Here is a 115,343-nt window from a genome sequence, read left to right as displayed (position 1 = left end):
TTCCATGCGTTGGCGCTGCATACCTATACGCCTGAAGAATGGGCGAAAATCGACGCAGCCCCGGCCTCGCCGACCTGCGCCGGCGGACATTGATGGGTATCGACTGAACTCCCCTGTAGGAGCGAGCTCGCTCGCGAAAAACCTGAGAGCGCCGTTGGGTTTCAGGTGTTCCGCGTCAACGTTGACGTCCTTCGCGAGCAAGCTCGCTCCTACAGTTAACGGTTTATCCCTGATAGAATCCGCAACGCGCCGCTTAGTCGGCGCGTTTTTTTTGCATCCGGTTCACCCTTTACGAGGGTAGCCACCTGGAGAGAACACCCATGACTCAAGCAATCGTCGTGGCGGCACTGTATAAGTTCGTCACCCTCGAAGATTACGTCGCCCTGCGCGAGCCACTGCTGCAGGCGATGGTCGATAACGGCATCAAGGGCACCTTGCTGATTGCCGAAGAAGGCATCAACGGCACCGTTTCCGGTAGCCGCGAAGGCATTGATGGCTTGATGGCCTGGCTCAAGAACGACCCGCGCATGGACGACATCGACCACAAAGAGTCGTACTGCGACGAGCAGCCGTTTTACCGCACCAAGGTCAAGCTCAAGAAAGAGATCGTGACCCTGGGCGTCGAAGGCGTCGACCCGAACAAAAAAGTCGGCACCTACGTCAACCCGCAGGACTGGAATGCGCTGATCAGCGACCCTGAAGTACTGCTGATCGATACCCGCAACGACTACGAAGTGTCCATCGGCACTTTTGAAGGTGCGATCGACCCGAAAACCACCAGCTTCCGCGAATTTCCCGACTACATCAAAGCCAACTTCGACCCGGCCAAGCATAAGAAAGTCGCCATGTTCTGCACCGGCGGCATTCGTTGCGAAAAAGCCTCGAGCTATATGCTCAGCGAGGGTTTTGACGAGGTGTACCACCTCAAGGGTGGCATCCTGAAGTACCTCGAAGAGGTGCCGCAGGAAGAAACCAAGTGGCAGGGCGACTGCTTTGTGTTCGACAATCGCGTGACCGTGCGCCACGACTTGAGCGAAGGCGACTACGATCAATGTCATGCCTGCCGCACACCGGTCAGCGTCGAAGACCGTGCATCCGAACACTATGTGGCCGGCATCAGTTGCCCGCATTGCTGGGATAAGCTTTCAGAGAAGACCCGTCGCAGCGCGATCGATCGGCAGAAGCAGATTGAACTGGCCAAGGCCCGCAATATGCCGCACCCGATTGGCTACAACTACAAGCAATCCCCATCCTCCGAGGCCTGAGCCATGTCCGCGCGCCTGCTCTATGTAATGGATCCGATGTGTTCATGGTGCTGGGGGTTCGCTCCAGTGGCCAAGGCGCTGGTTGAGCAGGCCCAGGCCGCAGGCGTGGAGCTGCACCTCGTGGTGGGCGGTCTGCGCACCGGCAGTGGTGCGGCGCTGGAGCCGACTACCCGACGCTACATTCTTGAGCATTGGCAGGCCGTGACTGAAGCCACCGGCCAGCCGTTCAAGCGTGAAGGCGCATTGCCTGATGGCTTTGTCTACGACACCGAGCCGGCTTGCCGTGCCGTGGTCACTGCTCGCAGCCTGGCGCCGGATTGCGCGTGGAAACTGCTGGGCCTGATCCAGCAGGCGTTCTACGTTGAAGGTCGCGACGTGACCCGCGCCGATGTATTGGTGGAATTGGCTGAAACCGCCGGCGTGCCGCGTATCGAATTCGCCGAAGCCTTCGACCGGGCCGATCAGCACGCGGCCACCGCGGCGGATTTCACCTGGGTTCAGGATTTGGGCATCGCCGGTTTCCCGACCTTGCTGGCGGAGCGTAATGGGCAGTTGGCGCTGCTGACCAACGGCTATCAGCCGCTGTCCGAGTTGTCGCCGCTGCTGAGTCGTTGGCTGGAGCGAGCTGCCTGTGCATGATCAGCCTGATCCCGTTGAGCAACCCAAACGCGTCGACCGGCTGACCTGGGCGGAAGTCCGCCGCCTGGCCCTGCATCACAAGAAATCCCTGTGGATCGCCAATGGCGTCGCCGTGCTGGCAACCTTGTGCAGCGTGCCGATTCCATTGCTGTTGCCGCTGCTGGTGGACGAAGTGCTGCTGGGGCATGGTGATGCGGCGCTGAAAGTGATGAATCACGCGTTGCCCCTGGGTTGGCAGAAGGCCGCCGGCTATATCGGCCTGATGCTGCTGGTGACCTTGCTGTTGCGTTGCGGCGCTCTGGTGTTCAACGTGTTGCAGGCGCGGTTGTTTGCGCGGCTGGCCAAGGACATTGTCTATCGCATTCGCGTACGGCTGATTGAGCGCCTCAAGCGCATTTCCCTCAGTGAATACGAAAGCCTGGGCAGCGGTACGGTGACTACGCACCTGGTCACCGACCTGGACACGGTGGACAAATTCGTCGGTGAAACCCTCAGCCGATTCCTGGTGGCGATGCTCACGCTGGTGGGCACGTCCGGGATCCTGATGTGGATGCACTGGAAGCTGGCGCTGTTGATCCTGCTGTTCAACCCGCTGGTGATCTACGCCACGGTGCAGTTGGGCAAACGGGTCAAGCACCTGAAGAAGCTGGAAAACGACAGCACCTCGCGGTTCACCCAGGCCCTCACCGAAACCCTCGATGCGATCCAGGAAGTGCGCGCCGGCAACCGCCAGGGCTTTTTCCTTGGGCGCCTGGGCCAGCGCGCCCAGGAAGTACGGGACTTTGCCGTCAATTCCCAGTGGAAAAGCGATGCCTCCAGCCGCGCCAGTGGCTTGCTGTTCCAGTTCGGTATCGACATCTTCCGCGCGGCGGCGATGCTGACGGTGCTGTTTTCCGACCTGTCTATCGGCCAGATGCTCGCGGTGTTCAGTTACCTGTGGTTCATGATCAGCCCGGTGGAGCAACTGCTGAACCTGCAATATGCCTACTACGCGGCGGGCGGGGCGCTGACACGGATTAACGAACTGCTGGCCCGCGCCGATGAACCGCAATACGCGGGCGGTGCCGATCCGTTTACCGGGCGTGAGACGGTGGGCATCGAGGTGCGTGGCCTGAATTTCGGCTACGGCGAAGAACTGGTGCTCGACCAGTTGAACCTGAACATTGCCCCGGGTGAAAAAGTCGCGATTGTCGGCGCCAGTGGCGGCGGCAAAAGTACCCTGGTGCAACTGTTGCTGGGGCTGTATACGCCGCAGGCAGGCAGCATCCGTTTTGGTGGCTTGACCCAACAGGAAATCGGCCTGGAGACGATTCGCGAGAATGTCTCCGTGGTCCTGCAGCATCCGGCGCTGTTCAACGACACGGTGCGCGCCAACCTGACCATGGGCCGTGAACGCAGCGACCAGGCGTGCTGGCAGGCGTTGGAAATTGCCCAGCTGGATGCGACTGTCAGGGCGCTGCCGTTGGGCCTGGACAGTGTGGTCGGGCGCTCCGGCGTACGCTTCTCCGGCGGGCAGCGGCAGCGCCTGGCTATTGCACGGATGGTGCTGGCGGAGCCAAAAGTGGTAATACTCGACGAAGCCACCTCGGCCCTGGATGCGGCAACCGAATACAACCTGCACCAGGCGCTGGCGCGGTTTCTCAGTGGCCGTACCACCTTGATCATCGCCCACAGGCTGTCGGCGGTGAAACAGGCGGATCGGGTATTGGTGTTTGATGGCGGGCATATTGCCGAAGATGGCGACCATCAGCAGTTGATTGCTGACGGTGGCCTGTACGCCAAACTTTACGGACACTTGCAACAAGTGCGGTGATTTAGCCTACGCTGAGCTATCAGGAGCGGTTTTCACTCGCGTGCGTATTTTAGTTGTGCATGTGCAAGGGACCTCATGAAGCAAAAGCAGACTCTCGGAACCCCTCGGTTATTGGGCATTGTGTGGCCTTTTATCGCCGTCGTACTGTTCCAGGCATTGTTAGGCTGCGTCAGTCTCTACGTGCTCTCGGCGGTGCGCGGTTATGTGGCGGGCGAAAGCCTGTGGTCCAAGGGCCAGAAAGACGCGATCTTTTACCTGACGCTGTACGCCGACAATCGCGACGAAGCCACCTTCCTCAAATACCAGAACGCGATTGCCGTGCCTCAGGGCGGGCATGAACTGCGGGTGGCCCTCGACCGCCCGACCCCGGACCTGACTGCCGCGCGCGCGGGTATCCTCAAGGGCGGCAACCACCGCGACGACGTTTCCAGCCTGATCTGGCTGTACCTCAACTTTCGCCATTTCAGTTACCTCGAAAAGGCCATCGAGCTGTGGACCGTGGGCGATGCCTATCTGGTGCAACTGGACGACCTGGCCCAGGAGATGCATCGGGCAATCCTGGCCAATCAGGTCAGCAGCGCCGATGTGCACGCCTGGAAGGAGCGGATATTCGCCATCAACGACGGGGTGACGCCGGCCGCCAAAGCCTTCAGTGATGCTCTGGGCGAAGGCTCTAGGGTGATTCTGCGCTTGCTGCTGGTGACCAACCTGGCCACGGCGCTGGGCTTGATCGTGCTGGCGCTGCTGCGCACCCACAAGCTGCTCGCCCAGCGACACGCGTTTGCCGACGCGCTTCAGTTAGAGAAGGAGCGGGCGCAGATTACCCTGGAGTCGATTGGCGACGGGGTGATCACCACCGATGTTGACGGCGCCATAGCCTATATGAACCCGGCCGCCGAAGCCCTGACCCACTGGAAAGGCGCCCAGGCCCAGGGACTGCCATTGGCAGCGCTGTTCAACCTGCTGGATGAAAATGCCCAGGCCGACGGTTTTACCTTGATCGAGCGCATATTGAGCGGCCAGCTCGGCGGGGGCAGCGAGCATTCCAAGCTGATCCAGCGCGTGGACGGCACCACCGTGTCCGTCACCCTGGTGGGGGCGCCGATCCGCAGTGCCGGCAAAGTCGTCGGCGCAGTGCTGGTGCTGCACGACATGACCCAGGAGCGCCAATACATCGCCAACCTGTCCTGGCAGGCGACCCACGACGCCTTGACCGGCCTGGCCAACCGGCGCGAGTTTGAGTTCCGCCTGGAGCAGGTGCTGCACAACGTCGGGCGCCAGCAAAGCGGGCGCCATGCCTTGATGTTCCTCGATCTGGATCAGTTCAAGCTGGTTAACGACACCTGTGGGCATGCCGCGGGGGATGAGTTGTTGCGGCATATCTGCGCGCTGCTGCAATCGGACCTGCGCGAAGGCGACACCCTGGCCCGTCTGGGGGGCGATGAGTTCGGCATCCTGTTGGAGAATTGCCCGGCGCCGGTGGCGGAAAAAATCGCCGAGAGCCTGCGCCATACCGTGCAGAGCCTGCATTTTGTGTGGAAGGGCAGGCCGTTTGTCACCACCGTGAGTATCGGCCTGGTGCACATCACGCAAGCCCCGACCACCCTGGAAACCTCGCTGCGGGCCGCCGACATGGCGTGCTACATGGCCAAGGAAAAGGGCCGCAACCGGGTGCAGGTGTATCACGCCGATGACTCGGAATTGTCCCTGCGCTTTGGCGAGATGGCCTGGGTGCAGCGCTTGCATATGGCCCTGGAAGAGAACCGTTTTTGCCTGTACGCCCAGGAAATCGCGCCCCTGGGGCATACGGAGCAGGGCGACGGGCATATCGAAATCCTGCTGCGCCTGCATGACGAGGCGGGGCGGATCATCCTGCCGGACAGTTTTATCCCGGCGGCCGAGCGTTACGGTTTGATGACATCCCTGGACCGCTGGGTGGTGGAGAACGTGTTCAAGATCGTCGCGGGCTGCATGCGTGAGCGCCCGGGCCGGCCCATGGCCATGTGTGCGATCAATCTGTCAGGCATTACCATCGGCGACGAGGACTTTCTCGGGTTCCTGCGTGAGCAGTTCAGCGCCTATGGCATTCCACCGGAAATGATTTGTTTTGAAATTACAGAAACCAGCGCTATCGCGAATTTGGGTAGTGCAATTCGTTTTATCAACGAGCTCAAAGAGTTAGGGTGCTATTTCTCCCTTGATGACTTCTGCGCCGGGATGTCCTCGTTCGCATATCTTAAACATTTACCTGTAGACTTCTTGAAGATCGATGGAAGTTTCGTAAAGGATATGCTGGACGACCCGATTAACCGCGCTATGGTCGAAGTGATCAATCACATCGGTCATGTCATGGGTAAGCGCACGATTGCCGAATTTGTCGAGACACCCCAGATCGAACAAGCCTTGCTTGAGATCGGGGTCGACTATGCTCAGGGATACCTGATCGAGCGACCGCAGTTGTTTACCTTTGATAGTTTGCAGTGTCGACCTGTGCGACCGCAGCCTCTGTTATTCAAGGCGCCTGGCACGTTCCGATGAAACATTTGCTGGTCTGTACATATCACAAATCAAAAGGAGCCCGACAGTGATCGACACATTCAACAGAACCGGCCCGCTTATGGAAGCCTCGAGTTACCCCGCCTGGGCACAACAGCTGATCCAGGCCTGTAGCGAGAGCAAGCGCCGAGTTGTCGAACACGAACTGTACCAGCGCATGCGCGATAACAAGCTCAGCGCCAAGACCATGCGCCACTATCTGATTGGTGGCTGGCCAGTGGTTGAACAGTTTGCGTTGTACATGGCACAGAACCTCACCAAGACCAAATTTGCCCGCCATCCTGGGGAGGACATGGCGCGCCGCTGGCTGATGCGCAATATTCGCGTGGAACTCAACCACGCCGATTATTGGGTGCATTGGGCCCGCGCCCATGGCGTCAGCCTGGAAGAGTTGCAGGCACAGGAAGTGCCGCCGGAGCTGCATGCACTCAGCCATTGGTGCTGGCACACCAGCTCGGCCGATTCGCTGATTGTCGCGATTGCCGCCACCAACTACGCCATCGAGGGGGCCACTGGGGAGTGGTCCGCCGTGGTGTGTTCCACTGGCGTCTATGCCGCGGCTTTCCCTGAGGAAGACCGCAAGCGCGCCATGAAGTGGCTGAAGATGCATGCCCAGTACGATGACGCTCACCCGTGGGAAGCGCTGGAAATCATCTGTACCCTGGCCGGCATGAACCCGACCAAGGAACTGCAGGTAGAGCTGCGTCAAGCGGTGTGCAAGAGCTACGACTACATGTACCTGTTCCTGGAACGCTGCATGCAGTTGGAAAAGTCGGTGGCCACCCCCCGTAAACAACCCACCCTGGTTGCCAGCGAAGCCTGAACCCTGTGATGGCGGGGCCGCTGTGAAGTAAAGCGGTTACCCCGCCATTGCCAGGCGGTTGCGGCCTTCACGCTTGGCCACATACAAGGCGTTGTCCGCCCGGCGCAGCACGCTCTCGGCGGACTCTCCGGCCAGCAAGGTCGAGCAGCCCAGGCTCACGGTCAATTCGATACGTTCATCGTCCGCCCAGTAATCCTGGGCCTGTGCCGCGTGGCGCAGGCGCTCACCGACCATCGACGCCGCGTCCCGGCCGGTGTTGGACAGCAGGATCAGAAACTCTTCCCCGCCAAACCGAAACACCATGTCCACATTGCGCAACTGGCTTTTGATCGAGGCCGCAACGGCCTTGAGCACCTTGTCGCCCGTAGCATGGCCGTGGGTGTCGTTGATGTGCTTGAAGTGGTCGATGTCCAGCATCAGCAAGGACAGCGGCTGCAGGTGCCGGCGGGCCATGTCGATTTCCCGCTGCAGGGTCTGGTCCATGGCGATGCGGTTACCGGTTTCGGTCAGCGGGTCGCGCAGGGCGCTGCGGGTCGCCGCCCGGTAGAGCAGGGCGTTGCGCATCGGGTAGAGCAGGGTGGCCAGCAGCGACTCCAGGTTGGCCAGTTCGTCTTCGAGAAAGCGTTGGTTGCGCCGAAACACCAGTTCGCCGAGGTGCTCGCCTTCGTGGCTGAGGGCATAGCTCACCGAATGATGGCCGCGGTGGCCGTACTCCAGGCGCAGGTCGCTGGCTTCGTGACGGTATTGCAGGGCGTCCAGCGGCACCAGGCGTTGGATTTCGCGGAAGAACAGCGCAAGGATGTGCTCCGGCTCCAGGCTGGTTTGCAATTGCATGCCCAGTTGCTGGCGAAGTTGCTCAACCGTGGCAGGGCGTCGTGTAAGAAGGGACGGCTGACCAAAGCCCAGGCGTTGCAATTTGGCGCTGTCGAAGTCAATTGCGTTGGTCTGGGTCGGTGTTTTCATAAGCGTATGAGCCCCTAAGCACAAAACTGTCTTACAGGCTGGGTGAGAGCGTCGTACTGTTCCTTCAGTTCCGTAGGACTGACGTATAGTCTAGCCCGGTTTGTCGGGGGTTATAACTGCCGCACGTCTTATAGCCGGGCCCGCGTCGCTGCGGGCCCCGGCGTGGGGCTTATTGTTTTTGCGGGTCAAACTGCTTGTCGCGGATAAACAGCGCTGGAATCACTCCGCAGATAAAGTACGCGCCGCCCATCACCAGAAATCCGACGCCGATCGAGCCATGGGACGCCAGGAAGCCAATGGCTGCCGGTGCCACCGCTGCGCCAATTCGGCCAATGTTGTAGGCCCCGCCCACTGCCGAGCCGCGAAATTTCGCCTCGAAGCTTTCGGTCATGTAGGTCGCATTCACGCCGTAGGGAATGCCGTACAGGAACCCGAACACAATCAGCATCCACAAGATGTTGTCCGGGCTCTGGAACAGCACGATCACCGGCAGGAAAATCGCCGTGCCCAGCGCGCCGACGGCGAACACCAGGCGCCGGCCCAGGCGGTCTGCCGCGAGCCCGGCGAGGATTTTGCCGAATATCATCGCCGCGTAGGTACCGACCATGTAGCTGGTCATCGACTTGAAGTTCATCCCCAACTCGCCTTCCAGGTACGACGGCATCCAGTTATTGACGCCGTAGTAGCCAAACTGCAGGAAGCCTGCGGTCAGCGCCCAGAGGACAAACATGCGGCTGGCTTTCGGGTCGCTGAAGATCAGCTTGAACATGCCGTCGGGTTTCTTCGCAGAGACGCGCTTGATACCTTCGGCCTTTTCCCGGGCGCGTTCGGCCTGGGCCTTGATCCAGGCTTGGGGCTCCGGCACCAGGCGTTGCATCAGCACGGCGAGGATCACCGGGATGATCGCTACGTAGAACAACCAGCGCCAGCCGTGGTTCGGCAGAATCCAGCCGGCGAGCAAGGTGGCGACGATGTAGCCCACCGACCAGCCGGCCTGCAGGGTGCCGAGCACGGTGGTGCGATAGCGGGTCGGCACGTACTCGGCCATCAGCGTATTGCACGCGACATACAGCGCGCCCAGCCCGAGGGAGGCGAAGAAGCGTGTGCTCGCGAACTGCCAATAACTGTGGGTCATGCCCAGGATTGCCGTGCCGGCGGAGAACAGCACGATGCTCCAGACCACGGTCTTCACCCGGCCAAAACGATCACAGGCCCAGCCCCCGTAAATCCCGCCGATGGCCATCCCGGCCAGGGTGAAACTGCCCAGGCTGCCGGCTTCGACGCTGGTCAGGCCAAACTCGGCCTTGAGGCTGCTGAGGCTGTAGGACAGCAGCATCAAGTCGGCACCGTCGATCAGCAGGCCGAGGAAGCAGAAGATGAAGACAATGATCCACAGGTTGTTTTTCGCGGGCGACAACGCACCCGCCTGAGCGGCGACTTCCATAGCGATACCTTGTTGTAGTTGTTAGGGCACAAGTTATGGGTGTTGCGGTAATACGGTTGGAACACGGTCACTGTGGGAGCTGGCTTGCCTGCGATAGCATCGCTGCGGTGTCACTGCCAGATCGAGTTGTCTGCATCGCAGGCAAGCCAGCTCCCACACGGGTTCTGTGTTGTTTCTGGGGTTCAGTGCTTGGCCTCGCGAATCATGTTGCGGGCGATCACCAATTGCTGGATCTGCGTGGTGCCTTCATACAGCCGAAACAAGCGCACATCGCGATAGAACCGCTCGATGGCGTACTCGCTCACATACCCGGCACCGCCGTGAATCTGCACGCAACGGTCGGCCACGCGGCCGCACATTTCCGTGGCGAACATCTTCGAGCAGGACGCTTCGGTGCCGATGTTCAGGCCTTCGTCACGCTTGCGCGCAGCGTCTACCACCATGCAACGGGCGGCGTAGATCTCGGCCTTGCTGTCGGCGAGCATCGCCTGGATCAGCTGGAACTCGGCAATCGGCTGGCCAAACTGTTTGCGTTCCAGGGCGTAATTCAGGGCATCGTTGAGCATGCGTTCGGCAGCCCCGACGCTGACGGCGGCGATGTGCAGGCGACCCTTGTCGAGCACCTTCATCGCGGTCTTGAACCCCACGCCTTCGACGCCGCCGATCAACTGGTCGGCCGGCACGCGCACGTTGTCGAAAATCACGTCGCAGGTGTGGGCGCCTTTCTGGCCCATCTTGTGGTCACGCTTTCCCAGGGACAGGCCCGGCGTGTTGCGCTCGACGATAAACGCACTGATGCCGCCCGAGCCCTTGATGTCCGGGTTGGTGCGGGCCATCACGGTGTAGATCCCGGCATGGGGGGCGTTGGTGATAAAGCGCTTGGTGCCGTTGATGACATAGTGGTCACCGTCGCGCACCGCCGTGGTTTTCAGCGAGGCGGCGTCGGAGCCGGAGTCCGGTTCGGTCAGGCAGAACGAGCTGAGCAACTCGCCGCTGGCCAGTTTCGGCAGGTAGTGCTGCTTCTGCGCCTCGGTGCCGTCCAGCAGGATGCCGATGGAACCGATGCCGTTGTTGGTGCCGAAGTAGGAGCGGAATGCCGGAGAGGTTCGGCCCAGTTCAAAGGCCACGTTGACCTCTTCTTCCATGGTCAGCCCGAGGCCGCCGTAGGCTTCGGGCAGGGTCAGGCCGAACAGGCCCAACTCGCGGAACTGGCTGACGATATCCGCCGGGACGTCATCGGTCTCGGCCAGTTCGTTTTCCCGTGGGATCAGCGCTTCGTTGACGAACTGCTGGAGGGTTTCCAGCAACAGATGAAGCGTTTCGGGGTCTCGGATCATGTGCATTCCTCAGCGGCCCGTTCGGCGGGCCTGTTGTCGTCAATCTGCCGAGGCCTTGCACCGATCTGTCTAGCGGGCAGCGGCCTCGATGTTGTTCACCATGTGCTTGAGACGGGGCCCGATGTCGTCCTCGAGTTTCTCCCGGGAAAGGTGAAAACTCGGTCCGCCACAGTTGAACGTCAGCAGCCCATGTTGTGCATGCAACAGCGGTACGGCGATGGCGTTTACATCGCGGTGCCACTCACCGATCGACATGCAGTAGCCGAAATCGGTGTAATCCCGGAAGGCACGTTCCAGGCCCTTCCTGATACCCGGCCAGTCCTCCAGGTGACGCTGGCGGATATGGTCGAGGATAAATTCCCGCTCGTTTTCCGGCATCGCTGCCAGGCAGGCGCGGCCTGCGGAACTCAAGTGCAACGGCAACCGTGTACCGACCTGGCGGCGCATGGTCATGTTGGCTTCGCCCTGGACCACGTCCAGGTACACCATGTCCAAACGGTCGCGGGTGGCCATGGCCACAGCGGCCTGGGCGTACTTGGCCATCGTCTCCATCAGCGGATGGGCCACAGCCCGCACCGACAGGTTCGACAGCATCGCGTAACCGAACGCCATCACCCCTACATCCAGCTGATACCGGCCCGACTGCGGCAGGTGCTTGAGATACCCCAAGCGGGTCAGCGTATGAGTCATCCGTGTAATCGTCGGCTTTGGCAGCCCGGTCTTGCGCGCCAGCTCCTGGTTACCCAGCACGCTTTCGCTGGGGGTGAAGCAACGCAGCAATTCCAAGCCTCGGGCCAGGGCGGTGACGAACTGGCGGTCCTTGTCTTCTTCCTCGTCGGCATTCATCGGATCGATCAGCAAGTGCTCGAACGCGTGGTTGCCGGCCGGTGTTTCTGTTGTGTTCGGGTCCAGGTTTCGACGGCGCATGTTAGTCCCCCTTTTTTTAGAAAATCAACAAAACAAAATTGTATTCCGCACAGCGAAACTAATCAACTTCGCAGTTGATTGTCTTTTTGTTTAATAAAACTCGTCTAAACAACGAGTTATAGCCCGATTTATGGGTGGCTCAGGTTTTTACGTTTACATCACGGCGACTCGGTCCTTATGATTATCGCTAAATACGGAATGTTGTTTCGCATAGCGAAACTGGCAATATCCGAACGAACAAGAACATTGCAGCAGGAGAATTTGTGGCCAGCCTCGACCAACCCGTAGTGCACCTCGACGTCCAGGACAATGGCGTTGCCGTGGTACGCATCCACCGTCCCGAAGTAAAAAACGCCTTGAACGCCCAGGTTCGCGAAGAACTGGCCGAGCATTTTCGTGCCCTGGCCAAGCGACGTGATGTGCGCGCCATCGTGCTCACCGGCGGCGATCAGTTTTTCGTGGCCGGTGCCGACATCAAGGAATTCGCCAGCGCCACGCCGATCGAGATGTACCGCCGGCACACCGAGTATTTGTGGGAAGCCATCAGCCGCTGCCCGAAGCCGGTGATCGCTGCGGTGAACGGTTTTGCCCTGGGGGGCGGTTGTGAGCTGGCCATGCATTGCGACCTGATCGTCGCCGGAGAGTCGGCGCGGTTCGCTCAACCCGAGGTCAAGTTGGGCCTGATGCCGGGCGCCGGTGGCACCCAGCGCCTGGTGCGTGCCGTGGGTAAGTTCCAGGCCATGCGCATCGCGTTGACCGGCTGCATGGTCAAGGCGCCGGAAGCCCTCGCCATGGGCATGCTCAGCGAAGTGGTGGCGGATGACCAGACTATCCCTCGCGCCTTGGAACTGGCCGCGCAGATCGCTGCGTTGCCGCCGCTGGCGGTGGAGCAGATCAAGGAAGTGATGCTCGCCGGCGCCGACCTGCCGCTGGAAAGCGCGCTGGTATTGGAGCGCAAGGCCTTTCAACTGCTGTTCGACTCGGCAGACCAGAAGGAGGGCGCCGCGGCGTTCTTCGAAAAACGCACCGCGAACTACCTGGGGGAATGACAATGGCTGATTCAATCAAGATCATGGGCCTGGTCGGCACCGGCGTGATGGGCGCCGGGATTGCACAGATTGCCGCCCAGGCGGGCGTGTTGGTGCGCTTGTTCGATGCCCGCAATGGCGCCGCGCAAACCGCTCGGGATAATCTCGGCGCCACACTCTCGAAGCTGGCCGCCAAGGGCAAGATCACCCAGGCGGCGATGGACGCCGCGTTGGAGAACCTGCACGTCGCCGCCACGGTTGAGGCGCTGCACGACTGCGACCTGGTGGTGGAAGCCATCGTCGAAAACCTCGACGCCAAGCGCGGCCTGTTGCAGCAGTTGGAAGGCGTGGTCAGCGCGGGTTGCATCCTCGCCACCAACACCTCGTCGCTGTCGGTCACTGCCATCGCCACAGGCTGCCAACACCCTGAGCGGGTTGCCGGTCTGCACTTCTTCAACCCGGTGCCGTTGATGCGCGTCGTCGAAGTGATCGACGGCCTGGCCACTGCGCCGAAGGTCGGCGACGACCTGCTGGCCTTCGTTGCCCGCACCGGCCATCGCGGTGTGCGTGCCAAGGACACCCCGGGCTTTATCGTCAACCACGCCGGCCGTGCCTACGGTACCGAAGCCTTGAAAATGCTCGATGAAGGCATTGCCGAGCGCGGCGATATCGACCGTATCCTGCGTGAAGGCGCAGGCTTTCGCATGGGCCCGCTGGAATTGCTGGACCTCACCGGTCTCGACGTTTCCCACCCGGTGATGGAGTCGATCTACAACCAGTTCTATCAAGAAGCGCGCTACAAACCGTCGCCCCTGACCCGTCAGATGCTGGTGGGCGGACGCCTGGGGCGCAAGAGCGGGCAGGGCTTCTACCGTTATGAAAATGGCCAGGTGGTCGACGGCCCGCAGCTGCAGCCGGTGCCTTCAGTGAAGCCGTTGCCGCCGGTATGGATCGCCACCGAAAACGCCGACGACTACGAGCGCCTGAGCGCCTTGGTGATTGAGTTGGGCGCGCACCTTGAAAGCGCGGCGCAGCCTTCGCCTGAAGCGTTGTGCCTGCTGGCGCCTTACGGCCTTGATGCCACCTCGGCCAGCGAACGCTTCCACACCGACCCGGCGCGCACCCTGTGCATCGACCTGCTGACTGACCTGTCACGCCATCGCACCCTGATGCAAAACCCGCTGACGTCCACCGCCACGCGCGACGCCGCCCACGCGCTGCTCGCCAGTGACGGGGTGGGCGTGACGGTGATCGGTGACAGCGTCGGCTTCGTCGCCCAACGCACCTTGGCGATGGTGGTCAACCTGGCCTGCGATATCGCCCAGCAACGCATCGCCAGCGTCGACGACATCGACCAGGCCGTACAACTCGGCCTGGGTTACCCGCAGGGGCCGCTGGCGTGGGGCGATGCCCTCGGGCCCCGGCGCATCCTCACGATTTTGCAGCGCATGAGCGAACTCACCCACGACCCACGTTATCGCCCCAGCCCCTGGCTGCGGCGGCGTGCAGTGCTGGGGATTTCCCTGCGTCATGAAGAGCCGGCAGTCGGCTGATTTCGATTCATCACAGGACAAGAATAATGGGTGCATTGACAGGTTTGCGGGTGCTGGATTTAAGCCGGGTATTGGCCGGGCCCTGGTGTGGCCAGGTGTTGGCTGACCTCGGCGCGGAAGTGATCAAGATCGAACGGCCACAGAGCGGTGACGACACCCGTGGTTGGGGCCCGCCGTGGATGAAGACCGACACCGGTGAGTCGTCCGGGCAAGCGTCTTATTACCAGTCCACCAACCGCGGCAAATTATCCGTGGCCATCGACCTCGCCACCTCCGAAGGCCAGGAACTGGTGCGAGCCCTGGCGGCCAGCTCCGACGTACTGATCGAAAACTACAAGGCCGGCTCCCTGGCGCGTTATGGCCTGGATTACGCGACCCTGGCCGAGATCAATCCGCGGCTGGTGTATTGCTCCATCACCGGCTTCGGCCAGACCGGCCCGCGTGCCGAAGAGCCCGGCTACGACTTCATCATCCAGGGCATCGGCGGCCTGATGAGCATCACCGGCGAACGCGACGACCTGCCCGGCGGCGGCCCGCAAAAAGTCGGCGTGGCGTTTTCCGACCTGATGACCGGACTGTATTCCACCGTCGCCATCCAGGCCGCACTGCTCAGCCGCGAACGCACCGGCGTTGGCCAACACATCGACATGGCGCTACTGGACGTACAAGTCGCAACCCTGGCCAACCAGAGCATGAACTACCTGGCCTCGGGCAAAGTGCCGGAGCGGTATGGCAACGCCCACGCCAACATCGTGCCGTACCAGGTGTTCCGTGCGGCAGACCGCGACTTCATTATTGCCTGCGGCAACGACAGCCAGTTTATTGCGCTGTGCCACAGCATAGGCTTGTCGCACCTGCCGGAGGACCCGCGCTTTCGGCGTAATGCTGATCGGGTTGCGCATCGGGCGGAGATTGTCGAGCTGTTGTCAGCGCACTTTCTGGGGCGTACGGCGGACGAGTGGGTGGCGAGCATTCACGCGTCGAAGGTGCCGGTGGGGGCGATCAACAACATCGCGCAATCACTGGAAGAGCCCCAGGTGATTGCCCGGGGGTTGATGGTGAAGATCCCGCATCCCAAGAATCCGGAGTTCGCCATGGTCGGCAGCCCGATCAAGATGTCGGGCACGCCGGTGGAGTATGTAAGGCCGGCACCGATGTTGGGGCAGCATACGGATGAAGTGCTGGGCGAGCGCCTGGGTTTGTCGGCAGAGCAACTGGGGCAGCTCAAGGCGGGCGGGGTGATCGAGCAGTTGGATTGAGCAATGGCGGCCGCGAAGGCCGCCATTTACCTTGATGACTGTTTAGCGCGCGACTTCTTTAAGGTAGGTGTTTCGGGCCGCAACGGCCGTCGGCGTGAAGTCCGTAAATACACCGTCAACGCCCGCCCGGAAGAAGGCAAGGTATTCGGCCGCCGGATTGCCCTTGTAGGCACCGGCCAGGTACTTCGCTTCGTTGCGGAAGGTGAAGATATGGACGAACAAACCGGCCTTGTGGGCATCGCTGATCAGGCTGGTCGGCTTGAAGGTGTCGACCTCGGGCAAACCCGGGGTTTGTGCTGAAGCAGCGGTCAGCGACATCGCCTGCGGCTTCCACGGCCCGATGCCGTCGGCGTAGGTCTTGACCTCGGCCAACCCGGCCGGTGTCAGCATCGCACCAAAGGAACGTGGATCGCCCGCGACGGTCCAGCTGTAGGGGCGGCCGCTGACGAAGGTGTTGGGTTTGTCCGTGATGAAAATGGTCTCGCCGGTCTTGAAGTTCACACCGTTCCCATCCACCAACTGCACCGCCCTGGATTGCAGGCCGATAGAGCGCAGGTATTTCAGGCTGCTTGGGTCAAAGCTCTGCACAAACACCGGCGCGTCTTTGCGATTCAGGTTGTTGTCTTTAAGGGTCTTGAGAAACGCCGCTTCGAACGGATGACTGCCCGGCGCGCCGCAACCATTGGCGATGGCCTGGGCGTTGTTCCAGATCGGGTTTTTGCTTTCCGGGTAGGTGGTAATCACACGGCCTGTGGCGGCGCTTTTGGCTTTTGCGATGTCGATCACTTCCTGGAAACTCAGGATCGGTAGCTTGCCGTTGAGTTCGGTCGGCCGCTCGTCGCGGGCGTCGTACGTCGTGCCGCCGATCCATTGCTTGAGTTCGGCCAGGGTGAAATCGCTGATTGACCAGTCGTTGGTATGGTCTTCGCCATCCACGATCAAGGACTTCAACACGGATTTTGGATCGTTGGGGTTCGTCAGATCACTGAGGTATTGAGCCGGGCCATTTTCTGCAGTGGCGGGATATTTGACGTTAACCAGTACACCGGGAACCGTGCGCTTGCGGCGTGCAACTTCTGGATTGGTCTTCGCGACGTCGCTGATATTGGTGTTGTCGCTCAACCAGGGATTGTGCCGGGTCACCAATACACAGTCCTTGGTCATGTGCAGGTCCAGCTCCAGCGAATCCGCACCAGCGTCGGCTGCATGTTCGTAGGAGGCCCGGGTTTCTTCCGGGTACAGTCCTGGCAGGCCGCGATGGCCGATAACCAACGGCGGTGCACCGTCCAGGGTTTTGAACGAAGCAGGCGCGACAGGCGCGCTCCTGGTCACACTGTCACACGCGCTCACTGTCAGGCTGCATCCGATAACGATAAAACGGGCAAGCAGGGTTTTTACCGCTGGCGGGCCTGAGCGAGTGTGCATGTGTCATCCTTCAAGAAGAGGGTAGGGGGCGGGGTATCCACGGATGTTGGCGTTGACGTATGACAGCGTCGTGACAGGAAGTCGCGTGATGATTTTCCAGCACGGCGCACCTGGATGAAGCAAAAATCTCACTGAATGCTTGACTTCTCCTTTTCAATCAGTAACATACGGCGCATTCCGCGATAGCTCAGTTGGTAGAGCAAATGACTGTTAATCATTGGGTCCCTGGTTCGAGTCCAGGTCGTGGAGCAAGATAGTAAAAAGCCTGCAGAAATGCAGGCTTTTTTTTGCCTGGAATTTGTCCCAGACACTCGATTCAGGCGTGCCCTCGAAACAGGCGATATTCGGCTGGCATGCACACCGCACAAGGACGAAATCCCGCGGCGATAGCTGTCGCTTCATCGAGAAAAAACACGCGATTTTTCACGTAGCCGCCACGCGCAATGGCCCGCAGCGCCGCACGACAGTCGAGCTTTCCATAGCGCTTGCCGCGGCGGTGGCCGCCCAGCATTCCCGGCTCGGGGCTTGGGAAGGGTTTTGCGTCGGCGCCCATCAGCATCCACATGTTTTTGTCAGCCATCGCTTGTCCTCCTGCCGTAGCAACCTGCGGTACCTCCGCCATGTATCGCCGATCAGATCGGCTAGCACACCCGGTTTCTTGCTTTTTTTATCGCTCAAAAAGGGTCAAAGTCGGGCACGCTATCCATTTCTGCTTTTCGACAGGATTCGAACATGTCAAAACTTCCCGAAACGTCCACCGATCCCTACCAATGGCTTGAAGACGTCGAAGGCGAGCAATCAATGCACTGGGTACAGGCCCAGAACCTCAAGACTGAAGACCGTCTCGCCCGCTCCGCCAGTTTCCAGCAGATCAAGGCCGAGGTGCTGGAGATGCTGGACTCGGACAGCAATATCCCCCACGTCGACAAGGTCGGCGCCTATTACTACAACTTCTGGATGGACGCCGCTCACCCGCGGGGCCTGTGGCGTCGCACCACGCTTGAGGAGTACCGCAAGCCGCAGCCCGCCTGGGAAACGCTGCTGGACCTTGATGCACTGAACGCCGCCGAAGGCGAAAACTGGGTGTGGCACGGTGCTGACTATTTGCGCCCGGACTACCAGCGCTGTCTGCTGGCGTTGTCCCGTGGCGGGGCGGACGCGAGTGTCACCCGGGAGTTTGATCTGGCCACCAGGACCTGGGTCGAAGACGGCTTCCAGTTGCCCGAGTCCAAGGGTGGCCTGGGCTGGATCGACCGTGACAACGTCTATGTCTTCACCGATTTTGGTGAAGGGACGATGACCCGCTCCGGTTACCCGCGCATCGTCAAACAGTGGCAGCGCGGTACACCGCTGAGTGCCGCCCGTGTTGTCTACGAAGGCACGCTGGATGACATGTACATTGCGGCGATGCACGACGACACGCCCGGCCATGAGCGTGACTTCGTCAGCCGCACGCTGGCGTTCTACAACAACGAACTGTACCTGCGGGGCAGCGACAACCAGTTAAGCAAAATCGACGCGCCGAACTCGGCGGAAAAGTCGGTGTACAAAGACTGGCTGCTGCTGGAACTGCGGGAGGACTGGACGCTCGATGAGGTGTTTGTGGCCGGCTCGTTGCTGGCGATCCGGTTTGATGCCTTCATGGCAGGCCAGCGGGATTTCGACGTGCTCTTCACCCCTACGGACAGCACCTCGCTGGCGGGTTTTTTCTGGACGCTGAATCACCTGGTGCTGAACGTACTCGATCACGTCAAGAATCGCCTCAGTGTGCTGACTCCCGGTGCGAACGGATGGCAGCGCAGCCCGTTCACCGGCGCGCCCGGCATGGGGACGGTGTATGCCAGCGCGGTGGACAGCGACGACAGTGATGCGGTCTGGCTGGTAACCACCGACTACCTGACGCCGACCACCTTGTCGCTGGCCGAGATCGGTCATCCGCCCGAGGTACTGAAAACCTTGCCGGCATTCTTCGACTCCAGCCGGCATGTGGTCGAGCAGCACTTCGCGGTCTCCAGGGATGGCACCCGTGTGCCGTATTTCGTGGTGCGCGGGAAAGACTTGCCCCTCGATGGCACGGAGCCGACCTTGCTCTATGGCTACGGCGGCTTTGAATACTCCCTGACCCCGCATTACTCCGGTGAAGTAGGCCGCGCCTGGCTCTCGAAAGGCGGGGTGTATGTGGTTGCCAACATTCGCGGTGGCGGTGAATACGGTCCTCGCTGGCACCAGGCGGCACTCAAGCAAAACCGTCCGCGCGCCTATGAAGATTTTGCCGCGGTGGCCCGTGACCTGATCGACCGCGGGATTACTTCGCCCCGGTACTTGGGCGCGGAGGGTGGAAGTAACGGTGGTCTGTTGGTCGGCAATATGCTGACCCAATACCCTGAACTGTTCGGTGCAATCGTCTCCCAGGTGCCCCTGCTCGACATGCAGCGCTATCACCTCTTGTTGGCCGGAGCGTCGTGGATGGGGGAGTACGGTAATCCGGACGAGCCTGAAGAGTGGGCGTACATCCAGACGTTTTCGCCGTACCACCTGTTCGATCCGGCGAAGGCCTACCCACCGGTGTTTTTCCTGACCTCGACCCGCGATGACCGGGTGCATCCAGCCCACGCCCGCAAGCTGGCGGCGAAGATGATCGACGCCGGCAAGGACGTGACGTACTACGAAAATATCGAGGGTGGGCACGGCGGGGCGGCGGACAATGCACAGGCTGCGCATATGAGTGCGCTGGTCTACAGCTTTTTGTGGGAGAAGTTGAGCGTCAGCCGCGGCTAACCGGCGCCGGCAGTTGCCAGATTGCCGATCAACCATTCACTGAAGCACCGTGCCAGCGGGTTGTTCTCGCTGTCACGGTGGGTCAGCAAGGCCCAGTTTGGGCCGCGAATGGTTGCCTCTACCAGCGGCTGCAATAGCCCGCTCTCCAGCGCCTGGCGACTCAATAACCGGCTGACCAGCGCAATCCCCAACCCCGTACACGCCGCATCCAGCAACAGCCCGGGGTCAGAGAAATTCAGCCCCTGATCCTTCTGGCCCACATCAATCCCGGCCTCTACCGCCCAATGGCTCCAATCCATCTCCCGTTCGCCGTGGAGGGTGGTGCGTTGCTCCTTGGGCAGTGCCAACACGCGCGGATGGCACGCCGGGAAAAGGCGGTCGGTATGCAGCACCTTGAAGCTGCATTCGGCCTGGGAACTGATGTCGTCGCGCACGGCGAGGTCGATGGTCTGGCTGGCCATGTCCGGGACTTCGTCGGTGCTGAATATCCACAGGTCCACTTCAGGGTGCTGGCGGCGGAAATCTTCCAGGCGCGGTAACAACCAGTGGCGGGCGAAGGTTGGCGTGGTGTTGAGCACCAGTTGATTGGGTTTGCGGTACTGCCCCAGGCGACGAACTCCCACGGCCAATTGCTGCAATAACGCCTGGGTGGTGCTGAGGAAATCGTGCCCGGCATCGGTCAGGCTGACGCTGCGCCCACTGCGGAAAAACAGCGGCTGTTCCAGGTACGCCTCAAGGCTGCGAATCTGCTGGCTGATTGCCGATTGGGTGAGGTGCAGTTCCTCGGCGGCCTTGTGGAAACTGCCCAACCGGGCGGCGGCTTCGAAGCCGCGAAGGGTGCCCAAGGGCGGCCAATGGTTAAGCATGCTGATAAGTTCCTCTAATCAGTTTTCCACAAAATCCATCGTTTGTTTGCCCGTTTTTACAGCCGTAGCATGCATGCCAAGACCTAGCAGACAGTTTTCATTGAACACAATGACTTAACTCAAAGGTATTTGTCATGCAGCAGAATGAAATTCAGGACAGTGGCTGGTGGATGCCGGCGGAGTGGGCCAGGCATGCGGCGACGTGGATGGTCTGGCCGCATAACCAGGCGCTTTGGGAGTCTGGCTGGGGCGTTACGTTGCCACTGGTGCAGGAGGACTTTGCCCGTGTCGCCAATGCCATCGCGCGTTTTGAACCGGTGAAAATGATCGTCGATCCTTCGGCCGTCGCCAGCGCCAGGGCATTGTGCGGGCCGAACATTGCACTGATCGAAGTGGCGGTGGACGACAGTTGGTGTCGCGACTCCGGCCCGAGCTTTGTGTGCCACCCGCAACAGGGCCTCGCCGGTGTGAGCTGGCGCTTCAATGCATGGGGTGGCAAGTCGGCCCATGACCTGGACGAAAGCCTGGCCCGCCGGGTGCTCAATCACATAGGCATGGAATGCTTCGGCACGCCGTTGAGCAACGAAGGCGGCGCGATTCATGTGGACGGCGAGGGCACGTTGATTACCACCGAATCGGTGTTGCTCAACCCCAATCGTAACCCTGGGATGACCAAGGCCGAAATCGAGGCGATCTTCACGCGTTTGCTGGGCGTGAAAAAAACCATCTGGCTGCCAGGGGATCCCGACCATGTGACCGGCGACATGACCGACGGCCATGTGGATGGCGTGTGCGCCTTCGCCCGTCCGGGCGTGTTGCTGGTGGACGCCACCCACGACAAACACTCGGTGTACGCCGAGGTGGTACGGGAAAATCACCGGGCCCTGGAGTTGGCCACCGACGCCCAGGGCCGGCGCTTCGAGCTGATCGAGCTGTATGAAGCCACCGACGCCGTAGACACCGAGGCCGAAGTGTTTTGCGCCTCCTACACCAACTTTTACCTCGCTAACGACGCGATCATCATGCCGGCCTATGGCATTGACGCCGACCAGGTGGCCGCCGATGTATTGGCCCAGGCGTTCCCGGGGCGCGTGGTGGTGCCGGTACGGATCAATCACCTGGCCCATGGCGGCGGCGGTGTGCATTGCATCACCCAGCAGCAACCCGCCTGGCCGGTAAAGGGGTGATGCCATGTCCGTACTGACGATTGCTGTCACGCAAATGCCCTGCACCTGGGACCTGCCCAAGAATCTGGATCTGGCCGAACAATTGGTGCGTGATGCGGCCAGCAAAGGCGCGCAAGTGATCCTGCTGCAGGAGCTGTTTGCCACCCCGTATTTTTGCATTGAGCAGCATCACAAACACCTCGCGCTGGCGCAGGAATACCGGCACAGCGCGGTGCTCAAACGCTTCGCCGCCCTGGCCCGGGAACTGGGGGTGGTGCTGCCCCTCAGTTGGTTCGAAAAGGCTGGCAATGCCTGTTTCAACTCACTGAGCGTGGCCGATGCGGATGGGCAGTTACTCGGGGTGTACCGCAAGACCCATATCCCCAACGCCATCGGTTATCAGGAGAAGGAGTACTTCAGCCCCGGCGATACCGGCTTTCGGGTCTGGGACACGGCATTCGGGCGCATCGGCCTGGGTATCTGCTGGGATCAGTGGTTCCCTGAAACCGCGCGCTGCCTGGCGCTGATGGGCGCCGAAGTGTTGTTGTTTCCCACGGCCATCGGTTCTGAGCCGGGCTGCGCGGCCCTGGATTCCCGGGACCATTGGCAGATGACCATGCGTGGGCATGCGGCTGCCAACCTCGTGCCGGTGGTCGCTTCGAACCGTGTCGGCCGCGAGGTGGCGACCACCGACCCGATCTTGCAGATGGACTTCTACGGCTCGTCCTTCATCTGCAATCACAAGGGCAAGTTGCTCGCTGAAGCGGACCGCGACAGCACCGGTGTGCTGGTGCACCGCCTGGACCTGGCGGCGATGCGCGAGGACCGCCTGACCTGGGGCATCTACCGCGACCGTCGCCCGGAAATGTATGGCGGGCTGTTGAGTCTGGATGGTCACCACACCTACCGAGGGCTTTGACATGAAGATGCCTTGCACGCTGTTGCTCTGCTGCCTGGCGCTGGCGCCGTCGCTGCACGCCGAAGAAAAGACCCTGAAGCTCTACAACTGGGCCGATTACTTCGCCGAGGACACGTTGTCGCGGTTTACCGCCGAAACCGGGATCAAGGTGATCTACGATGTGATGGACGGCAGCGAAACCCTGGAGGCCAAGCTGATGGCCGGCGGCAGCGGATATGACCTGATCTTCCCTGGCGACACCGTGGGCGAACGGCTCATGCGTGCAGGCAGCCTGCAACCGCTGGATCAGTCCAGGCTCACCGCCCTGAATGATATCGAGCCCGGTTTGCAGAAGCTGCGCACGCACTACACCTACTCGAACACCGCCACCGTTCCCTACACCTGGGGCACCATCGGCCTGACCTACAACACCGAGCAAATCAAGCAGCGCCTGCCGGATGCGCCGGTCAACAGCCTCGACCTGTTGTTCAAGCCGGAGCTGGCCGCGAGGTTCGCCGACTGCGGGATTTCCCTGATCGACTCACCGGACGAAGTGCTGGCGGTAGCACTCAACTATTTGGGGCGTGACCCACGCAGTGCCAAGCCGGCAGACCTGGCCGCCGCCAGCGAGTTGTTGCTCAAGCTGCGGCCCTACATTCGCAAATTCCAATCGCAACCGGTGACCGACCTGGTGAACGGCAACCTGTGCCTGTCCCTCGGCTACAGCGGCGACATGACCCAGGCACAACGGGCGGCGGATGCTGCCGGCAAAAAGGTTACGTTCGACTATCGCATCCCCCGCGAAGGCACGACGGTGTGGATGGACACCATGGCGATCCCGGTCGATGCCCGGCATCCGGAGTACGCCTACGCGTTTATCAATTTCGTGATGCGCCCGGAGAACATGGCGGCGATCAGTAACTTCACCGGCTATCCCACCGCGAACGCCAAGGCGCGCCCGGAGGTGGACCCGGCGATGCGCAACAACCTGCAGATTTACCCGGACGAGGCCACGTTCGAGCGCCTGATCCCGGGTAAGGACATTCCCCAGGCGGACATGCGTGCGCGCATGCGGGTCTGGACCAAGTTCAAGACCGCTACGGTCAAATGATTCAACTTCCAGAGGCACTTATGGCAACACGTCGCGAATTCATCAAACAGGTATCGGTGGTCGCCACCCTGGGCGCAGCCGCGTCTTTCGGGTTGGGCCCAGGCTGGGTACAGGCCGCCAAAAAGGGGAGCTGGATCATGCCGGACGAAGGTGAAAAACATCAGCAAGCGTTCATCGCCTTTGGCGCGCAAGAGGCCATTCACGAAGACTTCACGCCTGACGTACAAGAAGCCCTGGGCCGGATCGCCCGCGCCATCGCCCGTCACGAGCCGGTGACCGTGTTCTGCCGCGAGGAGGAGCGGGTGCTGGCCGAAGAAAAATGCGGCACCCACAACACCACATTCGTGGTCACGGAGCTGGACGACATCTGGATGCGCGACACCGGCGCCAATTTTGTCATCGATGGCCAGGGCGGGCTGGGCGCCGTGGATTTCAACTTCAATGGCTGGGGCAATAAACAACAGCACGCCGAGGATGCGCAGTTGGCCGCCCTGGTGGCTGAAGTCACCGAGGCCCAGTCGATTCGCAGCGAACTGGTGGGCGAGGGCGGCGCCATCGAGGTGGATGGCCACGGCACCGGAATCATGACCGAAAGCAGCTGGATCAATGCCAACCGCAATCCCGGCTGGAGCAAGGCGGATGTCGAGGCCGAGCTGAAGGAACGCCTGGGCCTGCGCAAGATCATCTGGCTACCGGGCATCAAGGGCAAAGACATCACCGATGCCCACGTCGATTTTTATGCACGCTTCGTCAAGCCAGGCGTGGTGATTGCCAACCTCGACACCGACCCCGAATCCTATGATCACAAGGTCACGCTGGCGCACCTCGACATCCTCAAGCAGGCCACCGATGCGGACGGCCGGCCGCTGCAGGTGCACACCGTGTCGCCGCCGCTTAATCCACGCAAGAGCCGGTTCAGTCGGAACAATCCGGATTTCGCGCCGGGTTATATCAACTACTTCGTCATCAATGGGGCGGTGATTGCACCCGAGTTCGGCGACAAGTTGGCCGACGCAAAAGCCTTTGAGCTACTGTCCAGGCTCTACCCGGAGCGCGAGGTGGTGCAGCTCAATATCGATGCAATCGCGGCGGGTGGTGGGGGGATTCATTGTGTGACCAGTCACCAGCCGTTGGTTTAGGCGGGGGCGGCCAATGCCAGCTTCAGATGACGGTACGCCTCGACCAGCTGGGCCTGGGTAAAGCCCAGGTTTCTCCCGCTGGGATTGGGCAGAACCCACACAGCCGCATGCCCCAGGGTATGCGGTTGAAGCCCCCAGGCAATCTGCTTCTGCCCGCTCAACGCGCTATAGGCTGCCTTTCCCAGAAACGCCACATACCGTGGCGCATAACGTGCGATCTTGCGTTCAAAACTCGCCGCTGCCGCCCTGAATTCATCCGCTGACAACTGATCCGCCCGGGCTGTAGGCCGCTCCACCACCGTGGTCAGTCCGCACTGGTACTGCAGGATCGTGCGGTCGTTTTCCGGCTGCACTTCATGGGGCGTAAACCCGGCCAGGTGCAGCGTGCGCCAGAACCGGTTGCTCCTGCCCATAAAGTGATGGCCGGTGGCGGCGGCCTTCAGGCCGGGGTTTATGCCGCAGAAAATCACGGCCAGGTCTTTGGTCAGAATGTCTTCGAGTGTTTCGTTCATGCTGAGTCTCAGGCAAGTGTCTCCGACAACCTTCGGAATAACACAGGGGAGCGATCTGGCCTATAGATTAAGTCGCGAAAGTTGTCACATACGGCTGATACGCTGGCTTCTTCCAAGGACGGTTGAGGCTCACTATGAAAAGCACGGCGTTCACCTTTACGCTCATCCTCCTGTCAGTCGCCGCTCACGCCGATGACCCCGCATCGGTACTGGGACACGCCTTTGGCTCTCTCGGCTGCGTCGACTTGAAAAACCCGGACGGCAAGGCCATTTGCGAAGCCCGGGCCCTGTCCAATGGCAGCGGTTGCCAGGGCTTGTCTAGCCAGGCGATGCGGGATAAATGCCTGGATGAAGGCTTGTATCCCACCAGCAGCCGCGACCGCCCGAAACACGTCAGGAAGATTGTGTTGATCGACCCGTTTTCGAAGGCAGAAACCAAGCCCGCGGTGCCCCTGTCGGAAAGCGAGATCAAGAGATTTGAAGAGTGGTATGGGCTCAAGAAAGCAGCGCAGTGAGGCGGCGCTGATGAGATCGTTCATTCGCGTCAAATTGCGATGGATTGAAGAGCGGATGGGGTGTTGAGGTGGGGGTGTAAATCATCGGCTTGTCCACTGGCCGGGCGGTACCACGCAAAAGCGCTGGGCGGGGTAGTCGATCAGTATGTAGTTGCCTTTGAATTGTTCCAGACCCAGGAAGTTGTGGGTGCCTCTTTCCTGGGGCAGGCTTTTTGCTTTGTTGAAGGGTGCTCGGTGTTGTTTTTGTTGGGGGTGAGCTTAGTTGGGATTGGGGGGATTTCTTGGCTTCGCGGGGGGATTCCTGCGTACATATCCATTTCTTCGGTAACGGCGGCTTATGGTTCCGCTCTTACAGCGGGTCACTTTTGGCAAACGCCCCAAAAGTAACCAAAAGGTCTCTGCCCCACCACTCGGTGCCTCGCCTAGGCTCGGCATGCCCGCACTCCGGCCCGGTTCCGCGGGCCGCCGCGACGGGCCATCCATGGCCCGGCGCGGCTAAATCGGCATCCTTGCCGATTTACCCGCTCCACCGTGCCTACTTGCGGCCATCGTGGTTGACGGGGCGCCTAAGATCAAGATCAAAAGCCAAAGCACAGCGGCCTCCCGGCCGGCTTGAGTGTTAAAAGCAAAGGCAAGATCCAGAGCAAAAGAAGATATGCTTTTCTGTGGGAGCTGGCTTGCCTGCGATGCAGACAACTCGGTACATCAGGTACACCCAGTTGATGCCATCGCAGGCAAGCCAGCTCCCACATTTGGACCGTGCCCGCTTTAGCTTTTGATTTTGCTCTTCAACACTCAAGCCGGCCGGGAGGCCGCTGTGCTCTTGCTTTTGATCTTGATCTTGATCTTAGGCGCCCCGTTAAACCACGCTGGCCGAACGCAGGCTTTGGAGCGTGGGTAACCTGGCAGGACGCCAGGTTAGCCGTCCTGGGCCAGGGATGGCCCATGACGGCGGCCCACGGTCCAAAGCCGGAGTGAGGGCACACCGAGCCTAGGCGAGGTGCCGAGTGGTGGGGCAAGAGCGTTTTGCTTACTTTTGCGCTGTTCAAAAGTGAGCCGCTGTAAGAGCGGAACCATAGGCAGCCGCTACCTAAATAACGGATATACCCCCTAACCCAACAACGCCCGAGCAAACTCATCAGACGCAATAAAGTCCATGGCCTTGCGCAACTCGCAAGCCGCCTCAGCCCCAAACACCTCATCAAACCGCACCGCCATCTGCCTGGACACCACCCGCGCCTCCTCGTACTTACGCTGCCCCGCATCGGTCAACAGCACCCTCCGGCTACGGCGGTCCAACTCATCCACCCGCAACACCACCAGCCCGTCCCGCACCAGCGGCTTGAGCGTATGCCCCAGGGCCGACAAATCCATCACCAACGACTGCGCCAAGTCACGCATTTTGGGCGCGTCCCCATTGGCAATGTGGTTCATCAACGAATACTGAGTGGCCTTCAGCCCAAACGGCAAAAACGCCTCATCATAGATTTGCGCCATCCGCCGGGACGCACGACGCACGGCTCCATTGGAACAGGTGCTGGGACTATTGAGGACGGGCGGTGCGCATTTCACAGGCTGATCACTCGCTACAGCTAAAGGGTTAACCGAACGTTAATCCGGCAAGATGAATATTGACACATGTAGCAACAAATTAGTTGCGTATGCCTCTAAACGCTATATCGTGGCATATGCCTCTATTTTGACCGGATGTCAGTGCAGTTGGCCCGGATTACAGACGGGCGGGGCAGGAGGGAAGCGCTGTTTGGTACCTCCTTCAGTCATCAACTTCCTGTCTGGATCACATCTATGCTCAACCTCGTGCGCATCGCATTGCGGCGCCCCTATACCTTCCTGGTATTGGCTATTTTCATTCTGATTGTGGGCCCGCTCGCGGCCTGGCGTACCCCGACCGACATCTTCCCCGAAATTCGCATTCCTGTGATTGCCGTGATCTGGCAGTACACCGGCTTGCCTCCGGATCAGATGGCCGGCCGGATCACCTCGCCGTTCGAGCGGGTGCTGACCACCACGGTCAACGACATCCGCCATATCGAGGCGGAGTCGTTGAACGGCTTCGGCATCGTCAAGGTGTACTTCCAGCCGGGGGTCAATATCAGTACGGCCAACGCACAAGTGACGTCGGTGTCCCAGGCCATCCTGCGCCAACTGCCGCCGGGCACCACGCCGCCGCTGGTGCTCAACTACAGCGCCTCGACGGTGCCGATCGTGCAACTGGCATTGTCCGGCAAAGGCCTCACCGAACAGAGGCTGGGCGACCTGGGCCTCAACACCGTACGCCTGATGCTGACCACAGTGCCCGGTGCGGCACTCCCATACCCCTTCGGCGGCAAGACCCGCCAGGTGCAGATCGACCTCGACTCGGCGCGGATGCAGGCGCGCGGGCTGTCGGCGCAAGACGTGGCCACTGCCCTCGCTACGCAGAACCTGATCACCCCGATAGGCACGCAAAAGATCGGCAGCTACGAGTTCAACCTGCAACTGAACAACTCGCCGACGGATTTCCACGACCTGGAAAACCTGCCGATCAAGACCGCCGACGGCACTACCGTATTGATTCGTGACGTGGCCACCGTACGCGACGGCAACCCGCCGCAGACCAACATCGTGCACGTCAACGGCAACCGTTCCGTGTTGCTGCCGGTGCTCAAGACCGGCTCCGCGTCGACCCTCGGGGTGATTGCCGGGATCAAGGACAAACTGGCCGACAACAAAGGCGCGTTACCGCCCAACCTGAACATCGATCTGATTGGCGACCAGTCGCTGTTCGTGCGTTCGGCCATCAGCGGTGTGGCCCGTGAAGGGGTGATTGCAGCGGCGCTGACCAGCCTGATGATTCTGTTGTTCCTCGGCAGTTGGCGCTCCACGGTGATTATCGCCACCTCGATTCCGCTGGCCATCCTGTCGTCGATTGCCACGCTGTCGGCGCTCGGCGAAACCCTCAACATCATGACCCTCGGCGGCCTGGCATTGGCCGTGGGGATTCTGGTGGACGACGCCACGGTGACCATCGAAAACATCAACTGGCACCTGGAGCAGGGCAAACCGGTGGAGACGGCGATCCTCGACGGTGCGGCGCAGATCGTCACGCCGGCGTTCGTGTCGCTGCTGTGTATCTGCATCGTGTTCGTGCCGATGTTTTTCCTGGAAGGCGTGGCGCGCTTCCTGTTTGTGCCGATGGCGGAAGCGGTGATCTTCGCGATGATCGCCTCGTTCATCCTCTCGCGAACCCTGGTGCCGACCCTCGCCAATTACCTGCTCAAGCCTCACGAACATCATGCCGACGGCACGCCGGTGGTCGCGCCGTCGAGTAACCCGTTGGTGAAATTCCAGCGTGGATTCGAGCGCCAGTTCGAGGCGTTTCGCGGGGTTTACCACGGGGCACTGGAGAGTGCCTTGCATCACCGCCGTATCGTGGTAATCGCGCTGCTGGCGTTTGTCGCCGTGTCGTTTGCGCTGGTGCCGTTTCTGGGTCGCAACTTCTTCCCCGAGGTCGACTCCGGGCAGATCCTGCTGCATGTGCGTGCACCGATTGGCACACGGGTCGAAAGCAATGCGCGGCTGGTGTCGCAGATCGAAAACACCATTCATAAAGTGATTGAGCCCCAGGAGCTGGCGGCTATCGTCGATAACATCGGTCTGGCCATCAGCGGGATCAACGTGGCCTATAACAACACCGGCACCGTGGGCTCCCAGGACAGCGACATCCAGATCAGCCTGAAAGAGGGCCATCGTCCCACCGCCGAATACATGCGCGAACTGCGGGAACGACTGCCTCGCGAATTCCCGAATGCGGTGTTCTCGTTCCCGGCGTCGGACATCGTCGGGCAGATCCTCAACTTCGGGTCTTCCGCGCCGGTGGATGTGCAAGTCAGCGGCAATAACCTGCCAGCCAACTTCACCTATGCCAGCACGTTGCTGCGGGAAATCCGGCGGGTGCCGGGGGTGGTGGATGCGCGTATCCAGCAGTCGCGGCAGCTGCCAACCTTCAATATCAACGTGGACCGCACTCAAGCCCAACTGGTGGGCCTGAACGAGCGTGACGTGACCAACAGCCTGGTGGTTAACCTCGCCGGTTCCAGCCAGGTGGCGCCGACGTTCTGGCTCAACCCGGCCAACGGCGTGTCCTACCCGATTGTGATGCAAACCCCGCAATACGGCCTCGACACCCTGGCCGCGTTGCATAACCTGCCGTTGAGCGGCAGTGCCGGTGCGGCAGCGGACCAGACCCTCGGCGGCCTGGCTTCCATCGACCGCAGCCACAGCAACTCAGTGGTGACCCAATCGGATATCCAGCCGGTGGTGGAGGTGTTGACCGCGATCCAGGGCCGCGACCTCGGCGCCGTCGCCGCCGACATCCAGAAAATCCTCGCCGCCCACGCCAGCGAGGTGCCCACCGGTTCCAAGGTGCTGTTGCAGGGCCAGGTGCAAACCATGAACGCAGCCTTCAGTGGCTTGCTGTTTGGCCTGCTCGGCGCCGTGGTGCTGATCTACCTGCTGATCGTGGTCAACTTCCAGTCCTGGGTTGACCCGTTCGTGATCATCACCGCCTTGCCGGCGGCGCTCGCGGGCATTGTGTGGATGCTGTTCATCACCCACACGCCGCTGTCGGTACCGGCGTTGACCGGGGCGATCATGTGCATGGGCGTGGCCACCGCCAACGCCATCCTCGTGGTCAGCTTCTGCCGCGAACGCCTGGCGGTGCACGGGGATGCGGTGCAGGCGGCGCTTGAAGCCGGCTTTACCCGTCTGCGTCCGGTATTGATGACCGCGATTTCGATGATCATCGGCATGGCGCCGATGGCCCTGAGCCTGGGGGAGGGCGGCGAACAGAACGCTCCGCTGGGCCGTGCGGTCATCGGCGGGTTGGCCTTCGCCACCATTGCCACGCTGTTCCTGGTTCCGCTGATTTTCAGTCTTGTGCACGGGCGGCGTCAGCACGCCACGCTTGCGACCACCGCCACTCAAGGGGTTTGACATGTCCACTTCCGTTTCCAATCCGGGTTCACCCCGTCGTAAATCCCGTGGTCTGCTCTGGCTGGTGCTGGGGCTGGTAGTACTGGTCGCCGTGGTGGTGTTCGGCATCGGCGTGCGCGCCAGCGAATCCCGCGACCTGAAAACCTGGACCGACGCCCAGGCCTTGCCCAGCGTGATCCTGATCACCCCGAGCGTGCAGCCCCAAGGGCCGATCCTGAATTTGCCGGGGCGCCTAGAGGCGTATTCGCGGGCGTCGATTTTTGCCCGGGTCAATGGCTACCTCAAGACCTGGAACGTCGACATCGGCGACCACGTAAAGGCCGGGCAACTGCTGGCTGAAATCGACACGCCAGAGCTCGATCAACAACTGCTGCAAGCCAAGGCTGTACTGGCTTCGGCCCAGGCCGACGAGTCGTTGGCGCAGACCACCGCCAAGCGCTGGCAGGCGATGCTGGCCTCGGATTCGGTGTCGCGCCAGGACGTGGATGAGCGCACCGGCGACCTCACCGCCAAGCAGGCTAAAGTGGTCGCGGCCAAGGCCAACGTCGACCAGTTGATTGCCACCAAGGGCTTCCAGCGGTTGACCGCACCGTTCGCCGGCGTGGTCACCGCGCGCTCCACCGATGTGGGGGCGCTGATCAGTGCCGGCGGTGCCACCGGTAAAGAGCTGTTCGCGGTCTCTGACGTCAGCCGCCTGCGAGTGTATGTGCAGGTGCCGCAGTCGTCGGCGCCGCAGATCCAAGTGGGCACCGTGGCACGTCTGAGCGTGCCGGAGTATCGCGGTGAAGCCTTCACCGCCAAGGTGATCGCCACCGCCGATGCGGTCAACGCCGCGTCCGGCAGCACTCTGGTGCAACTGCTGGTGGACAACCCCGGCAGCCGCCTGTTGCCGGGCGGCTACACCAGCGTGCAGTTCACCTTGCCGGTGCAGACCGACGTGCTGCGCCTGCCTGCCAGCGCCCTGGTGTTCGATGACAAGGGCATGCGCGTGGCCACTCTCGACGCGAATAATCATGTGCACTTCAAGACCGTGACCATCGCCCGGGACTTTGGTGACAGCGTGGAAATCGGCAGTGGCCTCGTCGCCACTGACCGGGTGATCGACACCCCGCCCGACGGCCTGGCCGACGACGACTCGGTGCAACTGGCCGCCAACACTACAGAGGTCAAACCCCATGGCTAAGCGCACTTGCCTGGTATTGGTCGCGACCCTGGGCCTGGGCGCCTGCCATCTGGCGCCGCCGCTGGACGTGCCGGAGGTACCCATTGCCGCGCAGTTCCATACCCAGGGCCCGTGGACCGTCGGCACGCCGAACGACCAGGCGAGTCGCGACGGTTGGTGGCACATCTACAAGGACCCGCAACTGGACGCCATGGAGCAGCAGTTGCTGCAAAGCAACCCGGACTTGAGCGCGGCACTGGCTCATTATTCCCAGGCCCAGGCGTTTTTGGCCCAGGCACAATCCGGGCTGTTTCCAAAGCTGATCGGCTCCAGCAATGCCCAGCGCATTCGCCAGTCGGACACCCGGCCACTGCGCTCGGCCAGCCCGCCGAATGTCTATGACTCCGGCACCGTGGGGGTAGAACTGGACTATGAAGTCGACCTCTGGGGCCGTGTGCGCGACACCGTTGCCGCCGGCACCAGCGACGCCCAGGCCGCCAAGGCTGACCTGGCCTCAGTACGTCTGAGCTTGCAGGCGCAATTGGCCGACAGCTACATCCGCCTGCGTGGCATCGACCGGCAAGACCAGTTGCTGCAGGAAACCAGCGATGCCTATGCCAAGGCTCTGAGCCTGACCGAAGGCTTGCACGGCGGCGGTATCGTTTCCGGCCTGGACGTAGCGCGGGCGCGTACCCAACTGTCGACGGTCAAATCGCAACTGAGCCAGAATTTGGTGCAGCGTGCAGTGCTCGAACACTCGATAGCGGCGATGCTGGGTGAGTCCGCATCGACCTACGCGATTGCCCCCAGCGTTGCGGACATCGCCTTGCCCGGCGTGCCCACCGGTGTACCGTCTACGCTGTTGCAGCGTCGGCCGGATATCGCCGCTGCCGAGCGCCGGATTGCCTCGGCCAATGCACGCATAGGCGTCGCGAAAGCCGCCTGGTTCCCGGCCCTCACCCTGAGTGCCCAAGGCGGCTTCCAGAGCGATGAGTTCGCGCATTTGTTGAGTGCGCCCAACATCTTCTGGGCCATTGGCCCGTCGCTGGTGGGGACAATCTTTGACGGCGGCGCGCGCCAGGCCGGAGTCGACAGTGCCAAGGCGGCAACCGATGAAGCCGCGGCCAAGTATCGTGGTGTAGTGTTGACCGCGTTCGAGCAGGTGGAGAACAACCTGTCGATCATCTCCGGGCTCGACACCGCCCTGGTTGACCAGCGCGATGCCGCCGCTGCGGCGCAGTACGCCGAGGACTTGTCCCTGGCGCGCTTTCGCCAGGGCGGAGCGGCGTACTTGGATGTGGTGACGGCGCAGGTAGCGTCGTTGCAGGCGCAGCGAACTGTGCTGGATCTACAGACTCAACAGTTAAGCGCCAACGTAGGGCTGATCAAGGCACTGGGTGGCGGCTGGAATATTGCCCAACTGGCCCAAAAGAACCTGTAGGAGCGAGCTTGCTCGCGAAAGTCGTCGACGACAACGCGGGCATCCTGAAAGTACACGGCACTCTCGAGTTTTTCGCGAGCAAGCTCGCTCCTACCGTTAGTTGTTGTGAACATTGAATCCAAGGAGTAGTGGCATGACTGATTACGTACCGCCAAAAGTCTGGACCTGGAAAACCCAAAACGGCGGCACCTTCGCCAGCATCAACCGGCCCATCGCCGGTGCGACCCACGACAAGGAATTGCCGGTTGGTCGTCATCCGTTGCAGCTGTATTCCCTGGCAACGCCCAATGGCCAGAAGGTCACGATCCTGCTGGAAGAGCTGCTGGCCCTGGGTCACAAGGGTGCGGAATACGATGCGTGGTTGATCAAGATCGGTGACGGCGACCAGTTCGGCAGTGGCTTCGTCGGCGTGAACCCGAACTCGAAGATTCCCGCGCTGCTGGACCGCAGCGGGCCCAAGCCGATTCGAGTGTTCGAGTCCGGGGCGATCCTGCAATACCTGGCCGAGAAGTTCGGCGCGTTCCTGCCCACGGAACCGGCGGCCCGTGCCGAGTGCCTGTCGTGGTTGTTCTGGCAGATGGGCAGCGCGCCGTACCTGGGCGGTGGGTTTGGGCATTTCTATGCCTACGCGCCGACCAAGATCGAATACGCCATCGACCGCTTCGCCATGGAAACCAAACGCCAACTGGACGTGCTGGACAAGCAACTGGCCGAGCACGAATACATCGCCGGCGACGAATACACCATCGCCGACATGGCGATCTGGCCGTGGTACGGCGGCCTGGTGAAAGGCCGCTTGTATGAGGCGGGGGAGTTTCTCTCGGTGCAGGATTACAAGCACGTCGTGCGCTGGGCCAACGCCATCGAAGCACGGCCGGCGGTGCAGCGAGGGCGCCGGGTCAACCGCGTGTCGGGCGATCCTTCAGAGCAACTGCGCGAGCGTCATGACGCGTCGGACCTCGACTGACAACAGCGCTTACTGTGGTGAGGGGCTTGTCCCCTTACCACAGGTTTCAGCAGTGCCCTCACGGCGCTCCCACTTGGCGATCACCAGCGGTGTCAGGGCATTGCCCAGCACATTCAACGCAGTGGTCGGCATTTCCATCAGGCGATACACCCCGGCGATGAAGGCGATGCCCTCCAACGGCAAGCCCGCACTCGCCAGGGTCGCCGACAGAATCACGAACATGAACCCCGGCACCCCGGCCGCGCCCTTGGACGTCAGCACCATGGTCACCACCAACAGTGCCTGGTCGCCCAGGCTCAGGTCGATGCCATACAACTGCGCCACGAACAGCGTGCCGATCCCCAAAAACAGCGACGCACCGTCCAGGTTGAACGAGTACCCCACCGGCACCACAAAGCTCACCAGCGAAGGCGGCACGCCGTAGGTTTCGAGCTTCTTCATCAGTTGCGGCATCACCGCCGCCGAGCTGGCGGTGGAGAACGCCAGGATCAGTTCGTCCTTGATATGCCGCATCAACGCAAACAGGTTGATCCCGCACAGCCGCGCCACCAGGTTGAGCACCACCAGCACGAAGAACGCAATCGACACGTAGCTGACCATGATCAACTTGGCCAACGGCAGCAGCGAACTGAACCCGAAGTTGGCCACGGTCACTGCGATCATTCCGAACACGCCGATGGGCGAGTAGGCCATGATCATCGACGTGACCTTGAACATCGCCTCCGACACCCCGCGCAGCAGGGCAATCACCGGGTCTTTGCGCTCGGCGGGCAAGCGCGACACCCCGAGGCCAAACATCACCGCGAAGAACAGCACCGACAGCAGGCTGCCCTGGGCCATGGCGTTGATCACGTTGTCCGGGATGATCCCGACAATGATCTGCCCCAGGCTGTGGCCGCCACCGGTGCTACTGGTGGGCAAGGTCACGGCGTTGGCTTTCAGGCTGGCCAGTTCAGTGCCGGCGCCCGGCTGGAGCAGGTTGCCCATCACCAGCCCGACGATGATCGCCAGGGTGGTGATGCAGAAGAAATAGCCCAGGGACTTGACCCCGATGCGTCCCAACGATTTACCGTCACCGTGCCCGGCGATGCCCACCACCATGCAGGCAAACACGATGGGCACGACGATCATCTTCATCAGCTTGATAAAGATATCGCCCGCCGGTTGCAGCAGGTTGTCCACCAGCCACGGCCGGGATTCGGGAAAACGGTGCAGCAGGGCACCGATGGCGATGCCGGCGAGCAGGCCGATCAGGATTTGCCAGACCAGCGCGATGCGGGGCTTGTGCATGGGAATGCCTCATTTATATCAATGATTATGAGTGTTGTTCTAGGCAGTCAATGAGCGGCCATCCCTGGCCGCCGTGTGGGGCGGGTATCCGTCAGCGCAATCGATGGCACGCTTCATTCAGGCGACGGCAACCTTCTTCAATCACTTCAAGCGAGCTGGCGAACGACAGCCGGATGTAAGGCGACATGCCGTACGCCGCACCACTCACGGTGGCCAGGCCGTATTCCCGCAGCAGGTACTCGGCCAGTTGTGTGTCGCCGTCGATCCGCTCGCCGTGCGGGGTGGTCTTGCCGATCAATCCGGCGACGTTGGCGAACACGTAGAACGCGCCATCCGGCGGGGTGAAGCTCACGCCGGGAATCTCTTCGAGCAGGCCCAGCATGCGTTCGCGGCGTTGCTGGTACACCTCGCGCATGCCGGCGATGGGCGCCTGGTCGCCGGCGAAGGCGGCAACTGCGGCAGCCTGGCTGAGGGAACTGGGGCAGGTGGTGGTTTGCGAAAGCAACTTGGCAATGGCCGCGATCAGCCACGCCGGACCAGCCCCGAAACCCAGGCGCCAGCCGGTCATGGCATAGCCCTTGGAGGCACCGTTGACGATCAACGTGCGCGGTTTCAGGTCCGGTGCGAGTCGGGTCAGGGACACGTGGCGGGCACCGTCGTAGACAAAGTGCTCGTAGATCTCGTCGGCCATGATCAGCACATGGGGATGACGCCGCAGCACCTCGGCCAGGGCCAACAGCTCGGCTTCGTTGTACACCGCGCCACTGGGGTTGTTCGGGCTGTTGAGGATCACCCATTTGCTGCGCGGGGTGATCGCCTGTTCCAGGGCTTGCGGCGACAGCTTGAACCCCAGTGACTCATCGCCGGGAATGATCACCGGCGTTGCGTCATTCAGCCGTGCGATGTCCGGGTACGACACCCAATACGGCGTGTGCACGATGACTTCGTCGCCGCGATTCAGGGTCGCCGCCAGGGCGTGATAGATGATGTGCTTGCCACCGCAACCTGCAATCACTTCGTCCAGTCCATAGTCCAACTGGTTATCACGCTTGAGCTTGAGGCAGATCGCCTGGCGCAGGGCGAGGGTGCCGCTGGTGGCGGTGTAGTGGGTGTCGCCACTGTGCATCGCGACACTGGCTGCTTCGAGGATATGCGCGGGCGTATCGAAGTCCGGCTCGCCCACGGTGAAGTTGACGATGTCCCGGCCCTGGGCGCGCAGTTCGCTGACCAGTGCGTTGGCGGCGATGCTCGGGGAAGGCGCAATGCCCAGCACCCGATCGGAGAGAAATGCAGTGCTCATGATGTTCCCCTTCAACCTGCCAGGCCGGCCTGCTGCAGCACCTTGTCGATCCAGCTCTGGTGCACCGCACCGCTGGAGATTTCGGCTTTGACTTCCTCTTCGTGGGCCGCGTGTTGAGCCGCCTTGCGCAGTACTTCGGGGGCGTCGGCCTGGGAGAAGGCGACCAGGCCGTCTTCGTCACCCACCAGTACATCCCCCGGGTTGATCAGCATGCCGCCGATGGACACCGGCACATTCACCTCGCCCGGGCCGGTCTTGTAAGGCCCGCAATGCACCACGCTGCGGGCATAACAAGGCGTGTCCTCGAAGCTCGCGACATCACGGATCGCCCCGTCAATCACAAACCCCACGCAGCCGCGTTGCTGGGCGTAGAGTTTGACCAGTTCGCCGATCACCGCGTTGTTGGTGTCGCCCTGGGCGTCCACCACCAGCACATGGCCCGGCTCGAGCATGCTCAAGGCCTTGTAGATCAGCAGGTTGTCGCCGGGGCGGGTTTTCACCGTGAGCGCGGTACCCACCAGCTTGCCGGTGCGGTTGTAGCGGTTCAGCCCGCGGGCGCCGATGTGCCGGCCGAGGTTGTCGCTGATGTGCGGGGTGACCACGTGAGTAAAGGCTTCAAGTACTTCGGCGGAAGCCAGCGGTGGGTTGGGGAGGATGCGGGAACCGGGCAAGGACATGGCTGTAACTCCGATTGATCTTATGGGTCTGTGGCTAGATCTTAGGAGCGATGAAGAAGCAGTTTTAGCGATATTTTATTATCTGATAGGATCGCTTTTTCTCATGGGAGGTGGCCGATGATCACGTTCAAGCAAATCGACGCGTTGTACTGGATTGCCGAGCTGGGCAGTTTCGAGGCGGCGGCGAACAAGCTGAACATGTCGCAGTCGGCGATTTCCAAGCGCATCCAGGAGTTGGAAGAAACCTTCGATGTCGAGATTTTCGACCGCAGCAAACGCAATGCCCGGCTGACCGAAAAAGGCGCCGAGTTGCTCGACTACGCCAAGGACCTGCTGGAGCGTCGCGACTACTTGCTGGAGCGGGTCAGTACCCGCGAAGTGCTGGTGCGCAGGTTTCGCCTGGGGGTGACGGAATTGACGGCCTTCACCTGGTTGCCGGCGCTGGTGGAAGCGTTGCGCGAGGCGTATCCCAAAGTGCAGATCGAGCCTTCGGTGGAGTTGAGCAGCGAGCTGTTTCGCAAGCTGGAGAGTGATGAGCTGGACCTGGTGATCGTGCCCGATGCCTACAGTGATTCGCGGTTTCTGAGTACGCCGTTGGGCAGTGTGGAAAACGCCTGGATGTGCGCCCCGTGGTTAGTCAGTGAGCCCGATCCGGTAGGGCTTGAGGCGTTGGCGGGGTATACGGTGCTGACCCAGGGTTCGCACTCCGGGACGGGCCTGCTTTATGAGCGCTGGCTGGCGGCGCATGCTGTGCAGATGCCGCGTAAGCTGACCAGCCATAACTTGCTGGTGCAGGTTGGGCTGGCGCTGTCCGGGGTGGGGGTGAGTTACTTGCCCAAGGCGTGCTTGTCGCATTTGATCGAGCGCGGAGAATTACGCGCATTGGAGACGGAACCGGCGCTGCCCAAGGTTGGGTATGTGGCGTTGCATCGCGGGGATCGGCAGTTTGGCTTGAACCAGAATGTGGCGCAGTTGGCGGTGCAGTGTTGTGATTTTTCGCGGTTGTTGTTTTGAGTGTATATCCGTTATTTGGGTAACGGCTGCTGGCGGTTCCGCTCTTACAGCGGGTCACTTTTGAAAAGCGCAAAAGTAAGCAAAACGCTCTGCCCCGCCTGTCGGCGCCTCGCTTAGGCTCGGCGTTCCCTCACTCCGGCATTGCTCCGCGGGCCGCCGCGACGGGCCATCCATGGCCCGGCGCGGCTAAACCGGCGTCCTGCCGGTTTACCCGCTCCTCAATACCTGCGTTCGGCCTCGGGCTGAATGGGGCAGTCAGATCAAGATCAAAAGCAAGAGCACAGCGGCCTACAGGCCGGCTTGAGTGTTAGAAGCAGAGGCGAGATCGAGAGCGAAAGCAGAGCTGCTTTTCTGTGGGAGCGGGCTTGCTCGCGAAAAACCTGAGACCGCCGCGTTCATCCAGAATGCCCGCATCATCGTTAACGACCTTCGCGAGCAAGCCCGCTCCCACATTTGGACCGTGCCCGCTTTAGCTTCTGATCTTGCTGTTGCTTCACCACACTCAAGCCGGCCTGTAGGCCGCTGTGCCCTTGATCTGCTTTTGATCTTGATCTTAGGCGCCCCGTTAAACCACGCTGGCCGAACGCAGGCTTTGGAGCGTGGGTAACCCGGCAGGACGCCGGGTTAGCCGCGCTGGGCCAAGGATGGCCCATCGCGGCGGCCCACGCTCCAAAGCCTTCGTTCGGGCACACCGAGCCCAAGCGAGGTGCCGAGTGGTGGGGCAAGAGCGTTTTGCTTACTTTTGCGCTTTTCAAAAGTGAGCCGCTGTAAGAGCGGAACCAATAGTAGCCGTAACAAAACCAACGGATATGCCCCCAATCACCGCCCCCAACGCCATATGCCTGACGCCCCGAACCGCTGAGTGAGCCGTTGTTGGCCTACCAGCGGTAAGTCACCGAACTCGTACTGTTTGCCTTCGGTGGGCACAAACACTTGCCCGGCCTTGCTCACACCCGCTACCGGGAAGAACGATTCGCTGTAGCTCAGGTACGGTGCCAGGCCGTTGCCAGCCTTGTACACCAACCCTGCGCGCGAGGTGGTGGCCTCGTCGAACTTGATCTGGTCCTGGAAATACACGCCTTTTTGCAGGGAGTCGATCTGCGAACCACGGTCGGTATTCGGTAATCGGTTGACCACGACCGGCTGGTTGTTGATGGAGTTCGCAAGGTCCAACGACGGAGCATTGCCACGGAAGTTGTGGGCGGTGTGCATGGAATGAAAGCAAGCACGGGCCAGGTAGGGCCCCTATATTTATGCGGCCCTTGCTGATAAATAGAGCGGGTGAATCCCCAAGTAGATACCCGGTGTAATCAATCATGAAGCGCCATTTCGAAGATTTGCAGTTGGGCAGCATCGAGCTGTTCTGCCTGGCTGCCGAGGCCAGCAGCTTTACCGCTGCCGCCCAGGTGGCGGGCGTGACGCCGGCGGCGGTGAGCCGCAGCATCTCGCGGCTGGAAGAGCGCCTGGGTTCCCGGTTGTTTGTGCGCACCACCCGCAGCATCCGCCTGACTGATGGCGGCCGGACATTTTTCGAGCAATGCCGCCAGGCGCTGACGCAACTGGTGGAAGCCCAGCAGGAAATGATGGGCGCGCAATCGGTGCCGTCCGGGCTGTTGCGCATCAGCATCCCGACCACCTACGGCCATCACCGCATCCTGCCGCTGCTGCCGAAATTCCGTGCGCTGTACCCGCAAGTCAGCGTGGATATCCACATCAGCAACCGCAACATCGATTTCGTCGCCGAAGGTTATGACCTGGCCATCCGCGTGCGGGCCCAGCCGGACTCGACGCTGATCGCGCGGTTGCTGGAAGACGCCAGGCTGGTGGTGGTTGCGGCGCCGTCGTATCTGAAGCGTGCCGGCACGCCCCAGGCCCTGGAGGATTTGCCGAACCATGAGTGCATCCAGTACGAATTGCCGAGCAACGGGCGGCGCATTTCCTGGCTGTTCCAGATGGACGGCAAGGAGCGGGAGTTTGCCGGGGAAGCAGGCTACAGCTGCTCTGACGATGTGCTGGGTGGCGTGACCCTGGCCAAGCACGGCGCGGGGTTATTCCAGACCTACAAGTTCATCGTCGAGGAGGAGTTGGCCAACGGCAGCCTGGTGGAGGTGTTGCAGCCTTACGGCGGGCGCTCACGGCCGTTTACCTTGCTGTATCCCCACGGCCGCTATGTACCCCATCGGGTGCGGGCATTTGTGGATTTTCTGCTGGCGCATCGCGCCGAATGGGCGGCGCTGTAGCGGCGGATAAATCCCAGGTCTGCATCAGTTGGCCGATGGCCGTGTCGATGGCGTCAGCGTCGACGCCATCCCGGGCCAGGATCGACACGCCTTGCAGAAAACTGTCGTAGACCGTGGCCATTGCGCGGGCGTGGGTCTCGGCGGGTAACTGGCCGGCGCGAATGCCTCGCTCGACGCAATGCACGATGCCCGCCCGTGTGCGCTCCCGCGACTGAGTCAGCGAATGAGTCACCTGCGCGTTCTCGGGGGAGGGCGCGCTCATCACGCCCAGGGCTACCATGCAGCCTTTGGGATGCCCCTCTTCACACTGCATGCGTGCGGATTGCCGCAACGCCGTCTCGATGGCCTGGCGCGGTGGCAGGCTGTCATCCCAGAGGCATTCGGTGACCTGGGCGAACGTCGCCAGATAACGCTGCACGCACTCCTGGAACAGCGCGTCCTTGGAGCCGAACGCCGCGTAGAAACTCGGCGCGGAGATGCCGCCGCCCAATCCGGCTTTCAACTGGCTCAGGGACGTCGCGTCGTAACCGTGCTGCCAGAACAGGTGCATGGCCTGTTCCACGGCCTGATCGCGGTCGAAAGTGCGGGGGCGGCCCATCTGCGCCATATGGAAATCCTCTCGGGTGATGAGATAAATACTATTCGATACATAAGTCGTTGACAACGCTGCGTGGGGCGCCCAACATTTATATCGATCGGTATTTAAGTCCTCTCGCTCAAGGAGTTTCCCTGTGACCCCCTCAACCACCTTATCGGCAGACGCCGTTCCCGACCGCTTGCCCATCGGCGCCTTGCTCGCCCTGGCCATGACCGGTTTCATCTGCATCGTCACTGAAACCCTGCCGGCGGGCCTGTTGCCGCTGATCAGCGAAGGGCTGGGCGTTTCAGCGTCCATGGCCGGGCAGATGGTCACCGCCTATGCGCTGGGTTCGGTGCTGGCGGTGATCCCGCTGACCATCGCTACTCGCGGCTGGCGTAGACGCAATGTGCTGCTACTGACCATCGTCGGTTTTCTGCTGTTCAATTCCATCACGGCGCTGTCGTCCCACTACGGGCTGACGCTGCTGGCGCGGTTCCTCGCCGGGATGGCCGCGGGGCTGGCCTGGAGTTTGTTGGCCGGCTATGCGCGGCGCATGGTTGAACCGCATCAGCAGGGCAAGGCATTGGCACTGGCCATGGTGGGCACGCCGATTGCGCTGTCACTCGGCGTGCCGCTGGGCACCTGGCTGGGTGGACTGGTGGGCTGGCGCACCACCTTCGGCATCATGTCGGCGCTGACCTTGGTGTTGATCGTCTGGGTGCTGGTGAAAGTGCCGGATTACCCCGGCCAGTCAGCCCATCAGCGTATGCCGTTGCGCAAGGTGCTGACCACGCCGGGCGTACGGCCAGTGCTGGCGGTGGTGATCTCATGGATGCTCGCCCACAACATTCTCTATACCTACATCGCGCCGTTCGTGGCCCCGGCGGGATTGGTGGATCGTGTGGATCTGGTGTTGTTGGTGTTTGGTATAGCGGCGCTGCTCGGGATTTGGGTGACCGCTCGGTTGGTGGATGTGGCGTTGCGCAAGACGGTGCTGGTCAGCCTGGCGGGCTTTGCGGCGACGTGCCTGGCGTTTGGTTTTCTCGCGCAGGTGCCCGGGGTGATTTATGCCGGTGTGGCGGTGTGGGGCTTGAGTTTTGGTGGCGCGGCAACGTTGCTGCAAACCGCATTGGCGGACGCGGCCGGCGATGGGGCAGACGTGGCGCTGTCGCTGAATGTGGTGGCCTGGAACAGCGCCATTGCGGGAAGTGGTGTGGTGGGCGGAGTGTTGCTCGATACCTGGGGTGTGGCGTCATTCCCGTGGGCGATGTTGGTGTTGCTGGCGGTGGGTTTTGCGATTACGTGGGCCGCGCGCAACCATGGCTTCAAACCGGGGCACAGGGCGCACGGCAAGCCCGCCGTCAGCGGGCATTGAGTCAAGGCTGGCACACCAGCCGCTGGCGTTCATAGTTCAACGCCTTGTTCTGCGGGGGCATGGCGAACGCCGCCGTACAGTGCTTGTCACCCCACTTGATCGTAAGGCTGCCCTGGTCTTCCTCCACCAACACCAGTGCGTTGCCACTCGGGTCGGCAATGGCAAGCTGCTTGCCGCTGGCATCTTCCAGTGACGCGCCAAACGCTATCCGCTGGTGCTGTGCATCAAACAATTCGAACAGCACACGACGCCCGGTCTTGCCGCTGTAGCGGGCCAATACCACCGCACCCCGGCGTGGCACCAGTTGTTGGGTGGCCTGGGTGATTTCAACGTCGCCGCCCAGGTCGCGGGTGTCGAGGCTGATCCAGTTTACCCGGTAAGGCTGCGCGTTCGGGATGACGGCGTAGCCATTGCGGCCGGTTTCAACCCCGCTGTAGCTGCTGATTTTTGCGCCTGAAATGCCCGGCACTTCGGCCAGCGCGAAGGTTTCGCTGACGGTTTGCCCCAGGTTGATCCCGCCGGCGTGGGCCACCACTGAGCCTGCGAGGTTGAGGTTTTGCGAGTTGTAGCCACGGCCCTGGCTATATCCCAGGCTGATGTCGGCCATGGAGGTTCTGCTGGTCAGGTTGGCCGAGCCCGAGTTGCCACCGGTGCTGCTGTTGCCGGCCTGCACCGAGTAGAAGGTATCGCTGGTATCGGAAACATAGCCGTTGATCCCCGCCTGGGTGCTTGTGTCGCCTTGCTGGGTGCTGGTGGTGACGAACGCCCGTGGCGCGCGCGCCTGGCTGCCCAAGGGGAAGGAAAACGACAGGTTGAGCTGGGTGTCGGAGCTGGGCGCGCCCCAGGTGACGAGTTGCTTGGTGCGTGTCACACCGAGGTCGTAGCTCAGGTCGCCCCAGTTGTTGTTATAGCCGGCGGAAAAGCTCTGGGAGCCGCCACGGTTCCAATAACGCTGGTCGCTGGCGTTTACGTAGAGGCTGCCGAACTCACGGTTGCGGCCGATGCTTTGGTTGATCGTGAGGTCGGTGCGGGTTTTCGAGTTACCGCTGCGTGCGCGAATGCCTTCACTGATGTCCTCGACGTGGTCGGTGAGGGTCCGGTAACCCTCGGTCGAGTAGCGATACGCGGCCAGGGTGAAGTTGGTGTCGGTGCCGGCGAAGGTCTTTGCGTACAACGCGCGCACGCTGTTGCCCTGGATGGTCTGCCCCTGGGCGGTGCTGGAGGAATGGGTGACGTCCAGGGACACCGCGCCAAACGCCGTATTGCGACCGGCGCCCACGGACAGTGCCTTGTAGTCGTCACTGACCTGCAGGCCGACGATGCCGCTCAGGTTGCTGGTGAGGCCGTAGGCGACGGTGCTGCTGATAAATTGCGGGCTCGCCAGACCGTCGGCGTTGCTGCTGAATTTACCGGCCGAGACGCTGTATTTGACCTGGCCTTCACGCACCATGATCGGCAGGCTTGAGAACGCCTGCATGGTCACGCGGCGGCGGCCGTCGGCTTCGATGATGGTGATTTCCAGGTCGCCGTTCGAACCGCTGGGGTAGATGTCATTGATCTCGAACGGTCCCGGCGCGACGTTGGCCGTGTACAGGATGTAGCCGTTCTGGCGGATCTCTACCGTGGCGTTGGTCTGGGCCACGCCGCGAATCACCGGCGCATAACCGCGCTCGCTGTCGGCGCGCATGCCTTCGTCGGAAGCCAGCTTCAGGCCCCGGTAGCGCACGCTGTCGAACAGGTCGGTATCGGAAAAAATCTCACCGGCGCTGAACTGCCCTTTGAGCGCGGTCACGTCATGCTGCACATAGCTGCGGTTGCTGGTGAAGGTATTTGGGCGCCCGGTGCCATTGCTCAGGTTGGACTCGTTACGCAGGCGCCACGCCCCCAGGTTGATGCCGTTGCGCAGCCCCAGGTTGTTGTTGATGCGCGTCTTGTAGTCGCCAGCGGTGCGGCTGCTATTGAGCTGATAGTTGATAAACGCAGCCGGCACGCCGTCGTCCCACAGTTCTGGGTCGACATAACCACGCATGCCGCGCTGCATCGCGACTTGCGGAATGCTCGCCGCCAGGCGCAGGCGGCTGGCGTCGTAGCGCAGGGTGGCTTGGTCGACCAGCACCGAGAGGTCGTAGCAGTCCTGTGGCAGGTCCGGGTCGAATTTGCCCAGGGCTTGCAGCCGGGTCATGTCGATGCCCAGTTGTTTGAGCAGGTCGAGGGTCAGGCACGGGTCGACGCGGCCGGTCTTGGGGTTGCGCTTGAAGTCGATGTCGCGCCGGCCCACCAGCATTTCGTTGCTGTACAGGTCGACCCGGTAATTGCCGGGTAGCACGCTGCTGGCGGACAGCAACTGTTGCAGGTCCACCGAGGATTGTGCGCCCTGCAGGAAGGTGGTGTTGAAGGCTGCCTGGGAGGGGTCATCAGCAAATGCCCAGGAACTTGCAAAAATCGCCACCGAAAGCGTGCTCAGCTTCAACGGTGTGCAGGTGTTCGACGCGCGGGTTATGCGCTCGCCAGTGTAATGATTGGGCCTGTTGCCTAAAGGAAAAAACATGCAAAGAACCTATATCATCCCTGTTTGACACACAGGCGAGGCACGCGAGTACACACTCGAAGCGAACCTGGGGTTAAGGGAAGTGCTTATGGCTTGGCGCGGGCCTCAATTGCCTTGGCAGCCAAGCGGGTTGAAAGTTGTGCGGTGTATTTATTTTGTGCGCCGTAGTCATTGATGCTGGAAAACGACAGTTGCAATGCGTCGTGGCCGTTAAGTTGTTTAACGCTGAACTGTTTTTCTGCCCCCGGTGCAATCATGGTCGAGTCGGCCGCCAGTTCGGTTTGTTGTCCGGCCTGCAGTTTTATATCGGCCATGGACACGTGATACAGCGTCGGGTTTTTTACCGTCAGCACCAACTCTGCGTCGCGCTTGGCCAGTTGCCATTCCAGTTGCGTGGGCGCTGACAAGGCATTGCCCGGCAAACCGGCGGGGCGGAAAAAGATCTTGATGCGTTGGCGTACGGCCAATTGCAAGGTGTTTTCGGAAGCTGCGGCTTGCGGGATCTCCTGGACGTTGAGCCACACAACGGATTCGCGATCCGTTGGCATGCCCGCGCCCTGGTAGAGAATGCGCAGCAGCTGCTGCTCCTTGGCAAAGATCCGGGCCAGCGGCGGGGTCACGGCGAATGGTGCCGCATTGGCTCGCGCATCGTTGGTGTCGACCCAGGATTGAATCAACACATCCTGGTTACCGTTGCGCACGGTGATATTGGCTTCCTTGTGATCGCCATCAAACACGATGCGCGTGGCACTCAGTGAAATGCTGGCGGCGGCCTGGGCAGCCATGAGCAGGGTCAACAGCCCCAGGCCCGCGGCAATGTAACGAGGCAACATGATTTCTACCGTTGGGTGGTCGGGTGAATGGCGAGGCCCGAAGGCCTCGCACGTATCAGGTACGGCGTACCGGTTACTCGTATTGCAGGATGAACGGCAGTGTGGCGTCACCGCGACCGGCCGTGGAGGTGCCGGTGGCACCGGTGGTGACGTACGCCGCTGCGAAGCTCAGGGTTGCGTCGCCGCCTTCACCCTGGCCGTGCATGGCGCTTTCAATGCGCGCGGTGGATGGAGAGCTGAGGTCGATCAGTGCGCCGTTGCTGTCCAGCAGGGCGATACCGACGTTGGTGGCGCTGCCGTTGCCCGGGTTCAGTGCCAATACTTTCTTGCCGGTGACCAGGCCCGAACCGCCGTTGTTGGCGTCAAAGAGCATCGCCACTTTGGTGCCCTGGTTGCAGTTCACACTGAGATTGAAGTCCTTGGCGGTGATGCGACCCGAGGCCGGGTTCTCGGCGGTGCCCATGTCTTTGATCGAGACGGTGCCCATGTCTACCGAGATCACGCGATCAGCGTTGGCGCCGTCGACCGAGCAGGCATCGTTGTTGATCACGCCGGTGAAGGTGATTTTGCCGCTGCCGCCGGCGGTTGGCTTTGTCACCGGCGGGTCTTCGGCCAATACAGTGCCGGAGGCGGCAAGTACCGACATTGCGATAAGGGCCAGGGAAAACTTCTTCATGATGATGTCCGTTAGTGTGGGTTGGTATACAGGATTGAAACTGCCAACGAACAATAAGGAGTCAGCGCTTTAGAGGGAATAAGACGATTCTTATAAGGCTCTGGCGTGGCGTGGGAGGTGAAAAGCCATAACCGGGAATGGCTTGTTAGTTGTTGTTTGAATTTGAATTAGTTGAATATGTTTTGTGCCAGGCAATAAGCTAATAAGTCCTGGTCGCTGGTGACTTCAAGTTTGCGCATGGCGGATATTTTTTGCGCGCTTATAGTCTTGGAACTTCGGTTCTGGCTGCGCGCAATATCACTCACGCTTTTGCCCGATATAAATAAACGCAGTATCTCGAACTCCTTCGGCGACAGGGTGGAGAAGCGTTCGTCGATGGCGGTCATCGACTCGATCACCGAGGTTTTGGCCGGCTCCAGGCTGCGGTATAGCGCCTGCTGGGCAATGGCTTTCAGGGCGATCTGGATTTCCGTGTGCAACTGGCTTTTCTGGATCACGCCGACCACGCCCAACTCCTGCAGGCGGGTCAGAATCAGCTGATTGGAAATCATCGTCAAAATCAGGATCTGCAGGTGAGGGAAATGCCGCTTGAGGTATTCCACCAGCTTCAAGCCGTCGCCGTAGGGCGAGTCCCCCGGCATGTTGTAATCGGTAATCACGACGTCGATGGGTTGCTGGTCGAGCAACGCGATCAGGCCTGCGGAACAGATGGCTTCACCGACCACTTGAAAGCGCTCGTCGCGCTCGACCAGTTCACGCACGCCCAGAAGCACGATGGGGTGGTCGTCTGCGATAACCACATTGAGTTTTTTCATAAGGGTTGCCCGTGATGCCGGTTCAAGTGAGTGAGGTGTTCGCGCAAGGCCTTGGGATTCATAGCTGCGTCCCGAGCAGGGCCGACAGCCTGCCGATAACCTGCTTTACCTGCAGTTCCAGCGTGCCGTTAAGCCTTCCGCCCGCCAGTTGGGTCTCCAGCTCGATACACGCCTGGGCCAGGCTGAGGGCCTGCACGGCCCCCAGCGCGCCGGCAAGCGAGTGCAGTGTCTGGCCGAGGCTGCGGCAATCGCGTTGCTCGAGCGCGGCACTGATTCGCTGCAAATCCTGCTGCACGCTGCTGATAAACAAAGGCCGCATTTTTTCCGAAAGCTGAACCGTATCCATCACCGGCGGCTCGACGCGCACCGTCGGTTTGCACAGCTTCACCAGTTGCGCACGCAGGGTTTGCAGGCTCAAGCGGTCATTTTCAGTGAAATTTATACTAATAAGTCCTTTTTCAAGTGTTTATTTCAAGGGATTTGCATCGAGCTTTCATAAAAAATAGTATTAATGAATTTTATTCAGGTCCGCCACAGTTTAGAACGGTACCATAGGAGTGATAAATTTTGAAGGTTGAGTGCTGAAGCTTTGTTAGAAGAGTATGCTAGTAGGCAGCTTTTTCTGCGAAGGGCTTTATTAGTGGTGTGGCTAATGGCTAATGGCTGAGGCGCAAAGGTTTTATTCGTTGGGGGATGAGGAGGCTAGGGAGTCTAAGTATTTTTTAAGTTTTAATTTGCTGATTAATCTGGTTTGGGTATGGTTGGCTGGGATAGGCGTTTCATTTTTTAGAATGCCAGAGCGAAGCAGGATTGTAATTTTTCCATAACCGCCAGGTGTGATATGACTAGCCGTCGTGCGGGTGCAGTAGTTTTTAAGAATGGCTTCACATTTCTTTCCATCACTTGCAGAAATGTATTTTTCTTGGTTGTAAGTCTTCGTATTAATAAAGCAAAATTTTATGAATAAATTTGAGAAATCAGTGGAAGATATGTCATAGGTCTTAAGGAAGTTTTTTACTGGTATGTATCCGTCTGGTAGAGGTCTAGTAGTGTGTTTTATATAGGTTCTGTATTTTCTGGATTTGTCTAGGCAGGCCATTTTTTTAAGAAATTTATCATATGCATCACCTAAGGTTTTCCGTTCGTAAACATAAGCATGTTGATTTTCGTTGTTAACGCTTATGGGTAGTATGCCCATGCTGCCAAGCGCGTCGATCATTTGAGAGACCATGTTTGGTGATAGACTTGCGAGTTTCAAAAGCTCACCTGGTAAAATATAGCGTTCTTTAAATCGATCTAGCCAACTAGGTCTGAAATAAGTTCCTTCTTTTCCTTTTGTGTATTTTATTAAGCCGGCGGCCATTAGCTTCAATAGGGTGGCAGGAGAAATGTTAAGGCGCTTTGCGGTGAGAGTTTTGCTTAAATAGTTGAAATGCTCTCTCGGGTCCTCCTTTTTTGTTAGTTTAGCCACCCTCAAGATGTCTGTGGCTTTATAAACATTGTCGCGAGCGCCTTCCGTTGGCCCGATTACAGCGCGCACACCTAAACCAAATAACAAATCAGGTGCTCGAGGGTAGTGAACCTTAATGAGGCTGGCGGCTTGTACGGTTGTGCAATACCTGGTCTTGAATTTTTTTATTTCAATTTTTGGGATATAAATTCGCATGTGTCGCCCGCGACAGACACCCAGAAGCATACGTGTTTCTATGGCGGAATTTACGTTTTCTATTACCATTTCTAGCATTTTTGCTGCTTCTCTTATTGTGACATAATCTGTTGGTGGGTTGTTTCTGAAGTCAACTGGGCTCAAAGCTAAAAACTGGCGCGGTTTTTTAATTGTTTTCTTTTTGTTGGCGCTGATGATGCGATCAATATCAGCTTTTTTTACGAGCCAATATCGATCTTTGAGTCCTCGATTGGGAACTATTTCAATATTCATCAAGTCAAGTGTTGGGTGAAGCCTGCGGACAGTCATACCAATTTTTGTAGAAAGCTTTTGAAGAGGCTCGTAAAGTTTTGAAAATTGTTCTATGTCTGAACGGAAGAAGAACGGCGTTTTTTTTTGGCCTAAATATGGTTTGAGTAGACCATGTTGCACGTATGTCTTTAATGCAGCCTGCGAAATACCAAGCTCTTGGCAAACACTTGATCTGTTTAACATTTCTATTTTTGCAATTGGTAGGCGCCCATCATCCGCTGATAGGAATTCTTTTGCTTTGCTCGCGAGAATAATTGCCTCGTCTACTGTAAAACCGGAGTATATCGGCCTTTGTGCAAACGGCGTACGTTTCTTGATTTTTGCCATCTGCGCGACGCTTGCATTTAACACTGAGCGGAGCTGTCTTAGGGTAAGTAGGAGAGGATCATGGTTGTGAGCAAAACTCGGCACAGGTTCGCATCTTGTTTCCAGAAAGATTCTTGATGCTTCTCGCGTGTCGGGATTAGTTACTAGGCTAAAACGCGCTGCAATCCAAAATTTTTCCACATTGGGGTGTAGGCTATGTAACTTAAATAAATGCTCCAATATTGCGCTGGAGTCATCTGTCATGATCGAAAGTGCGCCAATGAATATCATTCGCCGCTCGGTATCAGGCATTGTCGGTTTTTCGGGGGCGTAGCCAAGTTGGCGAGTCAAGGTAAGTAATCGGTCGAAGTCAAGTTGGCTATGGGTACGCATTAGTTCTACCAGCTTTCGTTCTGGTCTGCATTCAACAATCGTACAGGGCTGACATTTCATTGCTGTATAACAATATCTGCATTTCCCATCGAGTGCATGCCACCACTCGACTGGCATCTGGCACTCAGGGCAATGGGTGAGGTACTTTTTTAGATGATATGGACAAAATTCTGCAAATTTCAAATCCCGAACTTGACGTTCCCACCCTTGGTCGAAACAACCGTCACAATACGCTCCCGTGCGTAGGCGTAGATACGTTACGGGAATTTCGATGCCGCCGATGACAAAGCGCCTCCGTTGCTTGGGCCTTTCAATCGTTGCGTAGAAGCCATTCTGAACACTTGGTCCATAGATACCGGCTTCAGCGACAAATAATTTTGCAAAGTCTGAATTTTGGGTGAGTGACATAGATCGAAAAGTTTGTGGGCCAATACATAAACCGTTAAGTTGTCCCGCCGTTGCAAACCCGTGGCATCGTGCGGCACGTTTTACCAAACTATGCGGGCTTTCTTCCGCGAGCGGCATCGGAACGAAGATTAGTTTTTTCATCTTCATATTTCTCTATTAGCGACAAGCTCTTGCTCAGAGGAATTGTAAAAGGGTTATCGCCCTTGGCGAGATTTAGGGGCAGCAACAAGACTCGACAGGCGTCGATGAAATCGGCTCGGGTAAGTGTTGGGGTTAGAGCTGCGCGACTAAGACAGATGCTCACTGCTTCGTAAATAATTTGCCGCACATATTCCAGATTGCCTACACTGGCCACATAGAGCGGAATCTTGATTGACACGTCATGGAGATGTTCTTCGCCTGCGAAGTTAGCCAAGCGGTAAAGTTCTTGATCCAGACCCTGTAACGTCAGATGAAAGTCGGAGGTGGCATGGTCCTCGTATTTGAAATAACCCAGATTGGCCACATAGCAAAAACGGCGCGCAAATGGCGCATTCCCATCAAATAATTCACTACACTGTTCAGTTCCCGACAATATGATCGGGAGGTGGCTGAGGCTCGACAGCGCGACCAGCCAATCTAACGTACCGTCACGGGTCTTTTCAGCTTCTGGTTTCAAAAGGCGCTGAATTTCATCAAAGATAAGTACTCGGACTTTACATGTTTTTAAACGGGCCACTAGCAAATTGTTCAGTTCGTGAACATTACTATAGGGTGAATATTCTCCAAGCTGCTTGAGCAACGTCACACAGATCCCCTTAATAGTGACCGGAGCAGGCACAAGGCAATACAGTGCTGGAATAATTTTATGGATACCATCTGCGTCCACCTCTTCGCGACTCGGGCCAAAGGAATCTCGGAAGAGTTCACACAGCCTGGATTTTCCTGAACCAGACTGACCGATCAAAAATGCGCAACTGGCAGTCTGGCGCAAACCCGTTGTTTCGACAGCCTTCTGAAACTGTGAGTAGGCAAAGCGAAAGTTAGGAAAGAAGATAGTCTGTAGGCTGAATTCTTTGAGAACATCATTTCGGAGGGTCGTTTTCATTTTTTGTCACCACCACTTCATAGCTCGCAGGGGTTTCAGGATGGAGATGGAAATGCGCGATTGCTTCTGCTCCCGCTTCGATGTGCCCAATCTGTTGGGCGCCTAATGCTGGAAGTGCCTTAAAATCTCCATGCTCTTCAGCAATTTCCCGTATTTTTCTTCGGCGTTTGGTATTGGCGTTGGCTATTTCATGAAGAATGCGCACGCGTGCTTCTCGCGCGGTTCGGTAATTAATTGATTTTTGTGTGCTGCCCAGTCGAGCTTTGATGCGGTCATGCAAGTGCATAGTCAGGCCGATTTGATAATCGGGGTCGACTGCGTCGATTTGGTACACATGCCCAGGTTGTTCTGGATCAAATACCCACGCATGCCCAAGTTCGCTCACATCGTATAACAGCCTCAGCGGAGTTTTTTTTTACCGGGGCGCCTGCCAGCAAGGAAACTCACGGCCGGACCGGTCCACGCGAGTCCTTTATATCTTAATCGGCCATTATTAGGTGTCACATAGGCAACGCTCAGGAAATGTCTGTTGAGGTCATCTTCGCTGTATTTTTTCAAGGCGAATTCGTGGCGATCGTTTTCGTCCTTTTCCCAGAGTTCTTTGGGAGCCATTCCGATACCGCTATGAAAATTGACGTGATAGAACGTGTCCCGCCAGTCTTGAAAGCGTCGCTTGAGGTCTTCTATCGTGTAGATCGCGTTGCCCTCAGAGTCATATCGATTGGGTTTGGAGAATGTGGTACCCCGCATGCAATGGACGATGGAGGTAGTCCATGACTTGAAAAAGCTTTCAATGTGCGGTTTCTGGTCAGGGTTTCCCGGCTCGCAAAAAGTGATATGAGCCCCCAGCCCGCTGAGCGTCGTCTTTATATGATCGGCGACATAGTCGAGGCCGTTGTCAAAACGATAGTTGCACCCGAGACCACCATATGGGTTGTCGCTGCGCAGTGAGTGTTTCAATGCTCGGATCGTTTTTTCCAGGCATGGTGGGTTGTAGGAAATGTCCCAACCCACAATCATGCGGGTGCGCACTTCTAATAACACCGTGAGAAAAGCCCGACCAATGGGATTCCCGTCTACGTCGCAGGTTTCGATGTCCAGTGTGTGAGTATCACCCTCCACCAATTCAAAGCGACGGTAGGGTTGACGGCATTTTCGGCTCCATTTTTGCTTCTTGATTGCAGCGTGATACCCCAATTGACGAAGATCGGTTTCATAGCGGTCCAGCTCAACGATGATCCGGTACAAGGTGCTGAGCGAAGGAACGGTCAGTTGATGAATCGGGCTACGGCTCTGATTAGTCGTTCGGATGGCGCAATGAATAGCGTCGATCACCTCGGTCTTATTGCATGGTGTTCGACTGAAGTAGAGTTGATCGACATTTAACTTGATGAGCTCTTGTATCTCCTCAGGCTGATGGTACAGACGATGCAGGGTGGGACGACGTGTCTTGGGCGTCAAAGAAAGGATGTTCTCGCCGCCCGCCACATAGGCTCGATTCCAAAGATAGAGTGCGCCATAGCTCGGTGCTTTAGGTTCACCACGCTGCGCTGCAATTTCTTTTGCTAACCGCTCCACGTGTGTTCTGGGGAGCCGTCCGCCAAATCGGTCCCTAATCTGCAGCAAGAAAAACTCTTTCCTCTCTGCTTTTGCTTTGTGTGCAGGGGTTACAGCTGCGCTTATTAGTGTGGCGTCAGGGGCGAAAGGGGCTTCCTGTATCTTTCGTAACTCACCATTCTTGTGGGCGCGTATTAGGCGTTCAAGGCTTTGAAACACTGGGCTGATGCTCGCCCGAAGCGCTCGCAACTGAATGCGGTCTCCGTCGATATCCATCACTTGATAGTCAGCCCCGTGGTAACGGTAATGCTCGCCGACGACCATCTTCAGTGAGTTTTTCATTTATACGGCCCAGACCTTGCTGCGCAGATCCAGCGGGTGCCGGAGGTCACAGCTAAGAAATTGATGGAAAAGTGCAAAAGTGACGTCTTTCTGAAGTACGCCTAAACAGATCAACTGCTTGATCGTGGCCTGCTGGTCCGGTTGCTGACGCAATAGGCGAATGATGGACGGAACACTGGAGGGGGTTCCATTGAAGCCGAAGTGGTACAGGGTGCGAAGGTTAGTCAGCAGTACGGGGTGCCGGAACTGATGCTCTTCGACGTATTCAAAATTCAATCCATTAATTCCCAGCAGCTCCTCTAGCCGCGCACGTCGCTGCTGCCACCTTGGGTCTCGGCCACCGCAGGTACTCTTTATTTCATAGAGTACCTGCCGGCCATCATCTAGGGTGGCGAAGAAGTCGGGTGTGTAACGTAGCGCCGGGTCGCGGAAGTAGATGGTGTAGGGCTGCGCCTGATACCTGATGATGGACGGAAGGTATTCCAGGTACATGCAATAGTCGGCTTCCAGCAACGACTCGCAACCCATGGAGGCCGCGTTTTTTTGTGAGGCAAAAAAAGTCACGAGTTTGCCGTGCCTGCCGGATACCACGGGCCTGGCTGGGCCGAGGGTATAACCTTGTTGAGCACTGCTGATGTTTAGCGAAAGATCCATGGCTGGTTCCTCAGGTAATTCGGTGTTACCCGTACTGCTCGATTAGGACCGCTGGGGCTGATGACGTTTGGCAATAAGATTGTGAGCGCGACTGCGGGCAGCCGTTACAGCTCAGGTAATTTGACTCTCGACAGTTGATTCATTGGCGGGACCCGCTGCGCAGGTGAGTCAGGGTGCCGGTGCGATGCTGGGTAGGCCGGATATTGGGTCGTGATGGTGATTGATTCGCTAAGGCTTCGACCGCCCCCAGTAGCCATTCGCATGCCGCATGCCTGACGCAAATGTGTAGTCCGAGTACAACGCGTGTCTGTACGTCAAAGAGGGATATGACTTGCAGAGGTCCACCCTTAGGGTCGTTGACAAGGATGTCGGGCGCCCACGCCGTCAGCGACTCGATATTTACCTTCACCCCCAGCGCATCCAACAGGTAACCGGCCAAGCCGTGTTCGTGGTCACGAGAAAACTCCCTCGCGCGCAGGAAACATCCCCGGCGAAACAGATCCAGGTTGGGTGGCGTAGTTGCGTGACAAGAGAGCGAGGGACAGCGATGGAAGTTGGCCAGCGGCAGCGTTGTCCGCCGAGGGCAAGCGTGGGGCCGAAGCGCTATATAGTGCACTCGTTGAATGACTGACGGTTGCAGATAAATCGACACCGTGGGCTTCAGGCGAGGCGAACCAGATGCGAAATCTGCACTGAGGCGACCTGCAGTCACTGCGTTCAGCAGGCGATACCAACTAAGTATGGTGCTCATGGAGGATGGCGCTCCCAGCGCGTTACAACGGCTGCTGAGGTGTTGGTGATGTTAATATTATTCAACACCATTCTTGACCGCAGGTCGACGTTGAAAGGGTTGTTGATGGGAGACGCTATGTCATTGACGCTACTGACCTTTTGCGCCGGATTATCAATGCCTGTTGTGTCTGCCGTTGGAGCGCCCACTCGCGTCAGCCAACAGTGTGCTTCACTCCAGGTGTTAGTCGCTGAGAGCGGTGGTGTGCCATGGCCTGTTCATCGGTGGTAGGGCAACTGAGAGGCCGCGTGGTTGCCCATAGTCTCTGCAGTTGTTTTGCATGTCCCCACACCGGACCGGCTTTGGAGCGATGTGGTTGCGAGTGGGCACACCAGCATCATCCGTTGGTAAGGTTGGCGCGTAACAACAAATGGCCGCGGCTACTGAAAGGCAGTGAGCTCCGCAGAGATTGTTTGCGCGATCTATTGATGGACTATCCAGCACTGCAGTCCGTGACGACTGACCCGTTGTGGGAGGTCCTGAGTACTCTCTGGGATAAGCGCCGTCACACTGATCACTTGGCGCAGACCCTGCATCTAAAAAGCGGCTGCCTGCTCCCGGTGCTTGGCCCCGTTCTGATGCGTCGCCTGTGTGCCTGCCCCGACTGGCGCAACTTGGGGTATGTCCTCGCCCTATTGGGCTCGACCTCTGGACACTTCAAATCCCATCGTCATTGGTTGCGCGCGCATTTCCTGAATTACCTGATCTTAGTGTGTATGGCTGAACCAGGCTGCTTCGTTCGTGAACCGCTTTACGAGCTGCTTAATCAATTGTTCAAGCGCGGATTTTTTCCGCTCGTTGATGGTTGGCCATCAGATTTTTCCGCCTTTGCGCAGGTCTGTGAGGATTTCGACCGGTACGGCAACTGGTTGCGCTATCGCGGCGTGATCTCTGGCTGGGACCTCTACGCGTGCACCCTTTTCCAGCATTGCTGGCCGGACGAATCATGGCCGCGACAGGACGCCTCGGCGCTGGTCGGTCCGCCGGCGCCTTTTGAACGGTCAACGCGGCATGCGAAGTGGGTCGAGGCTGCGCTCAAGGGCCACCGACGTGATCGTTTTGCAATCGGTGAATGGGCCGACTTTTCCGCTTCGTCAGCGACCGAACCTGCGCCCGTCGTAGCGCGCTTCAGCTAGAGGCGGCCAGCGAAAGCAAAGTTAGCTGTCGTCGGTGGTCGAAAGTGGTGGTGCCAATTGGCTGAGCAATTCCTGCAAGCGCTCGATCTGTTGCCGCTGGAACCTTAGCTCGCGACGGCTTTGCCGTTCCGTGAGCACCTGACGCTTGACCCGCTCGCGCAGGCTGGCGTGTTCGGTGGTCAACGCTTGGACCTGCGCCTGCGCGCTCTGCTCGCGGACTTCCGCGTCCTGGTTTTGTTGTCGCAACTGCTGCAGTGCACGTTCACGTTGGCGATCTTGCTGGCCCTGGTGGCGCAGTTCACCGACTAGCCGTTCGTTGTCCTGGAATAGGCGAGCGAGTTCATCCTGCTTGTCCGAAAGACTGATACGTAGTGCACGCAACTCGTATTGCAACTGCTGAACCTGCGCGTCGTGTCGTTGGGTTTCCTGCTCGCGCTGGGACAGATGCTGTAGGCGAAAGTGCTTCAGCGCCTCACGTGCTTGGCCGTGCTTGTCCTCCAGCGACTGGAGGTGCGTCGTCCGTTCGACCAACAGCTGGTTCAGGTCGTGTTCCACCTGGCCCAAGCGTTGACATTCGCCGTCCGCTTGGCGCAGCTGCTCCTGGAGTGTTCGCTCGTGTTCGCGCAGGGCCTGCAGCTCACGATCGAGGCCGGCGTAAGCGCTCTGCAGGTGATCGAGTTGTGCCTGGTGCTGCAACCGCTGCTGCTCATACGCTGAACGATCCCGCTGCAGGCGCTGGCGATCCTCGGCGACCGCCTGTTCGGCAAGCACGGTGAGGCGAGCGCTTAAACCGGCGACAAAGCTGTGCAGTTCTTCGTCGGGGGTGGGCGGCTGCGCCTGCTCTCGGGCGCCGAGCTCCTTCAGATAGCGCTGAATGGTGCTCTTCGAACCGGTGTTGCCCAGCTCCACGCGCACCGCGTCGATGCTGGGGTGCTGGCCACGGGCGAGCAGCGCTTCGCGGGCGATTTGCACCACTGCCTTGTTGATGCCTCCGCGTGCCATGGCCTGACTCCGACGATTTCGTACTGGTTTACGGAGTATGCAATTACAGCTGTAACCCTGCCTCTGCGACGGCAGGAATTCGGACGGACTGGCGTTCGAGAATGCTGAATTCTTGAACGTGACCAGACTTTTTCGAGGCCAGGCCCCGAAATCGCGGTATGCGGGAGGTGGAATGAGCGATTCAGCCGAGCGCTACCTGCAGGCGGCGCGCCGCGACAGCACCAAACGGCGTTATGCCCAGGCCATTGAACACTTTGAAGTCGAGTGGGGCGGGGTGCTGCCGGCCTCCAGTGAAAATATCGTGCGTTACCTGGCGGCCTATGGTGGGCAGTTGTCCAGCAATACCTTGCGCACGCACCTGGCGGCCCTGGCCCAATGGCACCAGCAGTACGGCTTCGATGATCCAACCAAAGCGTCGCGGGTGCGCGATGTGCTGCGCGGGATTCAGGCGCTGCATCCACAACCGCTCAAGCAGGCCGAAGCGCTGCAGTTACAGCAATTGGAAGCGTGCATTGAGGGCTTGGCCCTGCAGTTGAGCTCTGAACAACGGGCGGTGCGGCTGCGTGCGGCGCGGGACCAGGCTTTGATCCTGATGGGTTTTTGGCGGGCGTTGCGCGGCGACGAATTGTGCCGGCTACGTATCGAGCATATCCAGCTGCGCGCAGGGCAAGCGCTGGAGATTTTTCTCGCCAGCAGCAAGACCGATCGTGACCATCGTGGCCGCACCCTGGTGCTCCCGGCCCTGAAGCGACTCTGTCCCGTGGACGCCTACCAGCACTGGCTGGCAGTCAGTGGCCTCCACCACGGGCCGGTGTTTCGCGCCATCGATCGTTGGGGGCATGTCGCGAAGGAGCCGGTCAACCCGAACAGCCTCTCGCGCATTTTGCGTCTGGCGTTTGTGCGCAGCGGTGAAGCTGGCGAGGGGTACACCGCGCATTCGCTGCGCCGCGGTTTTGCCACCTGGGCCAGTCGCAACCAGTGGAGCAGCAAGGCGTTGATGGAGTATGTCGGTTGGCGCGATGTGCAGTCGGCGCTGCGCTACATCGAGGCGGATGTGCCGTTTGGCGATTGGGCCCGTTGAGCGATCCGACGGCGTCGCCCTGATCGGTCGGACGGCGGGAGAGGCATGGCCCTGCCAAGGTTCCAGGCACAGTTTGCTGGCCATCCTTTGTCAGTCCTCCAGTGACCGGCGGCCACACGGGGTGAGCTGAGAAGGGTGGGCCATGCGGGAGACCGCTGCGCTCGCGGATGAATTGTTTCGAACCCAACTCGTAGGAGGTGAAAAGCGATGGCAACGATTATTGAGTTACCGCCTCAAGACGTGCCCCAACAAATCACCGCGCGTGCGGCTGTCGTGCATTTGGGTGAGCATTTTGAATCCTTTCTGGCGGCCAACAACCTTCGTGGTTGGTACCCGGACGCCGATTACGTTTTTCGCGACGATCGATTGGCCGATCGATTTGTCTTGATTGCACTGAGTCCTGGACTTCCTTTGTATCGGTGCAGACTCACCAACAAAAAATTACGGAAACTCGCCAGTGCATCGGGCTCCACAATTAAATGCAGAGCGATGTATGAAATGTTGGCCCATGCATTGGGTTATAGCCATTGGTACTATGCGTACAAATGCCGGACGGTCGATGATTTTATCGAAAATACCTGGCCGCTTGGCGGGGCGATTAGTTTGGCGTCCTTCGACGAGCAAGCCATCGAAAAGATTAACAAAACAAGTGTAAACGCTCGAATGGCTGAGCGTTACCGCTTCAATAAAATCAGAGATAAGCTTGACCGTGGCAAATGAACGACGGGCTGACTAGATTGTGCGCAATACGCGAAAGTCGTCATCGCCGCCACTCAGCCAGGTGCGACATTGAGGCTGTCAGAGTGGGACGGCTGGACCCTCCGGATTCGCTTGCCGCTGACGACCGGGCTGCTAAAGGTAAAGGGATTTTCGGTTTCAGGTCGCGAGGCGTTGCTGTTGTGAAAACGACATTTTTTCAGCATTCATTCGCACTGCGAACGAAGCCCCGCGACGCTATTGTGTAGCGTTGATGGGGGCGGTCAGGGCGATCAAGGCTGAGTTTCGCCAGGTGGAGGAAGCAGAAGGGCGGACGCCACTGGATGCCACTGCGAAGCCATGAAAATTGGCCCCAACCAAGATCCGCTTTTCGGCGGGTTTTCTCGCTTATTTACAGGCTGTTCAAAAGAACCTGCTTCATCGTGTACTGTGAAACGCAATGAGTTGTACGCCGTTATCACGGATCGCTTCCTGGCTTTTTCAGGTGGAATTTGATTGCTGGAGATGGCAGTTGAATGAACTCGCCAAGGGGAGGGTCGTGAAGCTCTCATCGAGGCAGGAAGGTGCGCCGGCAAACCAGCTGCGTCAAGGTCTTCGGGGTGGTGATACGGCTTCGTGTAAACCACTTTAATGACGTGTAAACCAACGCGGTTTACAGTGCAAAAATTAGGCTTACAAGATTGAGGATTACCCTCGATCGCTATTTTGGTCGACAGCTCAGCAGGGGCGTTTGATTGGCGATCGGAACCTCGCCGTGGCGCGTCCAACAATTGCCTGTATTGGGGATTGCAGACCACTCCAGACCCCGAATTGCTGTAGGACAACGACAGGCCAATTGCACACAGCTGCCGCATTCCGTGCACCTGCTATTGGGCAAGCTGGGAAGTCTCACACAGGCGCCTGCTCAGCCAGTCCCATAAGCGCGAGACATATGCGTCGAGTATGGGAATGAAAAGATCCTCACATCGAAGATTGCTACTCTTTGCCGTACGTTGCTATCCAACCGCGGGCAACAGCTTTACCAACAAAAGCGTCAACAATGCCAACACTCCAATAGCAAACATGCTGACTAGGGCGTACAGCCAGCTAGAGCCGCCGTATATGGCTTTCATGCCCCGTTCACTGTTGCGTCCGGCGAGCTTCATGGCCGCACCAATAATCAACAGCACTACCAACGCGCTGACTTGATGTGATTGAACAAAGGCGCTGACAAGTTCGCCTAGATCGCCTTGGGCTTTCCATTGCCAAAGGCCACGGACAATAATCGCGCTGTAGAGGCTTAGCCATAGCCCCCATGCCGCCGTTGTGACCACAAAATATAACAGTGGCGGCCTCCTCAACTCGGGTCGCCATTTACGTAGCACATGGATGAAACCGCAGTGATAACCCCAGCGTAGGAACGCGAGGACATACACCAGCATCGTGGTCAGTGCGAAGGCACCCCAGAAGTACAAGCTTTCGCTGTTGTGCAGTCGCAGCAGCAAATCGGCAGAGGGCGCTGCAGGAGCGGGTTTGCTCATTTCCAGCCAAAACACCCACTGGTATACCGATTGAGCTGAAGCCGCACAGACGCCAGAGACCAACAACGGTGCGCTTTTAAGTCCTGGAAGCTTTGCATAGGCTGGCTGGATTTGGTCTGGTTGTCTGACGAAGTCAAGAGGACGGACAAACATGGGGCCAAGCATCAAAAGGGCGTAGGTAGTGACTTTGGCACCGCGAAGAAGGCGCCAAACCTGGCGTAGCAAGGGGGGCATTTTTATACAATCTCGTCTGTAAGGGCATAGGCTCGCGCTGATATCAGCGTACTCATGATCAAATGCTCAATGAGTTGGTCTGACGTTCGCGAGCGACCATGGGTCGTTGTTGGCCGGTCATGGTTACGAGGATAAATGGCCAAGTTCCACACAGTTGGTGATCAACTCAAATGCAGTTAACTGGTTTCGCCGGGTGCAGCCGGTTGGGCGGTCAAAGTGAAATTTCGCAGAGCTTCCAGACAATGAAGAATCATGTTTGCTGGAGGCGGTAATAAAAAAACCGCCGAAAGGGGGCTTGATAGTGGGGGGTCAGTGCTTCCCGGTGGGAGCCTGCCGCGCTTTACCAGCGTCCCCCTTTTCAACCCGGCGAAACTCAGCCTTGATTGCTCTACCCGCCCCCAGCAACGGTGCAAAATAGAGCCGCGGGGCTTCTTTCGCCGCGCTCATGAATTCTGAAAAAAATGTCGTTTTCATAGTAGTAACCCTTTCATTACCTGAAACGAAAATCTCATTTGTGTATACCAAACCAGCTCGTAAGCAGCAAGCGCAAGGCGTGGCGGTTGTGCAGGAGCTCTGTCAGTTCGTCCGCTTTGGTAATGTGGGTCCCTGAATTGTCTGAGATGGTTATCGTCCTAGCGTGATGGGGCAGGAGTCTGGCCAAACTTTTTTCCAGTGATTAAATTTTCTGATGATTTCGTGTGAGGCTTCCGCCGATTATCTGACCATTCGATTAAGCGGGTTGGGAACGTCGTCTCATCTAAAAGACCAGAAAATGCATAAAGATAGCTACTTTGGAAGAATCAAAACGGGTGGTGCTAATTCATCATTAGGACTAAGCTTTCAGGATTCATGCGCCATCTATTACTTGCTGAAGAATCTGGACAATAGTGGCTTTTTGTCGGAGGGAATAGAAACGGACGATGATTTCACTTTAATATACGAACATGGAAAGCTTCTATTGCAAGTGAAGCTGGAAGAGTTGTCTCTGCCGTTAGCTATTGAGCATGTTGGTGAAAACAAAATACTTATTGGCTCGACGATAAATAAGAAGCTTTCGAGTTTTTTGACCTACCTAAAGCATTACAGAAACTTCGAGTCATCTGAAGAGAGTGAAGCATCAAAGACCCTGGTTTCGCAGGATTTTGAGGAGTTGCTGCTTAAGTTTGGCTTCAAAAGTGTCCTTGACGTTCCGCGGACGTGTTTTGTTGACACGGTTCCCGAAGGAAAGGTAGAGGAAATAGTTAACCTGCATATTGTGTCTTGGGGGATAAGCAAAGGTTTATTTATCAATGGCGATGACTGTATACGTGATTTTCAGTTGCTTGCGGCTAAAAAAAGAGCTGCTAGAGGTTTTATAACCAAGCAAGAAGCCATTGCTTTACTGCATAAGCACTCAAAACAGATTGCCATTGAGCAAGGCTACGTAAATTCGATAGGAATAAAAAAGGAAACTATCCTCGAAAAGGTCGAGACGAAAATAACGCACGCCGAAACCTTGTTGAAGGAAAAAGACTACGATCGAGCGCTCAAATCTTACACTGAGCTTGCGGGTGTGCTTGAGTCCGAGCAGGTCTATGTTAAATGCGCTGCGATCTTGCATATCCTCGACCAGCACGATGAAGCAATCACTTATTGCAACAAAGCCCTAAAAATCGACCCATGCCAACCCTATGCACTGGCCATCAAAGGTTCATCGCTGGGCGAAAAAGGTGATTACCCTCTGTCGCTGGATTTTTTGAAGTCCGCGAATCATTACAACCCAGATGATGCAGTAATTTTGTATAATCTTGGTGTCGCATATTTAAAGGTAGATAACATAGATGAGGCCATTGATCATTTTGAGTTTTCCACCTATGTAGACAAGAAGTTCAGTTCACCGCACTTGAATTTAGGTGTGTGTTTATACAAAAAAGGTCAATTCAGTGCCGCGCTTGAACATATAGAAATTTGCCTCTTGCTGGAGCCGGGTCTACCCGAAGCGCTTTCACAAAAAGGCGAAATCAAGCAATTTTATGGCGAAATCGAAGAGGCGGAAGAATTATTTTCTAGATGCCTTAAGGCAACGCCAGACAATTATTTGGCACAGAGAGGGTTGGCTTTTTGCTTGCTCGAAACAGGAGACCCGCTGGGAGTGACCTTGCTCATCAGGAGCATGTCCGATGAGCTGAACGTATTAGCGGTTAATGAAACAGTTGGATTTTTTGATATAGGTTGGAAAAATACGCTAGCGCTATCGATTAAACGTATCGATGAATCCTCTTGCGCAGTTGAGTATAACAATCTAACGGTTTTTGTATCAGGCTATGCCAAAGACACTATTGCTGTTGGGGCGTTAAATCTGGAAGTAGGGCGTCTGCCAGTAATAATAAAAACCTACGAACGTTTGAATGACTACAAAAATGCAGTTAACTGCATAAGGTTGGGTCAGGACTTTGACTTGATTTATTTTGTAAGTGGTTTTCTCGCCGATCATTAACATCATTGTGAGATTAGGATCGAATTTAAGCACTTTACGATTCAGGGGGAAACTGATCGGTGTAATAATGAAGGGTTTAACTCCTTTAAGGGTTGCTATGAGGGCTATTATTTATTGTTGCTGCAGCACGGTAATGCTAACCAAAAAACTCTTTTTAATCTGGTTGGGTTAGAGATAAATTAGGCAGGTTTTTTGGGTGGTTCTTATTGGTGGGCGAGTAACGCAAGTTGTTTTAGTGATATAGGGGGTATTAATAATAAGAGAGCAGCGGGTGGCTGGAGGCCACCCAACTGTCATTTTTGGTGCCGCTGTAAGTTTTAACCCGGTGTACCTGTCGCATTCCTCGTCACAGTTGCTTTGACGCCTGTTCGAGGATTTCCTTCCAGATAAATCGTGTTCAACAGGTGTTGATCAGGAAGGCTGGAAAATTTTTGCGCAAGGTGCCGAGCTAAACTTTCGCTGGCAGTTGTCAGGATCAGGTTCATGTTCGGCATTAGAAGTTGCGGCAAGCCTGAAAATATCCAGCATGGCTACTCGATTGAGATCGTCCAAATGAGCGATTGGCTCATCCAACAGGAAGCTGCCTCCGGTATTTTTTGCCCGGGCGAGATAAAGCGATAGCGCTAAATCTTGTCGCTGCCCTTGGCTGAGCTTTTCTTCTGCCTCCAACGGTGTCTCATGCCCTTCAGCAAGCACCATCCAATTCAAATCATTTCCCGACACACTCAGTTGGTGATACACCTCATTCGCGTGCATCCGGGAGAATAATTCAGTGGCCGGCACGAGGAGGGGAGCTAGGCTAGCAACCGTCGCATTACGAACATGATCGCCATATTGTGTAATCGCATTTTCTGCGACCAGAATGTGGCTTTGCCCCGTTCGGAGCTTCTCGGCGACCACCGATTTCTCGCTACGGAGTTTAATCAACTGCCCAGTATCAGAGTCAACACTCAGGAATATTTGGCACTCGCGGAGCTCTGCTGCATATCCTTCAGCTTTCTGGAGGTCTACTTCCACCGCGACTTGGGTGGCAGTGTGCAAGTTTCTGGAGATGGGAAGAATACCGACGGCTTCGTTCCATTGGCTTTGGAAGCGATTTACCACTTGGGAAACTGCCGCAATGCTGGCGTTGATTTGATGTGATTCTCGGGTTTTGGCCTGAATACTCTCAAGCTTTTCCCTGACAGATTGGGTGAGGCCAGGCCGTTCAGCATTGGCCGAGTCAAGTTGTTGCTGGAAGTGCTGCAGGTATCGCGCGAGCACCTGAAGCGCTTCGGAAACGCCAATGTTTGCGTTCGGGGAGGACGGCAGTTGAAAGAACTCTTCAACTTGCGCCAATGCTTCGGCGATTTGCCTTGTGCCGATCGCAAATTTGATGCGAACCAATAGCTGTGGAAAATTACTGATGTCAGAGTCTGAAAAATCAGATTTGCCCATGGTACTGAGAAAACCGGTGCTTTCCTCAATGACCTTCAGTTTATCGTTCACCGATTTAACCCGAACTACATAATCTTCAAATGAAGATTGCTGCAGCCTGGCGCTTTGTAGTGTCGTTATCCAGAGCTGTTCATTCGACTGTGCATTCACTAGGTTGTGACTTGCTGCCTGAAGCTCGGGAGCGAGGTTGGCATTGGACAGCTGCTTTTGCAGCACATCAGCCGATTTCCAGTCATGGTCGCATAGGGGGCAGTGTCCACTCGAGAGGGTATGTGCCGCTTCGTGTCCTAACGCCTTCAGGCGATTTATGACATTGGAAAGGGCGTCGAACTCTCCCTGTGCTGTAATCCGTGCTTGCTGAGCCTCATCTGCAGATTTTGATAGCTCCACCAAGTTGGCTGGTGGCTGGACTGGATTGTTGGCTAGATCTTGTTTGACGTTAAGGAGATCTAACAAGACATCCCTGTTGCTGATCAGATGCTCAATTGAATTCAACCAACGCTGCTGCCTGTCACTGTCCCAGCCATACTCGATAAAATTTTGTTCCAAGTGCTGAAAACTGAGGTCAGTTTGAGGGAACAACCGCACAAAGGCTGGGTCCGAGGCGATGGCTTTCCAGTCATCGAGCACAGCAGTGTTTTTTTGCGCCCAGTCAACACCTAACCTCCCTTGTGCCACCTGCGTTTCGACAGTAGCGAGTTGCTCAGCTAGCCGACGATGATCATCGGTCAAGGTGGTGCTGGTCTGGGTAATGTTCGCGAGCGAACTCCGGCTGCTTTCGAGCTGTTGCAGGCTGGACTCATAACCCGGCCATCCCTCCAGCAACTGGCTTAGCAGGTTCTTTTTGTGCTGCGCGGTCTGCAGTTGTTTGGCGACTTCCAGTTGAGCCGTTTTGAAGCCATCCAGCAGATTTCCCGTTACCCGAGTGCTGGGAAGTTTTTCTATTATCGAATTCAGCTTGAGCGCGATTTGCTCTCGTCCTGATTGGTTGGCGGACAGTTTTTCTTCCAGCGCCTGAATCTCGGTGACCAGATTTTGCAGCTTCGTTTCCAGTCCCTGGACTCTGGGGAGATCACCTCGGTATTCCTTAAGATTGCTGAGCGTACTCGCAAGGTGACCCAGACCCAATATGTCCGCGAAAACTTGCTGCCGGAGCTCTGACTTGCTGTTGTCAACCAGGAGGGCCAAAGAGTTTGCATACAACCATCGGCAATTGCGGAGCCAGTCGCGACGTGCCTTGGTCGTGGCTTGAGTGCTACTACCCTTAACTGAGGCCGGCGTGAGCATCTCCAGTAGGGCGGCATCTTTGATCTTCTTTTTTCTACGCTCGCCATTTTTTTTGATCGAGGCTTTTCCGTTGATCCGCTCCAGATAATATGGCTCGCCGTTTATCTCGCAGTCAGCACTGACGGAAGTATCACCAGCACCCCCACTGACAAGAAAAGTCTGAGGTGGTTGGAAGGTCGTCCACTTTGTTCGTGAGCAGCCACTCTAATGCATAGCAAATGGTACTTTTACCGGTCCCATTAGCGGCATGAATGATGGTTAACGGTGCATTGAGTGGGATCTGCAGAACATCAGGAACGCCGCGAAAATTCCGGATTTCCACCGAAAGGAATTTGATAGGTAGGTTATTCATTCAGATCCCACTTCTTTCCATGATGACGCGCTAGCTCCTTCCCTTTTACTCTCGCAAGAGATGTCAAAAGCTCAGCCATTTGTTTATTTTCAGGCACAAATCCAGAAAATTCGGCCTGCTCGGATGGCCCTACCAGCCCCAGTGGGGGGATGCGTTGGCAACGCTGCCAGCCACCAGCATTCTGGTATACGACATGTTTTCGTACGAAGCGCGTATCCTTTTCCACATCGTTGATGAACTGTCTGAACTTGTCAGTGAACTGAGTCAATGCCATGACCAGATAACCATCAACCACAGACCCCTTTCTTTCGAGCCGTAGGAGCGCAGCATCCAAGAATGCCTCTGCATGCCTCGTCTGAATCCAAGCCTCCTCAGGCGTTTGGCAATCGATCTGTACAAGCAGTACTGAAGCAAATTTTGTCGACCAGTACTTCACTTGAGTCGTGAGAGGTGGCCCAGGCCAGTGCGGGTCATCAGCAAATACCAAGATACCGTCTTCGGGGGAAGTGAAGCCGGCGTCGACGGCACGCTCGTCCAGGAGCTGGATCAGTTCACTGAGCATCTAGGTTTTTCCTGCGAGTGGAAATGTCATCCATGAAATCTTCCGCCGATACGGCATCAGCCTCGTCGTACATCGACTCAATTTCATTGAGAGCAAAAAAGTAGACTTTGTTTACCATGGCAACATCGGTGATGGAGCCTTTCACATTTGGCGCCGTCGTAATGTCAAAGCGTTCGCGGCTGGAAACGTTGGTGTTACTGAGCTCACTAGGCTTTTCATCCTTAACCTTCCCGACGCCGTTGGCGAATACAACGAGCTGTGGATGGTTGGCAGTATCTCTCGCCCACCGATAAAGATCGTTCGCCATTAGCCTTACGCGATACTCGTCGTTTGCCCACGCCAGTACGTTGTAATCACCTTCACTGGGATCGGTGAACTGCAGATGGCCCTTCGTCCCAGGTTCAGTAATCCAGACCGAGTCCTTATGGGATTTAAGGTAGCTGAGAGCTTGCACCGCCTTCATCACATATTTTTCGGAGCGGGCCAATTCCTCCAATGTAAATTCTTTCGCGGGTGTCACCCCATATCTGGTCTGGTAGGCAAAGTCCTTTGCGTCCTTGATACCTCCGGCCTGGACGAGGGTGTCCAGCAGTGCGAGCTCTTTCTTGACCGATTCGGGGTAGTCGGTGTCAGGTGGATGTCGGTCGAAGAGCTCATGAAACTCCAGCGCCGCGGGCGCTAGATCATCCTGGACCACGCCACCTTGCAATCTGTGTCCTTTCGCACGTTCCAGCGTGAGATTCGCATCCCACGTCAATGTAAGGGTCAGTCCTCCGCTGGTGCTCCTGCGCATCACGCGGCTTGGAGGCTGCATCGCAGGCGGGCTTGATCGAGTATTGTGTTCGCTGTCTGCAGACGGAAATATGCCTGTGGCACTGTGAAGCTGCATCCGACAATCCTGCAGGCGTCCACTGTTAGCGGCCGCAACTGCAATTGGGGACGCCAATCGCCGTGCGTGATAATCCACAAGCGCTCTCACGACTTCCGTAAGCTCAGTGATGTGCTGGGAGGCCATAATCAGATTTGGACGTTTGAGTCTGTCCTCAGCCTGACTTGCGATGATTCGTCGTAATTGGGAGTTGTTACGATGAATTGAGTTGGTAAAGTCATTTCCCAAGGTCGGCCAGACGATAACGTCTTTGAAGGCCAGTCTTAGCGAAACATTCCCACGATCAAAGCCCGCGTCCTTCGGCTCGTTTTCAACCAAGACGTAGCACTTGATGCTTTCGTTGGCGGGATCTGTGACCCAGCACCATCCTGCTTTAAATTTCTGCGCAGGAGCCGGTTGCCAAGATGGATCTATCCAGGACATTCCGTCTGCTGTTTTCCAGCTGATAAGCGTGGTGCCAGTGACCTCTCCACATCCGACCATGAACACAAGTGGATTCGGGTAGGCTTTTACCGGGAGCACTGCGGCCTTGGGTGAACAACTCGTTCACCCGACTGCGCAATCGAAGGCGCTCTACATCCGGTGTGCGGCGCCTGAGACGCCGAGCGTAGTAGCACGAGCGGGTCACTTCAAATACCTTGCGCAGCCAATCAACCGGCTCGTGGATGCTCAACTGGTCAGTCAGCGCGAACGCTCGAGATCTTCCGACATCAAGAGCGCGGTAGCCTTTTTTAAGATCGATTTTTCCCGCTCAAGGCGAGCAATTCGGGCTTCCAGCTCTTGGATTTTCTGCTGCTCCGGGGTCAGTGCTTTGCTCTGCGGAGTGACGCCCGTGCGTTCTTGCGGCACCTGGTCGACCCATCGGCGCAAAGCAGACTCGCCGACACCAAGCGAGCGGCTGGCCTCAATGAAGCTGTAATCCTGCTTGAGAACGAGGTCGGCAGCCTCGCGTTTGAACTCAGGGGAAAAGGTACGGCGTTGCTTGGTCATCTGACACCTCTATCTGGCGGTATTCTCGCCTAAATGAGTGTCCGGAATCATTAGACCACTACAATAAGTTGACCACTACAAAAAATATGGTTGACTATATAAATAGCAAACCGAGTTGGTTGGTGCTGATCCCTGCATGGATAAGGTGGGTCGACGACCGCATCGTTCGAAACTCCTCTTCGGAACGCTACGCTTTGCTAATTTTCGACGCAGTGTCATCTGCCCTCTATCTATATTTGAATGTCGAACTGCATGTCAGCAAGCCCCACGCTTTTTTTTCCTCTCCGCGGGGTTGCATGGGTTAAGACGGTCAATAAAATTTTTAGTCAAGTAGAGGCGGCGACTGCTCCCTTGGAGCAAATAGATTATGGTTGCACGCTGCCGCTGCGCTCTGGGTAAACTGCAAAACTCTGACCTTCAGTTGCTGGAGTTATAAGCTAGGAATGATATTTATTTGAGACATTTCCTATGGTGGTACTAATGTCGATTGTTGAGTATTGTTTCATCCATGGCGAGTCCGTCTTAGCTTAAGGACTGGCTGATGTCTTGCCTGCGTTGGATAAAACTATTACCTGTTCAGTGAGGCGTACGCGTGAGCGCAATAAAAGTAGCTATCATTAATGGCAAAATAATTACCGAGGCCGCTGAGTCAAGTTTTTTTTCAAGCAGTGAAGTGTTGAGGATAAAAGCAGTTCTAAATGGTAAATACGTTATATCCGACGGGGAGCTAGGCTTAGCCCCGAAAAATATCACTATCAAGCGAGTGCGTAAAGACCTACATGTTGCCCTTGACGGTTCTAACCCTGATAATCCGCAACTCATTATCGAAGGTTTTTTCGATGCGATGGGTCAATTGATTGGAGTTGATGAGAATGGTGTTTATCAAGAGTACATTGTTGCTGATAGGGAAAAAATTTATGAGGGAGCCTTTCTTATGGACGGTGCCTCTTCCTTCCAAGAATTAGGTACTCGGCCAGTTAGCGGTGTGGATGGCTTAACTGCTGAATCTCCTACTGGTCGGTTTTGGCCTGCGTTGCTAGGCCTTAGTTCAATGGCATTGGCTGGAGCGATCCACGTAGCTAATCGTGGCAGTAATAAGGAGAGTCACGTAGTGGGGTATGGGGATCCTCCTTCTCCTCAGCTAGACCGGGTGCAGGATAGCGTTGGTCAGCAAATTGGACTTGTTCAAAATGGCGGCGTAACTGATGACAGTACTCCCACGTTCAGCGGTAGCGGTACGCCCGGTAGCACCATTCTTATCAAGGATGGCGATACCTTGATGGGTGAGTCGGTCGTAAACAAGGACGGTATATGGGAGTTCGTTCCCGAGTGGCCTTTGTCGAATGGTGAACATAGCATTGTTTTCATTGAAAAGAATACCTTTGGTAAGGAAAGCCATCCATCGCCAAACTTCGTATTAATCATTGATCTGGTTGCGCCCGTACAACCAAGGATTGAAGAAGTTATGAATGATGTTGGCCTAATAGTCGAAGGTGGCTTCATCGATGATAGTACGCCAACCCTTAAAGGGGTCGCCGAACCAGGCTCTGTGGTCGAAGTCTATGCTAATGGTGAGTTAATTGGCAGTGTTATAACAATAGTTGATGGCCGGTGGTCATTTACTCCCCTTTATTCTCTAGTGAATGGTTCTTACAGTTTTACTACTATTTCGGTAGATGCTGCTGGTAATCGAGGATTGCCATCGTTGCCTTACGATTTATCTGTGGGGTTTTCGGAATCTGGTGGGTTGGTAATTACTGGTATTATCGATCATACGGGAGAGGCAGTCGGTGATTCAAATGTCGGCGGGATAACTGATGATAATCTGCCAACTGTTGTTGGCCAAGCTTTCGCTTATGCAACGGTAAAAATTTACGATCACGGAATACTGATTGGGACCGCACAGGCTGATACCAATGGCCGGTGGGCATTTACACCGAAACATGCTCTTGAGGACGGTCTTCGTCATTTTACTGCGACCCTAGTAAATTCGGAAGGAGGAGAAAGTGCGCCGAGTGCTTTCTTCGAAATTGAGATTGATACCATTGCTCCTAACAATCTAGGGGGTCTTAGTAACGGGGGGTTAGGTGAGGTCACCGATAACAGTACTCCTACATTTACTGGCACTGCCGAGGCTTTTAGTACGGTTATTATCTTCGATAATGATGTTGAAGTTACTCGTGTATTCACCGATGTCGCAGGCAGATGGAGTTTTACTCCTATGACGGCTCTGGCGGATGGTGCGCATAGTTTTAGAGTTGTGAACATGGATGCGGCCGGAAATCAGGGCCCCAAAAGTGAAGCCGTTGAGTTCAATCTCGAGACCGGCATCAGTCGGATTAATCTTGCAACGCTTACAGATAACGCTGGTTCGGTAGTTGGGACTGTCGATAAAGGTGGAATAACTGATGACACTACGCCGACGCTTAGCGGGCAGGCTACCGCCAACTGTCTCGTTAATATTTACAATGCGGATGTTTTGATTGGCTCGACCACGTCGAATTACAAGGGCGAGTGGAGTTTTACACCTAGCTCGGCCCTTATTGCTGGTAACTACGCTTTCGCCGCTACCGTTGTAACGTTGGCCGATGGTGAAAGCGTTCCGACAGATACTTTCGATATTTGTATTGAGGCCTCGGCTCCTGGTGGAGGCAGCGCAGGGGAGATCAATGAGATCACGGACGACGTGGGCTTCAATCGAGGTCCGATCACCAATGGCGGTTTTACCGACGATGCCACTCCTACGCTTAATGGCAGTAACCTAGAGCCTGGCAGTACCGTCAGCATTAAAGATAATGGTGTTGCCATTGGTAAGGTAATTGTAGGTAATGACGGTAAGTGGACGTTCACTTCAAGCCTTTCGCTAGAAGAGGGGGAGCATAATTTTACAATTGAAGTCACTGATTTGGCCGGTAATGTTCTTGTCGAATCTGATCCCTATACTGTGATTATCGACACTGAATTACCCAGCAAGCCGGTCATTACGTCAATTGTTGATGATCAGGGAGATCACACTGGCAATCTCCTGCTTGGTGGGCTCACCGACGATGCACAACCTCAGATCAGCGGTACCGCTGAGGCGAGCAGTACGGTGATCCTTTATGACCGTGGCCTGGAAATTGGGCGTGTGCCTGCCGGTGCTGATGGTAATTGGACGTTTACACCTGCACTGCCGTTGGCTGATGGCGGTCACTTTGTGACGGTTAGGTCAGAGGACAAAGCTGGAAACAGTAGTGTTTCTTCCGAGGGCTTCCAGTTCGACATTCTGACCGGAGCTAGCCCTACTGCGCCGATGATAGTCGCCGTGATCGACAATATCGGTGATCAACAGGGCAATGTTTCTCCTAATGGTCTAACGGATGATAAGCGCCCTACCGTCAAAGGTACCGGAACTCCTGACACCACCGTCCAGGTCTACGCAGATGGTAAACTCGTGGGCTTTGGGATGGTTGGCGCTGACGGTCAATGGTCGGTCGAACTGACAACTGATTTGGTAGAAAACGTGAATAACATTAGCGCTACCATAACCAATGCTGCCGGAAACACCAGTCCTGAAGCTATCTCCTTTCCTATAATCCTCGATACGAGCACGCCTGAGGCTGCAAATGATCACGAGCTGAATGATGATGTTGGCGTTATCCGCGGTGCTCTAAACGATGGGGATACCACCGATGACAACAGGCCAACCTTTATCGGCAATGCCGAAGCTTGCAGCATCGTGATCATCTTTGACAATGATAACGAGATTGGCTCTGTCGTTTCAGACGCCACGGGCAGATGGGCCTTTACACCAAATGCCGTTCTTGTGGACGGCGAACACTATCTCAGCACCATTGTTGTAGATGCTGTTGGCAACAAGAGTCCTGAAAGCGGGTTTATTAACTTCAATGTTGATACCCGTTCAGTTGTGATAAAAATATCCTCTGTCATGGATAACTTAGGTTCGGTAGTTGGGGCTGTCGATAAAGGTGGAATAACTGATGACACTACGCCGACGCTTAGCGGGCAGGCTACCGCCAACTGTCTCGTTAATATTTACAATGCGGATGTTTTGATTGGCTCGACCACGTCGAATTACAAGGGCGAGTGGAGTTTTACACCTAGCTCGGCCCTTATTGCTGGTAACTACGCTTTCGCCGCTACCGTTGTAACGTTGGCCGATGGTGAAAGCGTTCCGACAGATACTTTCGATATTTGTATTGAGGCCTCGGCTCCTGGTGGAGGCAGCGCAGGGGAGATCAATGAGATCACGGACGACGTGGGCTTCAATCGAGGTCCGATCACCAATGGCGGTTTTACCGACGATGCCACTCCTACGCTTAATGGCAGTAACCTAGAGCCTGGCAGTACCGTCAGCATTAAAGATAATGGTGTTGCCATTGGTAAGGTAATTGTAGGTAATGACGGTAAGTGGACGTTCACTTCAAGCCTTTCGCTAGAAGAGGGGGAGCATAATTTTACAATTGAAGTCACTGATTTGGCCGGTAATGTTCTTGTCGAATCTGATCCCTATACTGTGATTATCGACACTGAATTACCCAGCAAGCCGGTCATTACGTCAATTGTTGATGATCAGGGAGATCACACTGGCAATCTCCTGCTTGGTGGGCTCACCGACGATGCACAACCTCAGATCAGCGGTACCGCTGAGGCGAGCAGTACGGTGATCCTTTATGACCGTGGCCTGGAAATTGGGCGTGTGCCTGCCGGTGCTGATGGTAATTGGACGTTTACACCTGCACTGCCGTTGGCTGATGGCGGTCACTTTGTGACGGTTAGGTCAGAGGACAAAGCTGGAAACAGTAGTGTTTCTTCCGAGGGCTTCCAGTTCGACATTCTGACCGGAGCTAGCCCTACTGCGCCGATGATAGTCGCCGTGATCGACAATATCGAAGTTCAACTGGACACTGTATCATCAACGGTTCTTTTCGAACCCCATATGCCGATATACGAAGATAGCGATAAGGTTGCTCTCAACTTAGTGTTTAGTGACATTCTTCCATTCGGCGTGGACTCCTTGTTCGTCGATAATAATCATGTGCAAGTGAGTGTAACAGGCGCCAAAGATTTGACAATGTGTCTCAATGACCCTGTTGGTGGCGAAAACCTGGGTGGCAGGGGGAATCTCGACAATGTGATGTTAGGAGGGTGGCAATACCAAATATACAGTTCTGATGCGATGGATGTTAAGCAGCTTCTAGGTGAATAACCATATTTGATTTTAGCCTGGGCGAGCGGCGCCTTTTGGTGCCGCTTTCAGCTCATGGAGTTCTTACGTAGGGCTTCGTAGGCGTCTGGTTATTTCATCTTGCACAACTAACCCGATCTACCAATGTAGAAGCAACCCCGAATTTCATTCGCCAGGTGAATCGCCCCGGATTCTCTAGACACCTTGCAAGTTCATTGCGTAACGCTTTTCAAACTCTACCGGTGACAGCTGATTGTTGAAACCATGGCGGCGTTTTGCGTTGTAGAACATCTCGATGTAATCAAACACATCACTCCGAGCATCTTCCCGCGTGGTGTAGATTTTTCGCTTGATCCGTTCCCGTTTCAGAAGCTGGAAGAAACTCTCGGCCACGGCGTAGTCATGACAGTTGCCTCGGCGACTCATGCTGGCAATCAAATTGTTTGCCTTCAAAAAGCTGCGCCAATCGGAGCTGCTGTACTGGCTCCATCACCTCTTGCTTCGGTTTACGCCTCCAAACCGCCATCAACAACGCATCAATAGCCAAATCACTGGTCATCTGCGACTTCATTGACCAGCCAACGACCTGCCGAGAAAACAGATCCAGTACCACCGCCAAATACAACCAGCCTTCATACGTACGAATGTACGTGATGTCGGTTACCCAAACCTTGTTGGGTTCCACGACATCGAACTGGCGCTTCAGTAAATTGGATGAGACGACCGCTGGCTTACCGCCGTACTTTCCAGGGCGGCGTCGATAACCTGTCTGAGAACGCAGACCTTCAAGACGCATCAGCCTCGCCACACGATGACGACCACAATCCTCACCGAACTCGCGCAGATCGTCGTGGATTTTGCGATAGCCATAAACGCCGCCGCTCTCCAGCCAGGAATGCTTGATCAAACCCAGCAGTCGCTGATCGTCTTTGGCGCGTACAGATTGCGGCTCAGACAGCCAGGCGTAATAACCGCTGGGATGGACTTTCAGCGTCAGGCAAAGCCGTCGAATCGAATAGTCGCCCGCGCGCTGCTTTATAAAGGCGTACTTCAGCCGCACTCCTTGGCAAAGTACGCGGCGGCCTTTTTTAATATGTCTCGCTCTTCAGTGACGCGCTTGAGTTCGGCTCGCAGACGACGCAGTTCAGCGTGCTGATCGTCGTCTTGCTGCCGTTCTGCTTGAGGTTTGCTGTAGCGCTTTATCCAGGCATAGAGGCTATGCGCCGACACGCCGAGACGGGCCGCTACCTCAGCGACAGGCAGCTTCTTTTCGGTCACTTGATTGACTGCTTGGATTTTGAATTCTTCGGGGTAACGCGGGTTGCTCATGGCACCTCCTAATTGGCCTCAGTTTAAGGCAAAGAGGTGTCTACGAAACCCGGGGCGATTCAATATGTTACTCGCCCGCTGACTCGGTAGGCGCATTCGAGCCCCCTCCTCATGGTTGATGGGCGTGGGTTGTCAATGTAGCAGGGTTCTGCGTTAAACTGCCGGCTCCTGCTAATAGATGGAGCTGTGCATGATAAATACACGTAGCGTATTACTCGGAACTATAGGCTTGTTACTTTCAGGGTGCGGTACGATCAATACGGTTTTTCGTGGTGATGATGTGGCTGGACACAATCTCAAAGAGAGGAAAACAAATTGTGAATCAATTCCGCGCGTTTATAGTGGGGTTTTTTACGATTTGTGTATTCTGCATGGCCCTCCTCGTGTGGGTGAGAAAGATCCCGCCGCACCTGCACTTATTCCGCTTGAGATCGTAGATTTCATACCGTCCGGTGTACTTGACACGCTTGCCCTACCTTATACGATTTATCGCCAGAGTACGGATGGCAATATCGATATTCCGTAATCGGTGTAAGCACGCCTTGCGTGCTTACACCGATTACCAATTATGTGGCAGCAACTGCCAATCTCGCTCATCTTTTGGATTGTTAGCCGAGCCAGTACATTATTTAAGTATTCGTAGGGATCACGCCCACCGACCTTGACAGACTGGATCAGACTCACCAGCGCAGCAGCGCGAACCTCTGCGCGCCCTCCCTGCAAAGAGCCAGTTTTTGCGTCCGAGAGCCCACGGTCGGACTTGATTGTCGGGTAGTCAGGCGCAGTTACCCGCCCCCCCCTAAGAACCGTGCGTGCGAGTTTCTCAGCACATGGCTCAAGCCCCTGCTAAGGCGCCACTGGGCACCCGGTTATACATCGTCGACATTGGCACATCTCTTGGGCGACGCAGGTGGTAAATCTCAAAATTAGCCGCGGCGTCCGCCCCGCCACGACCTAGCTTCACAATATGGCGACTGTGCGTAAGCGTCTGCCCAACTCACCTTGCGTAAGTTAGGCAGGTACCCACTGATGCGGTAGCAGTTGGTCGATCTCACTCAGGTGTGCGTGGCGCACACCTTGGTGAGAGTCGTCCTCTGCCGTAAACCGAGTAAGGGGTGCTAGACTCGTTGTGAGGTCTAGCACCCCCTAACCTTGCACCACCACAGCCCTGACCAGTCAAGACTCGACCCTCAGTTGGTTCAGGGCTTTATTTTTGAGGGCGCCGAGGTGGGTGGATTGGCATTCGGCGCCCGCGACTCTTCTCCTCAGTAATTGCATATTTGGCCTCCTCTAGGTTGTATCGATCAGCTAAGCTTTGCACCACCAAAGCCCTGACCAGTCAAGACTCGACCCTCAGCTAGTCCAGGGCTATATTTTTGAGGGCGCCGATGTTGGTGAATTAGCACTTAGCGCCCCGTACTCTCCTACGCATCACCATTCGTCCTCCTGATCCGCTTGGGTTTGGTGGGTGGAGCTGGGGCCGGCTCGTCCAATACCGACGGGCTCGACGCCTGCTTAGCAACTTCAGCAGCCACAGCGCCTTCTCTGCTTCTTTGAGCGAGGCCCAATAGGCATGGAGCGCTTCTATGTCGCCATAGGCACAGATCTCCGGAAGTCGCTCGATGAAGCGGCTATACAGGCCATCCTGAACCTTGCCGTGGTTGCGCATCCACTCGACCGCAGCGTTAGGATTGGTGAGCATCACGTAGTAAAATTCGCTGGATGCGCCTGGATTGGTCGTGATGAAGTTCAGCTCCCGGAGCTTCTTCATCCGGCGACGCCAAGTATCCACGGCCCGCTCCCCGAGAAACCCGGCATCAGCCGCAAACGTGCTTGGGTTCTCAATCGTTATGACCGGATGATCGGGCATACGCGCCCATAGACAAAACAGCACGTGCCCGGCAGGCTGCCCTTTCGAATCGGCGTCAATAATTTGCGTGGCAATGGGCAGGGTTCGAGGAATCGTGCTAAAGCCGTCGTGGGTTTTTCGCGTCCATTTCAACGCATCGGGAATGTTGGGAAAGTGGACCAGCATCAGTTGCTGAGCACGTTCCGCCATCGTTAAGCGGCGTTTTGCTGACTGTTTTGCATTGGCCATTACAGCTTCAAACGCTGGATGGCGCTGACGGTGCTGTGCCCATCGATAATAACTGGTGCGAGAATCAAATCCGGCCGTGGGCTCTGGGCGCTCAAACTGGCTGTTCGCTGGCTCGTTACGCAGCAGTAAACGTGCGGCGGCGATCATGAGGTTGATCGGCGCGGCTCAACGGACATGATCCGTACGCTTACTTGAAGGATGTTCTTATACGCCTGCCGACGCAGCGGGCGAGTGAGATTACCGACCTGTTGCCGCACAGGTGGGTGCCCGTTTAATCACGCAAGGTGTGTTGGGCGGACGCTTACTGTAAAGCTGCCTTGGGAATATAAATATCGACTGTGTGAGTCCAGTCGGCGGGACTCGCGAAGCTGTGTCCAGTCCATACCTGTGATTTCGGCTCGAAGCGACGCTTTTCAACGCCCGGAAAAGCCGTTTCGGCTTGTTTATTACAGCTCAGAATCTTGCTGAAGTCGTGTCCGCTGTTTTGGAAGCAGCCCATTGCGGTGTCGGACGTGGCGGTGTATTGGCAACTGCTGGCCAGCATGATTGGCAGCGGCAGTAAGGTAAGCACTCTGAATGAAGGCATCGTCGTCTCGTAGAAAATCTTGGAGTGTGTTTATCACGTTTACGAGCCATCCTATCCTCAATCAGGAGCGCACAATGGGATAGGTTCCCTTCATGAGTTTTCTTGTGGTAAAGCTGTTCGAAATAGCCCTGCTGGAGTTCCACCAGAAATCCGGCCGTTTTCTTGGCGATTTTCTCCGTCTCAGTGAGGGGGGGCGGAGCGTGTAATAATGTGGTTGAAAAGGGACATTTATTGCGCGCGGAGTCGATCATCATTGTGCGTGGCTATACCTCGCGGCTGACTTTGCCGTTGATGCCAAGCAGATTTCCATCCTAGGGAAATTCTGAAAAAGACTTCCAAATCTGGTGAAATACGCCAGACCCAAGCACTGAACGGTTGGGTCCCGGTGACGCAGATATCCTTCGCTGACGCCGAATGCGCTGACAAACCCGCCGTGGACGCTTCCTGATCGAGATGGATCAGGTCGTGCCTTGGAATGGCTTGGTCAAACTGATCGAGCCACACTATCCTAAGGGCGAAGGTGGTCACCCAGGCTATCTGCTAATGACGATGTTGCGGTTTCATCTGATGCAGAACTGGTTCGGCTACAGCGATCCGGCCATGGAGGAATCGCTTTACGAAACTACGATCCTGCGACTGTTTGAGGCTGCACCTGGATCGGATTCCGGACGAAACTACGATCCTCGATTTCCGCCGACTGCTGGAAAAAACATGAGTTGGCCGGTGAGATTTTGCAGGTCATTAATGGCTATTTGGGCGACCGCGGTTTGTTTCTGCGCCAAGTCACCGTGGTCGATGCAACGAATATTCATGCGCCGAGTTCGACCAAGAACAAGGACGGAAAACGTGACCCTGAGACGCATCAGACGAAGAAAGGAAATCAATATTTCTTCGGGATGAAAGCGTACATCGGTGTCGATGCCGAAACCGGTTTGGTTGGTTGGTGGCGTGGTGGGCACGGCGGCGAATGTAGCGGACGTAGCTCCGGTCGATCAATTACTGCACGGAGGAGAAACTTACGTCTCTGGCGACGCTGGTTACACCGGAGTCCAGTTAAAATGGCTGCCTACTTCAGGCCTTCCTTAGATTCGCCCCAAGTGCCAATCGATGAGAGTAAGAATTTTCTCAGAAAAAAGCTTTAAATTTTCTTGCGAGAAATAAGACGATTCTCAAGGCGATCTTGATTTGAGGGTTCATACTAAAAAAGCCGATGGCGGGGCGCTGGTGCTTTTATCTTGTGTTTCCCGATGGGATCTCAGTAGTTTTGAGTTTTTTAGGATGCTGATTCTGGCTGTAATTAAGCAAGGTGTTTTACAATGGAGTGGGGGCTTTCACAATGTCAAGGCAGATCAGGGTCGGAGTGCTCGATGAGCAGGAAGTTGTTCATTATGGTTTACGTGCTTACTTTTCCGGGCTACTCGATATCGCTGTTGATGAAGTTTATTTTCGACCAGATGCGGCACTGCGTGCGATAGGGGGCGGGCGTATTGATGTTTTGTTTATTGATTATGTTTCCAGGTGTAAAAGTAAAACAGACTTCATTCGGAGTTTGTGTGCCAATTATGCTGAACTACGAGTCTTGGTATTTCTAGACGATTTCTGTGCGGCGACTGTTGATGGATTGAAGGATATCGGAGTGCACGGAATAATTTGCAAGCGCCAGCCCCTTGAAGACTGTGTAAAGGCAATTCGATTACTGGCTGCTGGGCAGAACTATTGCTGCCCGGTCATCGACCGAATTGACTCGTCCAGTGCATCGTTCACTTTGGCCGACACCCGCGACCCTGCAGCAAAGCTCCTTTCGTTGCCTGCCTTAAGCTTACGGGAAAGAGAGGTGTTAAGGCTGTGTATTAGTGGGCTCACAGTCACGTGTATTGCGGAGCTTTCCGGTCGAAGTTTAAAGACTGTTAGTACTCAAAAACAAGCAGCTTACCGAAAGTTAGGGTTGAGGAGTGATTTGGACTTGTTTAGAAGACTAGCGAAGTATGGGGGCTGATCATTTTGACGTGTTCCAGTTTGATAAAATACTTGATTTTGGTTTGCTGCTTCACTTAAAAACGCGAGCTCTTAATCGTCTCGATCTCATATGGTCGCTGCCGCAAGGTAGGATGTGCGTAAGCGTTCCGGGAACACACCTTCCGAACTCCAGCATTAAGGACGATGGTGTCCGCGTATTTTTAAGCGGACGCTATCGCCCTTAACGTCAGGAATTCCATGCGCCAACGAAGCTCTTATCCCAAATCGTTCAAAGCCCAGGTTGTTCAGGAATGCCTGCAACCAGGTTTGACCATCTCCGGCGTCGCCATCAGCCATGGCATCAACGCTAACGTAATTCGAAAGTGGATGCCGCTGTACCGAGATCAACCGCCAGCGATGCTACCTCTTTTATTCCAGTGAAATCTACGCCCAAACGGCCGACTGAAACGTCAGCGGTCATCGATCTACCGTTTGGCGATCAATCGATCACAGTGAAATGGCCAACTTCTGATCCTGAAGGATGCGCCCGCTTTGTCCGTGGGCTCACGCAATGATTCGCATCGATGCCATCTGGCTCGCCACCGAACCCATGGACATGCGTGCCGGCACTAAAACAGCGCTGGCCAGGGTGATTGCGGTGTTCGGTGCGGCGAAGCCGCACTGCGCTTATCTGTTTGCCAATCGTCGCGCTACCCGCATGAAAGTTCTGGTGCATGACGGGATTGGCGTCTGGCTGGCTGCACGGCGGTTGAACCAAGGCAAGTTTCATTGGCCAGGCATTCGACAAGGCTGTGAAATCGAGCTGGACGCCGAGCAACTTCATGCCTTGGTGCTCGGCCTACCTTGGCAACGGGTTGGGGCTGGCGGTGCAATCACACTGCTTTAAAAGGCTGTAATTCGCGCCTTGACCTACTGCCGCAAGCGAGCTGCTTTGGTAAAATCCACGGCATGACTTCCTCGCCCAATCTCGATCATATGACCCCCGATCAACTGCGTGCCTTCGCTGCGCAGTTGCTGTCGCAGGTCGACACGATGGGCAAGAAGATCCAGCGGATCGAAACGGTCAACGAACAGCTCACCCACGAAATTGCACTGCTCAAACGGCACAAGTTCGCCAAGCGCAGCGAGCAACTTAGCCCTGATCAGGGCAGCCTGCTCGACGACCTGCTTGATACTGATATCGCAGTAATCGAGGCTGAGTTAAAGGCGGTCAATCCGCCTGCCTCACCAGCCGAACCGCGTCAGCAGCCCAAGCGTGCGCCGTTGCCGCCGCAGTTTCCACGAACTGTGATCCGTCACGAACCAGAGAACACCCAGTGCTTATGCGGCTGCCAGCTTCAGCGCGTCGGCGAAGACGTCAGCGAGAAGCTGGATTACACGCCGGGCGTGTTCACGGTCGAGCAACACGTACGTGGAAAATGGGCCTGCCGCGGGTGTGAAACGCTTATCCAGGCACCGGTACCGGCGCAGGTGATCGACAAAGGCATCCCGACCGCAGGCCTGTTGCCTCATGTGATGGTGGTCAAGTTCGCTGACCATTTGCCGCTGTATCGGCAAGAGAAAATCTTTGGCCGTGCCGGCCTGGCAATTGCTCGCTCGACTCTGGCGCAATGGGTCGGCCAAACCGGCGTGCAGCTCCAGCCGCTTGTCGATGCGTTACGCGAGATGGTACTTGCCCAAGGCGTGATCCACGCTGACGAAACGCCGGTGCAGATGCTCGCGCCGGGCCAGAAGAAGACCCATCGTGCCTACGTTTGGGCTTACTGCACTACGCCGTTTTCGCCGCTCAAGGCAGTGGTTTATGACTTCAGCCCGAGCCGTGCGGGCGAACATGCGCGCAACTTCCTTGGCCAGTGGAATGGCAAGTTGGTGTGCGACGACTTCGCCGGCTACAAAGCAAGCTTCCAGCAAGGCATCACTGAAATCGGCTGCATGGCGCATGCCCGCCGCAAGTTCTTCGATCTGCATGCGACCAACAAAAGCCAGCTGGCCGAACAGGCGCTTCACTCGATTGGCGGGTTGTACGAAATCGAACGGCAAGCGCGAGATATGACTGACGAAGATCGCTGGAGAATACGTCAGGAAAAAGCGGCGCCAATACTCAATGCACTGCATGCCTGGATGCTGGCCCAACGCGATCTTGTGCCCGAAGGATCGGCTATCGCCAAAGCGCTGGATTACAGCCTAAAGCGCTGGGGCGCACTGGCTCGATATATCCAGGACGGGGCAGTGCCCATAGATAATAACGCGGTCGAAAACCAGATACGGCCGTGGGCTCTTGGACGCTCGAATTGGTTATTCGCCGGATCACTACGCAGCGGTAAACGGGCGGCGGCAATCATGAGTTTGATCCAGTCGGCGCGCATGAATGGGCATGATCCGTATGCCTATCTAAAAGATGTGCTAACCCGGTTGCCGGCACAGCGGGCGAGTGAGATCGGCCAGTTGCTGCCGCATCAGTGGGTGCCTGCCTAACTTACGCAAGGTGTGTTGGGCAGACGCTTACGGATGTGCTCTACCCAAACGCTGCGCTGAAGGTGGGCGGCAGATTTTGACCGTGAGTCAGGAGGGCGTAGTTTGGGGCGCTCGGAAGCTCAAGCGCGTATTGGAAGGCAGTGGCGCGGTGATACCCTTGGTTGGTACCGTGCATGTAGTTTTGCAGTGTCATTCGCGTGTTTGATTCTAAGGCTGCTTATATTAAGCCGTTTATCCGGTTCGAGTATGAGGTCTGCAATGATCTTTGGCGGATCGACTTCAAGAGCCAAATCAGCCTGGGCCGGGGACGTCGCTCTCCGCTGACAATACTGGGCGATCGCACGCGATTCTCACTCTGCACCATGTGTGCCAACGAATAGTGCAAAACCGTCCAGAAGTTTCTAGTCTGAGCTTTTCGGCGCTAGGGTCTACCTTAGTTCATGGCGATTGCAGCGGTTCGCCGTGGGGTGGCCGTTGTTCTGTGATGGAGGTCTGGCTGATGATTCGGGGCGTCAAGATCGACCATTCCCGGCCTTATCGCCCGCAAACCCATCGCAGCTTGAAAAATGAAGTCCCGCAAGGCCTGCTCTTCATTGATCTGGGCGAGGCATATTGGGGGTTTGATATTTGGCGTCATATTTCAACCGGAGGCGCTCGCGCCAAGCCCTGGACGTGTTCCAATCACTCACTATAGCAGCTCGCGAGCGGCCCGCAGTGCCAGAGTACGACGATGGTGGTGTGGTTAGGAAGGTTCAGGTGAGGGCGAGATCTATTGGGGTCATGAATACACCGTCGGAAAGGCGTTTCGCGGGAAGTCGGTCGCGACGGGGGACAACATTCACGATGCCTTGTTGGCATCGTATCGCCCGTATCGACTTCATCTTGCAGGTCGTTGTGATAGGGAGAGAGTTTTAAGGGCTTTCGCTATGTCTTCGGAGCTGGGTCTGTGATATGTCCGATACATACAAGAGGGGGGGCTGTCTCAAATCCCTGGCGATATTGAAGTGTTTAGTTGGTGTGATGTTTGTTGTTTTGAGACAATCCTCAAAGACATGGTGCTGTCGAAAGCGCATATTGGGCGTAGTCCTAAGGACGGGGCTCCTAGTGTCTTACTGCAATTACTTTGAACGGGAATACCGCTTGCTGCAAGCGGTATTCCCTTTTTTATTGGTGTTGTAATTGTTCTGGCGGAATGCGCGGGCTTGGCGCGGCTATCGTATTATTTGCCAGTCATGTGCCAGCTTTTTGTATACAAAAACCCCCTCCAAAAAAGCGCGAGTTTAGCTGTAACTGACTGGCAGTATCAAAGCTGCTTTGAGACAGTTCTTATATTTGGTCGCGCCTAATTCTAAGAATATTACCTCATCCCAAGGCTTGCTCGGCTATGAGCGGCTTGGTTGACTGAACTCTACGCCGGCTTAGCTGGTGCAAAGACTCTCCGGACTAATTTAAGGCAGAAAAACTTGAACGCTAACGTAGTTAACGTCGCCGTCGTAGACGGAAAGACCATTACCCAGACGGTGGAGCTTTCCGCCACCAAAACCAGCCAGCCTGTGCGCATCAAAGCAGTGAGGGGCGGTCGATACATTCTCGCTGAGGGCGCCAATGGCGTTGCTCCGGAAAATATCACCATCAAGCGCGTAGGCAAAGACCTGCACGTCGCGCTTGAGGGCAGTGATCCGGATGAGCCTCAGCTTATTATCGAAGACTTTGAAGGTAGTGGTGGTCAACTGGTCGGCGTCGCAGAAGACGGGAGCTATCATGAGTACATCTCCTCTGATGCTGAGCAAGATCGCTCCGCTGCATTTTTAATCGAAGGTGTACAGGCCCCGCAGGTGCTGGGTGCACAATCGCTGGTGGGTTTTGGCGATGGCTTAGTAGCAGGTACTGGTATCGGCTGGTTTTGGCCTGCTTTGCTTGGGTTGGCCGCTTTGGGTGTGCTGGGTGGTGTTTATGCTGCTACGCGCGATGATGGTAAAAACGGTGACGATGGAGCAGGTGCTGGAAATGGCAATGCTGACAAAGGTTCCGTCGGTGGCGTTGAGGATAATGTTGGCAGCAAGCAAGGCCTCATCGAAAGCGGCGGCTCTACTGACGACCGTACCCCTACGTTTACGGGTGAAGCCCGTCCAGGCACAAGTGTTGAAATTATCGACAACGGACAAACAATTGGCACTGCTATCGTTAGCGATGATGGCAAATGGGAGTACACCCCGCCTGAGCCGGGTCTGGACGATGGCAGGCACGAGATCGTCATCGTACCCGTAGATAGCAGCGGCAATAAGGGCGACCCCTCGCCAGGGTATGAGGTAATTGTTGACACCGTAGCGCCTTTGCGTCCTGTGATTGATGGCGTTTACGATGACGTCGCCCCGCAGGAGGGCCAGATCGGCAGCGGTGGCTACACCAATGACACCATGCCAACTCTGAGCGGTACCGGCGAGCCCAACACGATTATCCATATTTACGACGGTGGCATGGAAATCGGTAGCGTGTTGGCCGATGCCGAGGGAAAATGGAGCTTCACGCCGAAGCCTGCGCTGATTGAAGGGGGGCACGAGTTTACCGTTACTTCCGAAGACGCCGCTGGCAACATCAGTATCCCTTCGTTGCCTTTCCCAATCACTGTCGACATTTCCCTTCCAGGCAAACCAGGTTCGGGTACGGGTGGCATTGACGACGTCTTGGATAACGTCGGTCCGGAGCAGGGCAGCATCGTTGATGGCGGTATCACGGATGATAATACTCCGACCTTGGTTGGTAGTGGTGCAGAACCTGGCGATACCGTGATCATCATCGATAATGGTGTTCAAATCGGCACCGCTATGGTCGGCGCAGAGGGTAGCTGGGAATTCACCCCGGATTCAGTTTTGGTCGAAGGTTCCCACGAACTCGTGGTAGTGATCAAGGATCCGGCCGGCAACGAAAGCGCGCCTTCTGATCCGCACACAATTATTGTGGACGTCACAGCGCCGGATAAACCGGGTGTAGGCACTGGCGGTATCGACGATGTCGTTGACAACGTCGGTCCGGAGCAGGGTAGTGTGGGTGATGGCGACAGCACCGACGACACGACCCCGACCTTTACGGGAATTGGTGCTGAGCCAGGCGACACCGTGATCATCATCGATAATGGCGTTGAGATTGGCACCGCATTGGTTGGCGCAGACGGCAATTGGGAATTTACCCCGGATCCTGAACTGGCCGAAGGCGCCCACGAAATCGTCGTGGTAATTAGTGATCCCGCTGGCAATGAAAGCGAACCGTCGGATCCGTACACCGTCATTGTGGATACCACGGCGCCTGATAAACCGGGTATCGGCACCGGCGGTATCGACGACGTGCAAGACAATGTAGGCCCAGAGCAGGGCAGTATAGGTGATGGTGATAGCACCGATGACACAACCCCGACCTTTACCGGTAGTGGTGCTGAACCGGGTGACACTGTGACAATCATCGATAACGGTGTTGAAATTGGCACCGCATTGGTGGGCGCAGATGGCAATTGGGAATTTACCCCGGATCCTGCGTTAATAGAAGGCTCTCATGAAGTCGTAGTGGTAATTACTGATCCCGCTGGCAATGAAAGCGAGCCTTCGGATCCGTACACAATCATCGTGGATACTTCCGCGCCGGTGGCACCGACCCTCGAATCTGTGGTCGATGACCAGGGTGCTATGACTGGTGAACTAGTCTCGGGCCAGACCACCGACGACGCCAGTCCGGAGCTGTCCGGTACGGCAGAGGCGGGCAGTCTGGTTACCGTCTACAGTAACGGCAAGGCTATTGGCAGTGTGATTGCCACCGGCGGCACGTGGACTCTGACTCCGGCTGTTCCGTTGGCCAATGGTTCACACTCCCTGACCGTCACTGCGACCGATGCAGCCGGTAACGAAAGTGCGCCGACCTCTGATTTCGATCTGACCGTTGCTGCGGGCGGTGTGCCTGCCGTGCCAGCCATCATTTCGGTTGTGGATGATCAGGGGGACTCGCAAGGGGTGCTAGGAAAGAATCAATACACCGATGATGCCCAGCCGACCGTGAATGGTACCGGCACCGCTGGCCATGTGATTTCCGTATTCGCCAATGGCGAGTTGCTCGGCACCACCACCGTGGGAAGCAATGGCCAGTGGAGCTTCACGCCGACCAAGCCCTTGGCTGAGGGTTTGAATAACCTGGCCGCCCAGGCTTCTGATGCTGCGGGTAACCCCGGCCCGATGACCGGCACTTACCCGATCAACGTCGATACGATGGCACCTGACGCCCCTGCAACGCAAAACCTGAGCGACGATGTGGGTGCGGTGACCGGCCCGATCAAGGCAGGTGACACCACCGATGACGCCAACCCGACTTTCTCCGGTACTGCTGAGCCTGGCGCCGTGGTGGTGATTTATGACGGTGTCAAAGCGATTGGCAGCGTTACTGCTGATGCGACGACCGGTGCCTGGAGTTTCACCCCGACCACGGCGTTGATCGACGGCGCGCATTCGTTTGCCGCGCAGGTCATCGACCGCGCCGGGAATGTCGGCCCGATGGGCCCGGTTATTCCTTTCACGGTTGATACCTCGGCCGTGGTGATTTCCATCACCTCGGTCATGGACAACGCAGGCAGCGTCATCGGTAGTCTGGCCAGCGGTCAGGCCACCGACGATGCCACCCCGACCTTGAGTGGTGAAGCCACACCTGGCGGCATTGTCAGTATTTACGACGGCGGCCTCTTGCTGGGCACGGTGGTGGCCAAGGCAAACGGTCAGTGGAGTTACACCACGCCCGTATTGAGCGAAGGTAATCACAATCTGACCGCGACTGTTACCACGGCCGCTGGCGGCGAAAGTGCACCCACGTCGGTCTTTGTCGCCAACATCGATACAACGGCACCGTTGACGCCGTCGATTGGCGAGGTCACCGATGACGTCGGTGCCGTGCAAGGCTCGGTGTCTGACGGCGGTAGTACCGACGACACCACGCCGACCCTCAGCGGTGATGGCCTGCAGGCTGGCGAGATCGTTGAGATTTTTGATGGCGGCGCTCTGATTGGCAGCACTACGGTGGGGGCGGATGGCAGCTGGAGCTACACCCCGACTACGCCGCTGAACGATGGCAGTCATGAATTTACTGTCGTCATCATTGATTTGGCCGGCAATGAAAGCGAGCCTTCGGATCCGTACACAATCATCGTGGATACTTCCGCGCCGGTGGCACCGACCCTCGAGTCTGTGGTTGATGACCAGGGTGCTATGACTGGTGAACTGGTCTCGGGCCAGACCACCGACGACGCCAGTCCGGAGCTGTCCGGTACGGCAGAGGCGGGCAGTCTGGTTACCGTCTACAGCAACGGCAAGGCTATTGGCAGTGTGATTGCCACCGGCGGCACGTGGACTCTGACTCCGGCTGTTCCTTTGGCCAATGGTGCACACTCCCTGACCGTCACTGCGACCGATGCAGCCGGTAACGAAAGTGCGCCGACCTCTGATTTCGATCTGACCGTTGCTGCGGGCGGTGTGCCTGCCGTGCCAGCCATCATTTCGGTTGTGGATGATCAGGGGGACTCGCAAGGGGTGCTAGGAAAGAATCAATACACCGATGATGCCCAGCCGACCGTGAATGGTACCGGCACCGCTGGCCATGTGATTTCCGTATTCGCCAATGGCGAGTTGCTCGGCACCACCACCGTGGGAAGCAATGGCCAGTGGAGCTTCACGCCGACCAAGCCCTTGGCTGAGGGTTTGAACAACCTGGCCGCGCAGGCTTCTGATGCTGCGGGTAACCCCGGCCCGATGACCGGCACTTACCCGATCAACGTCGATACGATGGCACCTGACGCCCCTGCAACGCAAAACCTGAGCGACGATGTGGGTGCGGTGACCGGCCCGATCAAGGCAGGTGACACCACCGATGACGCCAACCCGACTTTCTCCGGTACTGCTGAGCCTGGCGCCGTGGTGGTGATTTATGACGGTGTCAAAGCGATTGGCAGCGTTACTGCTGATGCGACGACCGGTGCCTGGAGTTTCACCCCGACCACGGCGTTGATCGACGGCGCGCATTCGTTTGCCGCGCAGGTCATCGACCGCGCCGGGAATGTCGGCCCGATGGGCCCGGTTATTCCTTTCACGGTTGATACCTCGGCCGTGGTGATTTCCATCACCTCGGTCATGGACAACGCAGGCAGCGTCATCGGTAGTCTGGCCAGCGGTCAGGCCACCGACGATGCCACCCCGACCTTGAGTGGTGAAGCCACACCTGGCGGCATTGTCAGTATTTACGACGGCGGCCTCTTGCTGGGCACGGTGGTGGCCAAGGCAAACGGTCAGTGGAGTTACACCACGCCCGTATTGAGCGAAGGTAATCACAATCTGACCGCGACTGTTACCACGGCCGCTGGCGGCGAAAGTGCACCCACGTCGGTCTTTGTCGCCAACATCGATACAACGGCACCGTTGACGCCGTCGATTGGCGAGGTCACCGATGACGTCGGTGCCGTGCAAGGCTCGGTGTCTGACGGCGGTAGTACCGACGACACCACGCCGACCCTCAGCGGTGATGGCCTGCAGGCTGGCGAGATCGTTGAGATTTTTGATGGCGGCGCTCTGATTGGCAGCACGACGGTGGGGGCGGATGGCAGCTGGAGCTACACCCCGACTACGCCGCTGAACGATGGCAGTCATGAATTTACTGTCGTCATCATTGATTTGGCCGGCAATGAAAGCGAGCCTTCGGATCCGTACACAATCATCGTGGATACTTCCGCGCCGGTGGCACCGACCCTCGATTCGGTGGTCGATGACCAAGGTGCTATGACTGGTGAGCTGGTCTCGGGCCAGACCACCGACGACGCCAGTCCGGAGCTGTCCGGTACGGCAGAGGCGGGCAGTCTGGTTACCGTCTACAGCAACGGCAAGGCTATTGGCAGTGTGATTGCCACCGGCGGCACGTGGACTCTGACTCCGGCTGTTCCTTTGGCCAATGGTGCACACTCCCTGACCGTCACTGCGACGGACAGTGCTGGTAACCAGAGCGCCCCAACTTCTAGTTTCGACCTGAATGTGGTAGCGGGCGGTGCTCCCGCCGCACCGGCCATTACCTCGGTGATGGATGACCAGGGTGGCTCGCAAGGTGCGCTGGGGCAGAATCAATACACCGATGATGCCCAGCCAACCGTGAATGGTACCGGCACCGCTGGCCATGTGATTTCCGTATTCGCCAATGGCGAGTTGCTCGGCACCACCACCGTGGGAAGCAATGGCCAGTGGAGCTTCACGCCGACCAAGCCCTTGGCTGAGGGTTTGAATAACCTGACTGCCCAGGCTACCAATTCGGCGGGCAACCCTAGCCCGATGACCGGCGCTTACCCTATCAACGTCGATACGGTGGCACCTGACGCGCCTGCAACGCAAAGCCTGAGCGACGATGTGGGTGCGGTGACCGGCCCGATCAAGGCAGGTGACACTACCGACGACACAAACCCGACTTTCTCCGGTACTGCTGAGCCTGGCGCCGTGGTGGTGATTTATGACGGTGTCAAAGCGATTGGCAGCGTTACTGCTGATGCGACGACCGGTGCCTGGAGTTTCACCCCGACCACGGCGTTGATCGACGGCGCGCATTCGTTTGCCGCGCAGGTCATCGACCGCGCCGGGAATGTCGGCCCGATGGGCCCGGTTATTCCTTTCACGGTTGATACCGCGGCCGTGGTGATTTCCATCACCTCGGTCACGGACAACGCTGGCAGCGTCATCGGTAGCCTGGCCAGCGGACAGGCCACCGACGATGCCACCCCGACCTTGAGTGGTCAAGCCACACCTGGCGGCATTGTCAGCATTTACGACGGCAGCCTCTTGCTGGGCACCGTGGTGGCCAATGCAAGCGGTCAGTGGAGTTACACCACGCCGGTATTGAGCGAAGGTAACCACAACCTGACCGCGACTGTTACCACAGCCGCTGGCGGCGAAAGTGCACCCACGTCGGTCTTTGTCGCCAACATCGATACAACGGCACCGTTGACGCCGTCGATTGGCGAGGTCACCGATGACGTCGGTGCCGTGCAAGGCTCGGTGTCTGACGGCGGTAGTACCGACGACACCACGCCGACCCTCAGCGGTGATGGCCTGCAGGCTGGCGAGATCGTTGAGATTTTTGATGGCGGCGCTCTGATTGGCAGCACGACGGTGGGGGCGGATGGCAGCTGGAGCTACACCCCGACTACGCCGCTGAACGATGGCAGTCATGAATTTACTGTCGTCATCATTGATTCGGCCGGCAATGAAAGCGAGCCTTCGGATCCGTACACAATCATCGTGGATACTTCCGCGCCGGTGGCACCGACCCTCGATTCGGTGGTCGATGATCAGGGGGCCATCACTGGCAAGCTGATCTCGGGACAGGTCACCGACGACGCCAGTCCGGAGCTGTCCGGTACGGCAGAGGCGGGCAGTCTGGTTACCGTCTACAGCAACGGCAAGGCTATTGGCAGTGTGATTGCCACCGGCGGCACGTGGACTCTGACTCCGGCTGTTCCTTTGGCCAATGGTGCACACTCCCTGACCGTCACTGCGACGGACAGTGCTGGTAACCAGAGCGCCCCAACTTCTAGTTTCGACCTGAATGTGGTAGCGGGCGGTGCTCCCGCCGCACCGGCCATTACCTCGGTGATGGATGACCAGGGTGGCTCGCAAGGTGCGCTGGGGCAGAATCAATACACCGATGATGCCCAGCCGACCGTGAATGGTACCGGCACCGCTGGTCATGTGATTTCCGTATTCGCCAATGGCGAGTTGCTCGGCACCACCACCGTGGGAAGCAATGGCCAGTGGAGCTTCACGCCGACCAAGCCCTTGGCTGAGGGTTTGAATAACCTGACTGCCCAGGCTACCAATTCGGCGGGCAACCCTAGCCCGATGACCGGCGCTTACCCTATCAACGTCGATACGGTGGCACCTGACGCGCCTGCAACGCAAAGCCTGAGCGACGATGTGGGTGCGGTGACCGGCCCGATCAAGGCAGGTGACACTACCGACGACACAAAGCCGACCTTTTCCGGTACCGCTGAGCGTGGAGCTGTAGTAGTAATTTATGACGGCGTCAAAGCGATTGGCAGCGTTACTGCTAACGCGACGACCGGTGCCTGGAGTTTCATACCGGCCACGGCGTTGATCGACGGCGCGCATTCGTTTGCCGCGCAGGTCATCGACCGCGCCGGGAATGTCGGCCCGATGGGTCCGGCCATTCCATTCACTGTTGACACCAGCGCGCCGGCAACTCCGACAATCGGCGCTGTTGCTGACAACGTAGGTGCTATTCAAGGACAAATAACTAACGGTGGTAGTACTGATGATGCGACACCGACACTCAGCGGTACAGGCTTGACAGCCGGCAATATCATCGTCGTCTATGACGGTAGTAAATTGATTGGCAGCACTACAGTGCGGGCAGATGGTAGCTGGACCTATACACCGGCTAGCGCTCTTGCAGATGGCCCCCACCGTTTCACGATTGTCGCGACCGACCCCGCAGGTAATTCAAGTTCACCTTCGGCGCCCTGGACGGTGATTGTAGATACTTCGGCTCCTATCGCTCCCGTAATTGTGTCTTTGACTGATGACTCGGGAGCCGATATCGGCCTAGGTGGTGCAACGGCCGATCAACAGCCTACAGTCAACGGCACAGCCGCACCTGGTGGGCTCGTTACCATTTTTGTAGACAAGGTTGCTGTAGGTTCGGTGATATCCGACAAGGCAACTGGAGATTGGACGTTCGAAGTACCTTCCTCATTAGCATTAGGTAATCACGATGTAACAGCTTCAGTAGCGGATGCTGCGGGTAACTCTAGCCCAGTGTCTGCGGTCTATCCGTTTGGGATAGGAGAGCTCGTCTCAGGGAGGGAAACGTTCGATGGCGAGACAGAAAAATACTTTAAGATGGGAGAGGTTTTAGAAACTTCTAATAATCTGATTCTTACGGTGGTACAAATAGGAATTCAGCAAGCTGTTTACCTTCAAACGTTTGAGACTTCTTCCCCTGTTCTTTATGTGGGCCGCGCGTCGAAAATCAAGTTTGAATTTCCCGTTGAAGCATCAGAGGTAAGCTTCAAGTTGAGTGCGGCTGTATATGGTGACTCAAATTTCGAAGTTTATAATGCAGATGGCAAATTGATTGCCTACGTCCACGCTGAGATAAATAAGAACGAATATACTATCGAGCCGCCACCCGGAGAGACTATCGCGTATGTGATATTTGACGTTCCAGGAGATGGCCGAAGAACTTTCATTGATGAGATAGAGTGGAAGGGTGTAGACTTGGATAATGCTGAGAGAGAAGCAGTGATCGAAGAGTCTGAGTCGAAAATTGCTCTTTCCGATGCATTGATTCTAGTGCAAGGCGATATATCTGAGCATATTGAGATTGACGGGGATAAGCACGTATTAACCATTACCGGAGGTGAACGAGTGCTCGATTTACGAAACTTGTCTGCGTCGGAAATGGAAAAGGTTGTCGATGTAAACGTGATCGATATAACCGGCACTGGGAACAATTTGCTCAATCTGTCTGTGGCTGAAGTACTCGCGTATGGCGAAACCTCGCTCTTTACGGCTGACGAAACTCTACAAATGACAATCAAGGGCGACACCGGCGATGTAGTTAACCTCGAAGACTTACTCCCTGACGGCACTGACCCAGGTGATTGGAGTACCGCCGGTACCGCCACCGTAGCAGGTGTTACCTACAACGTGTTCCAACACTCGACCCTTGATGCGCAGTTACTGATTCAGGATGGAGTCACCACCAACGTGGTGTAAGCGCGAACGCCATGCGCAGACCTGTCTCGTGCACGGCTGACACCGTCAATCGGTTGGTTCGCTCCAGCCTTAATCTCACTCAATAGCTGCGAACGCATGTATGTGTTCGCAGTGGAGTTATCATCATGTTCAACCACCTTACTGTCTTTAGCGTTGCCGTGCTGAGTGTCGCACTAGCCGCCTCTCAGGTCGCTATCGCGGAAGAAATGCAACCCGGCACGGTCGCCAGTTACGTTTTCGGGACTTCATATAGCCCTGTGGCGCCTGTCTCCGACGGCCAGGCCCAAGTGGTCTACTATCGCACCGGCGGCATGGGGCAACAGAAAGGAGCCGCTCACGTTTACGTGGACAGCGAGTTCCATACTGGCCTGTTGCCGGGCGGCTTCAGTACGTTTTGCGTTGTACCAGGGAGTCGTACCCTCGGGGCCTACCTCAATGATGCGCCGGCATATAACGGCAAAAACGTCGATCTGTACTCTGCCAACTTGGAAGGTGGCAAAACCTATTTCCTGCGAGTACAGGAAAATGGTAACGGCGCCCCTCAAGGAGTGACCCGTGAAGAAGCCGAGCGGGAACTGGTCGGTAGCCGGGCCCAAGTACAGGCACTCTCCCGTGCCTCTAAAGTTCAGGTATGCAACAACCTGCCGCTGCCTGAGGTGCAAGCTGTGCAATTCAAGGACTATGCGTTGTCGGGCGACGTGCTGTTTGCGTTCGGTAAGTCGGGTAAACGGGATATCAGCTACAAGGGGCGCACAGCGATTCGTGAGTTGATCACTCAGTTGCACCGCGAGCATGCCGTACTCGACCGTATTGAAGTGGTCGGCCACACCGACCCGATTGGTTCGGATATGGCCAATCAGGCATTGGGCATGAAGCGAGCGCGAACCGTGCGTGGCTTGTTGGTTGATGGTGGCTTAACGGCATCCTCGATCAGCGTCAGCAGCGCGGGCAGTAATAACCTCGTCACAGAAGAGTGTTACGGCAGCAAAGCCGAGCAAGTGGCGTGCAATGCACCAAACCGTCGGGTTGTGGTTCGAGTAGACGTCAGCGGCAAGTAAGCGCGTGCGAGTCAATCAAGCAGAAACGCTGTCAATGTGGCGACGGAGCTTGCTCCCGCTGGAAGGGTGACGCACGCCTGAAAACGGCCCTGCTGCGCAGCCCCACGGGAGCAAGCTCCCTCGCCACGTGCTACCGGTATTCTATTTATTGCCTAATAGGTCGTCAGTCCAACACCTAAGCCGCAGCCGTTAAATGGCTGCGGTTTCTTTCTGAATTATATGATCGGCATCGCTGTTGTGGTGCTCACGGCGGAGTCACGCCCATGATGTTGCAAACCGGGAAAAAAACCGCGGTGCTGTTGAGCGCGGCACTGTTCGCCAGAGCCCTATTGGCCGACCCAATTGCCAGCGTGACGGGCAAAGTTTTTGATCACACTTACGTCAGCGTCCCTCCGATTGGAGAAGACCAGGCGCAAGTGGTGTATTACCGAACGGAAGAGGGTGTGCAGCGTAAAGGCGCCGCGCATGTTTATGTTGACCGCGAGTTCCATTCTGGCCTGTTGCCGGGTGGTTATTCGGTTTTCTGCCTTGTACCGGGCTCGCATACTCTAGGTGCGTATCTGAACGACACTCCTGAGTACAAAGGAAAACGTAGCGACTTGTACCAAGCCACATTACAGGGCGGTAAAACCTACTATTTGCGCGTGCGCGAGGATGGCAACACCTTCCCGCAACCGGTCGCGCGTGAAGAGGCGGAGCGTGAACTGCTCAACTCGCGCAACCAGGTGCATGCAATATCGCGTGCGTCCGGTGTCGAGACTTGCCGCCATTACGAATACCTCGTTGATGAGTCGCGCTTTAAGCGTTACGAATTGTCTAGCGATGTGCTGTTTGCCTCTGGCCTTTCTTCTCGCCAGGATATATCCGAGGCAGGGCTCAAGACCGTGCGCAGTCTGATCGACGAGCTGCGCGAAGATCATGCACAGGTGCGTCACGTTCAAGTGGTGGGGCATACCGACCCTATGGGGGACGAGGCGGAAAATCAACTGTTGGGGCAGGCCCGGGCCGATACGTTAAAGGATTTGATGATTGCGGGCGGGATTCCCGAATCACTGATCAGCGCGGTCAGCGCTGGCAATCGTGAACCCGTGGTGTTTACTTGTTATGGCAACCGGATACGGCAAGCGGCCTGCTATGCGCCCAATCGGCGAGTGGTGGTCAAAGTGGAATTGGGTAAACCGGTGGAGCTGTAAGCCGATCAATCCTCGCCCACCCCTTCAGCGCCAAGTCGCAGTGCGTTTTTTTTAGGACAGGTCTCATTCTGTCGAATGCTGCCTTTAATCAGAATTGTCCTACCGGGTACCAATGGGCACTCCGTACTTGTCGCGCAGCCTATGACCCCCTTATTCCATCGTGATCGCCGCTTGGCGCTCCGACTTCAGGATACCTGTAATGACGACTGATGCGCCTGTTGGCTCAAGCGTGGAGGCTGCTGTTTTGCCTGCACCCCAGACAACGATTCAGGACACGCTGCTACAAAGTGTGTCTTGGATCTGCGACCACTACGCCGTAGGCAAATCCGCCGAAGCATTGACCGCCGGCTTGCCCAAGGGAGGCTTGCTTGTGCCTTCGCTTGCGCTCAAAGCACTGGCCGCCGCCAACCTATCGGCCGGCCTAGTCAAACGCAGTGCACAGGCGTTGCCCATACAACTGGTGCCGATGGTGCTACTGCGTCAAGAGCGGGGGGGCTGCATTTTGCTAGGACGTTCGGTGATCAAGGATGACGATGGCAAGAAGGCTTTTCTCTACCAAGCGATCCTGCCGGAAATTGGCTGCGAGCCCGTCGAACTGGACCAGGCCAGCATGGACGCGATGTACGCCGGCCACGCAATTCTGGTCAAGCCGCTGGCCAAAGTCGACCTGCGCGCCGGTGACGAAACTCCACAGCCGGCTGGGCATTGGTTGCTCAGCACACTGTGGCGTTATCGCAGCTACTACCGCAGCGCGGCCATTGCGGCGGTTTTGATCAACGTGCTGGGGCTGGCAAGTATTTTCTTCACCATGAACGTGTACGACCGTGTAGTACCGAACCAGGCGTTTGTCACGTTATGGTCGTTGGGCGTCGGCGTTGCATTGGCCATGATGTTCGAGGCCGTCGCGCGGTATGTACGCGCGCATCTGCTGGACATGGCAGGCAAGAAAGCCGACTTGGTCTTGGGCACGCTTCTGTTTCGTCAGGCGCTGTCTATTCAGATGGAGCATAAACCCGCGTCGTCTGGTTCGTTTGCCAATCAGCTACGCGAGTTTGAGTCGGTACGCGACTTCGCCACCTCGGCCACCTTGGCCACGCTTTCCGATTTGCCGTTCGTATTGATGTTCGTAGGGGTAATTTTCGTGATTGGCGGTTCGCTGGGTTGGGTGCCGATGCTGTTGATTCCGATAATTCTAATCATCAGTATCATCATCCAATGGCCGTTGGCGCGCACCATGCAAGAAAACATGCGCGAGGCGTCGCTCAAGCAAGGTGTGCTGGTAGAGTCGGTCGAGGGCCTTGAGACCCTGAAGGCGGTCGGCGGTGAGTCCTATATGCAGCGCCGTTGGGAAACTTTCAGTGCGTTATCGGCGGCGACGTCGATGAAGTCCCGTTCTCTGTCGAGCATAGCTACTGGCGTGGTGGCGTTTTTACAGCAGTTGCAAACCGTAGTGTTGATCATCATCGGCGTATACCTGATTGACGCCGGCGATCTGACCATGGGCGCCCTCATCGCTACGGTAATGCTAGCCGGTCGCGCGACAGCGCCGCTGGGGCAAGTGATCGGTCTGGCTGTGCGCTTTCAGCAAGCCAAGGCGGCTTTGAAGTCCTTGAACGGTTTGATGGCCATGCCGATGGATCGCGATGCGACCCGTGAATACCTGCCAAAACCCTCACTTTCAGGGCAGATTACGATCAAGAGCGCAGGTTTTTCATACCCCGCGCCGGACATGCAACCCAACCCGGTCGTACTGCAGGACGTAAATCTGAGCGTGGCAGCCGGGGAGCGCGTGGCAATTTTGGGCCGCATAGGTAGCGGTAAATCCACTTTATTGAGGGTGATGGCGCGTTTGTATTCGCCGACTCAGGGGCAGATGTTCACCGATGGCTTGGACGTTAACCAGATCGACCCGGCGGATTGGCGCAAAGCGGTTGGTTATGTGGGCCAAGATGCCCGGCTGTTCTACGGTTCGCTGCGTGAGAACGTGATGATCGGCCGCCCGGAATCCACCTCCGAGGAATTTTTGCGAGTGTTGCGCCTGACTGGCCTGGATTATGTAGCCGCCAAGCATCCCAAGGGTATCAACCTGCCAATCGGTGAGTCCGGCGAAGGCTTGTCGGGTGGGCAGCGTCAGCTAGTATCCCTCGCACGTAGCTTGTTGGCCCGGCCAAAACTGTTGCTGCTAGATGAACCCACTAGCGCTATGGACACGCAAACTGAAGCGCTGTTTCTCGAGCATCTCAAGCGCGCTACCGAAGGCCAAGCGCTGGTGGTGGTAACTCACCGTCCCTCGCTGCTGACTCTAGTTGATCGCATCGTGGTGGTGGACGACGGCAAGGTGGTGGCCGACGGCCCGAAAGCTGAAATCCTCGCGAAACTCTCTGGTAAGTCTGAAGCGCCAGCCACCAGCCCCATCCGTCGCCGCGCAGCCCCCGCTAAACCCCAGGGAACCGATGCAACACCGAAACCGGCGCCAACATTCCAGGTGGGTGAAAGCCATCAGATTGGCGACAAGCATTTAGCAACGCCTGCAGCCGCAGCCGTGCAGGAGGTAGCATTGTGATATGGCAATATTGGGGTAAAAGTGCCAGGGCTAGCCTGGAACCCGGCGATGCCGCGTTCATGAATGACGTGAAGGAATCGCTGCTGTCTCAAACCACCCCCGGTTCCAAACTGGTTATCTACCTGATTGCGGTGGTGCTGATCATTGGTGTGGTATGGGCCAGTTTTGCGCGCGTCGAAGAGATCACATTGGGCGAAGCCAAGATCATTTCATTGAGCCGCGAACAGGTGATCCAAAGCCTGGAAGGAGGGATCCTCTCTGAGATGAACGTGCGCGAAGGCGCGATCGTAGAGAAGGGTGAGGTACTGTTGAAAATCGACGCCACCCGTGCTGAATCCAGCTATCGGGAGGTGCTTTCAAAGGTGATCGGCCTGAAGGCCGCCATTACCCGTTTGCGCTCCGAGGCTTACCAGCAACCGCTGGAGTTCGAGGAGATGGTCAGGCAGGATCCAGTGGTCATGGCACAGGAAGTGCGTGCCTATGAATCACGCAAGCGTTCACTCAATGACAGCGTCAGCGCGCTGGAACGCAGTTATGCATTGTCTTCCCGCGAAATCCGCTTGTCCGAACCGTTAGCGGCAAAGGGGCTGATGTCGGAAGTGGAGCTGTTGCGCATTAAGCGTTCTGCCAATGATATTAAGTCGCAAATTGTCGAGCGCATCAACAAGTTCCAGGCTGAGGCCAGTTCCGAACTGGCGAAGTTGGAGCTGGAGCTTTCGCAGGTCAGCGAAAACCTTGTGGGTCGTGCCGACATCCGTGATCGCACAACCATCACGGCCCCTGTACGCGGCACGGTTAAAAACGTGCGAGTTAGCACCATTGGCGGTGTTATTCAACCTGGCGAGCACATTCTTGAGATCGTGCCGCTTGAAGAACAGCTGTTGGTCGAGGGTAAAATCCGCCCCTCCGATGTAGCGTTCTTGCGCCCCGGCTTACCGGCAACGGTAAAAATCACCGCATATGACTATGCCATTTACGGTGGCTTGAAGGGCACGGTTGAACACATCAGCCCGGACACTTTGAAAGATGATCAGAAAGCGGCAGCGGGCCGTCCCGACGACACATATTACCGTGTACTGGTGTTGACTCACACCAGCGAGCTGACGGCAGGCGGGAAATCGCTACCGATCATTCCGGGGATGGTTGCGTCGGTTGAAATCCGCACGGGTGAAAAGTCCATCCTAGATTATTTGCTCAAGCCAGTGCTCAAGGCTCGCGAAGCGTTTCGGGAGCGTTAATCATGACTACCAATCAATTCCTGCAGCGTGAGGTGCGGGCTCAGAATCTGTTTGCCCCGTGTAATCGTTTAGCTTTGTTGGGTGCGTTATTGCTGTGCTTGTCGGTCAGCGCTTCGGAGAGCGTGACTGCTGAAGAATTACTGGAATTTGTTGCGCATGCGAAAACTGAGCCGCAGCAGTCAGCGGGAACCATTGGGGCCATGCCTGCTGCAACGCAACAACCGTCGATGCCGAAAACAAAGTCGCAACCCAATGCCAAAGTTGTCAAGACGGCGAGGTCGGGGAGCGGCATATTGGAGTTTTCGAAGATCGCAGACCCAGACGCCGTAAGTGTCTCTCCCTCACGTGCGAAGCCAATACGCGTAGACAGTCGCTTGGTTATGGAGGGTTCTCCGGCTAAATCGAGCCCCGTTTCGACTTCAGCGCCAATGACTCGTTCAGCAGCGGTACCCGGAGTTTCAGCGCTTGCTGTCACGGCGCGACTGGCTGGCAGGCAAGGTTATGTCTCAGGCCCTTCGGAATCGGAGCTAAGGGGGATATTCCACCGTGCCGTCCAGGCAGCCGCCGAGCGCAGCCCAAAGGTGCAGCGCGCACACGCGGAACTGGCGGCTGCCAATGCCGACATCGACGAAGCCAAGGGCCAGCGGTTTCCCCAAGTCGACCTCGGCACAACGGCAGGCTCAAAGAAATTCGGCTCCGGATCCGAAAATGGCGAGGAAACCCGTAGCGGAATCAATCTTAATGTTGTCACGCCCGTCTACGACTGGGGCAGGATCCGTAACACAATCGAAAGCCGCGGTCATCTCGCTACGGCGGCCACGGCAGCTATTGAGGCAGAACTGGAAAATTCAGCCTTTGAAGTGACCAATACTTTGGTTGAGCTGGGCAAGCAACGAATAATTTTCGACATCAGCCAGCAATACGTAAATCGCATGGATGAATTGGTGAAGATGCTGGCCGGCATCGTTGCGGTGGATAAAGGGCGTTCCAGTGAATTGACCCAAGCCAAGGCCCGTCTGCTGCAAGCTCAAGCAGCACGGGACTCAGCCGACACCCGGGCCAAGGACGCGGAAATAAACCTACGTAAACTTGTGGGTCAGCGGCCGATCATGATACCTCGTACTAAAGAGTGGAATATCCGCTTGGCGAATCTCGATCATCTGCTGTCCTTGACCGAGGATCACCCGATAATCAGCCAGGCTAAAGCTCAGACAGAGTCTGCAGAGTACCAGGCAAAAGTCGTGCGTTCCGCCTCGCTGCCCCAGCTAAACTGGGTGGTGAGCAAATCCACGGCTGAGGACGCGTTGGGGCAAGAGCAGCCATGGGAAACCCATCTGGCCGTCACGTGGGGCGTCTTCCGTGGTGGTTCGACACGAGCGTCTGAACGGGCGGCATTACAGCGAGCCGAAGCCAGTCGACATGAGGTTGAGCAGCAGCGGTTGGATCTGGAGTACCGCATCCGAACAGCCAACCACGAGGCCAAGACATTTCTCGAGCGTGCTGAACTCTATCGCGACCTGACCGGGGAGTCCGACGGGATTCGCGTGGCTTTTTACGAGCAATGGTATCACTTGGGAAAACGTACTTTGCTGGACGTGCTGTCTGCCGAGAGCGATCACTACGGCAACCGGGTGAGTGAAGTCACGAATCGCTTTGATGGTTACCAAGCGATCTTGCGGCAGTATGCTGGAGCGGGGGTGCTAGCAGGTTGGTTGCGGGGTGTATAAGAAGGGGTTGACTTGTCAGGGAAAACTCCACGTAATTTACATACGGCCTCTTGTTTTTGGCTCAATCACAACAGTGCGGATCAATCATCCTCTCTCCTCACCTACTTACGGGTACTGCTCGCTGAATATCAAAGTGAGCTGAAAATAAAGTTGAATCGGATTTTGCTGGTATCAATAATTTTGGCTTGAATCTGCGGGTTCAGCGTCAGCACAAAGAGCTTCATTCCAGCTAAAGGTGAATGCTGCCTTAATCAATAAAGAGGGCTTTAATAAACATAGTCCAGCCAATCTGCAGAGGGTGGGTAGGGCGCGTTTACCAAAATACGTAGGGAGTAGAAATAAGGATAAGAATGAATTTTATGGGCTGTCTAAGCCGTAATCATGGAAGTTGATGGCTATACTTTGGGTGTTAAAATTCACCTTGTTTGCCCGGCTGCTTTGGATCATAAAATCACCTGTGAAGTTGGTTTTTAAAATATGAATATTGGTTTGTTATCTTCAGAGGCAGTGCGATATCCAGTCGCTTGGATGATTTTTCTGAATGGTGGAGGTGTTTTAAGAAGCTTTTATTTGGTTAAATATAATCCGGATCAGTATGCATTGCTGCCTACTTTGGCTTTCTGTATTTCAGATGCGGATCGTCATTTCTAATATTGCATTTGAGTCCATGATATATTCTGATAGTGTATGTTCATCTTCCAGAAGAAAGGGGTCGCAATATAATCGTTAGTCCTTTGTAGCGTGCGCTGGTCAATATATTCAACTTTATTTTTGATTTTTTCAAGTAAATTAACCGGTTTTATTTACATGTTTTGGAGTATGCATTTTGAGTGCGCAGAGATTAATTTTCAGCGTAAACTGTAATCCTACACGCTGAAGATCCAGATAAGATGGCTCGATATCGTTCGTTTATGGCGACCAATAAATTTTGTAAGAGATGGGCTTTTAGGAAAGCTGGCCTGTTGTGCGTAAGGGTAGAATAATTGCACAGTTCATGTGGCATCGCGTGGGTGAGTATGTTTTCTTGAGATGTAATAGTGATAGATCTATGCCTGCTGCAGCGCTTTTGTTCTGAGGATTTCTTTAGTTTCTCTTTTCAATACGCGTGGGACAAAGTTGGCGTTTATCGTAGTATCTCCTGTGATCAGCTCTGCGGCAACAGCGCTTTGTAAGCGTCAACCGATAAGCTTGCGGCAATCGTTCAAATACGTGTCGTAACCACATATGGGCTTGGGTCCTTGCTTAATCCTTGCGATCTTGTAAGGCTATCGATCTGTGCATTGGCGGTGTCGCCTTTTGATATATCGCTAAACAGATCAATCCTACGGACTATTATAAATCGAGCGCTCCATCGGCAGCGTTGTTATCGATCGGTAAAAAACAGCGTCTATGGAGCCCTCCAAGCAACTCCAGTTATATCTACATATAAAGCCGTCTTTCCCTGCACGCGTTGCGGCGTCAATTAGGATTGCGTTTCACACACACACACACACTCATTCAGCCAATTTTTCAACTGGGACAGGATATCCTGGCTCTTTCTGACAACTGATAAGTCGCTAGCTGACCTCTTTAGCTCACGCTCAATGCCACTCTGTTTGCCGATCGTCGTCAGGAAGAATCGGCTCTTGGATCTTGCCCTGTGCAGTACTATCTGGACACCGATGTATTTACGAAACATATGCTCCATGCGCTCCAAGCGGTTCTCGTCCGGATCCGGCCCATAGTATTGCGCGGTGCGTTCTAGGCGGTATCCTGTGGCTGCATCTTTTCGATCCGGCTTTTCAATAGCGCTAGTACTGGCAGGCTTCCGTGATGAACGGATTTAGTTTCTGCATCACCGCATCTCTTCGGGTCGCGTTCGGTGCTATAAACTTGTTGATGTTTCAATGCGATTTCGCGCCCCATCTTGCCTTTGGGCTGCATTTTCTGAACTATAGCGAACTTGCGACGAACATGAGTCCAGTATCCTAGGAGCTCAACTCCTGACTGAGCGCCCAGCGCGTTATATCCAGCGTAATCAGTGGTCATCACATCACCACGGCAGCCATCAATTGAACGATAGGCCCGACCTCGCTCGGCTCGCGGAGTAAACAAAAAGTATTACAGGCTATCGCGCATTAAACTCAGCCGTGGCTTGTATTGCTCACTGTACGAACGTGTTTGATCACCCGGACTTGCATGGACATGATTTCAAACTGATCGATGATCTCCTCGCCAATGGCTTATTTGTGGCAGCCGCAGATGCTGATGCAGGTCAGGTCATGTTCAGCCAGTTCGTGGATGGCTTCGATACGAGGCAAATAGGCTGGCAATGGCTTGCGCTAGCACGGCGCTGAAGGGAGCGACGACGCTTATCAGCGTCTTCGTTGATGGTTTCGGCGACGCTTCCTGCTTCGTTGCAAAGGCCAACAAAGGCATAGCAGGATCAGCTGTTTGCTCGGACACTGCGTCCAAGCAAACGCTGGCGAATAGCGCATTTTTTCTTCCAGATGATCAATTCGGCCTTTATTAATTTCGCGCTAAACTAGCATCTGCGCGAGCTATTGCTTGAGCAGCATAAGGTCGTCGGGACGATCTTCAGGCATCGAAATCATGCCCTGGATATACCGAATCAGGCCACGAATCGCGGCGTCAAAACCTGATGAGGGCGGTTATACCAGAGGTCAAAACCGATCATGGCGGATGGGCTCCTGAGTAACGGGAGCGCAACAGCGACATCAGTTGAAAGCTTTGAATGTTGGGTTCGTTGAGCGCTTTCAGTTGATCCCGTCGGGAAAGGCTGTTGCCTTCGGCAAATTTTGTGGTCTCTGTCTCTGCAGCTCAGTCCCGTTGTGGCTCAAATGTACCAGAGGTGTTCTTCAATCCAGCTATGCATATATTTTAACTAGGGATCGGGCAGCAAAAGGGCTTTATGTGTAAACAGCGTTTCAGATGCCTATAGGTGGTTATATGATTCTGAAATTCGATAGCGAATTCTCATTAGTGCAAGTAATAACCAAGGGCCATAGGATGGTTATGCTGATGTGCTTCAATTGCAACAGTAAGGTAGCAACTGCTGCGCAGAAATCGCCATGCATCGGAATGCCAGCGCGGATTACCTGTGCCGTTTAAGAGGCCGCCCACGGGGGAGCCTGCGCACGTATAATCACGAGGATGCGCGCCCTTTGGTAGCGCGCATGTGTAACAGCCCCAAGGCGTGCTTAGAAGGTATACAACCCTTGCTCCGCGCTGTCCATTCCAGCCAAGGCCTGACGGCGTCAGATGCGTGGCTTTTTGTTACGCTCTCTTGCCCTGCGCCCCGGGGGGCTCGGATACGCTTGAGCCTTGCAACTGAGTCACTCGTTGATTCCGCACCGCATCTTTTTGCAGCTGCGAGTGCTGGATGGTCATCAGCATCTGCTCAGCCCGCTGCGCAAGCCGTTGCTGCTGGTAGTACCGCTGTTCCTCCCGCACCTGCGTTTCACGGGTTTGTTGAGCAAGGTGATTCTTTTCACGCATCCGACGTTCAATGACCGCCTGTTCGCGTTCCATTTGCATTACGTCGCGTCCCCACGTACTTGAGCTTGAGGTGTTCGCACGATCTTGTCCGGGAGGTACTAGTGTTGCCGAATGAGCCGGTGTCTGCTGCGGTATCCGCTGCTGCGCTCGAATGTCTGGCTCAACGCGGTTATAGGTGACAGTGCGCTTGCCTTGATCGGCATGCACAGTAAAGCCCATAAAGGATGCTGCGCTGAAGGAGTCCCCGCGCGCGTTTTTCAAAGTCATCACCGGCAAGCCCGAGCGCTCATGGTGGTATAGCGCATCGATCACCGGAGGTTGATACCGTGTCGGTGCTCTGGCGCCGGGCGCTGTTGACAACAACGGCGAAGGGCTGCTGCCTCGGTGATAATTGACAATAATTCCCGGGCCCTGCACTGGTGGCGGCGGAACCTCAACACGGATGGGTTGGCCCTGACGGTTGAGTGCCTGGATCACGACGCTTTTCTCGCTAATCTCATAGGAGGGGGTAAAGGTGCTGTTTGGCAGCGTCAGGCTGCCTGCCACTGTCGCGGAATCACTTACGGCTAGACGCTCGGAAGTGCTGGGTAGTCCCCGGTCAGTACCATAACTGACGCTGGAATACCCGAGTGCTGTGTTCTCCCGGTGCGCGCGGGACTCGATCGCTTTTAGCTGGTTACCCGCCTGACCCTTTTCCGCCACTGGGGCCAAGATGGCCTGTATAAGCTGAATGCGCTGGAAGTCCCATGCTTCAGCGCGATTGCGCCTGTGTAAGCTCGCCAGTTCTTCATCTATGGCCAATTGATGGCGAATTTCTTGAGCATAGGTTTTTTTCTGAAACTTTGATCGGTCGGCCAGCCATTGGTTCTGACTCTCGAGGCGCTCGCCGATGACTTCGAGATTGTAGTTGGCGTCTAGCCGCCGGATCTCCTTATCGTGCTGCAATGCCCGCCAACGAGCGCTCACTCCGCTGGTTCCCGCTGAGTCGCGTGCGTCCAGCGCCTGTAAGTGGTCGAAGTGCGAGCCAAGGCTGGTGTGCAACGCGTCGATATCGACCGTATTCAGGTAATTAGCTGGCGCCGATGGCATGTTTACCGGTGCTGTGGCATGAACGGTGACACGGCTGCCGAATAACCAGTTGCGGTGTTTGCTGATTCGAAGACCCGCGTCGGCCATTTCGCTCAACAGCCGCTGATGAGCATCCCGGGTCCCCAGAAACGGCATCTTACTTAGTGCCAGTAGATGATTTTTGACCGCAGCACCGATGGCCTGTAATTGTACTTGGGACAGGCTCGGGTGACCGAGCACGTCTGCCATCAGCTCGACGTACACGGCTTTACTGGCCTGGGCGATGGCCGGGATCAGACGCACGGGTAATAGGGTTTGAGCCGGGCAGCCCGCTTGGCCAAACCACAGCTGGGCTGTTCGGGCGGGGCTCAGGAGGCCTTGACGCAGCAGGTCGCGGGTGAGGGTGGCCACATAGCGCATTGGTTCTGCTGCCTCGGCACCGTACCCGCGTCCGCGGGATGTATCGCTTAGCAATGTTAGTTTGGCCAATTGCTTTAGCAGGGCCTGGTCGGTGATTGTACTTTGTTGAATAGGCGGCGAGGTGTGTTGAAGGTGCTCGATTAGTATTAGCGCGTTACTAACGGTAGGCGTGTGTAGGAAATTTTCCCTAGAGCGCTGGAATTCGATTGCGCTATAAACATCTGTATCATCTTGATCAGGTATATAGCGTTTGACAAAGCTAGGATTCAGCAAAGCTGTATCAGAGAAACGCTCTGCCATTATTTGGGGTGTCAGCTTATCGAGCTCATTGTTTTCTAGGTCATTGTCTGGATCGCAGGGTATAAACAACTGAGCGAACTCTTGGTGTAAAAGGTTTTGATCAGAGTAGTCAGAGTGTGGCTCTTCGGTAATAACGGAATCCAGCCAGCGTTTGGTCTGGATATCCATTTTATCAGGATCTTCTATTTGCTGAGAGGCACGCTCTGTTATATGCTGCAGTTCCATAAGTCTCGCTTGATGTTCTGCTTCACGTAACGCACGGCGTGCAGCTCGCTCAGCACTCCTCCCCTCATAAATCTCCGTTTCTTTATCCGAGGTTAAGGCTCGAAAGTCCGCTTTCTCTACTGCACCCTCGTGGTGGAGTAAAACGTCACGTCCATATGCGGACGCTAGGGCCGCAATTGAGTCTGGGTTATTGAGTCCTATTGCGCGACGGAAACCCTCAGAGTTTTTTGCGAGTTCACAGATTTTTGTTCCTGAGCAGGGCCGCTCACCGGCTTCCCTGGCCATACTGCTATAGCTTCTTTTGGGGCCACCTCCTTTTTTCAAATCCGCGAGATTTTTTCTTGTAAACTGCTGCTCAGGATTGCGATACATTTCCGCCAGAACGTTCTGCTGGTCATCTAGGCTTCTCTCTGTATTTTCCCTGTTAATTCTCCTGCCGGTCAGGTCGATGTCATATTTAAGAGGTGAGTATCGATAATCATCGGAGTGCCGAACGAGATGGACTGCTTCGTGAATAAATGTCTGTATTTGATTAATGGAGGATGAGGATAATAGTCTATGGGTAATAATCATTTTTTTTTCGGGGTCATCAACTTTTACGGCGGCCAGTGTATCGTCTACATGCCTTCCGCTCACTAGGTAAAGCCTAGTTAGAGAATTGTTTTTCAGATGACCGATTTCTTCCCTGACTTTATTGAATACTTCTAGCAATTCAGATTTACTGGTATTAATGCCCTCAGGGGTATTCTGCCCTAGCAGGTTCTTGATTGCAGTCGGACTTGGGTCGCTATCGTTAGCAAGATTCTTTATTGCGGCATCCAAGACTAATAATGTTTTATCAAGTGACTTTGTGAGTTTTTCTCCTTCGGCTGGATACTTTGAGGCTATATCAGTTAAACCTACTGCGTTAACAGTGCTGATCCTTTTTGGCCACATTTTCATTTTTTCTAAATCAACCTCAGGAGTATCTGAGGCCGTACTACTGATTGTTTTTGAAAAACAGGCAGGTTCGTTATCGATCGTGGGAGGCTGAGTTAGCAGTGATGTTTTTACGACTGTTCCAGATCCCGGCGAAGGGTTGACTAATGATGGCTGGGGGTTGATTGGATACATTATTCACCTTCATGTTGATTTAACGGTTGGCGGAACCGAGGGCAACACAGCCCGAGTTAATAGTAAGTACTTTTTAAAGCGGGAGGCAGGCAGCGAAAGAATCCAGGAACTCCCATCGAGTGATTAAAGTAAGGGGAAATCAGTGTTGTCGTCGATTTTTTGGTGCGAGCCGCTATCGGCCAGATTTAATCGGTGTTGATTGAGCCTTTTTTTGGCGAACCCTGAGCACTTCCGAGTGTGATAAGCACACCGATTTTAGATGGTCTAGGTTCTGTAACTCTGTTGAAAATTTGAGAGGTATTCACAGCGACGCAGCGATGCTTTTTCCCTTCAACATAGACAGTGTCATCTGTATGGTACAGACAATCTGGGCGGTGTTGAGGTCGTTCATAAAATGAGTGCACTCTATGCAGCTATTTTTGAGGTAAATATCCCGATATCGGTTCTGCTCTGGTGCGCTAATTATTCTGGTAAGTATATCTTATCTTAACTGCCAATCGATCAACCCAATCGCTAGGTGTTTACAGGTGACTGTAATATCAGCGGCATCCTCGAAGATTTAACTTAGAGCGTGCATCTTTTCGACATTTGACTGGGGCGCTGAGTGCTGAATAAGACTTCAGTTGAATAATTGCTTCTACGAGGGCCTCGATACATGCGAACTTAATATCATGCGCTCTGGGTATTGGTATTGGTGCGGTTCTGGCGCGCGCGGTTTGATATCAATATAGGCTAGGCTTTTGTTCAGTGACCGTAGAGAGTGCGTTTCGGTAGAAGTAATCGTGCTGTATAACCGTGCTTGGAGGCATTTCTGATACTCAACAAAGGCCGCTGATGATCCAGCAACCGTCGCATATCGCGCATGACCAGTGTCAGAATAGCGGCGCCGCAGCTTATAAAATATCCGGGGTCGGTGCTCGGAGGCTAGTATGGGCAGCCCTTGCTGAGGGATCTTATCCAAAGAGGTATAAGCGGCCGTCGCGCTGTTAGTGGATGTTGACGAATACGAAATATGAAATTTCACTGGTGAGCTCCGAGACGATTTTTCCGAAGTGCTAAGAGTTAGTGGCAAGGAACAAGGAAACGGTTCCTACGACTATGCCCTTAACGTACCTTCGATCTCATAGCCGGGCGTGGGGTACGCCACGAAGTGAAATAATGTGAGGTACGCCCTTGTCCTTGATCAAGTTCGAATAGCGGGGCAGGGGGATAGCGGCCTATTTCTTGGATTGAGTCAGATCCACGCCTATCAATTTGTACGAGCATCGACGCTGAGCGAATTGGGTTGCCGGGTTTATGACGCAGCTAGGTGTAAACGCTCGACGAGCCCAACATTCAAAGCATTCAACTGATGTCGGCTGTTGTGCTCCCGTTACTCAGAAGCCCATCCGCCATGATCGGTTTTGACCTCTGGTATAACCGCCCTCATCAGGTTTTGACGCCGCGATTCGTGGCCTGATTCGGTATATCCAGGGTATGATTTCGATGCCTGAAGATCGTCCCGACGACCTTATGCTGCTCAAGCAATAGCTCGCGCAGATGCTAGTTTAGCGCGAAATTAATAAAGGCCGAATTGTTCATCTGGAAGAAAAAATGCGCTATTCGCCAGCGTTTGCTTGGACGCAATGTCTGAGCAAACAGCTGATCCTGCTATGCCTCTGTTGGCCTTTGCAACGAAGCAGGAAGCGTCGCCGAAGTCATCGACGAAGACGCTGATGAGCGTCGTCGCTCCCTTCAAGCGCCGTGCTAGCGCAAGCCATTGCCAGCCTATTTGCCTCTTATCGAAGCCATCCACGAACTGGCTGAACATGAACTGACCTGCATCTGCGGCTGCCACAAATAAGCGATTGGCGAGGAGATCATCGATCAGTTTGAAATCATGTCCATGCAAGTCCGGGTGATCAAACACGTTCGGAAAGTTACGGTTCCCGAGACTGCGAAACCGCGCCGGTCTCGGCACAAGCCGGCTCATCTCATTGAAAAGCATGGCCAGTCCGAGTGTGCTGGCGATGCTGTTGACCACCAAGTATGAGGGCGGCTGCCGCTTCATCGCTTCGAAGAGGTGATGTGCCGCCACGGGATTGCTTTTACGCACTACTCTGGATATAACGCGCTGGGCGCACTGAAGCGGACGCGATCACCCTTATCGCCAGGATTTCCATGCGCGAACGCAGCTCTTATCCGACATCATTCAAAGCCCAAGTCGTTCAGGAATGCCTGCAACCTGGCGCAACCGTTTTCAGTGTCGCCATCAGTCACGGCATCAACGCCAACGTCATCCGCAAATGATGCCGCTCTATCGAGACCAATTCGCCCCAAACTCGCTGCCAGCCTTTATCCCGCTGAAGGCTGCTCCTAAACGGCCAGCGGAAAAGTTGGTGATCATTGAGTTACCCATGGCCGGGCAAGTGATCACGGTGAAGTGGCCAACCTCAGATCCTGAGTGCTGCGCGCAGTTTATTCGGACTATCGCTCAATGATCAGCATTGATGCGATCTGGCTGGCCAACGAACCGATGGATATGCGCGCCGGCGCGGAGACAGTATTGACCCGGGTTATCGCGGTGTTCGGTGCGGCGAAGCCGCACTGCGCTTACCTCTTCGCCAATCGCCGGGCCAACTGGATTAAGGTGCTGGTGCATGATGGCGTGGGTATCTGGCTTGAGGCACGGCGACTGAATCAGGGCAAGTTCCACTGGCCGGGCGTTCGCCATGGAGCTGAGGTCGAACTCGACAGCGAACAGCTTCAGGCCTTGGTACTGGGCCTGCCCTGGCAGCGTGTCGGTGCAGGAGGTGGGATTACTGTGCTGTAAACGCCGGCCATTTGGCCGGTCTACTTGTCGCCGTCCCGTGTCGGCTCTGGCACAATCAACGGCATGACGTCCTCGCCCAACGTCGACCAGATGAGCCCAAAAAAGCTACGTGCTTTGGCGGCGCAAGCGTTGCAGTTGCAGTCCCAGATCGAGGTGATGAGCAACAAGAAGATTCAGAATGATGGAGGCATCATCGAGCAGCTCACTTACGAAACCGCCCTTCTCAAACGCCACAAGTTCGCCAAGCGCAGGGAGCAAATCAGCCCGGCGCAAGGCAGCTTGCTAGATGACCTGCTCGACACAGACCTTGAAGCAATTGAGGCCGAGCTAAAACAGCTCCTCCCAGCTGCGCCACCGGCCGAACCACGGCAATCTCCCAAGCGTGCACCATTGCCGCCGCAGTTTCCATGCACGGTGATTCGCCACGAACCCGAAAACACCCAGTGTGCCTGTGGCTGCAAACTTCAACGCATCGGTGAAGACGTCAGCGAGAGGCTGGATTACACACCGGGCGTGTTTACCGTCGAGCAACATGTGCGTGGCAAATGGGCCTGTCGTCAGTGAGAAACACTGATCCAGGCGCCGGTGCCGGCCCAGGTTATCGACAAAGGTATCCCGACTGCTGGCTTGCTGGCCCACGTGATGGTGGCCAAATTTGCCGATCACTTGCCGCTGTACCAGCAGGAGAAAATCTTTGCCCGCGCTGGGTTGGCAATTGCTCGCTGGACCCTGGCCCAGTGGGTCGGACAAACCGGTGTGCGACTCCAGCCACTGGTCGATGCACTGCGTGAAGCGGTGCAGAACCAGGGCGTGATTCACGCCGATGAAACACCGGTACAAATGCTCGCGCCAGGTGAGAAGAAAACCCACCGGACCTACGTCTGGGCCTACAGCACGACGCCGTTTTCGACGCTCAACGCCGTGGTTTACGACTTCAGTCCAAGCCGTGCCGGCGAACAAGCACGCAACTTTTTGGGCGACTGGAACGGCGAGCTGGTCTGCGATGACTTCGCTGGCTACAAAGCCGGTTTTGAGAAAGGGCATCACTGAGATCGGCTGCATGGCTTATGCCCCCCGCAAGTTCTTCGACCTGCATGTCGCGAACAAAAGCCAGTTGGCCGAACAGGCGCTGCACTCGATTGGCGGTTTGTACGATGTTGAACGCCAGGCTCGGGACATGAGCAATGAAGAACGTTGGCGAATACGTCAGGAAATGGTGGTAGCGATCAGCAAAACACTGCATGACTGGATGTTGGCCCAGCGCGACCTGGGCCCAATGGGTCAGCCACGGCCAAAGCCCTCGAATACAGCCCCATCGACAACAACTAGGTCGAGAGCCAGATACGGCCATGGGCACTCGGACGCTCGAACTGGTTGTTAGCCGGGTCGCTGCGCAGCGGCAAACGGGCGGCGGTGATCATGAGCCTGATCCAGCCGGCGCGCATGAATGGCCATGATCCGTATGCCTATCTCAAAGATGTGCTGACGCGGCTGCCGACACAACGGGCCAGTGAGATCGGCCAACTGCTACCGCATCAGTGAGTGCTGGCCTGAATTACGCAAGGTGAGTTGACGTGCGCTTACGGAAACCCCCTTTCTTATCGTGGCGGGTCATACGAGTTGACTACCGCATTCCACTGCGTTTCATGGTCTTCGACCGAAACATACCATTCGCAACCAGACACCGCGATACGAATGTCCGATAAGCACTTACACTAATGTTGTATGCCAACCCATGATGCGTCTTCTTGGTTGTCAGGGAGCTTAGTGGCGCCCGAAAACACGAGGCCCTTCTTTAGAAAACGACTCGGCTCCAGGTTTGTTGAGAAATCGAATGACTCCCAATTTAGGCCAGAGCCGAGGGAGTAGAATCGTTCGATTTGATCGTCTACACAGTAGCGACGAACAATCTCCTCAATAACGGTTACCTCGTTCGAGCTGAGCGGGGCCTTTCGCCAAGCAGTGTAATAGATGGATATTGCCAAAATGCGCCCTCAGAGTCGGTAACCGTGATTGGGATGAAGGATACCGGGCTTGCGTCCGTTCGACTACGCAAGGTGTGTTAGCCGGACACTTACTGATCAGCTTGGCATCACGTAAACCATCGACGGCATAGTTCCAGCACACCCCCGTTTGATCGCCATGCTGGATGGTCGCTCTAGGCATCGCTCCGAAAGCTCGGTGACCAAATGGCCCAACACTGCGTCCCGGCACATCGCGGCCATGGCAACGCTTTCGTCGGACGGGAGGTTGTAGCGGCTAGGGGCAGTAGGGGTCGACAGAGACACGTTTGCATGCGATGCCCAGCGCTCAGGGTTGCGCACGAACAGATCCGTAACCCGCGATGAAAATCACCGCAGTGCGGGTGGCAGATGTGGCGTGGGCGCGTGACAAAATAACTGTAAGCGCTGTATGAAATCTAGGTTGTCCAAGGTCTAACACAATCGCTCACTTTGCTGATGCAACTGTAGCGCCACGCTTTGTATCAATGTCGAGGTAACGGAACTCCAGCCAGATTTGCTGCGCAGATGGGCCAAGCATAGTGCGAGCGTATCTAGACGTTCATGCGGGTCGGGGCGGCTCAGTGGGGCGGTGGTAGCAACAGGGGTGAGGGCAATAAATTTCATATTTTCGTCGTCTTTGATAAGCCTCACCCAGGCGCTACCGCGGACAAGTTCGGTTAAGTCAAACGTCAAGCCGCTCCCTGCATAAAGGCACTTTCGGCGAATGCCCTCATGGCTGCCCGCGCAGCTACACTAGTAGTTCATGCTGGCGAGTGTTAAACAAAGTTATTTTTGGGGTGACGGATGTTCACACGCATGGCCGATGTGGCGCTGCTCTAACGCGCAAGGAGCGACATGGAACGTGCCAAGGCAATTAGATTTATACTGAGGTCCAAAACGTGCAAGCTTCATATATTGCGGTGTTCGAACTGGTACTGGCGGCGTTTCCAGTGCGCGAATATTACCATAGCAGCCACAGCGGTTGTCACCAACAAACCAAAGAGTACTTGCCGCCAGAGGCGGATCTGGTTGTTCGTGAAAGAGAACGGCCCCCAATGCACCGAAGGTGTGGCGTCGATGGTGGGCGCTGCTGGTACAAAGACAACCGAAATAGTCTGGGCCAAAGCGCCCATGCCAGGAATGCTGCTAGCGACCATCTTTTGCACTCGAGGGCTAAGCACATCCGGATCCACCTGCGAACTGTGCTTAATGAAAACCGCGGCGGAAGCGGGCATGACCGGTTGTCCTGGAGCTAATCGTTCGGCCAGTACCACGTGAACGCGCGCTAGCGCAACCCCTTCAATTTGCGTAAGGGTTGTCTCCAATTCTTGCGACAGCGCGTGGATGTAGCGGGCGCGCTCCTCCAGCGGGGTGGAGACCATGCCCTCTTTTCGAAACACTTCGCCCAAACTGCTGCGTGCCTGACTAGGCAACCCGATCGCGCTGAGGGTGCGAATTGCAGAGGGAAAATCATGGCGCTTGACCGACACGCTAATGCCTTTTTTATGCGAGGTTTTGTAACTTTCAATGTTTTTGCTAGCCAGTTCTGTAACCATGACGTTGGCCTGCAACTCGGTTAAGTCGACGTACAATTCGACCTGATCGCTGCAGGCGCTCAAACCTAGGAATAACAGACAGCATAACGTCCGTTGCCACGTCTTAACGGGCTTATTGGAGGTTAGTGATTTTCTCCAATGCATTGGCGGCCTTACCGATAATTTTGGCTGTTAGGACGCTGTCCAAATAATAGGCAGAAAGCGCGCGGGTACTCTGATGGATTTGAATTGGGGACACCGACGTGTCGGTAGCTGTTTTCAGTTGCTTCATGGTTTCTTGCCGTCTTTGACTCAATGCCAAAGCGTGTGAAGCCAAGGATTCGAACACGCCCGTTGCAGGGTAGGAACTGTCAGCTGCCATGGTAAACCAGGTGGCGTCCGCAGGGTTTGCGGGCGAAGCGACATTCGTTGATACCACCGAAGCTGGGAGATTGGAGCGTGAGATTGCTAGACTCATGAAAGAGACCTCAGTTTCTCCGGCCCGGAAGGGCCGGAGGGTTAAGCGGATAAATTAGAAATTTATTGCGCTGGCATTTCGGCCCATTGCGGTAGCCGCTTGCTGAGAAGCTTTCGTTCCCATATCGGATATTAAGTTTTCAGCGTTTCTGTTCGCCGTCTCAATCGATTTCTTGGCGATCCTGGCTTCGTTATATAGCGCGTTAGCTTCAACTGCCTGACTCGGACTTCCGATTAGTTGCTGCGCTATGCCAGCGCCTGCTAGTAAAGCTCCAAGTGCCATGATTGACTCCTCTGGTTTTCTGTACTTATCGATTATGAATTGTGCATACAATCATCGTGTCGCAGATATGAGTGTTCTGACGGCGTAGTTTGGTTCCATGCGCACGTTACTCGGTGAGTTCCTCCGGGCTTTAACTGGCGTAAGGTGCAGCGATTTCTCTACCGATTTACGAGGATAATCGGTTCCTTGACTCTGTTGGCTAGGTGCCTTTCTGGTGCGTTTGAATGTCTGTCAAGTGCGTGCCGGAAGGGTG

At 56.5% G+C, this 115,343-nt stretch carries 77 protein-coding genes, 1 tRNA gene and 8 pseudogenes (1 of these 86 running past the window's edge); 45 read left to right on the top strand and 41 right to left on the bottom strand.

Translation table 11 applies throughout. The features are described from left to right. The 6 genes from BLU46_RS06335 to BLU46_RS06310 form a co-directional block, all read left to right on the top strand. Positions 1-93, top strand: the 3' portion of a protein-coding gene (locus tag BLU46_RS06335) for a BolA family protein (RefSeq protein ID WP_003216739.1). 201 nt of this gene lie to the left of the window's left edge; only the last 93 of its 294 coding nucleotides appear in the window; the start codon falls outside the window, past its left edge; it ends in the stop codon at positions 91-93. 227 nt (positions 94-320) lie between these two features. Beyond that, positions 321-1,265, top strand: coding sequence for an oxygen-dependent tRNA uridine(34) hydroxylase TrhO (gene trhO, locus BLU46_RS06330; protein WP_093199969.1), 945 nt, complete (start codon positions 321-323; stop codon positions 1,263-1,265). A gap of 3 nt (positions 1,266-1,268) precedes the next feature. After that, a complete protein-coding gene (locus BLU46_RS06325; RefSeq protein WP_026077813.1) occupies positions 1,269-1,904 on the top strand; it encodes a DsbA family protein in 636 nt (211 codons plus the stop codon). After that, complete coding sequence (locus tag BLU46_RS06320) at positions 1,897-3,717, top strand: ABC transporter ATP-binding protein (protein WP_017476197.1); 1,821 nt, start codon at positions 1,897-1,899, stop codon at positions 3,715-3,717. Before BLU46_RS06325 ends, BLU46_RS06320 begins: the two co-directional genes overlap by 8 nt. Before the next feature lie 75 nt (positions 3,718-3,792). Then, entirely contained in the window at positions 3,793-6,255 is a 2,463-nt protein-coding gene (locus tag BLU46_RS06315) for an EAL domain-containing protein (RefSeq protein WP_093199965.1), read from the top strand. Between the two features lie 79 nt (positions 6,256-6,334). Continuing rightward, positions 6,335-7,096 (top strand): TenA family transcriptional regulator, encoded by a 762-nt coding sequence (locus tag BLU46_RS06310; RefSeq protein WP_207198463.1) that lies wholly within the window; start codon positions 6,335-6,337, stop codon positions 7,094-7,096. 36 nt (positions 7,097-7,132) lie between these two features. Here the strand turns inward: BLU46_RS06310 and BLU46_RS06305 are convergent, their stop codons facing one another. The 4 genes from BLU46_RS06305 to BLU46_RS06290 all read right to left on the bottom strand — a co-directional run bounded on the left by BLU46_RS06305 (position 7,133) and on the right by BLU46_RS06290 (position 11,767). Continuing rightward, entirely contained in the window at positions 7,133-8,059 is a 927-nt protein-coding gene (locus BLU46_RS06305) for a GGDEF domain-containing protein (protein ID WP_063031944.1), read from the bottom strand. Positions 8,060-8,228: 169 nt separating this feature from the next. After that, complete coding sequence (locus tag BLU46_RS06300; protein WP_093199960.1) at positions 8,229-9,503, bottom strand: MFS transporter; 1,275 nt, start codon at positions 9,501-9,503, stop codon at positions 8,229-8,231. Positions 9,504-9,685: 182 nt separating this feature from the next. After that, positions 9,686-10,840 (bottom strand): acyl-CoA dehydrogenase family protein, encoded by a 1,155-nt coding sequence (locus tag BLU46_RS06295; RefSeq protein WP_063031942.1) that lies wholly within the window; start codon positions 10,838-10,840, stop codon positions 9,686-9,688. 69 nt (positions 10,841-10,909) lie between these two features. Next, the gene (locus BLU46_RS06290) at positions 10,910-11,767 is read right to left on the bottom strand and encodes an IclR family transcriptional regulator (protein WP_093199956.1); all 858 of its coding nucleotides are present in this window, start codon (positions 11,765-11,767) and stop codon (positions 10,910-10,912) included. Positions 11,768-12,030: 263 nt separating this feature from the next. On the opposite strand from BLU46_RS06290, the gene BLU46_RS06285 reads away from it, so the two are divergent. The 3 genes from BLU46_RS06285 to BLU46_RS06275 are packed head-to-tail and all read left to right on the top strand — an operon-like array spanning position 12,031 to position 15,607. After that, positions 12,031-12,816 carry an enoyl-CoA hydratase gene (locus BLU46_RS06285; protein WP_063031938.1) on the top strand — a complete coding sequence of 262 codons (786 nt, stop codon included), beginning with the start codon at positions 12,031-12,033 and terminating at the stop codon, positions 12,814-12,816. Between the two features lie 2 nt (positions 12,817-12,818). Then, entirely contained in the window at positions 12,819-14,348 is a 1,530-nt protein-coding gene (locus tag BLU46_RS06280) for a 3-hydroxyacyl-CoA dehydrogenase (RefSeq protein ID WP_063031936.1), read from the top strand. A 26-nt stretch (positions 14,349-14,374) separates the two neighbouring features. Then, positions 14,375-15,607, top strand: a complete 1,233-nt coding sequence (locus BLU46_RS06275; protein ID WP_093199951.1) for a CaiB/BaiF CoA transferase family protein — start codon at positions 14,375-14,377, stop codon at positions 15,605-15,607. 42 nt (positions 15,608-15,649) lie between these two features. Here the strand turns inward: BLU46_RS06275 and BLU46_RS06270 are convergent, their stop codons facing one another. After that, on the bottom strand, positions 15,650-17,032 hold the full coding sequence (locus BLU46_RS06270; RefSeq protein WP_093199946.1) for a glycerophosphodiester phosphodiesterase family protein: 1,383 nt from the start codon (positions 17,030-17,032) through the stop codon (positions 15,650-15,652). Between the two features lie 176 nt (positions 17,033-17,208). Between BLU46_RS06270 and BLU46_RS06265 the strand changes: the two genes are divergently transcribed. Continuing rightward, a tRNA-Asn gene (locus BLU46_RS06265) sits at positions 17,209-17,281 on the top strand. A gap of 67 nt (positions 17,282-17,348) precedes the next feature. Here BLU46_RS06265 and BLU46_RS06260 read toward each other — a convergent pair. Continuing rightward, entirely contained in the window at positions 17,349-17,612 is a 264-nt protein-coding gene (locus BLU46_RS06260; protein ID WP_063031930.1) for an Ada metal-binding domain-containing protein, read from the bottom strand. Positions 17,613-17,764: 152 nt separating this feature from the next. Here BLU46_RS06260 and BLU46_RS06255 point away from each other — a divergent pair, with 152 nt between their 5' ends. Then, a complete protein-coding gene (locus BLU46_RS06255) occupies positions 17,765-19,810 on the top strand; it encodes a prolyl oligopeptidase family serine peptidase (protein ID WP_093199943.1) in 2,046 nt (681 codons plus the stop codon). Here BLU46_RS06255 and BLU46_RS06250 read toward each other — a convergent pair. Then, positions 19,807-20,676, bottom strand: coding sequence for a LysR substrate-binding domain-containing protein (locus BLU46_RS06250; RefSeq protein ID WP_093199938.1), 870 nt, complete (start codon positions 20,674-20,676; stop codon positions 19,807-19,809). The genes BLU46_RS06255 and BLU46_RS06250 overlap by 4 nt on opposite strands. A gap of 134 nt (positions 20,677-20,810) precedes the next feature. Between BLU46_RS06250 and BLU46_RS06245 the strand changes: the two genes are divergently transcribed. Genes BLU46_RS06245 through BLU46_RS06230 form a run of 4 tightly spaced genes read left to right on the top strand, consistent with a single transcriptional unit; the run spans position 20,811 to position 24,990 of the window. Next, the gene (locus BLU46_RS06245) at positions 20,811-21,863 is read left to right on the top strand and encodes an agmatine deiminase family protein (RefSeq protein ID WP_093199934.1); all 1,053 of its coding nucleotides are present in this window, start codon (positions 20,811-20,813) and stop codon (positions 21,861-21,863) included. Positions 21,864-21,867: 4 nt separating this feature from the next. Beyond that, positions 21,868-22,761 (top strand): N-carbamoylputrescine amidase, encoded by an 894-nt coding sequence (aguB, locus tag BLU46_RS06240; RefSeq protein WP_093199929.1) that lies wholly within the window; start codon positions 21,868-21,870, stop codon positions 22,759-22,761. A 1-nt stretch (position 22,762) separates the two neighbouring features. Continuing rightward, complete coding sequence (locus tag BLU46_RS06235) at positions 22,763-23,851, top strand: extracellular solute-binding protein (RefSeq protein WP_093199925.1); 1,089 nt, start codon at positions 22,763-22,765, stop codon at positions 23,849-23,851. Positions 23,852-23,871: 20 nt separating this feature from the next. After that, complete coding sequence (locus BLU46_RS06230; protein ID WP_093199920.1) at positions 23,872-24,990, top strand: agmatine deiminase family protein; 1,119 nt, start codon at positions 23,872-23,874, stop codon at positions 24,988-24,990. On the opposite strand, the gene mug is transcribed toward BLU46_RS06230, so the two are convergent. After that, positions 24,987-25,502, bottom strand: coding sequence for a G/U mismatch-specific DNA glycosylase (gene mug / locus BLU46_RS06225; RefSeq protein ID WP_093199915.1), 516 nt, complete (start codon positions 25,500-25,502; stop codon positions 24,987-24,989). The genes BLU46_RS06230 and mug overlap by 4 nt on opposite strands. A gap of 134 nt (positions 25,503-25,636) precedes the next feature. Between mug and BLU46_RS06220 the strand changes: the two genes are divergently transcribed. Further along, complete coding sequence (locus BLU46_RS06220; RefSeq protein WP_093199909.1) at positions 25,637-26,017, top strand: hypothetical protein; 381 nt, start codon at positions 25,637-25,639, stop codon at positions 26,015-26,017. A gap of 1,110 nt (positions 26,018-27,127) precedes the next feature. On the opposite strand, the gene BLU46_RS06205 is transcribed toward BLU46_RS06220, so the two are convergent. Further along, on the bottom strand, positions 27,128-27,514 hold the full coding sequence (locus tag BLU46_RS06205) for a MarR family winged helix-turn-helix transcriptional regulator (protein ID WP_017478718.1): 387 nt from the start codon (positions 27,512-27,514) through the stop codon (positions 27,128-27,130). Positions 27,515-27,823: 309 nt separating this feature from the next. Here BLU46_RS06205 and BLU46_RS06200 point away from each other — a divergent pair, with 309 nt between their 5' ends. The 4 genes from BLU46_RS06200 to yghU all read left to right on the top strand — a co-directional run bounded on the left by BLU46_RS06200 (position 27,824) and on the right by yghU (position 34,582). Further along, on the top strand, positions 27,824-31,012 hold the full coding sequence (locus tag BLU46_RS06200) for an efflux RND transporter permease subunit (protein ID WP_093199901.1): 3,189 nt from the start codon (positions 27,824-27,826) through the stop codon (positions 31,010-31,012). A gap of 1 nt (position 31,013) precedes the next feature. Beyond that, complete coding sequence (locus BLU46_RS06195; protein ID WP_093199896.1) at positions 31,014-32,195, top strand: efflux RND transporter periplasmic adaptor subunit; 1,182 nt, start codon at positions 31,014-31,016, stop codon at positions 32,193-32,195. Beyond that, complete coding sequence (locus BLU46_RS06190; RefSeq protein ID WP_093199892.1) at positions 32,188-33,615, top strand: efflux transporter outer membrane subunit; 1,428 nt, start codon at positions 32,188-32,190, stop codon at positions 33,613-33,615. Before BLU46_RS06195 ends, BLU46_RS06190 begins: the two co-directional genes overlap by 8 nt. 133 nt (positions 33,616-33,748) lie before the next feature. After that, positions 33,749-34,582 carry a glutathione-dependent disulfide-bond oxidoreductase gene (gene yghU / locus BLU46_RS06185; protein ID WP_063031905.1) on the top strand — a complete coding sequence of 278 codons (834 nt, stop codon included), beginning with the start codon at positions 33,749-33,751 and terminating at the stop codon, positions 34,580-34,582. 9 nt (positions 34,583-34,591) lie between these two features. Here yghU and BLU46_RS06180 read toward each other — a convergent pair whose 3' ends face one another. The 3 genes from BLU46_RS06180 to BLU46_RS06170 all read right to left on the bottom strand — a co-directional run bounded on the left by BLU46_RS06180 (position 34,592) and on the right by BLU46_RS06170 (position 37,849). Next, positions 34,592-35,872, bottom strand: a complete 1,281-nt coding sequence (locus BLU46_RS06180) for a cation:dicarboxylate symporter family transporter (RefSeq protein WP_093199888.1) — start codon at positions 35,870-35,872, stop codon at positions 34,592-34,594. A 91-nt stretch (positions 35,873-35,963) separates the two neighbouring features. Next, positions 35,964-37,172: a pyridoxal phosphate-dependent aminotransferase gene (locus tag BLU46_RS06175; protein WP_093199884.1), complete on the bottom strand. Its 1,209-nt coding sequence runs from the start codon at positions 37,170-37,172 to the stop codon at positions 35,964-35,966. Between the two features lie 11 nt (positions 37,173-37,183). Then, complete coding sequence (locus tag BLU46_RS06170) at positions 37,184-37,849, bottom strand: RraA family protein (protein WP_093199879.1); 666 nt, start codon at positions 37,847-37,849, stop codon at positions 37,184-37,186. Positions 37,850-37,966: 117 nt separating this feature from the next. On the opposite strand from BLU46_RS06170, the gene BLU46_RS06165 reads away from it, so the two are divergent. After that, positions 37,967-38,863, top strand: coding sequence for a LysR family transcriptional regulator (locus tag BLU46_RS06165; protein ID WP_063031899.1), 897 nt, complete (start codon positions 37,967-37,969; stop codon positions 38,861-38,863). Positions 38,864-39,682: 819 nt separating this feature from the next. Here the strand turns inward: BLU46_RS06165 and BLU46_RS06160 are convergent. After that, complete coding sequence (locus tag BLU46_RS06160) at positions 39,683-40,075, bottom strand: hypothetical protein (protein ID WP_231988882.1); 393 nt, start codon at positions 40,073-40,075, stop codon at positions 39,683-39,685. A 104-nt stretch (positions 40,076-40,179) separates the two neighbouring features. Between BLU46_RS06160 and BLU46_RS06155 the strand changes: the two genes are divergently transcribed. Next, positions 40,180-41,103: a LysR family transcriptional regulator gene (locus BLU46_RS06155; protein ID WP_093199873.1), complete on the top strand. Its 924-nt coding sequence runs from the start codon at positions 40,180-40,182 to the stop codon at positions 41,101-41,103. On the opposite strand, the gene BLU46_RS06150 is transcribed toward BLU46_RS06155, so the two are convergent. After that, positions 41,006-41,710, bottom strand: coding sequence for a TetR/AcrR family transcriptional regulator (locus BLU46_RS06150; protein WP_093199868.1), 705 nt, complete (start codon positions 41,708-41,710; stop codon positions 41,006-41,008). The genes BLU46_RS06155 and BLU46_RS06150 overlap by 98 nt on opposite strands. 124 nt (positions 41,711-41,834) lie before the next feature. On the opposite strand from BLU46_RS06150, the gene BLU46_RS06145 reads away from it, so the two are divergent. Then, complete coding sequence (locus BLU46_RS06145) at positions 41,835-43,058, top strand: MFS transporter (RefSeq protein ID WP_093199863.1); 1,224 nt, start codon at positions 41,835-41,837, stop codon at positions 43,056-43,058. A gap of 1 nt (position 43,059) precedes the next feature. Here the strand turns inward: BLU46_RS06145 and BLU46_RS06140 are convergent, their stop codons facing one another. The 10 genes from BLU46_RS06140 to BLU46_RS06105 all read right to left on the bottom strand — a co-directional run bounded on the left by BLU46_RS06140 (position 43,060) and on the right by BLU46_RS06105 (position 54,655). After that, positions 43,060-45,606 carry a fimbria/pilus outer membrane usher protein gene (locus tag BLU46_RS06140; protein ID WP_093199859.1) on the bottom strand — a complete coding sequence of 849 codons (2,547 nt, stop codon included), beginning with the start codon at positions 45,604-45,606 and terminating at the stop codon, positions 43,060-43,062. 86 nt (positions 45,607-45,692) lie between these two features. Continuing rightward, positions 45,693-46,439, bottom strand: a complete 747-nt coding sequence (locus tag BLU46_RS06135) for a fimbrial biogenesis chaperone (RefSeq protein ID WP_063031888.1) — start codon at positions 46,437-46,439, stop codon at positions 45,693-45,695. 73 nt (positions 46,440-46,512) lie between these two features. Continuing rightward, the gene (locus BLU46_RS06130) at positions 46,513-47,115 is read right to left on the bottom strand and encodes a fimbrial protein (protein ID WP_063031886.1); all 603 of its coding nucleotides are present in this window, start codon (positions 47,113-47,115) and stop codon (positions 46,513-46,515) included. 167 nt (positions 47,116-47,282) lie between these two features. Continuing rightward, positions 47,283-47,930 (bottom strand): response regulator, encoded by a 648-nt coding sequence (locus BLU46_RS06125; protein WP_063031884.1) that lies wholly within the window; start codon positions 47,928-47,930, stop codon positions 47,283-47,285. 58 nt (positions 47,931-47,988) lie between these two features. Continuing rightward, complete coding sequence (locus tag BLU46_RS06120) at positions 47,989-48,348, bottom strand: Hpt domain-containing protein (RefSeq protein WP_093199854.1); 360 nt, start codon at positions 48,346-48,348, stop codon at positions 47,989-47,991. 261 nt (positions 48,349-48,609) lie between these two features. Next, a complete protein-coding gene (locus BLU46_RS32815) occupies positions 48,610-51,156 on the bottom strand; it encodes a hypothetical protein (RefSeq protein ID WP_157721291.1) in 2,547 nt (848 codons plus the stop codon). Further along, the gene (locus BLU46_RS06115) at positions 51,104-52,102 is read right to left on the bottom strand and encodes an ATP-binding protein (protein WP_093199849.1); all 999 of its coding nucleotides are present in this window, start codon (positions 52,100-52,102) and stop codon (positions 51,104-51,106) included. The genes BLU46_RS32815 and BLU46_RS06115 overlap by 53 nt, the downstream gene beginning before the upstream one ends. Further along, a complete protein-coding gene (locus tag BLU46_RS33190) occupies positions 52,080-52,487 on the bottom strand; it encodes a hypothetical protein (RefSeq protein ID WP_231988881.1) in 408 nt (135 codons plus the stop codon). The genes BLU46_RS06115 and BLU46_RS33190 overlap by 23 nt, the downstream gene beginning before the upstream one ends. A 14-nt stretch (positions 52,488-52,501) precedes the next feature. Continuing rightward, entirely contained in the window at positions 52,502-54,001 is a 1,500-nt protein-coding gene (locus BLU46_RS06110) for a transposase (protein ID WP_231988880.1), read from the bottom strand. Next, positions 54,002-54,655 carry a transposase gene (locus BLU46_RS06105; RefSeq protein ID WP_093199843.1) on the bottom strand — a complete coding sequence of 218 codons (654 nt, stop codon included), beginning with the start codon at positions 54,653-54,655 and terminating at the stop codon, positions 54,002-54,004. A 1,203-nt stretch (positions 54,656-55,858) separates the two neighbouring features. On the opposite strand from BLU46_RS06105, the gene BLU46_RS06100 reads away from it, so the two are divergent. Further along, a complete protein-coding gene (locus BLU46_RS06100; protein WP_231988879.1) occupies positions 55,859-56,581 on the top strand; it encodes a hypothetical protein in 723 nt (240 codons plus the stop codon). A 21-nt stretch (positions 56,582-56,602) separates the two neighbouring features. On the opposite strand, the gene BLU46_RS06095 is transcribed toward BLU46_RS06100, so the two are convergent. Further along, a complete protein-coding gene (locus BLU46_RS06095) occupies positions 56,603-57,583 on the bottom strand; it encodes a DNA-binding protein (RefSeq protein ID WP_093199833.1) in 981 nt (326 codons plus the stop codon). Positions 57,584-57,755: 172 nt separating this feature from the next. Between BLU46_RS06095 and BLU46_RS06090 the strand changes: the two genes are divergently transcribed. Continuing rightward, positions 57,756-58,664 carry a site-specific integrase gene (locus BLU46_RS06090; protein ID WP_093199828.1) on the top strand — a complete coding sequence of 303 codons (909 nt, stop codon included), beginning with the start codon at positions 57,756-57,758 and terminating at the stop codon, positions 58,662-58,664. Between the two features lie 207 nt (positions 58,665-58,871). Beyond that, on the top strand, positions 58,872-59,384 hold the full coding sequence (locus tag BLU46_RS06085; protein ID WP_093199822.1) for a hypothetical protein: 513 nt from the start codon (positions 58,872-58,874) through the stop codon (positions 59,382-59,384). A gap of 992 nt (positions 59,385-60,376) precedes the next feature. On the opposite strand, the gene BLU46_RS06080 is transcribed toward BLU46_RS06085, so the two are convergent. Together BLU46_RS06080 and BLU46_RS33035 are read right to left on the bottom strand one after the other, a co-directional pair. Next, positions 60,377-61,054 (bottom strand): hypothetical protein, encoded by a 678-nt coding sequence (locus BLU46_RS06080; RefSeq protein WP_157721290.1) that lies wholly within the window; start codon positions 61,052-61,054, stop codon positions 60,377-60,379. A 390-nt stretch (positions 61,055-61,444) separates the two neighbouring features. Next, positions 61,445-61,609 carry a hypothetical protein gene (locus BLU46_RS33035; RefSeq protein WP_172834522.1) on the bottom strand — a complete coding sequence of 55 codons (165 nt, stop codon included), beginning with the start codon at positions 61,607-61,609 and terminating at the stop codon, positions 61,445-61,447. A gap of 298 nt (positions 61,610-61,907) precedes the next feature. On the opposite strand from BLU46_RS33035, the gene BLU46_RS06075 reads away from it, so the two are divergent. After that, a complete protein-coding gene (locus BLU46_RS06075) occupies positions 61,908-63,611 on the top strand; it encodes a tetratricopeptide repeat protein (protein WP_172834521.1) in 1,704 nt (567 codons plus the stop codon). 411 nt (positions 63,612-64,022) lie between these two features. Here the strand turns inward: BLU46_RS06075 and BLU46_RS06070 are convergent, their stop codons facing one another. The 5 genes and pseudogenes from BLU46_RS06070 to BLU46_RS06055 form a co-directional block, all read right to left on the bottom strand. Further along, the gene (locus BLU46_RS06070; protein ID WP_197680879.1) at positions 64,023-66,236 is read right to left on the bottom strand and encodes a DNA repair ATPase; all 2,214 of its coding nucleotides are present in this window, start codon (positions 66,234-66,236) and stop codon (positions 64,023-64,025) included. A 229-nt stretch (positions 66,237-66,465) separates the two neighbouring features. Then, positions 66,466-66,687 (bottom strand): AAA family ATPase, encoded by a 222-nt coding sequence (locus tag BLU46_RS33480; protein WP_197680878.1) that lies wholly within the window; start codon positions 66,685-66,687, stop codon positions 66,466-66,468. Further along, positions 66,680-67,249 (bottom strand): hypothetical protein, encoded by a 570-nt coding sequence (locus BLU46_RS06065; protein WP_093199809.1) that lies wholly within the window; start codon positions 67,247-67,249, stop codon positions 66,680-66,682. The genes BLU46_RS33480 and BLU46_RS06065 overlap by 8 nt, the downstream gene beginning before the upstream one ends. Beyond that, a complete protein-coding gene (locus tag BLU46_RS06060; protein WP_197680877.1) occupies positions 67,239-68,561 on the bottom strand; it encodes an ABC-three component system protein in 1,323 nt (440 codons plus the stop codon). The genes BLU46_RS06065 and BLU46_RS06060 overlap by 11 nt, the downstream gene beginning before the upstream one ends. Before the next feature lie 88 nt (positions 68,562-68,649). Further along, positions 68,650-69,128, bottom strand: a pseudogene (locus tag BLU46_RS06055) (transposase); the annotation flags it as partial. 592 nt (positions 69,129-69,720) lie between these two features. On the opposite strand from BLU46_RS06055, the gene BLU46_RS32810 reads away from it, so the two are divergent. After that, positions 69,721-74,337 carry an Ig-like domain-containing protein gene (locus BLU46_RS32810; RefSeq protein ID WP_157721289.1) on the top strand — a complete coding sequence of 1,539 codons (4,617 nt, stop codon included), beginning with the start codon at positions 69,721-69,723 and terminating at the stop codon, positions 74,335-74,337. Between the two features lie 174 nt (positions 74,338-74,511). Here BLU46_RS32810 and BLU46_RS06040 read toward each other — a convergent pair. Continuing rightward, positions 74,512-75,645 (bottom strand): annotated as a pseudogene (locus tag BLU46_RS06040) (IS3 family transposase). A 190-nt stretch (positions 75,646-75,835) separates the two neighbouring features. Here BLU46_RS06040 and BLU46_RS06035 point away from each other — a divergent pair. Continuing rightward, positions 75,836-76,171, top strand: coding sequence for a YceK/YidQ family lipoprotein (locus BLU46_RS06035; RefSeq protein ID WP_093199795.1), 336 nt, complete (start codon positions 75,836-75,838; stop codon positions 76,169-76,171). 33 nt (positions 76,172-76,204) lie between these two features. Here BLU46_RS06035 and BLU46_RS33185 read toward each other — a convergent pair. Both BLU46_RS33185 and BLU46_RS06030 read right to left on the bottom strand, forming a co-directional pair. Continuing rightward, a pseudogene (locus tag BLU46_RS33185) lies at positions 76,205-76,414 on the bottom strand (transposase domain-containing protein); the annotation flags it as partial. Positions 76,415-77,044: 630 nt separating this feature from the next. After that, entirely contained in the window at positions 77,045-77,743 is a 699-nt protein-coding gene (locus BLU46_RS06030; protein WP_197680876.1) for a hypothetical protein, read from the bottom strand. A gap of 26 nt (positions 77,744-77,769) precedes the next feature. Here BLU46_RS06030 and BLU46_RS06025 point away from each other — a divergent pair. Next, a pseudogene (locus BLU46_RS06025) lies at positions 77,770-78,018 on the top strand (transposase domain-containing protein); the annotation flags it as partial. A gap of 26 nt (positions 78,019-78,044) precedes the next feature. Here the strand turns inward: BLU46_RS06025 and BLU46_RS32805 are convergent. Then, complete coding sequence (locus BLU46_RS32805; RefSeq protein ID WP_157721288.1) at positions 78,045-78,329, bottom strand: PhoPQ-activated protein PqaA family protein; 285 nt, start codon at positions 78,327-78,329, stop codon at positions 78,045-78,047. Between the two features lie 385 nt (positions 78,330-78,714). On the opposite strand from BLU46_RS32805, the pseudogene BLU46_RS06015 reads away from it, so the two are divergent. From BLU46_RS06015 to BLU46_RS05955, 11 genes and pseudogenes are all read left to right on the top strand, one after another. Beyond that, a pseudogene (locus BLU46_RS06015) lies at positions 78,715-79,382 on the top strand (IS5 family transposase); the annotation flags it as partial. 307 nt (positions 79,383-79,689) lie between these two features. Beyond that, positions 79,690-80,325 carry a response regulator transcription factor gene (locus BLU46_RS06010; protein WP_157721287.1) on the top strand — a complete coding sequence of 212 codons (636 nt, stop codon included), beginning with the start codon at positions 79,690-79,692 and terminating at the stop codon, positions 80,323-80,325. Positions 80,326-80,543: 218 nt separating this feature from the next. Continuing rightward, a complete protein-coding gene (locus BLU46_RS06005; protein WP_093199780.1) occupies positions 80,544-80,726 on the top strand; it encodes a transposase in 183 nt (60 codons plus the stop codon). A gap of 130 nt (positions 80,727-80,856) precedes the next feature. Then, positions 80,857-81,192 (top strand): IS66 family insertion sequence element accessory protein TnpB, encoded by a 336-nt coding sequence (gene tnpB, locus BLU46_RS33180; protein WP_157721286.1) that lies wholly within the window; start codon positions 80,857-80,859, stop codon positions 81,190-81,192. 62 nt (positions 81,193-81,254) lie between these two features. Continuing rightward, entirely contained in the window at positions 81,255-82,781 is a 1,527-nt protein-coding gene (gene tnpC / locus BLU46_RS05995) for an IS66 family transposase (protein WP_093199777.1), read from the top strand. Positions 82,782-84,244: 1,463 nt separating this feature from the next. After that, entirely contained in the window at positions 84,245-93,577 is a 9,333-nt protein-coding gene (locus tag BLU46_RS05980; protein WP_172834520.1) for an Ig-like domain-containing protein, read from the top strand. Between the two features lie 125 nt (positions 93,578-93,702). Further along, complete coding sequence (locus BLU46_RS05975) at positions 93,703-94,635, top strand: OmpA family protein (protein WP_093199764.1); 933 nt, start codon at positions 93,703-93,705, stop codon at positions 94,633-94,635. A 263-nt stretch (positions 94,636-94,898) separates the two neighbouring features. Continuing rightward, positions 94,899-95,828: an OmpA family protein gene (locus BLU46_RS05970; RefSeq protein WP_231988878.1), complete on the top strand. Its 930-nt coding sequence runs from the start codon at positions 94,899-94,901 to the stop codon at positions 95,826-95,828. 199 nt (positions 95,829-96,027) lie between these two features. Further along, complete coding sequence (locus BLU46_RS05965) at positions 96,028-98,391, top strand: type I secretion system permease/ATPase (RefSeq protein ID WP_093199760.1); 2,364 nt, start codon at positions 96,028-96,030, stop codon at positions 98,389-98,391. 59 nt (positions 98,392-98,450) lie between these two features. Next, entirely contained in the window at positions 98,451-99,629 is a 1,179-nt protein-coding gene (locus BLU46_RS05960) for an HlyD family type I secretion periplasmic adaptor subunit (RefSeq protein WP_231988877.1), read from the top strand. A 2-nt stretch (positions 99,630-99,631) separates the two neighbouring features. Then, positions 99,632-101,356 carry a TolC family protein gene (locus tag BLU46_RS05955; RefSeq protein ID WP_231988876.1) on the top strand — a complete coding sequence of 575 codons (1,725 nt, stop codon included), beginning with the start codon at positions 99,632-99,634 and terminating at the stop codon, positions 101,354-101,356. 1,743 nt (positions 101,357-103,099) lie between these two features. Here BLU46_RS05955 and BLU46_RS33690 read toward each other — a convergent pair. Both BLU46_RS33690 and BLU46_RS05940 read right to left on the bottom strand, forming a co-directional pair. After that, a pseudogene (locus BLU46_RS33690) lies at positions 103,100-103,887 on the bottom strand (IS66 family transposase); the annotation flags it as partial. A gap of 745 nt (positions 103,888-104,632) precedes the next feature. Further along, positions 104,633-107,980, bottom strand: a complete 3,348-nt coding sequence (locus tag BLU46_RS05940; RefSeq protein ID WP_157721284.1) for a hypothetical protein — start codon at positions 107,978-107,980, stop codon at positions 104,633-104,635. A gap of 1,539 nt (positions 107,981-109,519) precedes the next feature. On the opposite strand from BLU46_RS05940, the pseudogene BLU46_RS33175 reads away from it, so the two are divergent. The 4 genes and pseudogenes from BLU46_RS33175 to tnpC (BLU46_RS05920) all read left to right on the top strand — a co-directional run. Next, positions 109,520-110,063 (top strand): annotated as a pseudogene (locus BLU46_RS33175) (IS66 family transposase); the annotation flags it as partial. A 77-nt stretch (positions 110,064-110,140) separates the two neighbouring features. Beyond that, positions 110,141-110,269, top strand: a complete 129-nt coding sequence (locus BLU46_RS05930; protein WP_093199742.1) for a transposase — start codon at positions 110,141-110,143, stop codon at positions 110,267-110,269. 187 nt (positions 110,270-110,456) lie between these two features. Further along, positions 110,457-110,792, top strand: a complete 336-nt coding sequence (gene tnpB / locus BLU46_RS05925; RefSeq protein ID WP_157721283.1) for an IS66 family insertion sequence element accessory protein TnpB — start codon at positions 110,457-110,459, stop codon at positions 110,790-110,792. A gap of 63 nt (positions 110,793-110,855) precedes the next feature. Beyond that, positions 110,856-112,334: pseudogene (gene tnpC / locus BLU46_RS05920) on the top strand (IS66 family transposase). 1,369 nt (positions 112,335-113,703) lie between these two features. Here tnpC (BLU46_RS05920) and sctJ read toward each other — a convergent pair. Genes sctJ through BLU46_RS05900 form a run of 3 tightly spaced genes read right to left on the bottom strand, consistent with a single transcriptional unit; the run spans position 113,704 to position 115,090 of the window. Then, positions 113,704-114,495: a type III secretion system inner membrane ring lipoprotein SctJ gene (sctJ, locus tag BLU46_RS05910; protein ID WP_093199739.1), complete on the bottom strand. Its 792-nt coding sequence runs from the start codon at positions 114,493-114,495 to the stop codon at positions 113,704-113,706. Further along, positions 114,464-114,808 (bottom strand): EscI/YscI/HrpB family type III secretion system inner rod protein, encoded by a 345-nt coding sequence (locus BLU46_RS05905; RefSeq protein ID WP_093199737.1) that lies wholly within the window; start codon positions 114,806-114,808, stop codon positions 114,464-114,466. The genes sctJ and BLU46_RS05905 overlap by 32 nt, the downstream gene beginning before the upstream one ends. A 54-nt stretch (positions 114,809-114,862) precedes the next feature. Then, positions 114,863-115,090, bottom strand: coding sequence for a hypothetical protein (locus tag BLU46_RS05900; RefSeq protein WP_093199734.1), 228 nt, complete (start codon positions 115,088-115,090; stop codon positions 114,863-114,865). Positions 115,091-115,343: the final 253 nt, after the last annotated feature.

This window comes from Pseudomonas yamanorum, from assembly GCF_900105735.1.
Lineage (GTDB): Bacteria > Pseudomonadota > Gammaproteobacteria > Pseudomonadales > Pseudomonadaceae > Aquipseudomonas > Aquipseudomonas yamanorum.
Note: the sequence above shows the minus strand (reverse complement) of the source record. Positions and strands in the feature narration are given on the sequence as shown.

What these genes read in the sequence shown, in the direction of transcription:
- BLU46_RS06300 (WP_093199960.1), bottom strand. Translation starts at nt 9,503, where the DNA reads ATGGAAGTCGCCGCTCAGGCGGGTGCGTTGTCGCCCGCGAAAAACAAC.
- tnpB (WP_157721283.1), top strand. Translation starts at nt 110,457, where the DNA reads ATGATCAGCATTGATGCGATCTGGCTGGCCAACGAACCGATGGATATG.
- aguB (WP_093199929.1), top strand. Translation starts at nt 21,868, where the DNA reads ATGTCCGTACTGACGATTGCTGTCACGCAAATGCCCTGCACCTGGGAC.
- BLU46_RS06220 (WP_093199909.1), top strand. Translation starts at nt 25,637, where the DNA reads ATGAAAAGCACGGCGTTCACCTTTACGCTCATCCTCCTGTCAGTCGCC.
- yghU (WP_063031905.1), top strand. Translation starts at nt 33,749, where the DNA reads ATGACTGATTACGTACCGCCAAAAGTCTGGACCTGGAAAACCCAAAAC.
- trhO (WP_093199969.1), top strand. Translation starts at nt 321, where the DNA reads ATGACTCAAGCAATCGTCGTGGCGGCACTGTATAAGTTCGTCACCCTC.
- BLU46_RS06160 (WP_231988882.1), bottom strand. Translation starts at nt 40,075, where the DNA reads ATGCACACCGCCCACAACTTCCGTGGCAATGCTCCGTCGTTGGACCTT.
- BLU46_RS06005 (WP_093199780.1), top strand. Translation starts at nt 80,544, where the DNA reads ATGCGCCAACGAAGCTCTTATCCCAAATCGTTCAAAGCCCAGGTTGTT.
- BLU46_RS06305 (WP_063031944.1), bottom strand. Translation starts at nt 8,059, where the DNA reads ATGAAAACACCGACCCAGACCAACGCAATTGACTTCGACAGCGCCAAA.
- BLU46_RS05900 (WP_093199734.1), bottom strand. Translation starts at nt 115,090, where the DNA reads ATGGCACTTGGAGCTTTACTAGCAGGCGCTGGCATAGCGCAGCAACTA.
- BLU46_RS06095 (WP_093199833.1), bottom strand. Translation starts at nt 57,583, where the DNA reads ATGGCACGCGGAGGCATCAACAAGGCAGTGGTGCAAATCGCCCGCGAA.
- BLU46_RS06205 (WP_017478718.1), bottom strand. Translation starts at nt 27,514, where the DNA reads ATGGCGCAAATCTATGATGAGGCGTTTTTGCCGTTTGGGCTGAAGGCC.
- BLU46_RS32815 (WP_157721291.1), bottom strand. Translation starts at nt 51,156, where the DNA reads ATGAAAAAACTAATCTTCGTTCCGATGCCGCTCGCGGAAGAAAGCCCG.
- BLU46_RS06125 (WP_063031884.1), bottom strand. Translation starts at nt 47,930, where the DNA reads ATGAAAAAACTCAATGTGGTTATCGCAGACGACCACCCCATCGTGCTT.
- tnpB (WP_157721286.1), top strand. Translation starts at nt 80,857, where the DNA reads ATGATTCGCATCGATGCCATCTGGCTCGCCACCGAACCCATGGACATG.
- BLU46_RS06080 (WP_157721290.1), bottom strand. Translation starts at nt 61,054, where the DNA reads ATGTTTGTCCGTCCTCTTGACTTCGTCAGACAACCAGACCAAATCCAG.
- BLU46_RS33035 (WP_172834522.1), bottom strand. Translation starts at nt 61,609, where the DNA reads ATGAAAACGACATTTTTTTCAGAATTCATGAGCGCGGCGAAAGAAGCC.
- BLU46_RS06085 (WP_093199822.1), top strand. Translation starts at nt 58,872, where the DNA reads ATGGCAACGATTATTGAGTTACCGCCTCAAGACGTGCCCCAACAAATC.
- BLU46_RS05960 (WP_231988877.1), top strand. Translation starts at nt 98,451, where the DNA reads ATGAATGACGTGAAGGAATCGCTGCTGTCTCAAACCACCCCCGGTTCC.
- BLU46_RS06275 (WP_093199951.1), top strand. Translation starts at nt 14,375, where the DNA reads ATGGGTGCATTGACAGGTTTGCGGGTGCTGGATTTAAGCCGGGTATTG.
- BLU46_RS06170 (WP_093199879.1), bottom strand. Translation starts at nt 37,849, where the DNA reads ATGTCCTTGCCCGGTTCCCGCATCCTCCCCAACCCACCGCTGGCTTCC.
- BLU46_RS06030 (WP_197680876.1), bottom strand. Translation starts at nt 77,743, where the DNA reads ATGGCCAATGCAAAACAGTCAGCAAAACGCCGCTTAACGATGGCGGAA.
- BLU46_RS06060 (WP_197680877.1), bottom strand. Translation starts at nt 68,561, where the DNA reads ATGTCCTGGATAGATCCATCTTGGCAACCGGCTCCTGCGCAGAAATTT.
- BLU46_RS06325 (WP_026077813.1), top strand. Translation starts at nt 1,269, where the DNA reads ATGTCCGCGCGCCTGCTCTATGTAATGGATCCGATGTGTTCATGGTGC.
- BLU46_RS06315 (WP_093199965.1), top strand. Translation starts at nt 3,793, where the DNA reads ATGAAGCAAAAGCAGACTCTCGGAACCCCTCGGTTATTGGGCATTGTG.
- BLU46_RS06235 (WP_093199925.1), top strand. Translation starts at nt 22,763, where the DNA reads ATGAAGATGCCTTGCACGCTGTTGCTCTGCTGCCTGGCGCTGGCGCCG.
- BLU46_RS06115 (WP_093199849.1), bottom strand. Translation starts at nt 52,102, where the DNA reads ATGAAAACGACCCTCCGAAATGATGTTCTCAAAGAATTCAGCCTACAG.
- mug (WP_093199915.1), bottom strand. Translation starts at nt 25,502, where the DNA reads ATGAACGAAACACTCGAAGACATTCTGACCAAAGACCTGGCCGTGATT.
- BLU46_RS06250 (WP_093199938.1), bottom strand. Translation starts at nt 20,676, where the DNA reads ATGCTTAACCATTGGCCGCCCTTGGGCACCCTTCGCGGCTTCGAAGCC.
- BLU46_RS06175 (WP_093199884.1), bottom strand. Translation starts at nt 37,172, where the DNA reads ATGAGCACTGCATTTCTCTCCGATCGGGTGCTGGGCATTGCGCCTTCC.
- BLU46_RS06245 (WP_093199934.1), top strand. Translation starts at nt 20,811, where the DNA reads ATGCAGCAGAATGAAATTCAGGACAGTGGCTGGTGGATGCCGGCGGAG.
- BLU46_RS06110 (WP_231988880.1), bottom strand. Translation starts at nt 54,001, where the DNA reads ATGAAAAACTCACTGAAGATGGTCGTCGGCGAGCATTACCGTTACCAC.
- BLU46_RS06065 (WP_093199809.1), bottom strand. Translation starts at nt 67,249, where the DNA reads ATGCTCAGTGAACTGATCCAGCTCCTGGACGAGCGTGCCGTCGACGCC.
- BLU46_RS06165 (WP_063031899.1), top strand. Translation starts at nt 37,967, where the DNA reads ATGATCACGTTCAAGCAAATCGACGCGTTGTACTGGATTGCCGAGCTG.
- BLU46_RS06075 (WP_172834521.1), top strand. Translation starts at nt 61,908, where the DNA reads ATGCATAAAGATAGCTACTTTGGAAGAATCAAAACGGGTGGTGCTAAT.
- BLU46_RS06190 (WP_093199892.1), top strand. Translation starts at nt 32,188, where the DNA reads ATGGCTAAGCGCACTTGCCTGGTATTGGTCGCGACCCTGGGCCTGGGC.
- BLU46_RS05975 (WP_093199764.1), top strand. Translation starts at nt 93,703, where the DNA reads ATGTTCAACCACCTTACTGTCTTTAGCGTTGCCGTGCTGAGTGTCGCA.
- BLU46_RS06255 (WP_093199943.1), top strand. Translation starts at nt 17,765, where the DNA reads ATGTCAAAACTTCCCGAAACGTCCACCGATCCCTACCAATGGCTTGAA.
- BLU46_RS33480 (WP_197680878.1), bottom strand. Translation starts at nt 66,687, where the DNA reads ATGAATAACCTACCTATCAAATTCCTTTCGGTGGAAATCCGGAATTTT.
- BLU46_RS06090 (WP_093199828.1), top strand. Translation starts at nt 57,756, where the DNA reads ATGAGCGATTCAGCCGAGCGCTACCTGCAGGCGGCGCGCCGCGACAGC.
- BLU46_RS06270 (WP_093199946.1), bottom strand. Translation starts at nt 17,032, where the DNA reads ATGCACACTCGCTCAGGCCCGCCAGCGGTAAAAACCCTGCTTGCCCGT.
- tnpC (WP_093199777.1), top strand. Translation starts at nt 81,255, where the DNA reads ATGACTTCCTCGCCCAATCTCGATCATATGACCCCCGATCAACTGCGT.
- BLU46_RS06290 (WP_093199956.1), bottom strand. Translation starts at nt 11,767, where the DNA reads ATGCGCCGTCGAAACCTGGACCCGAACACAACAGAAACACCGGCCGGC.
- BLU46_RS06035 (WP_093199795.1), top strand. Translation starts at nt 75,836, where the DNA reads ATGATAAATACACGTAGCGTATTACTCGGAACTATAGGCTTGTTACTT.
- BLU46_RS05965 (WP_093199760.1), top strand. Translation starts at nt 96,028, where the DNA reads ATGACGACTGATGCGCCTGTTGGCTCAAGCGTGGAGGCTGCTGTTTTG.
- BLU46_RS06155 (WP_093199873.1), top strand. Translation starts at nt 40,180, where the DNA reads ATGAAGCGCCATTTCGAAGATTTGCAGTTGGGCAGCATCGAGCTGTTC.
- BLU46_RS05930 (WP_093199742.1), top strand. Translation starts at nt 110,141, where the DNA reads ATGCGCGAACGCAGCTCTTATCCGACATCATTCAAAGCCCAAGTCGTT.
- BLU46_RS06195 (WP_093199896.1), top strand. Translation starts at nt 31,014, where the DNA reads ATGTCCACTTCCGTTTCCAATCCGGGTTCACCCCGTCGTAAATCCCGT.
- BLU46_RS06260 (WP_063031930.1), bottom strand. Translation starts at nt 17,612, where the DNA reads ATGGCTGACAAAAACATGTGGATGCTGATGGGCGCCGACGCAAAACCC.
- BLU46_RS06200 (WP_093199901.1), top strand. Translation starts at nt 27,824, where the DNA reads ATGCTCAACCTCGTGCGCATCGCATTGCGGCGCCCCTATACCTTCCTG.
- BLU46_RS06140 (WP_093199859.1), bottom strand. Translation starts at nt 45,606, where the DNA reads ATGTTTTTTCCTTTAGGCAACAGGCCCAATCATTACACTGGCGAGCGC.
- BLU46_RS05940 (WP_157721284.1), bottom strand. Translation starts at nt 107,980, where the DNA reads ATGTATCCAATCAACCCCCAGCCATCATTAGTCAACCCTTCGCCGGGA.
- BLU46_RS06130 (WP_063031886.1), bottom strand. Translation starts at nt 47,115, where the DNA reads ATGAAGAAGTTTTCCCTGGCCCTTATCGCAATGTCGGTACTTGCCGCC.
- BLU46_RS06105 (WP_093199843.1), bottom strand. Translation starts at nt 54,655, where the DNA reads ATGGATCTTTCGCTAAACATCAGCAGTGCTCAACAAGGTTATACCCTC.
- BLU46_RS06280 (WP_063031936.1), top strand. Translation starts at nt 12,819, where the DNA reads ATGGCTGATTCAATCAAGATCATGGGCCTGGTCGGCACCGGCGTGATG.
- BLU46_RS06230 (WP_093199920.1), top strand. Translation starts at nt 23,872, where the DNA reads ATGGCAACACGTCGCGAATTCATCAAACAGGTATCGGTGGTCGCCACC.
- BLU46_RS06310 (WP_207198463.1), top strand. Translation starts at nt 6,335, where the DNA reads ATGGAAGCCTCGAGTTACCCCGCCTGGGCACAACAGCTGATCCAGGCC.
- BLU46_RS06180 (WP_093199888.1), bottom strand. Translation starts at nt 35,872, where the DNA reads ATGCACAAGCCCCGCATCGCGCTGGTCTGGCAAATCCTGATCGGCCTG.
- sctJ (WP_093199739.1), bottom strand. Translation starts at nt 114,495, where the DNA reads ATGCATTGGAGAAAATCACTAACCTCCAATAAGCCCGTTAAGACGTGG.
- BLU46_RS06295 (WP_063031942.1), bottom strand. Translation starts at nt 10,840, where the DNA reads ATGATCCGAGACCCCGAAACGCTTCATCTGTTGCTGGAAACCCTCCAG.
- BLU46_RS32805 (WP_157721288.1), bottom strand. Translation starts at nt 78,329, where the DNA reads ATGCCTTCATTCAGAGTGCTTACCTTACTGCCGCTGCCAATCATGCTG.
- BLU46_RS05970 (WP_231988878.1), top strand. Translation starts at nt 94,899, where the DNA reads ATGATGTTGCAAACCGGGAAAAAAACCGCGGTGCTGTTGAGCGCGGCA.
- BLU46_RS05905 (WP_093199737.1), bottom strand. Translation starts at nt 114,808, where the DNA reads ATGAGTCTAGCAATCTCACGCTCCAATCTCCCAGCTTCGGTGGTATCA.
- BLU46_RS05955 (WP_231988876.1), top strand. Translation starts at nt 99,632, where the DNA reads ATGACTACCAATCAATTCCTGCAGCGTGAGGTGCGGGCTCAGAATCTG.
- BLU46_RS06135 (WP_063031888.1), bottom strand. Translation starts at nt 46,439, where the DNA reads ATGTTGCCTCGTTACATTGCCGCGGGCCTGGGGCTGTTGACCCTGCTC.
- BLU46_RS06150 (WP_093199868.1), bottom strand. Translation starts at nt 41,710, where the DNA reads ATGGCGCAGATGGGCCGCCCCCGCACTTTCGACCGCGATCAGGCCGTG.